Annotated in this window: 85 protein-coding genes and 1 tRNA gene; 46 read left to right on the top strand and 40 right to left on the bottom strand. The window is 59.1% G+C overall.

Annotated features, from left to right (window positions below):
- Positions 1–268: 268 nt before the first annotated feature.
- From Q1A59_RS11875 to Q1A59_RS11865, 3 genes are all read left to right on the top strand, one after another.
- On the top strand, positions 269–2,380 hold the full coding sequence (locus Q1A59_RS11875; RefSeq protein WP_299645013.1) for a SulP family inorganic anion transporter: 2,112 nt from the start codon (positions 269–271) through the stop codon (positions 2,378–2,380).
- Between the two features lie 59 nt (positions 2,381–2,439).
- Positions 2,440–3,420: a fructose-bisphosphatase class II family protein gene (locus tag Q1A59_RS11870; protein ID WP_298402420.1), complete on the top strand. Its 981-nt coding sequence runs from the start codon at positions 2,440–2,442 to the stop codon at positions 3,418–3,420.
- 326 nt (positions 3,421–3,746) lie between these two features.
- Positions 3,747–3,823, top strand: a tRNA-Arg gene (locus tag Q1A59_RS11865).
- A gap of 591 nt (positions 3,824–4,414) precedes the next feature.
- On the opposite strand, the gene Q1A59_RS11860 is transcribed toward Q1A59_RS11865, so the two are convergent.
- The 3 genes from Q1A59_RS11860 to trpS form a co-directional block, all read right to left on the bottom strand.
- Positions 4,415–4,936, bottom strand: coding sequence for a methylated-DNA--[protein]-cysteine S-methyltransferase (locus tag Q1A59_RS11860; RefSeq protein ID WP_298402418.1), 522 nt, complete (start codon positions 4,934–4,936; stop codon positions 4,415–4,417).
- 3 nt (positions 4,937–4,939) lie between these two features.
- The gene (gene trpE, locus Q1A59_RS11855) at positions 4,940–6,457 is read right to left on the bottom strand and encodes an anthranilate synthase component I (protein WP_298402416.1); all 1,518 of its coding nucleotides are present in this window, start codon (positions 6,455–6,457) and stop codon (positions 4,940–4,942) included.
- A 65-nt stretch (positions 6,458–6,522) separates the two neighbouring features.
- On the bottom strand, positions 6,523–7,533 hold the full coding sequence (gene trpS, locus Q1A59_RS11850) for a tryptophan--tRNA ligase (RefSeq protein ID WP_298402415.1): 1,011 nt from the start codon (positions 7,531–7,533) through the stop codon (positions 6,523–6,525).
- A gap of 182 nt (positions 7,534–7,715) precedes the next feature.
- Here trpS and Q1A59_RS11845 point away from each other — a divergent pair, with 182 nt between their 5' ends.
- A complete protein-coding gene (locus Q1A59_RS11845) occupies positions 7,716–9,662 on the top strand; it encodes a hypothetical protein (protein ID WP_298402414.1) in 1,947 nt (648 codons plus the stop codon).
- A 50-nt stretch (positions 9,663–9,712) separates the two neighbouring features.
- Here Q1A59_RS11845 and Q1A59_RS11840 read toward each other — a convergent pair whose 3' ends face one another.
- Positions 9,713–11,074: a TrpB-like pyridoxal phosphate-dependent enzyme gene (locus Q1A59_RS11840; RefSeq protein WP_298402413.1), complete on the bottom strand. Its 1,362-nt coding sequence runs from the start codon at positions 11,072–11,074 to the stop codon at positions 9,713–9,715.
- 522 nt (positions 11,075–11,596) lie between these two features.
- Between Q1A59_RS11840 and Q1A59_RS11835 the strand changes: the two genes are divergently transcribed.
- Together Q1A59_RS11835 and Q1A59_RS11830 are read left to right on the top strand one after the other, a co-directional pair.
- Positions 11,597–11,977: a YbjN domain-containing protein gene (locus Q1A59_RS11835; protein ID WP_298402422.1), complete on the top strand. Its 381-nt coding sequence runs from the start codon at positions 11,597–11,599 to the stop codon at positions 11,975–11,977.
- Positions 11,978–13,046: 1,069 nt separating this feature from the next.
- Positions 13,047–14,561, top strand: a complete 1,515-nt coding sequence (locus tag Q1A59_RS11830) for an NAD(P)/FAD-dependent oxidoreductase (RefSeq protein WP_298402411.1) — start codon at positions 13,047–13,049, stop codon at positions 14,559–14,561.
- Between the two features lie 76 nt (positions 14,562–14,637).
- Here the strand turns inward: Q1A59_RS11830 and Q1A59_RS11825 are convergent, their stop codons facing one another.
- The gene (locus Q1A59_RS11825) at positions 14,638–15,090 is read right to left on the bottom strand and encodes a chemotaxis protein CheW (protein ID WP_298402410.1); all 453 of its coding nucleotides are present in this window, start codon (positions 15,088–15,090) and stop codon (positions 14,638–14,640) included.
- A gap of 276 nt (positions 15,091–15,366) precedes the next feature.
- On the opposite strand from Q1A59_RS11825, the gene Q1A59_RS11820 reads away from it, so the two are divergent.
- From Q1A59_RS11820 to Q1A59_RS11810, 3 genes are all read left to right on the top strand, one after another.
- Positions 15,367–16,143, top strand: a complete 777-nt coding sequence (locus Q1A59_RS11820) for a DUF429 domain-containing protein (RefSeq protein ID WP_298402409.1) — start codon at positions 15,367–15,369, stop codon at positions 16,141–16,143.
- A 437-nt stretch (positions 16,144–16,580) separates the two neighbouring features.
- Positions 16,581–17,066 carry a CPBP family intramembrane glutamic endopeptidase gene (locus Q1A59_RS11815; protein ID WP_299645012.1) on the top strand — a complete coding sequence of 162 codons (486 nt, stop codon included), beginning with the start codon at positions 16,581–16,583 and terminating at the stop codon, positions 17,064–17,066.
- Between the two features lie 125 nt (positions 17,067–17,191).
- Positions 17,192–18,463 (top strand): MgtC/SapB family protein, encoded by a 1,272-nt coding sequence (locus tag Q1A59_RS11810; protein ID WP_298402405.1) that lies wholly within the window; start codon positions 17,192–17,194, stop codon positions 18,461–18,463.
- Between the two features lie 16 nt (positions 18,464–18,479).
- Here the strand turns inward: Q1A59_RS11810 and Q1A59_RS11805 are convergent, their stop codons facing one another.
- Positions 18,480–18,923: a methyltransferase gene (locus Q1A59_RS11805; protein WP_298402403.1), complete on the bottom strand. Its 444-nt coding sequence runs from the start codon at positions 18,921–18,923 to the stop codon at positions 18,480–18,482.
- 43 nt (positions 18,924–18,966) lie between these two features.
- Between Q1A59_RS11805 and ruvA the strand changes: the two genes are divergently transcribed.
- Positions 18,967–19,554 (top strand): Holliday junction branch migration protein RuvA, encoded by a 588-nt coding sequence (ruvA, locus tag Q1A59_RS11800; RefSeq protein WP_298402401.1) that lies wholly within the window; start codon positions 18,967–18,969, stop codon positions 19,552–19,554.
- On the opposite strand, the gene Q1A59_RS11795 is transcribed toward ruvA, so the two are convergent.
- Positions 19,551–20,162: a phosphoribosyltransferase family protein gene (locus tag Q1A59_RS11795; RefSeq protein WP_298402400.1), complete on the bottom strand. Its 612-nt coding sequence runs from the start codon at positions 20,160–20,162 to the stop codon at positions 19,551–19,553. The genes ruvA and Q1A59_RS11795 overlap by 4 nt on opposite strands.
- A 351-nt stretch (positions 20,163–20,513) precedes the next feature.
- On the bottom strand, positions 20,514–21,089 hold the full coding sequence (locus Q1A59_RS11790) for a bifunctional nuclease family protein (protein ID WP_298402399.1): 576 nt from the start codon (positions 21,087–21,089) through the stop codon (positions 20,514–20,516).
- A gap of 167 nt (positions 21,090–21,256) precedes the next feature.
- Between Q1A59_RS11790 and Q1A59_RS11785 the strand changes: the two genes are divergently transcribed.
- The 7 genes from Q1A59_RS11785 to Q1A59_RS11755 all read left to right on the top strand — a co-directional run bounded on the left by Q1A59_RS11785 (position 21,257) and on the right by Q1A59_RS11755 (position 27,270).
- Positions 21,257–22,648, top strand: a complete 1,392-nt coding sequence (locus Q1A59_RS11785; protein WP_298402397.1) for a LysM peptidoglycan-binding domain-containing M23 family metallopeptidase — start codon at positions 21,257–21,259, stop codon at positions 22,646–22,648.
- A gap of 180 nt (positions 22,649–22,828) precedes the next feature.
- Positions 22,829–23,626 carry a ParA family protein gene (locus Q1A59_RS11780; protein ID WP_298402396.1) on the top strand — a complete coding sequence of 266 codons (798 nt, stop codon included), beginning with the start codon at positions 22,829–22,831 and terminating at the stop codon, positions 23,624–23,626.
- Positions 23,623–24,729 (top strand): ParB/RepB/Spo0J family partition protein, encoded by a 1,107-nt coding sequence (locus Q1A59_RS11775; protein ID WP_299645011.1) that lies wholly within the window; start codon positions 23,623–23,625, stop codon positions 24,727–24,729. Before Q1A59_RS11780 ends, Q1A59_RS11775 begins: the two co-directional genes overlap by 4 nt.
- 7 nt (positions 24,730–24,736) lie before the next feature.
- Complete coding sequence (locus Q1A59_RS11770; RefSeq protein ID WP_298402394.1) at positions 24,737–25,642, top strand: PfkB family carbohydrate kinase; 906 nt, start codon at positions 24,737–24,739, stop codon at positions 25,640–25,642.
- A gap of 60 nt (positions 25,643–25,702) precedes the next feature.
- A complete protein-coding gene (locus tag Q1A59_RS11765; RefSeq protein WP_298402393.1) occupies positions 25,703–26,341 on the top strand; it encodes a CDP-alcohol phosphatidyltransferase family protein in 639 nt (212 codons plus the stop codon).
- Positions 26,342–26,362: 21 nt separating this feature from the next.
- Complete coding sequence (gatC, locus tag Q1A59_RS11760; protein WP_298482226.1) at positions 26,363–26,653, top strand: Asp-tRNA(Asn)/Glu-tRNA(Gln) amidotransferase subunit GatC; 291 nt, start codon at positions 26,363–26,365, stop codon at positions 26,651–26,653.
- A 179-nt stretch (positions 26,654–26,832) separates the two neighbouring features.
- The gene (locus Q1A59_RS11755) at positions 26,833–27,270 is read left to right on the top strand and encodes a hypothetical protein (RefSeq protein WP_298401467.1); all 438 of its coding nucleotides are present in this window, start codon (positions 26,833–26,835) and stop codon (positions 27,268–27,270) included.
- A gap of 58 nt (positions 27,271–27,328) precedes the next feature.
- On the opposite strand, the gene asnS is transcribed toward Q1A59_RS11755, so the two are convergent.
- Positions 27,329–28,651, bottom strand: coding sequence for an asparagine--tRNA ligase (gene asnS / locus Q1A59_RS11750; RefSeq protein WP_298401470.1), 1,323 nt, complete (start codon positions 28,649–28,651; stop codon positions 27,329–27,331).
- 287 nt (positions 28,652–28,938) lie between these two features.
- On the opposite strand from asnS, the gene Q1A59_RS11745 reads away from it, so the two are divergent.
- From Q1A59_RS11745 to Q1A59_RS11715, 7 genes are all read left to right on the top strand, one after another.
- A complete protein-coding gene (locus Q1A59_RS11745; RefSeq protein WP_298401473.1) occupies positions 28,939–30,105 on the top strand; it encodes a M20/M25/M40 family metallo-hydrolase in 1,167 nt (388 codons plus the stop codon).
- Positions 30,106–30,356: 251 nt separating this feature from the next.
- Positions 30,357–31,415 carry a sortase gene (locus Q1A59_RS11740; protein ID WP_298401476.1) on the top strand — a complete coding sequence of 353 codons (1,059 nt, stop codon included), beginning with the start codon at positions 30,357–30,359 and terminating at the stop codon, positions 31,413–31,415.
- A gap of 13 nt (positions 31,416–31,428) precedes the next feature.
- Positions 31,429–31,923, top strand: coding sequence for a hypothetical protein (locus Q1A59_RS11735; protein WP_298401479.1), 495 nt, complete (start codon positions 31,429–31,431; stop codon positions 31,921–31,923).
- Positions 31,924–31,953: 30 nt separating this feature from the next.
- Positions 31,954–32,715 (top strand): class I SAM-dependent methyltransferase, encoded by a 762-nt coding sequence (locus Q1A59_RS11730; RefSeq protein ID WP_299645010.1) that lies wholly within the window; start codon positions 31,954–31,956, stop codon positions 32,713–32,715.
- A gap of 29 nt (positions 32,716–32,744) precedes the next feature.
- On the top strand, positions 32,745–33,167 hold the full coding sequence (fabZ, locus tag Q1A59_RS11725) for a 3-hydroxyacyl-ACP dehydratase FabZ (RefSeq protein WP_298401487.1): 423 nt from the start codon (positions 32,745–32,747) through the stop codon (positions 33,165–33,167).
- 655 nt (positions 33,168–33,822) lie between these two features.
- A complete protein-coding gene (locus Q1A59_RS11720) occupies positions 33,823–34,299 on the top strand; it encodes a hypothetical protein (protein ID WP_299645009.1) in 477 nt (158 codons plus the stop codon).
- A gap of 22 nt (positions 34,300–34,321) precedes the next feature.
- Positions 34,322–34,621, top strand: a complete 300-nt coding sequence (locus tag Q1A59_RS11715; protein ID WP_298401636.1) for an HNH endonuclease family protein — start codon at positions 34,322–34,324, stop codon at positions 34,619–34,621.
- 75 nt (positions 34,622–34,696) lie between these two features.
- Here Q1A59_RS11715 and Q1A59_RS11710 read toward each other — a convergent pair whose 3' ends face one another.
- The 9 genes from Q1A59_RS11710 to Q1A59_RS11670 all read right to left on the bottom strand — a co-directional run bounded on the left by Q1A59_RS11710 (position 34,697) and on the right by Q1A59_RS11670 (position 53,570).
- A complete protein-coding gene (locus Q1A59_RS11710; protein WP_298401493.1) occupies positions 34,697–36,043 on the bottom strand; it encodes a dihydrolipoamide acetyltransferase family protein in 1,347 nt (448 codons plus the stop codon).
- A gap of 81 nt (positions 36,044–36,124) precedes the next feature.
- Positions 36,125–37,108 carry an alpha-ketoacid dehydrogenase subunit beta gene (locus Q1A59_RS11705; RefSeq protein ID WP_298401496.1) on the bottom strand — a complete coding sequence of 328 codons (984 nt, stop codon included), beginning with the start codon at positions 37,106–37,108 and terminating at the stop codon, positions 36,125–36,127.
- Between the two features lie 128 nt (positions 37,109–37,236).
- On the bottom strand, positions 37,237–38,265 hold the full coding sequence (locus tag Q1A59_RS11700; protein WP_298401497.1) for a thiamine pyrophosphate-dependent dehydrogenase E1 component subunit alpha: 1,029 nt from the start codon (positions 38,263–38,265) through the stop codon (positions 37,237–37,239).
- 187 nt (positions 38,266–38,452) lie between these two features.
- Complete coding sequence (locus tag Q1A59_RS11695) at positions 38,453–41,413, bottom strand: malto-oligosyltrehalose synthase (protein WP_298401499.1); 2,961 nt, start codon at positions 41,411–41,413, stop codon at positions 38,453–38,455.
- The gene (locus tag Q1A59_RS11690) at positions 41,410–43,848 is read right to left on the bottom strand and encodes a DUF3536 domain-containing protein (RefSeq protein WP_298401502.1); all 2,439 of its coding nucleotides are present in this window, start codon (positions 43,846–43,848) and stop codon (positions 41,410–41,412) included. The genes Q1A59_RS11695 and Q1A59_RS11690 overlap by 4 nt, the downstream gene beginning before the upstream one ends.
- Before the next feature lie 90 nt (positions 43,849–43,938).
- Positions 43,939–45,714: a malto-oligosyltrehalose trehalohydrolase gene (treZ, locus tag Q1A59_RS11685; RefSeq protein ID WP_298401505.1), complete on the bottom strand. Its 1,776-nt coding sequence runs from the start codon at positions 45,712–45,714 to the stop codon at positions 43,939–43,941.
- Between the two features lie 102 nt (positions 45,715–45,816).
- Entirely contained in the window at positions 45,817–47,853 is a 2,037-nt protein-coding gene (gene glgB, locus Q1A59_RS11680; RefSeq protein WP_299645008.1) for a 1,4-alpha-glucan branching protein GlgB, read from the bottom strand.
- A 239-nt stretch (positions 47,854–48,092) separates the two neighbouring features.
- Entirely contained in the window at positions 48,093–51,455 is a 3,363-nt protein-coding gene (gene treS / locus Q1A59_RS11675; RefSeq protein WP_298401509.1) for a maltose alpha-D-glucosyltransferase, read from the bottom strand.
- A 75-nt stretch (positions 51,456–51,530) separates the two neighbouring features.
- Positions 51,531–53,570, bottom strand: a complete 2,040-nt coding sequence (locus Q1A59_RS11670; RefSeq protein WP_298490032.1) for an alpha-1,4-glucan--maltose-1-phosphate maltosyltransferase — start codon at positions 53,568–53,570, stop codon at positions 51,531–51,533.
- Between the two features lie 359 nt (positions 53,571–53,929).
- On the opposite strand from Q1A59_RS11670, the gene Q1A59_RS11665 reads away from it, so the two are divergent.
- Positions 53,930–54,169 carry a hypothetical protein gene (locus Q1A59_RS11665; protein WP_299645007.1) on the top strand — a complete coding sequence of 80 codons (240 nt, stop codon included), beginning with the start codon at positions 53,930–53,932 and terminating at the stop codon, positions 54,167–54,169.
- Positions 54,170–54,216: 47 nt separating this feature from the next.
- Here the strand turns inward: Q1A59_RS11665 and Q1A59_RS11660 are convergent, their stop codons facing one another.
- On the bottom strand, positions 54,217–54,447 hold the full coding sequence (locus Q1A59_RS11660) for a hypothetical protein (RefSeq protein WP_298490036.1): 231 nt from the start codon (positions 54,445–54,447) through the stop codon (positions 54,217–54,219).
- Between the two features lie 199 nt (positions 54,448–54,646).
- Here Q1A59_RS11660 and Q1A59_RS11655 point away from each other — a divergent pair, with 199 nt between their 5' ends.
- Complete coding sequence (locus Q1A59_RS11655) at positions 54,647–54,856, top strand: hypothetical protein (RefSeq protein ID WP_298401520.1); 210 nt, start codon at positions 54,647–54,649, stop codon at positions 54,854–54,856.
- A 164-nt stretch (positions 54,857–55,020) separates the two neighbouring features.
- Here the strand turns inward: Q1A59_RS11655 and Q1A59_RS11650 are convergent, their stop codons facing one another.
- Positions 55,021–55,329, bottom strand: coding sequence for a hypothetical protein (locus Q1A59_RS11650; RefSeq protein WP_299645006.1), 309 nt, complete (start codon positions 55,327–55,329; stop codon positions 55,021–55,023).
- On the opposite strand from Q1A59_RS11650, the gene Q1A59_RS11645 reads away from it, so the two are divergent.
- Positions 55,324–55,527, top strand: a complete 204-nt coding sequence (locus Q1A59_RS11645; RefSeq protein WP_299645005.1) for a hypothetical protein — start codon at positions 55,324–55,326, stop codon at positions 55,525–55,527. The two genes, Q1A59_RS11650 and Q1A59_RS11645, sit on opposite strands and share 6 nt — an antisense overlap.
- Before the next feature lie 203 nt (positions 55,528–55,730).
- Here the strand turns inward: Q1A59_RS11645 and Q1A59_RS11640 are convergent, their stop codons facing one another.
- Positions 55,731–56,504, bottom strand: a complete 774-nt coding sequence (locus Q1A59_RS11640; RefSeq protein ID WP_298401529.1) for a hypothetical protein — start codon at positions 56,502–56,504, stop codon at positions 55,731–55,733.
- Positions 56,505–56,997: 493 nt separating this feature from the next.
- Between Q1A59_RS11640 and Q1A59_RS11635 the strand changes: the two genes are divergently transcribed.
- The 3 genes from Q1A59_RS11635 to sucC all read left to right on the top strand — a co-directional run bounded on the left by Q1A59_RS11635 (position 56,998) and on the right by sucC (position 60,884).
- Positions 56,998–58,578 (top strand): DUF885 domain-containing protein, encoded by a 1,581-nt coding sequence (locus Q1A59_RS11635; protein ID WP_298401532.1) that lies wholly within the window; start codon positions 56,998–57,000, stop codon positions 58,576–58,578.
- A gap of 62 nt (positions 58,579–58,640) precedes the next feature.
- Entirely contained in the window at positions 58,641–59,519 is an 879-nt protein-coding gene (locus Q1A59_RS11630; protein ID WP_298401535.1) for a DNA adenine methylase, read from the top strand.
- Between the two features lie 222 nt (positions 59,520–59,741).
- The gene (gene sucC, locus Q1A59_RS11625) at positions 59,742–60,884 is read left to right on the top strand and encodes an ADP-forming succinate--CoA ligase subunit beta (protein ID WP_298401538.1); all 1,143 of its coding nucleotides are present in this window, start codon (positions 59,742–59,744) and stop codon (positions 60,882–60,884) included.
- A gap of 1 nt (position 60,885) precedes the next feature.
- Here the strand turns inward: sucC and Q1A59_RS11620 are convergent, their stop codons facing one another.
- A complete protein-coding gene (locus tag Q1A59_RS11620; protein ID WP_298401541.1) occupies positions 60,886–61,341 on the bottom strand; it encodes a helix-turn-helix domain-containing protein in 456 nt (151 codons plus the stop codon).
- A 118-nt stretch (positions 61,342–61,459) separates the two neighbouring features.
- Between Q1A59_RS11620 and gmd the strand changes: the two genes are divergently transcribed.
- Together gmd and Q1A59_RS11610 are read left to right on the top strand one after the other, a co-directional pair.
- Positions 61,460–62,434 carry a GDP-mannose 4,6-dehydratase gene (gene gmd, locus Q1A59_RS11615; RefSeq protein ID WP_298401543.1) on the top strand — a complete coding sequence of 325 codons (975 nt, stop codon included), beginning with the start codon at positions 61,460–61,462 and terminating at the stop codon, positions 62,432–62,434.
- Positions 62,431–62,634 carry a hypothetical protein gene (locus Q1A59_RS11610; protein WP_066786510.1) on the top strand — a complete coding sequence of 68 codons (204 nt, stop codon included), beginning with the start codon at positions 62,431–62,433 and terminating at the stop codon, positions 62,632–62,634. Before gmd ends, Q1A59_RS11610 begins: the two co-directional genes overlap by 4 nt.
- Positions 62,635–62,695: 61 nt before the next feature.
- On the opposite strand, the gene recJ is transcribed toward Q1A59_RS11610, so the two are convergent.
- On the bottom strand, positions 62,696–64,417 hold the full coding sequence (gene recJ / locus Q1A59_RS11605; protein ID WP_298401551.1) for a single-stranded-DNA-specific exonuclease RecJ: 1,722 nt from the start codon (positions 64,415–64,417) through the stop codon (positions 62,696–62,698).
- Positions 64,418–64,590: 173 nt separating this feature from the next.
- Here recJ and Q1A59_RS11600 point away from each other — a divergent pair, with 173 nt between their 5' ends.
- Both Q1A59_RS11600 and Q1A59_RS11595 read left to right on the top strand, forming a co-directional pair.
- Complete coding sequence (locus tag Q1A59_RS11600; protein ID WP_299645004.1) at positions 64,591–65,640, top strand: spermidine/putrescine ABC transporter substrate-binding protein; 1,050 nt, start codon at positions 64,591–64,593, stop codon at positions 65,638–65,640.
- On the top strand, positions 65,637–68,717 hold the full coding sequence (locus tag Q1A59_RS11595) for a response regulator (RefSeq protein WP_299645003.1): 3,081 nt from the start codon (positions 65,637–65,639) through the stop codon (positions 68,715–68,717). The genes Q1A59_RS11600 and Q1A59_RS11595 overlap by 4 nt, the downstream gene beginning before the upstream one ends.
- Before the next feature lie 94 nt (positions 68,718–68,811).
- On the opposite strand, the gene gpmI is transcribed toward Q1A59_RS11595, so the two are convergent.
- Genes gpmI through Q1A59_RS11570 form a run of 5 tightly spaced genes read right to left on the bottom strand, consistent with a single transcriptional unit; the run spans position 68,812 to position 73,809 of the window.
- A complete protein-coding gene (gpmI, locus tag Q1A59_RS11590) occupies positions 68,812–70,431 on the bottom strand; it encodes a 2,3-bisphosphoglycerate-independent phosphoglycerate mutase (RefSeq protein WP_298401561.1) in 1,620 nt (539 codons plus the stop codon).
- A gap of 13 nt (positions 70,432–70,444) precedes the next feature.
- A complete protein-coding gene (locus Q1A59_RS11585; protein ID WP_298401564.1) occupies positions 70,445–70,693 on the bottom strand; it encodes a hypothetical protein in 249 nt (82 codons plus the stop codon).
- A 56-nt stretch (positions 70,694–70,749) separates the two neighbouring features.
- Complete coding sequence (locus tag Q1A59_RS11580; RefSeq protein WP_298401567.1) at positions 70,750–71,931, bottom strand: FAD-binding oxidoreductase; 1,182 nt, start codon at positions 71,929–71,931, stop codon at positions 70,750–70,752.
- Positions 71,932–71,952: 21 nt separating this feature from the next.
- Positions 71,953–73,398: an FAD-binding oxidoreductase gene (locus tag Q1A59_RS11575; RefSeq protein ID WP_298401569.1), complete on the bottom strand. Its 1,446-nt coding sequence runs from the start codon at positions 73,396–73,398 to the stop codon at positions 71,953–71,955.
- Between the two features lie 60 nt (positions 73,399–73,458).
- A complete protein-coding gene (locus Q1A59_RS11570; RefSeq protein ID WP_298401570.1) occupies positions 73,459–73,809 on the bottom strand; it encodes a hypothetical protein in 351 nt (116 codons plus the stop codon).
- A 228-nt stretch (positions 73,810–74,037) separates the two neighbouring features.
- Between Q1A59_RS11570 and Q1A59_RS11565 the strand changes: the two genes are divergently transcribed.
- Positions 74,038–74,802: a glycosyltransferase family 2 protein gene (locus Q1A59_RS11565; RefSeq protein WP_298401572.1), complete on the top strand. Its 765-nt coding sequence runs from the start codon at positions 74,038–74,040 to the stop codon at positions 74,800–74,802.
- An 11-nt stretch (positions 74,803–74,813) separates the two neighbouring features.
- Here the strand turns inward: Q1A59_RS11565 and Q1A59_RS11560 are convergent, their stop codons facing one another.
- The gene (locus Q1A59_RS11560; protein WP_299645002.1) at positions 74,814–75,470 is read right to left on the bottom strand and encodes a Crp/Fnr family transcriptional regulator; all 657 of its coding nucleotides are present in this window, start codon (positions 75,468–75,470) and stop codon (positions 74,814–74,816) included.
- Between the two features lie 119 nt (positions 75,471–75,589).
- On the opposite strand from Q1A59_RS11560, the gene Q1A59_RS11555 reads away from it, so the two are divergent.
- Positions 75,590–77,299 (top strand): peptide ABC transporter substrate-binding protein, encoded by a 1,710-nt coding sequence (locus Q1A59_RS11555; RefSeq protein WP_298401577.1) that lies wholly within the window; start codon positions 75,590–75,592, stop codon positions 77,297–77,299.
- 76 nt (positions 77,300–77,375) lie between these two features.
- Complete coding sequence (locus tag Q1A59_RS11550) at positions 77,376–78,431, top strand: ATP-binding protein (protein ID WP_298401579.1); 1,056 nt, start codon at positions 77,376–77,378, stop codon at positions 78,429–78,431.
- Between the two features lie 14 nt (positions 78,432–78,445).
- Here the strand turns inward: Q1A59_RS11550 and Q1A59_RS11545 are convergent, their stop codons facing one another.
- From Q1A59_RS11545 to Q1A59_RS11520, 6 genes are all read right to left on the bottom strand, one after another.
- Positions 78,446–78,637: a hypothetical protein gene (locus tag Q1A59_RS11545; RefSeq protein WP_298401580.1), complete on the bottom strand. Its 192-nt coding sequence runs from the start codon at positions 78,635–78,637 to the stop codon at positions 78,446–78,448.
- A gap of 621 nt (positions 78,638–79,258) precedes the next feature.
- On the bottom strand, positions 79,259–80,047 hold the full coding sequence (locus tag Q1A59_RS11540) for a DUF4397 domain-containing protein (RefSeq protein WP_298401581.1): 789 nt from the start codon (positions 80,045–80,047) through the stop codon (positions 79,259–79,261).
- Between the two features lie 237 nt (positions 80,048–80,284).
- Positions 80,285–80,815: a dTDP-4-dehydrorhamnose 3,5-epimerase gene (rfbC, locus tag Q1A59_RS11535; RefSeq protein ID WP_299645001.1), complete on the bottom strand. Its 531-nt coding sequence runs from the start codon at positions 80,813–80,815 to the stop codon at positions 80,285–80,287.
- A gap of 32 nt (positions 80,816–80,847) precedes the next feature.
- The gene (locus Q1A59_RS11530) at positions 80,848–81,798 is read right to left on the bottom strand and encodes a UDP-glucuronic acid decarboxylase family protein (RefSeq protein ID WP_298401583.1); all 951 of its coding nucleotides are present in this window, start codon (positions 81,796–81,798) and stop codon (positions 80,848–80,850) included.
- 84 nt (positions 81,799–81,882) lie between these two features.
- A complete protein-coding gene (locus tag Q1A59_RS11525; RefSeq protein ID WP_298401584.1) occupies positions 81,883–82,896 on the bottom strand; it encodes an NAD(P)-dependent oxidoreductase in 1,014 nt (337 codons plus the stop codon).
- Positions 82,893–84,026, bottom strand: coding sequence for a DegT/DnrJ/EryC1/StrS aminotransferase family protein (locus Q1A59_RS11520; RefSeq protein ID WP_298401586.1), 1,134 nt, complete (start codon positions 84,024–84,026; stop codon positions 82,893–82,895). The genes Q1A59_RS11525 and Q1A59_RS11520 overlap by 4 nt, the downstream gene beginning before the upstream one ends.
- 147 nt (positions 84,027–84,173) lie before the next feature.
- Here Q1A59_RS11520 and Q1A59_RS11515 point away from each other — a divergent pair, with 147 nt between their 5' ends.
- A complete protein-coding gene (locus Q1A59_RS11515) occupies positions 84,174–84,356 on the top strand; it encodes a Flp family type IVb pilin (protein ID WP_298490041.1) in 183 nt (60 codons plus the stop codon).
- A gap of 76 nt (positions 84,357–84,432) precedes the next feature.
- On the opposite strand, the gene Q1A59_RS11510 is transcribed toward Q1A59_RS11515, so the two are convergent.
- Positions 84,433–85,083, bottom strand: coding sequence for a Crp/Fnr family transcriptional regulator (locus tag Q1A59_RS11510; protein ID WP_366144831.1), 651 nt, complete (start codon positions 85,081–85,083; stop codon positions 84,433–84,435).
- A gap of 69 nt (positions 85,084–85,152) precedes the next feature.
- Between Q1A59_RS11510 and Q1A59_RS11505 the strand changes: the two genes are divergently transcribed.
- The gene (locus tag Q1A59_RS11505) at positions 85,153–85,917 is read left to right on the top strand and encodes an alpha/beta fold hydrolase (RefSeq protein ID WP_298401590.1); all 765 of its coding nucleotides are present in this window, start codon (positions 85,153–85,155) and stop codon (positions 85,915–85,917) included.
- Here the strand turns inward: Q1A59_RS11505 and Q1A59_RS11500 are convergent.
- From Q1A59_RS11500 to Q1A59_RS11490, 3 genes are all read right to left on the bottom strand, one after another.
- Positions 85,891–87,195 carry a sorbosone dehydrogenase family protein gene (locus Q1A59_RS11500; RefSeq protein ID WP_299645000.1) on the bottom strand — a complete coding sequence of 435 codons (1,305 nt, stop codon included), beginning with the start codon at positions 87,193–87,195 and terminating at the stop codon, positions 85,891–85,893. The two genes, Q1A59_RS11505 and Q1A59_RS11500, sit on opposite strands and share 27 nt — an antisense overlap.
- A gap of 266 nt (positions 87,196–87,461) precedes the next feature.
- On the bottom strand, positions 87,462–90,275 hold the full coding sequence (locus Q1A59_RS11495; RefSeq protein ID WP_298401593.1) for a helicase C-terminal domain-containing protein: 2,814 nt from the start codon (positions 90,273–90,275) through the stop codon (positions 87,462–87,464).
- A 65-nt stretch (positions 90,276–90,340) separates the two neighbouring features.
- On the bottom strand, positions 90,341–91,204 hold the full coding sequence (locus Q1A59_RS11490; protein ID WP_299644999.1) for an alpha/beta fold hydrolase: 864 nt from the start codon (positions 91,202–91,204) through the stop codon (positions 90,341–90,343).
- Positions 91,205–91,600: 396 nt separating this feature from the next.
- On the opposite strand from Q1A59_RS11490, the gene Q1A59_RS11485 reads away from it, so the two are divergent.
- Both Q1A59_RS11485 and Q1A59_RS11480 read left to right on the top strand, forming a co-directional pair.
- Positions 91,601–92,182 carry a PH domain-containing protein gene (locus Q1A59_RS11485; RefSeq protein WP_298401598.1) on the top strand — a complete coding sequence of 194 codons (582 nt, stop codon included), beginning with the start codon at positions 91,601–91,603 and terminating at the stop codon, positions 92,180–92,182.
- Positions 92,172–92,762 (top strand): hypothetical protein, encoded by a 591-nt coding sequence (locus tag Q1A59_RS11480; protein ID WP_298401600.1) that lies wholly within the window; start codon positions 92,172–92,174, stop codon positions 92,760–92,762. Before Q1A59_RS11485 ends, Q1A59_RS11480 begins: the two co-directional genes overlap by 11 nt.
- Before the next feature lie 48 nt (positions 92,763–92,810).
- Here Q1A59_RS11480 and Q1A59_RS11475 read toward each other — a convergent pair whose 3' ends face one another.
- Positions 92,811–93,947 carry a glycosyltransferase family 1 protein gene (locus Q1A59_RS11475; protein ID WP_298401602.1) on the bottom strand — a complete coding sequence of 379 codons (1,137 nt, stop codon included), beginning with the start codon at positions 93,945–93,947 and terminating at the stop codon, positions 92,811–92,813.
- A gap of 261 nt (positions 93,948–94,208) precedes the next feature.
- Between Q1A59_RS11475 and Q1A59_RS11470 the strand changes: the two genes are divergently transcribed.
- The 5 genes from Q1A59_RS11470 to Q1A59_RS11450 form a co-directional block, all read left to right on the top strand.
- Positions 94,209–94,514 (top strand): hypothetical protein, encoded by a 306-nt coding sequence (locus tag Q1A59_RS11470; RefSeq protein ID WP_298401605.1) that lies wholly within the window; start codon positions 94,209–94,211, stop codon positions 94,512–94,514.
- Complete coding sequence (locus tag Q1A59_RS11465) at positions 94,511–95,431, top strand: cytochrome c biogenesis CcdA family protein (protein WP_298401608.1); 921 nt, start codon at positions 94,511–94,513, stop codon at positions 95,429–95,431. The genes Q1A59_RS11470 and Q1A59_RS11465 overlap by 4 nt, the downstream gene beginning before the upstream one ends.
- A 6-nt stretch (positions 95,432–95,437) precedes the next feature.
- On the top strand, positions 95,438–95,860 hold the full coding sequence (locus Q1A59_RS11460) for an NUDIX hydrolase (protein ID WP_298401610.1): 423 nt from the start codon (positions 95,438–95,440) through the stop codon (positions 95,858–95,860).
- 227 nt (positions 95,861–96,087) lie between these two features.
- The gene (gene tig, locus Q1A59_RS11455; RefSeq protein WP_299644998.1) at positions 96,088–97,485 is read left to right on the top strand and encodes a trigger factor; all 1,398 of its coding nucleotides are present in this window, start codon (positions 96,088–96,090) and stop codon (positions 97,483–97,485) included.
- A 49-nt stretch (positions 97,486–97,534) separates the two neighbouring features.
- A partial coding sequence (locus Q1A59_RS11450) for an ATP-dependent Clp protease proteolytic subunit (RefSeq protein WP_367280898.1) occupies positions 97,535–97,758 on the top strand: 224 nt, incomplete at its 3' end.

The raw sequence follows: 97,758 nt of genomic DNA, 5'->3' as shown, positions 1-97,758 counted from the left end.
GCTGGTCTGTCGCAGCGGGAGGCGAAGTATGCGCGCGGTGGCGTTGCTGGCCGGACGCACCCCGCCGCCTCAGGTACTCGAAGGGGGTATGCTGGCGTGGGCAGCGGCTAATCTGCTTGAGGCAGTCGAGTAGCGCCATTGCAGTGCAACGGCACTGATAGTGCCACCGCATCTCAAAATCGCGGTATGATAATAACCGTATTCACAATCAGTTCCCAATCACGATTGAATCAGCGGGCCAGCGGCCCGCGCTCCTAAGCACGACGTTATGATTGACTACATACGTTCGGTTGCCACGCTCTTCATGCAGCCCATCCGGTTGGCCCGCACCTACCCACTCGATGCGCTGCGGGCCGATCTGTTTGCCGGCATCACCGTCGGTCTAGTCTTACTACCGCAAGGATTAGCCTTCGCCATTCTGGCCGGCTTACCGCCGATCGTTGGTTTGTATAGCGCGATGACCGCCACCATTGTCGGCGCATTGTGGGGGTCATCTTCACACCTCAACAGTGGCCCCTCAACTACTGGCGCCATTCTGACCCTCTCGGTCTTGTTGCCCATTGCGCCGATCGGCAGCGAAGCGTTTGTGCTTGCGGCGAGTATGATTGCCGTTATGGCCGGCGTGATTCGGTTGTTGATGGGCATAGCGCGACTAGGGATGCTAGTCACGTTTATCTCTGATGCAGTGGCAGTCGGTTTTACGGCTGGGTCCGGTCTGCTCATTTTCTTCAATCAAATCGGGCCAATTGTGCGAATCTCGATCTCACCCGGCGCCGGCATTCCGACGATTCTTGCCGAGACCTTCACCCAACTTGCCGCCATTCACTGGCCATCATTAGCAATAGGAGCAACGACGATTGCGCTGATCTACCTTATTCCACGGATCACTCGCAAATTGCCGGCAGCACTCTTGAGCATGGCCATCGTCACAATAATAACGGCTCTCTTCGGCGCCGAACAATATGGTATTCGCTTAATGGGCGACATCCCACCGGGTTTTCCGCCCCTCGCCAATCTACCAATCTTCGATCTCAACTTGATTGGCCAACTCGCCAATGGCGCGCTCGCTTTGGCAATCATCGGTCTGGTGGAAGCGATTGCGATCGGGCGCGCGATTGCCGGTTACACTGGCCAGCGTATCGACAGCAACCAAGAGTTTGTCGGCCAAGGCTTGGCGAATATTGTCTCCGGCATCTTTTCGGGCATGCCCTGCTCTGGATCGTTCAACCGCTCGGCGCTAGCGTATCAGGCCGGCGGCAAGACAGCCCTGACCGCTATCATTTCAGGGGTGACAGTGTTGCTGGGAACGGCGATTCTGAGCGATGTGCTAGAGATGATTCCCCGTCCAGCGATTGCCGGTACGCTGATGGTTGCTTCGCTCGGCATGGTTGATCGACAGGGGATGGTACGAATTTGGCGCGGGTCACGCGGCGAAGCGGTGATTATGGTGGTGACGCTGGCGCTGACCCTCACCTTGCCGCTGCAATTCGCCATCCTGATCGGTGTGTTGATGTCGCTCGGCTATTACCTGCTGCGCACAGCTACCCCCCGCGTCGAGGCGGTCGTTCCTGATCCCGACTTTCGCCACTGGGAGAGCGCCCACGGCCGCCCTACCTGCCCCCAGTTGCTGGTGGTCGATCTGCAAGGTGACCTCTACTTCGGCGCGGTCAACCACGTCGAAGAGCACTTGGTGCGCCTGCTCGACCACCACCCGAGCGTGAGGTTTATGCTCTTGCGTATGCACAGCGTCAACCAATGCGATGTCAGCGGCATCCGCGCCCTCGACACCATCCGCCGCATCTTGCGCGTGCGCGGCGGTGACCTCTACTTCGTGCGCGTGCGGGCCAGCGTGATGTACCGGATGCAGATCAGCGGCTTCTACGAGCAGCTTGGCCCCGAACGCTTCCTCGATGAAGACAAAGCCATCGAGTTTCTCTTCCACCGCGTGCTCGACCCCGCCGTCTGCATCTACGAATGCGACCGCCGCGTCTTCCGCGAATGCCAAGAGCTGCCCAAGCAGACGCTACCGGGTCACTTGGCGATCCCACTGCTCGACGGCAAGTCACCGGCCCAGATCGCCCCCCGCCCGTTGTGGGAGGCGTTGCATAGCCCGCAGCCGCCCTTAGTCATTGACGTGCGCGAACCGCGCGAATTTCAGCGCGGCCACATTCCGGGCGCGCGCAACATTCCGCTTTCACGGCTGATTCACGAACGCGACGCCGTGCCGGCGGGGCCAGTCGTGCTGGTCTGTCGCAGCGGGAGGCGAAGTATGCGCGCGGCGGCGTTGCTGGCCGGACGCACCCCGCCGCCTCAGGTACTCGAAGGGGGTATGCTGGCGTGGGCAGCGGCTAATCTGCTTGAGGCAGTCGAGCAATTCTAACAGAACATGAGAGCGATATTGCCATACCACGTTTCTCTGCGACAGCGAGGAAAACAAAGATGGAAATCCCAATATCACAACGGCTCAGCCCCAACACCGGCCTTGATCTGGTACGCGCAACCGAAGCGGCAGCTATTGCGGCTGCTCGCCTCATGGGACGCGGCGAAATCGAAGAGGCTGATCGAGCTGCTGCGGCAGCGATGGCAGCAGCGTTAGCTAACCTTGAACTCGATGGCCGGCTGGCAATGGGTGAAGAGGTGCGGGCAATGGCAACAACACCGCTAATCAGTGGGACGCGGGTTGGTACCGGCGATGGCCCGCCAGCCGATTTGATCGTTGACCCCATTGATGGTCGGCGCCAGTTAGCGCAAGGGCGGGCCGGCGCGGTCTCGTTTGCCGCCGTGACCAATCGCGGCGCGCTGTGGGCGCCACATCCAGCCGCATACATGGAAAAGATCATCGTCGGCCCGGAAGTCGCGCCCTATCTGGTGCCGGAATGCCTCGACGCGCCAGCCGGCTGGACGCTGGCGCTAGTGGCGCGCGCTACCCGGCGCACGGTGCGTGATCTGGTCGTCTTTGTGCTCGATCGGCCCCGCCATGCCCACCTGATCGAAGAGATCCGGTCGGCTGGCGCGCGGGTTATGCTGGCCGATGATGGCGATATCTACGGCGCCCTGCTCGCAGCCATGCCCGGCACTAATGTTGATCTCCTGATGGGGATCGGCGGCGCGCCGGAGGGAGTACTGGCGGCCTGCGCGATCAAATCGCTGGGTGGGGCGATGCTAGCCCGGCTCGCCCCCCAGAGCGAAGCCGAGCGCGACGCGATTACTCGTGCTGGCCTTGATTCCAAACGCATCTTGACCTGCGATGATATCGTAAGCAGTGAACAGATTTTCTTTGTCGCCACCGGTATCACCGATAACATCTTACTGCGCGGCGTGCGCTTGGCTGGTGATCGGGCAGAAACCAACTCACTCATCCTGCGCTGTGAAACCCGTACCCGTCGCTTGATCTTCGCCGAGCATTTGTTGACGGGGTGAAGAGAGAGCAAGGAGGTTGCCTACTTGGCGATGGCGAGACGCAATGCGCGCTTCCAACAACACGTAGCGTGATAGATGCCCCCTTCTCTGCAAACGGGAGCAGGGAGATTTTAGGCGTCCTCATGACCAAAACGAACGATACAACAGAGAGGTTTGACGAACAACGCCACCCTTGCAAAAGGCCATTGGGCGAGATGAGCATTCCAAACCGGTATGATTCAATTCGCGCCTAAACAAGCTTACGCGCCGCTGCCGACTCCTTCCGGCGTAAGACCGATTTGCATCTTTGCCGAGATTGTGCTATAATCCGGGGGTGAAATGAATACGACCCCGTAGCTCAGTGGATTAGAGCGTTTCCCTGCGGAGGAAAAGGTCGCGCGTTCGAGTCGCGCCGGGGTCGCCAGTCAGCCCGCCGTATTGGCGGGTTTTGTTTTGCCCACACTCTCTCCACTCCACTAGGTAGGGAACCCGACCATAAAGCGCCGGGCTAGGCTGACGAAGCCCGCTGCGCGGGCTGACACCCTCACCCCCGGCCCCTCTCCTACCTGACGGCGGGCAAGGGGAACCACGACGTTACCGCAGAGACCCTTGCGCAACCGAACGCCATTTCGCCCCGTTCCCGCGCTAGTAAACACGGAGACGGGGGTGAGGGTGAAGCGGCCCATCTCGGTGCTGTGATTGACCCCGTCCCCCTTCCCCTCCCCTAGTGGGGGAGGGGCACTTGGTTCCTCCCTTGCTTGCTGGGAGAGGACCGAGATGAGGGTCACAAACGCTGCTCCCCGTCTTTCATTGCGAACCGAGCGTAGCGAAGCGGAGCCATCTCCACCTTCAGCGGGAAGGGGCGCTCACCGCAATGGCACAGGTTGCAGCAGGTGATAACAGCGAGGCACGGTTGGCGGCAGTGCCGCCAGCGGGTTCATGCTCGCTACCGCACACCTCTCCCGCACAATGAAAAGCGCACCCACTCCGCGCAGTAGGGCACCATCACCAGATGTTATCCCTCTGGCAACAATCCCCCCTCGAGCGCCAACAAAGCCCGCTTACGCTCGATCCCCCACCGAAAACCATGCAACTTACCATCAGCGCCGATCGCGCGATGGCACGGCACCACCACCGCCAGCGGATTGGTTGCGCAGGCCCGGCCCACAGCCCGCGCCGCCGTTACCGGCAGGCCAAGGTCGCAGGCCAGTTGGCCGTAGGTGCGGGTGCTGCCGCGCGGGATGGCCAGTAGCGCCTGCCATACCCGCTGTTGAAACGGTGTACCGTAGAGATCGAGCGGCAATGGCGGCAGATTAGCCTCATTGCGCAGATAGGCCGCAATCGCCGCAACAGCAACCTCTGGCAGTGAACCACCAATGATCGGCGTTGCCCGGAATTCAGCGCAGAGCACAGTCAGGAGCATCGCATCGTCATCACCAAGATAAACGGCGCACAGACCGTTGACGGTCGCAGCAGCCAACACCCGGCCGAGCGGGCTATCGGTGAACGCAACAGCAATTGGATCATTGTCCATCATTGTTTATGACTGAACGCCAGCTTGCAACTCTTCCGCCAGATCGATCGCGCGCAACGATGCCGCCGCTTTGTTGCAACTTTCGTTGAATTCGTATTCGGGTGTGCTGTCGGCGACCACGCCAGCGGCGGCTTGGGCGTAGGCCACACCGTCTTTAACGATCAAGGTGCGCAAGGCGATACAGGTATCAAGGTCACCGTTGAAGCCGAGGTGGCCAACTGCACCGGCATAGACGCCGCGCTGCTCACCTTCGAGTTCGGCGATGATCTCCATCGAGCGTATCTTGGGCGCGCCGGTGACGGTGCCGGCAGGGAAGCAGGCGCGCAGCGCGTCGATCGGCTTCAGATCAGCACGCAGCCTACCGGTGACCTCCGATACAATATGTTGCACGTGGCTGTATTTCTCGATAGTCATAAAGACCGGCACCTGCACTGTGCCGGGTTCGCTGATCCGGCCCAGATCGTTCCGACCTAAATCCACCAGCATCAGATGCTCGGCACGCTCTTTCTCATCGGCCAGCAGCTCGGCGGCCAATCGCTCGTCTTCGGCAGCATCGCGCCCGCGCCAACGGGTGCCAGCAATCGGGCGGGTCGTTACCTTGCCGTCGCGCACCTGCACCAACATTTCGGGCGACGCGCCGACCAGATCGCCTTCACCGGTGCGAATGTAAAACATATACGGCGAAGGGTTGATCGTGCGCAGGGCGCGATAAATGGTGAAGCTGTCGGCGCTGGTGGCCTTGCTAAAGCGTTGCGAAATCTGCACTTGGAAGATGTCGCCGGCCATGATGTACTCTTTAGCCCGCAACACTGCCGCCTTAAACTCAGCTTCGGTACGGTTCGAGACCGCCGGATTCGGCACGGTACGCGCCGGCGTGTTATGCGGCTCGTAGTTACGCAAGCTGAAACCAATAGTCGGCGGCAACGGCTTTTGCAGCCGGGCAATCAACGTCTCGATCCGATGGACGGCACGCTGATACTCGGCGGCTAGATCCTCGACATCGAGATGGACGTGCGAGATAACAATGATTTTGTGGCGGACGTGATCGAAGGCAAGCAACGTATCAACAAACATCCACCAGCTATCGGGCATGTCGTAGGGACGCACCGGCGGTACCGGCAGTCGCTCGAAGTAGCGGGCCGACTCGTAAGCGAGATAGCCAACTGCGCCACCGACAAAGATCGGCAGGTTGGGCAGGCGGATCGGGCGGTAGGCGTTGAGATAGCTCTCAAGCACGATCAGCGGATCGGTGTACGAGAGGGTCTGCTTATAGCCACCATGGGTCGCCTGCGCCACGCCGTCGTGCATGCGCAGCACCATATAGGGATCGCTGCCGATGAACGAATAACGCCCCACATTCTGCCCGCCGGTCACGCTTTCCAACAGAAAGCCGAGACCATTCTGCGCGATCTTGAGATAGGCCGATACCGGCGTTTCCAGATCGGCCATAATCTCGCGGTAGATCGGGCAGAGGTTGCCCTGCCGACGCAATTCGTACATCTGGTCAAGAGTTGGGTAATACATGTTGATATCCTTACAATCGTGATGCTTCCGTAACGACGCACCGCCGCGCGCCGTCACCGGCGGGATTATTTGCGATCATTCGGCAACACAAACCCTACCCGCTCAAGGATGAGGGTCATCTTGGGTTCGGCAACGGCGCGAGCCTGTTCGGCGCCAATGGCCAGAATCCGATCTAGCTCAGCCGGATCGTTCATCAACTGGTAGTAGCGCTCGCGGATGGGACGGAGCGACTCGACCACAACCTCGGCCAGTTCCTTCTTGAGTGCGCCATAGCCTTTACCAGCAAAATGAGCCTCGATCTCAGATCGACTCTTTCCGGTAAGCAGCTCATAGATTTGCAAGAGATTGTTGACGCCGGCCCGTTCTGGGTCATCGCTAAAGCGAATCTCGTTGTAGGAATCGGTCACTGCACGCTTAATCGCCCAGCGAATCTCGTCGGGGTCATCGACAATCCGAATAGCATGACCACGAGCCGTTTCCGACTTACTCATCTTCACTGCCGGATTATCCAACCCCATAATGCGGGCACCACTCTCGCGGATCACCGGCTTGGGAATGACGAAGGTCTCGCCGTAGAGATGGTTGAAGCGCTGGGCCAGATCGCGGGTCAGCTCAATATGCTGCTTCTGATCCTCGCCCACCGGCACCTCATCGGCATCGTAGAGCAAAATGTCAGCGGCCATCAGCACCGGATAGGTGAGCAAACCGGTCATCACGCTCTCTTGCTTTTGTGCTTTGGTCTTGTATTGGGTCATACGTTCGAGCCACCCCAACGGCGTGACGCAGCTAAAGACCCACGAACATTCGGCATGGGCGCGCACGTGGCTCTGCACAAAGAGCGTCGTCTGTTGCGGATCGATCCCGCAGGCAAGCAACAGCGCGGCGAGTTCGCGGGTTTGCTGGCGCAGCGCCGCCGGCTCTTGCGGCACCGTAATCGCGTGCAGGTCAACGATACAGATAAAGTTAGTCTTCTGGCCCTGCCCCGCGACCCACTGCTGGATGGCACCCAAATAGTTACCGATATGCAGATTGCCCGAAGGCTGAATGCCGGAAAAGACCCGTGGTTTGCGATCCATAAGCTAACCTCTTGTCAATGTCTACCGCAAAGGTGTGGTACGAGTAAGCCAACTATCTTTACCGCCGAGATCACAGAGAACGACGAAGGGAAACTCCATGCGGTCTGCGTCTCATCGGAGCATTTCCTCAACAATGCTATACTAGGAACATCGTTACCTTTCAGCAGCGTTTTAGGTACCAAATGAAGCGTTTGATCCTCTTGCTTGTTATGATCGGGCTGCTCGCCAGCCTGAGTGCGCCCATCACGCCGGCGCTGGCCGAGACGACCGCAACCTTCATTAGCCTCAATTCGGTTGTGCAACCGCTGACCCCTACCCCAGTAGCAGTGCGCATCACCGGCTACGACGGCCCAGCCACCCTGCTCGTCTTCGACAGCCGTAGCCGGTTTGCCGGCTCGTTTGCATTGACCATCGCCAATGGCGACGGATGGGTCGAAGTAACGCCGCGCGGCGCGTTGGGCGATCATTGGGCTGCCCTCTTCACGGCTGAGGGGCGGATGGTCGCTAACGGAACGATCTACCGGCTGGAGGCCGAAACCACCCTGCGCACCGGCGTGGCCAGCTACGACCGGCTGTACCCGACCGTGCGCCAATTTATGGCCGCCGACCGACTGAGTTACCTGCTCGACGGACAAGTGGTGACCGGCTACCGCTCGCCCGACAGCCCACTGCTCTGGCTGCGCGATCACTACTATCAAAACCGCGCCTTCCGCTACTTTGAGAGCGAGGTACGTTCGCTGCCAGAAGCGTTTGCCCGTGTACAAGCGCCCGACGGCAGCCTGCCCGACTTTTTGGCTCGCCCAGAATGGAAGATCGCCGCCTTCCGTACCCCGGTCGAAGCCGACGTAGAATACCTCTTCGTGCAGTTGGTCTACGAGACGTGGCAAGTCACCGGCGACACGGCGTGGATGTTGCGCATGCTGCCGGCAGCGCAACGCGCCATCGACTACACGATGCGCGATCCACTGCGCTGGGAACCGGCACTGGGCTTGGTCAAGCGCCCCTTCACCATCGACACGTGGGATTACGAATACGGCCCGCCGATGATCAATCCGAATACCGGCGAACTGGGGCCGCGCCACTGGATCGACGACCAGACCAAATGGGGCATCTTCCACGGCGACAATACCGGCTTGGCAGCCGCACTTACCATGCTGGCCTTGATGGAAGAGACGGCAGGACAGGCCGATCTGGCCGCTGTGCGCCGCGCCATTGCCGCTGACCTGATGGTGCGACTCAATGCGCTGAGTTGGAATGGTCGCTTCTACACCCATCACGTCAAACTCATTCCCTACGACGTGCCCGGTGTCGATGAAGCCGAGCAACTGAGCCTCTCGAACGCAATTGCGCTCAATCGCGGCGTCTTGACCGAATCGCAAGGGCGCGCGATTGTCGCCGAATACCTGCGCCGCTTGAACGATCCAAACCGGATCGCCTTTGCCGAATGGTACAGCATCGACCCGCCTTTCCCATCAGGCGCATTCGGCATGAATGGCCGGCTGGGCGAACGTCCGGGAGAGTACGTCAACGGCGGCGTCATGCCGCTGGTCGGCGGCGAACTGGCCCGTGGCGCGTTCCGGTACGGTTATGAAGCCTACGGTTTCAACATCGTGCAGCGTTACATCGACCTGATCGAACGTACCGGCGCAACCTACCTCTGGTACTACCCGACCGGCGGTATTGCACCGGTTCATGAATTCTTGCCCACCGACGGCTGGGGCGCGAGCGCTATGCTCGGCGCGTTAGTCGAAGGCGCTGCTGGGATTGAAGACCAGCACATCGCTTTCAATACCGTCACCATCTCGCCGCGTTGGCCCGCCGATCCGGTGTACGCGATCCGTGATGTCTACGCCGTCGCCCGCTACGCCGCCGGCGACGGTTATGTCGCCTATCGCTGGCAATACACGCCAGCGACCGCCAACCAGCCGAGCCGGATCGATCTCACCGCCACCGGCAGTGGCGACAGCTTCCGCTTACGCCTGTTTGTGCCGGCAGGCGCGAGTCCGCAAACTGTGACGCTTAACGGTGCGCCGGTTCCCGTGCAGATTGAGCAGGTTGGCTTGAGCCGGTACGCCGTCATCGCCACCGCCGGGCCGATCGCCACCGTTAGTGTCACGTTAAGCCGGTAAGTAAGTAGTAGGGCCACAGCGGCGCGGTAGCCCTACTACCCCGCCGCCCATCACGCACCCACCGACGGCAAGCCGGCCAACGCCATCGCCACCTCGGCGTCGGAATATTCGTAATCGCGCAACTTACCGGCCTGATAATCCATATAGGCCTGCAAGTCGAAATGGCCGTGGCCGCACAAATTAAACAGAATCACCTCGCTCTTGCCCTCCTCCTTGCAGCGGAGTGCCTCGCGGATCACGCCAGCGATGGCGTGATTGGCTTCGGGGGCGGGCAAAATGCCCTCAGTGCGAGCAAATTGTACGCCAGCAGCGAACGTCTCAAGCTGCTGGATGGCAATCGCTTCAATCACGCCCAACTCAAGCAGATGGCTGACGAGCGGCGCCATACCATGGTAGCGCAGACCACCGGCGTGAATACCGGGCGGCACGAAGGTGCTGCCAAGGGTATGCATCTTCACCAACGGCGTGAGATGCGCGGTATCACCGTAGTCATAGGCGTATTTACCCTTCGTCAGCGAGGGGCAAGCCGCCGGCTCGACCGCAACCACCCGCAACGGATGCTCGCCGCGCAGCTTAGCACCGATGAACGGGAAGGCAATGCCAGCAAAGTTCGAGCCGCCACCGGTACAACCCACCACCACATCGGGATAATCGCCGGCCATCTCCATCTGGATCATCGCCTCTTGGCCGATGACCGTCTGGTGGAGGAGCACGTGATTAAGCACACTACCAAGCGCGTAGCGAGTATCATCACGCTGGGCCGCCACTTCCACCGCCTCAGAGATCGCAATGCCAAGGCTACCGGTGCTATCGGGATGCTCGGCCAAAATCGCGCGGCCAGACGCCGTCTCGGTGCTGGGGCTCGCAATCACCCGCGCGCCGTAGGTCTCCATCAGCGCCCGCCGATAGGGCTTCTGGTTGTAGCTGACTTTGACCATAAACACCTCGACCTCAAGGCCGAAGAGCGCACCAGCAAAGGCGAGCGACGATCCCCACTGGCCAGCGCCGGTTTCGGTCACCAACCGGCGCACACCCTCGATCTTGTTGTAGTAGGCCTGCGCCACTGCCGTATTCGGCTTGTGACTACCGGCCGGGCTAACACCTTCATACTTGTAATAGATGCGAGCTGGCGTATCGAGCGCGCGCTCAAGCCGGCGGGCGCGGAAGAGGGGCGTTGGCCGCCATTGCCGGTAGATCGAGCGCACCTCATCAGGGATCGGGATTGTGCGCTCGATGCTGACCTCTTGCTTGATCAACTCCATTGGAAAGAGCGGCGCGAGATCGGCGGGGCCAATCGGCTGGCCAGTCGCCGGATGCAACGGTGGCGGCGGCAGCGAAGGCAGATCGGCGGCGATGTTGTACCACGACTCCGGCAGGTGATCTTCGTTAAGCAGATACTTGACCGTTTCCACAGACACCCTCCTCACAGCAAGAAACCAACAAAAAACTCTCGACCAAATTGGTCGAGAGACGGGGAAACCGCGGTGCCACTCTCGTTCGCCGCTGCTCGCACAAGCGACGCACTCTGCAGGTGCTGTCGGCCAAGCCGTTCCACACCTCGCGCCCTGATAACGGTGGCGTCTCCGGCAACGGCTACTATGGGGCAAACCCGGTTCACCGCGCGACTCACAGGCCCATTCACAAGCGCCGAACTCGCTGGTCTCGCACCATCACCGGCTCGCTGGACTGTCGCCGCGCTTGCTACTCTTCCTGATCAACGTCAGTTCTTTAAATGTGGACGAAGTATACCATTCCCGACGGCGAGAGTCAATGCAGGATGTGTTTACTGCAGGGGGCATAGAGATTTGATGGTTTAGCCATGGCTGTGCATTCGCGCGACTGCTATAATGAAAGCGTTATCAGCCATTCGCAGAAAGGGAACCCCAATGTCAACCGCCGGCAACGCGCCCGACGAGCTGGTCTATCCTAACTAGATTAGCAAAGAGTGGTTATTTGACCTCTACCACAATGCCTACTTCGAGGTTGAACGCGACAGCGACGATGACGTGTGTATCCGGCAAGACTTTCGCATCTGGGCCTTCCCGATCCGTGAAGGCGAACAGATCCGGTTTATGACCCAGTTTCGGGCTAGCCCGGCACACGATCTGGCCGACCGGCCGCTGTACGTTAACCGCGTCAACGACGAATTGCACATCGTGCGCGCCTACGTCGATCGCGACGGCGACATCGGCTTTGACGACTATCTGGTTGTGTCAGGCGGCGTCACGCGGCGCAATATCATCTTCGCCACCCGCGCCTTCGTCGATCATGTGCTGGCCGCACTGACGAAGGACGAGACGGAGGTGATCGCGTAAGCCCCCATGCTCCCCTTTCAGGTTGCAAACAGAACATCTGATCCAGCACAGCCGCTTGCCGCTGGACAGGGAACCCGGCCCTTCAGCGCCGGGCTACACTGACAAAGTCTGCTACGCGGGTTGATGGCTCTCACCCCTGCCCCTCTCCTACCTGACGGCGGGTGAGGGGGGAGCTGCTAAATGGAGCGTAAGGTATTGCGGGAACGGAACACAATAGCGCGCCTCTCCTGAGCCGGTGGATTAAGAGACGAACAGAACGTTGGTCGAGTACAACGATCGCTGTGCGATGCTTCAACGCTCGACTCTACGCACCCCTCTCCCACGCTCGCAGGAGAGAGGCTAAGGATGATGGCGAGCCGGCGCATCGCGAAGCCATCAACCGCATCTGCGCTCACGCGATCTGTCCGTCCTCGAAATGCTCCCTATCATGCATGGCAGTAAAGCTTCCGCAGCCCCCAACGCGGCGTCCACTGCCACTGGCAGCAGTGGACGTTGCCGTAGAGTGCGCCAGCAGCAGCGCCGCAGGCCACGGCCATACCACGCAGCGCAACGCAGCCGTCGCTCACGAGCTAATAGCCCCTGACGTGACTGCCGAATGTTGCAGCCATAGCGTGTAACCGCATTCGCAACTTGATGATTGGATATGAGATTCAGGCTAGTCATAGGGGGATCATACTCGCATGAATCAACAACGGCCACCTGTCGTAGGCGGCCGGAGAGTGGGGGAGTGAGGGCGGTGTGCAGATTAGGAGCTATTTTGTCTTGCGGCGACCACCGCAAATCGCTTCGCTTGACGATATGCACTATAGCAATCTGAGATTAGCCGCAGATTAATCGAACATTAGATGCGTGTTAACGTCTTGCCAAGCCCGGTGAACCACCCATGTTATCCACAATTCCACCAGTTATCCACAATTTGTATGTTAAGCCGCTAAGGATGAGGAGTGGGGAATGGCAATCATAGGTTACCCAACCATCTCCACGCCAATCTCAGCGTGACCAGCTTAGAAAAGCGGTGTATACTCAAACAGGAGGTCTCTGCACAGGAGTTTAGATAGAGGAGTAGAGCGTGTCGCAACGAATTGTGATTGTCGGCGCCGGGCCGGGCGGATTAGCGACTGCCATCCGGCTGGCCGGGCGCGGATATCAGGTGGAAATCTTTGAGGCGGTTGACCGTCCGGGCGGACGGATGCGTGGCTTCTCGCTCGGCGATTATCATTTCGACACCGGCCCGACCATCTTGCAAGTGCCGCGGGTCTACGACGAATTGTTCAGCAGCGCCGGATTGCGCTTTAGCGATTACGTGACCCTCGTGCGGCTCGAACCTAACACGCGCATCCGGTTTTGGGATGGCGAATACCTCGATCTCACCTCAAACACCGCCGCCTTCAAAGCGCAACTAGCCCGCTTCGATCCCGCGTTGCCCACCGAGTTTGAGCGGTGGTACATCGAGCACATCCGTAAAAATGTGGTCGGCTACGGGCCATACCTCGGCACGCCAGTGCGCACTCCGCTCGGCTATCTCAAACCGCACGAAGTGGCGGCAGCACTAGCCTTTCGGCCTTGGGAAAGCCTGTATGACCACTTCAAACGCTTCTTCCGCGACGAGCGGGTGGTGTACGCGCTGTCGTACCAAGCGAAGTACCTTGGCATGCACCCCACCGCCTGCTCGAGCGTCTTTAGCCTTGTCACCTTCCTCGAATTCGCCGAAGGCATCTGGCACCCGATTGGCGGCTTCCGGGCGCTAGCGGCGGGGCTGGCTAAAGCAGCGACTGATCTTGGCGTGACGATTCACTACAACCGGCCAGTCAAGCAAGTGTTAGTCGAAGGCGACACAGCGACCGGTATCGAGCTAACCGATGGCGAGCAGGTGCGTGCAGACGCAGTGGTGGTCAACGCTGACTTCGGTCACGCGCTGACCCACATCATCCCACCGCATGCGCGGGGCAAGTATACTGATCAAAAACTGAACTCAATGGAATTCTCGTGCTCGACCTTTATGCTCTATTTAGGCGTAAACCGGCGCTGGGACAATCTGCCCCATCATCAACTCTACCTTTCATCGAGCATTCGCCGCAACGATCCGTTGTGGGCGAAGAGTGCAGTGCTCGATGAAGAAGACCCGTCATTCTACGTCTGCAATCCAACAATTGTCGATCCAGCCAATGCGCCACCCGGCCACAGCACGCTGTTTGTATTGGTGCCGGTGCCCAACTTGCGCTACCCGGTTAATTGGCCAGCGGTCGAGCAACGCTACCGCGACCTCATTATTCGTCAGATGGCCAAACTCGGCTTTGAGGATGTCGAGCGACACATCGTAGTTGAGCGGCGCTACACCGCTGAGACGTGGCGCGACGAGCATCACACTTATCTTGGTGCAGTCTTTAACCTGATCCACAGTTGGAGCCAGCTCGGCCCGTTCCGGCCCCACATCCGGCACGACGGAGCGCGCAATTTGTATTGGATTGGCGGCGCCGTGCATCCGGGCAGCGGGTTGATGACGATTTTAGAGGCGGCCAAGAGCGCGGTGCATTTCATTAGCGAAGACGTACCTTTGGTGCAACCAGCGACAGTCGGGCGGTAAACCATAGGGCCGCACTGTGGTGCGGCCCTACCGGTCATCTCAATCACGGCTGCAGCCCCACCTACGACATCCGACATCAATCACGCGCGCTGCCATGGGCCAACGCAAATAGCTCATCGACATCCAACAGCAAGGCCGGCTGCGGCAAATCGCGCACCACGCCGCACGAAATACCATCGATGTGATCGAGCGGTGCCAAACCATCAGGGCCGACCCGATGCAAGCTTATCACCTCATCGACCAGCAAGCCAATTTCCGGCGGTTGCTCGATATCTGGCGCAGCGAGCAGAATATGGCTATCGAGGGCATAACCGGGCGGCTCGCCGAGCAGCGAGCGGCCATCAATCACCGGCACCGTCGCACCGTGCAGTGTCACGATTCCGCAGACCACAAGCGGAGCATCACCGGGAGGCGCTAACTCGCTCAGACGGGTGGTATGCACTACGGTCTGCATTGGCAAGGCCACAAACCGGCTGCCAATGCGACAGACAACCACCATCGCGGTGGGGGGCGGTTTCAGCAGGCTCATAGAGACCTCCTCGTCGAGTAGCGGTAATGGTTTAGGTTCGCTACGAATACTCAAAAGCGCGCCAACAGGTTGGGGCATCTTCGGTTGCGCTCTGCGGCTAGCTCTTCATCGCTCACCCTTCGCCGGCCAAGCGGACGAAAAAACGATGCAATCATTACCAACGTTCACACAGCGGACAGTAATCGCGGCCAGTGCAAACGTGACTCAAACCATCTCGACTTGTTCATACTGTACCGTGGAGAACAGCAGAGCAGAGTTACAATCGGGCAACGCGCAATGAACGTTAAACCGACGGTCTATATCGGGCTGGATTTAGCGTGGTCGGAACGCAACCCCAGCGGGTTTGTCGCCTGTGTTGGAACGCCAGCCGGGGCACGGCTCGGGCAGCCGCCAAGCCGTCTGGTGACGAACGAAGCCATCGTGCAAGCCATTCGCGCCGCAATCGGTGATGCGCCCGCCATCGTTGCGATCGATGCCCCATTGATCGTCCCCAACGAGAGCGGACGCCGTGAAGCTGAAGCTGATCTGGCCGCCGTATTCCGGCGGTACGATGCCGGCCCGCATCCGGCCAACCGACGCTTGCTGCGCCGCTACGGCGGGGTACGCGGCGAGGCGCTGCTGACCGCGCTAGCCGCGGATGGGTTTGTCTACGTGCCCGCCATTGAGGCCGGAATGGATGGGAGGTTCATCATCGAAGTCTTTCCCCACCCGGCAGCGGTGGTCTTATTTCGGCTGCCGCATATCTTGCGCTACAAAGCGCGGCCCGGACGAGCGATACACGAGCGTCGTAGTGAACTAGGACGCTACCTCGCCCTCCTGCGCAACTTGAGCACGGGCGATCCACCTTTGACTGGCATTGATGATATGTGGCGCGAGATCGACCTCGATCGCCTTGGCCCTAGCGCACTGAAGGCGATTGAAGACGAAGCCGATGCGTTGCTCTGCGCGTACATTGCCCTCTACGGCCAGCGTTGGGGCACGGCGCGCTGCCGCAGCTTCGGCACGGCGGAGGGTGGAGCGATTTTTACGCCGTACTGGGCAGAGAGCGCCTAACCTCAGCGCACGACGGAGTACGGCGGTTATCCTACCACGCGCTACATGTCCCGACCGCCCCTTCAAAAAAGTATAGACATAACAAAAAAACCGGCGTGAGTGCAGAATTCTGCACGCCGGAGCGCTTGCAGCGCCACTTCCCGAACAGTATGCTAAATCACAACGGCCCCCAATGAGCTAGACTGCTGGCAACGAAGCCGAAACCGAGGGAAGGAAGCACGTGATGGCAACCCACTACCATCCGCCGCAGCAGGTATGGATGTTCTTCGCTGTCACTTATGGGTTCTCGTGGCTCTTTTGGATTCTCGCCGCGCTCATCACCCGCGGCGTCACATTCCCATCTTCACTCACTGATATCCTCAGCGGGCCATTCAGCCGCCTTTGGCCCCTCACTGGCAGCATTGGCACTCACGTGGCAGCACGAGTGATGGGGCGGCGTGCGGACGTTATTACGCCGGGGAGTGGACTTTCACTTTGGCTGGCGCTGGTTGGCCATCATTCTGATTGGGCCGATGATCATCTTTGGCAGATCGATCATCGTTGCGACCAGCATCAGCGGACGCACCATCGATCGTTTGGTCATCAGCGACCCGCTCTTCGCCCTGATCGCGTTCTTCGTCATTCTCTTCACCAGCGGGCCCCTGCAAGAAGAATTTGGTTGGCGCGGCTATGCCTTGCCACGCTTGCAAGCGCGTTACGGAGCCACCAGCGCCAGCTTGATCGTTGGTGTGGCGTGGTGGTTATGGCATACGCCGGCGGCCTTCATTCCGGGCCGGTTTATGGTCAACGACATCTTCATGTTCAGCGCCTTGGCCATCGTGATTATTCTCACGTCATTCCTCGTTACTTGGATCTACAATCACACCAACGGCAGCATCCTCGCTTGCCTGTTGTTGCACACTGCGATGAACTGGTCAATCTGAGTGGTGATGCCAGCAATGCAGATTGACCTCATTACGATTGAGGGTATGATCATTCCTCTTGCGATCGTTGTGGAGTTGAACACAACGCGAACAACTCGTTTTTTGAATCATCAACTGCGACCACCATGCTCGACAACAGCGCCAGCACCGAACTCTTTTACCAATTTGGCCTTGCCCTGCTCATCGGCGCGCTGATTGGCTTGCAACGCGAACATGCCCACGGCGCCAGCGGTGATCTCTTCGCCGGCGTGCGCACGTATGCCATCGTCGGCGTGATCGGATGCGCGGCTGGATTGGCAGCGCTGACCCTGCAAGCGCCGGAAATCTTTGCGGCACTGGTATTGGCGGTAGGCGGGTTATTGATCGCAGCCTACGTGTTAAGTCATGGCCGCGATGGCCCCGGCCTGACCAGCGAGATGGCCGTGCTCATCACGTTGCTCTGCGGCGGAATGGTCGCGTGGGGTTATAGCACGGTAGCCACAGCGATAGGAGTGGCCATCGCCGTCCTGCTAGCGCTCAAAGCGCGTTTGCACGGCTTAGCGCGCCAGCTCAGCCCGCAAGATATGCAAGCGGCCCTCACCTTGGCCGCCATCAGCCTGATCGTCTTGCCGGTGTTGCCGAACACCCCCGTTGGGCCGGCCCCATTTGATGTAATCAACCCACAGAAGATCTGGCTCCTTGTCGTCTTAATCTCGACGCTGAGCTTTAGCGGGTATGTGCTCCACCAAATCATTGGCGCCACTCGTGGTATCGCGCTTACCGGCCTGATCGGCGGAATCGTCTCTTCAACCGCCGTAACACTCAGCAACACCCAACGCAGCCGGATCGCGCCGGAGTTAAGTCAAGAATACGCACTGGCCATTTTGCTCTCGTGGGGGGTGATGTTCGTGCGGATCGGGTTGCTCACCGGAGCAGTCGCGCCCCCGGTTCTCCAAGCCTTGTGGCCGATTTTGCTGGCCGGTGGCAGCGGCTGCCTGCTCTGGGGAGGGTGGCTGGCCCGCCAAGCGCGCCAGCACGAAGGAGCGCCGCTGAGCTTTGGCAATCCGTTGGAATTACGTTCAGCGATTGGGTTTAGCCTGCTCTATGCGGCCATCCTTGCCGGCGCCAATTTTGCGCGTGTTCAGTTTGGCGATGCTGGTCTCTTTATCACCAGCATCTTCGGCGGTCTCGTTGATGTTGATGCCATCACGTTATCACTCAGCGAGCTAGCGGTGGCCACTGGCGGCTTGACCAGCGAGCTAGCCGCTAGGGCAATTGGGGTCGCGGTGCTCACCAACACGGTAGTCAAAGGCGGGATCGTTCTGGCCGGTGGCAGCACCCACTTGCGGCGCGCCATTGCGCCGGCGTTGCTCTTAATCAGCGGGACGATACTGGTCACACTCTTTTGGCCGTGGTAAGATCACATCACGCCAGCTACCAGACGAGCGGCACTAACCGCCACGATCGTTGCTGGTATTCGCGGTAACTGGGGATGGAAGCCGACAGCATCCGTTCTTCATAGCTCAGCTTGGTCACCAATACCGCCAGCAAGAGCAACCACAACCCCCAGCGCCACAACGCTGGCGACGCTAACACCCATGCCAGCGCCGCCAGCAGCAGACTGGCGTACATTGGGTGACGGATCAGGCGGTACGGGCCAGTGCGTACCAATTCAACCCGCGGCAGCGGATCGGGCAGTACCGAGAGGCGGTGCAGCCGCATTGTGAGCAAGGCCCACAACCCAAGCGCCAACCCGGCGGCTAGCAACCCCAGCAAGAGCGGTGACGAGGGAACCAATGGGCCAGTGAAAGCAATTGCTCCTAAACTTGCAAACTGGCCGAACACTAAACCAAACGAGCGTAACGGCGAACGAATCATCAGCAGCAACCTCCTGAGGTATAACCAGATAAGGCCTACGTTCATGATTGCATCAATTCGCGGCATGATCCAGAGCATTGGCACCGATCACCTGATCGTCGAAACTGGCGGCGTCGGCTTCCTCATTTACGCGCCACGCCCCACGCTGGAAGCCGCCGGCGCAGTTGGCAGCGACATCTTCTTGTATACGATCTTGATTGTGCGGGATGACGCGCTCATGCTGTACGGCTTCAGCGACAATACCCAGCGCGGTCTGTTCGAGCAACTGATTGGGGTAAGCGGAGTAGGGCCAAAGATGGCGCTGAGCCTACTCTCAAGCGGAACCCCGGATGAAGTCCGCCGTATGATCGCCGGTGGCGACCTGACCCGGCTGGCGCGGGTGCCGGGAATTGGCAAGAAAACGGCGGAGCGAATTGTGCTTGAACTACGCGGCAAGATCGATCTCCGCCAACTAGCGAGCGCCGGCAGTCCAAGCACAAACGTGATCGACCGTGAACTGAGCGATATTTTGGTCAGTTTGGGCTATAGCGCCACCGAGGCAGCGGCCGCGATCGCCTCCTTGCCGGCCGACGCGCCGCCGGCGTTAGAGGAGCGCTTACGGTTGGCGTTGCGTTATTTCGGGAGCGCCTAAGTTGGCCAACCGGCGATCACCGGCCTCCCGTCGGCAAACCGTTCGATCTGGGCCAAAGCGATCACCGGGAGACCTAGCGTTACCAAGGGATCCCGCCCCTGTTGGAACATCTTCTCAACCACAAACGCCGCCGCCACAAGGTTGGCGCCGGCCTCTTGTGCCATTTCCGCCAATGCCAGTGCCGTGCGCCCATTCGCCAAAAAATCGTCCACTATCGCCACCCGCGAACCAGCGGGCAGAAAGCGAGCCGTAATCGCCAACTGAGTCTCGCGGCCCTTGGTCGGCGAGGGCACGCGGCGGGTCAAGGCTGGGGCAGGTACAGCGGGATCATACTTTTTCGCATAAACTAGCGGGATCCGGCAGGCAAACGCGGTGGCAAGCGCCGGCGGAATGCCGCTTGCTTCCGCCGTTAAAATCAATTCAGGAGCGAATGGCACTAACCGGTTGGCCAACTCAGCGCCGATCGCGTGCATCAGGTCGGTATCAATACGGTGATTCAGAAAATGGTCGATCTTGATAATCCGGTCATCAACTATCATGGCCTCTTGCACGATCCGTTGGACGAGGGTGGGGAATGGATCACAAAGTCCTGAGCGAGTTCCGATCATAAACCATCCACCGTGCTAAGTACGGTACTTCAAGAGATCAACATGATAAAACAGTTCGAGAGAAAACCGTCATGATCGTAGTCTTGTGGAAGATGTGGATATGACCGTACTAACCGCTTCCCAATGGGCTAGATGATATGTGGAACGCATGGGAATGAGTATCCACATGGTGAAAAGAATTGACGAGGGAACGCAGTTGTTCCGCAGAACGTCCACGTGCTATCAACGACGTATTCCGCACGTTATCCACAAAGACGGCGAGTTTTCCACATAATATCGCCAGTTATCCACAAGATGGGGAAAAAGAATGGGGTGGCAAAACCACCCCACTGCGGAGACAGTCTGTGGAACTTACGATTTATCACTAGGACGATCGCGATCGCCGAGGTCTAGCGTATTGATGAAGTTACGGAAGATGGACAACGAATCTTCATTCAGTTCTGGTTCGGATTCTGGAGCAGATTCAGGATTGGTTTCTTCGCTACGGCTTGCACTGGGAGGAGCAGACTCATCAGCCTGTTCTTCCTCATCGAAGAGCACGCCTGCCTGATCCAGCACATGGTCTGCCACGAAGATCGGGGCTTGCACCCGTTCGGCGAGCGCGATCGCATCGCTGGGGCGGGCGTCAAGCTCGACCGTGCGCCCAGCCTGATCGATCACAATCCGTGCGAAGAAGGTGTTATCGCGAATGTCATTAACGTAAATGTGGCGAACTACCCCATCCAATTCGCCGATGGCAGCCTTGAGCAGGTCGTGGGTCATCGGCCGTTGCGGTTCTTGACCCTGAATAGCCATTGCAATGGCATCGGCCTCGAATTGACCGATCCAGATAGGCAGATAGCGATTTCCTTCGGTTTCGCGGAGGACGACGACCCGGCTCTGCGTTAACAGGCTGACACGGATACTATCGACAACGACTCGTATCATCGGCCGGCCTTTCATGAAACGCCCTTCACCGGTTCACAGGGGGAGGCCGGATCGGGCAGCGGAAGAATCAGCAGTTATATCTTATCATGCGATGAAAGATGCCGTCAAGATTGACAAACTACTCCGCTCGGTGTATGCTCTCTCGGTGAAGTGAGCGAGAACATGCAATGCAGGTTATCTTCGAGCAACCTCCATGGTATGAGCGATGGGTGCGCAGCCAGCGACGGTTAGCTGCGGCACGTAGGACTGCTCGCCGTCTGCGTGAAGGTCAGGTCCCGGCAAGTGATGCATTACTGGGCAGGGCCAGTCGGCGGGTAGTACGTTGGCAAATCCGTCCATCTCGCCATATCGGGCATCTCTTGCTGCTAGCGGCTGTCATCCTGATTCTTGCCACTGATCGCACGCTCCAGCTCCAGATGTTTACCCCCGTCACCCATGCTGTATCAGAGCCAGTCGTTACATCATTGCTGCCGGCGGAGCAAGTGGTTGTCGTTGCACCGGCGGTACGGCAGGCAGCAGCGCCGAGTGAGCTTGAACCCATTGCGCCGGCGGTGCGCGCACCCATACCTGTGGCGACCGCCTATCAGACGACCCACCTCCTCGCTGAGGGAGAGACGCTGGCTGAGGTGGCGGCGCGCTACCAGATCCCGCTCAGTACGCTCGTCTGGACGAATCAGCTTGATCGAGGCGATGCGCTGCGAGTGGGCCAGCCATTGCGGATTGCGCGCTTGGCTGGTGCGGCACATACAGTGTCTGAAGGGGAGACGTTAACGGTACTGGCTGAACGGTACGGTGTAGCGCCTGAGGCGATCGCCACCTTCGCGCCGAATCGGCTGCGTGATGGCCAGTTGATCGTTGGGCGCGAGATCTTCATTCCGGGCGGGCGATTACCGTGGACGGCTGAGCAGGAGGCGGCATTCGCCCACCGCACGGCTGAACCGGTTGGGATTGTATTAGCAGATGAAACAAATGTTCGTTCTGGACCGACCACGGATCACCCGCGACAGGCCCAGTTAGCTGCCGGACGGCAAGTCGCGCTGCGTGGCCGATACAACGATTGGGTCAAAATCGCGATCGGTGATGTCACCGGCTGGATCCGGAGTGATTTGCTCGAGTCGGATCCGGCGGTGGTAGCTGCCTTGCCGGAAGTGCGCGATTTCCCGCCGCCGCCGCCGCGTTGGGTTTGGCCGGCGCGTGGGATGGTGACGTCGGGGTTTGGCCCGCGCTGGGGCGGCTTCCACAATGGCATTGACATTGCCAACGCCGCGTGGACGCCAATTGTGGCGGCGAGTCGCGGTTGGGTCTACGAATCGGGCTGGTGTAGCGGATACGGGTACTGCGTGAAGATCCGGCATCCCGGTGGTATTGAAACAATTTACGGCCACTTGATAACAAAGCCGGTTGTGCGTGTCGGTCAGGAGGTCAGTACCGGCCAACTGATCGGCTATATGGGCAGCACGTATGATCGCGCTGGCGGCGGTTACTCAACCGGCGTCCATCTCCACTTCACCATCCTTGTCAATGGGCGAGCGGTGAATCCGCTGCGGTATTTGCCGTGAGGGGTGGAAGAGTTGCGAACAGATACACAAGAATTCCTCCTGACCGGCGCTCGGTAAGTAGCAAGTGACTCGTCTGCGTTTCTTTGCGGCTCTCCTCACTCAGGTGTCACGGTAACGTTTCCTCCCCTCTGGCTATGGTACAATAGCGGTTGGATTGGCTGCTTAGCGCGGGTGTTTCACGTGAAACAGCAACCGACAGCCTCGAAACCGCGAATATTAGCTATTGCTAACCAGAAAGGCGGTGTTGGTAAAACAACAACCGCCGTTAATCTCGCCGGTGAACTCGCCCGGCGTGGTCAGCAGGTGCTTCTTGTTGACATTGATCCGCAAGGTAACGCGACGACGAGCCTTGGGATTGCGAAGACCGCACTGACAGTAACAACCTATGATCTTCTGCTTGGTGGTGCGCCACCAGAGACAATACCGATGGCAAGTGGCCGTGAACGACTCGATATCATTCCAGCCGATCAGGAGTTAGCCGGAGCAGCGATCGAATTGGTCGATCTCAACCGGCGCGAGTGGCGGCTCAGCGATGGCTTAGTTCCCCTCTTACCGCGCTATGATTGGATTGTGATCGATTGCCCTCCCTCATTGGGCTTGCTCACCCTCAATGCTCTGTGTGCGGCCAATGCGGTGCTCATTCCGTTGCAATGTGAATATCTAGCGCTAGAGGGGTTAGCGCAGCTTAAGACTACGCTAGAACGGGTGCGCGAAAGGCTCAATCCTACTCTGCACATTCTCGGTGTGGTGATGACGATGTACGATGGCCGCACCAATCTCGCCCAACAGGTGGTTGATGAAGTACAGCGCTACTTTCCCCGCCTCATTTGCCGCACCTTGATCCCGCGCAGCGTGCGCCTGAGTGAAGCGCCGAGTTACGGGCGGATCGCTTACGAACATGATCCGCACGGTCGTGGTGCGCAAGCTTATGCGTTGCTGACCGAAGAATTGATTGGACGGGAGGAGCGATTGGTATGAGCCGGAAGCGTGGTTTGGGCAGCGGGTTAGATGCGCTCATTCCGTCATCAACGACGGAGCAAGCTGTCGTGCGCCAATTGCCGGTGGCGGCGATTCGGGCCAATCGCGCGCAGCCGCGCACGTCCTTTGATGAGGCTGCCCTCGCTGAACTCGTTGCTTCTATTCAAGAGCACGGCGTGTTGCAGCCGCTGATCGTAAGTGAAGACCCGGCTGACGGTTACGAGCTGATCGCCGGTGAACGCCGGCTACGCGCGGCACGAATGGCCGGCTTGACCACCGTGCCGGCCATTGTCAAGAATGCTACTCCCCAGCAATTCCTTGAATTGGCGTTGGTTGAGAATGTTCAGCGCGCTGACCTCAACCCCTTGGAAGAGGCCCAAGCCTATGAGACCTTGCGACGTGAGTTTGGTTTAAGCGATGATGATATTGCCCGCCGGGTCGGCAAAAGCCGGGTGGCGATCGTCAATAGCCGCCGTCTGCTCCGCCTTGCCCCTGCTACCCGGCAGGCCCTGCTCGACGGTGCGATCAGCGCTGGCCACGGGCGGGCACTGTTGCGGCTCGACGATCCCGCTGATCAACAAGCTGCGCTTGAACTGATCCAACAACGTGACCTGAACGTGCGCGATGTCGAACGCCTCACTGAACTGGCTAGCCAACCCGGGCTGGCGGCGCCTACCCGGCGCGCGTTGTGCGCCGGACAGATCGAACCGGCGCAGGCGCTGGCGTTGCTCCGGCTTACCGACCCCCAAATCCAAGCGGCCGCTTGCGAGGCGATGATCGCCCATCGTTTTGGCGTTGCCGAGAGTGAACGGCTCTGCGCGGCGTTGGCTGCCGGTGTTGAACTCAATGCGGCCATTGCAGCGCTGAGTCATCCCTCCAAACGTGTACCGCTCGCGCCATCTGCAGTACGACCTGCGCTAGAGCGATCACGCACCTCTGAGGCTCGTTCACCGGAAGATCAGATGGCACAGCAGATGTTTGAAGAGCTATTGCAAACCCCGGTGCAGATTTCGCGCAGCGGGCGAACGATCAGAGTGACGATTACCCTGTACGATGAAGAACAATTGCAAGGCTTGTACGATCGCTTATTAGGAAATGGCTAAGCGCGCTATGGTAGATGTTATTGCTTTTGGTAATCCGGTGTACGACGAGATTATCACGCCGGTGGTGCGCACCGAAGGGCGGGTGCTGTCGGGGTGTTCGACCAACGCCTGCCTTGCCCTCAGCCGGCTTGGCCGCACCACTGCACTGGTGGGACGGGTGGGGATCGATTACCTCGACCGGTTTCAGTCCGATCTGGTTCGCTACGGCATTGCGCCGTTTGTTGAAGTAGCTTCCCAGACCGGCGGGTTTAAGCTGGTGTACGATCATCGCGGTGATCGCACGCTCGATGTGCTCGGCGTGGCTGAACCGATTACCACCGTGCCGGCAGCCGTCGCCTCAGCTAAAGCGGTCATCGTTGGCCCGATTTTGCAAGAGACGCCGCTGGCATTGATCCAAGCCATCCGTAACCAAACCGATGCACCGATTTTTCTTGACCCGCAAGGCCTGCTGCGCCGGTTTAGCGCTGACGGCCGGATCGAGCACTTTTTGCCGGATGAATTCGCTGCGATCGCACCGCTGTGTCACGTGATCAAGGCGAATGAAGTGGAAACCAAAGTGATTACGGGTATTGATCCGCGGATCGATCCGGTGCTCGCGGCACGCCGGTTGCGCGAAACCGGCTGCGCGATTGCGATTGTCACCATCGCCGAAGCCGGTTCGCAGATTGATGATGGTGAACGCTCGATCACGATCCCGGCTTACACAACCGATGCCCGTGACCCGACCGGCGCCGGTGATACGTATCTGGCCGGCTTCTTGCACGCCTATCTCTCCGATCCGTGCGATCTCTTCCGGGCCGGCTGCACCGGCGCGGCGACAGCCTCGATCTGGATTGAGGATACCGGCCCTGATACACCGATCACATTGACCGAAGTGGAGCGGCGGACGTCCGCTCTGCGATCACAGTATTGATGATGACAAGGTCTGATGGATGAACGCTTTATTCATTGCCTAGCTAAAGGATGAACGTCAATGATGCCGTTGCTTGCTCGCTTTCGCCAGTTCTACGAACAGGCCTCCTTACCGCTTGGCCATTTCTGTACTCGTCTGGGAATCCATCCCAATGTGTTGACATATCTGAGCCTTGTATTCAGTATTTTGGCAGGTTATCTCCTCTCGCAACGCGCCTTCCTCTGGGGAGTGGTTGCTATCTTACTGATGGGGCTGGCTGATGTTCTCGATGGTGCAACTGCACGCGCCAGTGGCAAGGCAAGTGAGTACGGGACAGTGCTTGATCATGTGACCGATCGCTATGCCGAGGCGTTTGTGATGGGTGGTTTGATGCTCTCCGGTGTGGTGGCGCCGGTGTGGGCGCTGTTTGCGATCTTTGGCATGGTGATGGCGAGCTACGTGCGTGCCCGCGCAGAAGCGACCGGTAAATTGGATTCGTGCAATGTCGGTTTTGCCGGCCGGCAAGAAAAGCTTGGCCTGCTCTTGGTCGGGTTGGTGTTGATGCCTCTGTTCCCTAATTTGCCAATCCTTGAATGGGCAGTGATCGCTGTTGGGGTCGCCTCGCATATTACCGCCGTGCAGCGGCTGCTCTACACACGCCATATGCTGGTTGGTTCGGCCCGCGATCGAAAATTGCGCAAAGAATCAGGGGTTGCCTAATCAATTGCTTACGAGGTTGCTATGTCACTGTCAGAAGCTGAAGTTCGTCACGTCGCCCGCCTCGCTCGCATTGCCCTTTCCGATGAAGAAATAACCGTGATGCGGGCTCAGCTCTCGGCGATCCTTGACTATATCGCGATGTTGCAGGAGGTCGATGTAAGTGATGTGCCGCCAACGGCGCAAGTTACCGGCCTGACGACGGTCTGGCGGCCTGATGTGGTCGGTGAGATGTTGACCCAAGCGCAAGCGTTGGCTAACGCACCCGATCAGCAAGATGGCATGTTCCGCGTGCGGGCTGTGTTTGATGAATAGCACCGGTGATGGCTCGCTGCTTGTGCAAACATGGGAAACAGAAGTCGCTAGCCCTATCCTGATAGGGCTGGCGACTTTACTTGATCGCGAGCCTTGCAGAAACATGTGCAACCTTTGGCAATACGGCAACGTCGTATCGCCAGCGATCAATCATGGTAACACTGGGAAAGGATACGGCGATGTACGGGAACAATGGCAACGGTTCGCGCCAATCGTATGTGATCATTGGCGGCTATCCGATCAAGTCGATCTATGTGATCATCTTCGGGTTGATCGTCTTGGGGTTGTTGATCTACTTGTTGCTGCGCTTCTTTAACATCAGTCTCACGATGCACTTTAGCGCCTTTGCCGGGGTGCTGTTGCTGATCGCCAATCTGCGTGAACTGTTGGGTGCTGGCTATACCCAGCGCGGCAGTACAGCTCTGCTCAATACACTGGTTGGCGGAGGCCTGATCTGTGCGTGGCTGGCCCAATTCTTTGTCTTCTTCTGGTTGCCCGCGTTGCTGGCGGTTGGCGTTGCGACGCCGTTGGTACTCAACCGGTCGGGTGTCTACACCACCTATCTGACTACCGCCCAGCAAGCCATTGAACGGGTACGCCGCTCCTTGGTGCGGTGAGAGGAACGTGGATAGGACGGAATGCAAGGGCGGGTTTCAAACCCGCCCTTGCTGTCTCCTACGGATAGATCCGGTACAACTGGCGCGGGAACGGGATCGTCTCACGGATGTGGCGGGTGCCGGTAAGCCACGCTACGACGCGCTCGATCCCCATGCCAAACCCGCTGTGCGGTACCGTCCCATACCGGCGTAGATCGAGGTACCATTCGTAGTCCTCGATCCGCAACCCGTGCTCGTGGATGCGCTGCTCAAGCAGTGCCGGGTCGTGGATGCGTTGCGAACCGCCAATGATCTCGCCGTACCCCTCTGGTGCTAACAAGTCGGCGCAGAGCGCCACCTCGGGCCGGTTGGGGTCGGGTTGCATATAGAACGCCTTCACCGCCGATGGGAAACGCTCGACAAAGACTGGCCGGTCGAACTTCGAGGCGATCAGTGTTTCATGCGGCGCGCCGAAGTCTTCGCCCCACGGCAGCGGATCAGCTCCCTCAACTTCGCCTTGATGATGAGCAATCAATTCAATCGCCTGATCGTAGGTGATGCGTGGGAAGGGAGGGACGACCTGCTCGAGCATGGTGGTGTCGCGCTCTAGCACCTTCAGGTCTTCGCGTCGGCGATCGAGCACGCGACCTACAATCGCGCTGACAAATTGCTCTTGCAACCGCATGTTGTCTTCGTGATCGGCAAACGCCACTTCCGGCTCGATCATCCAGAATTCGGTCAAGTGCCGTCGCGTCTTGCTCTTTTCGGCACGGAAGGTGGGGCCAAAACAGTACACCCGGCCAAACGCCATCATACCGGCTTCAACGTAAAGCTGACCGGTTTGAGCGAGATACGCCTTGCCGAGATCAAAATAGTCAGTGGCGAACAGGTTGGTTGTACCTTCTGCGGCAGTTGCAGTGAGGATGGGCGTGTCGAAGCGGATAAAACCCTGCTCGTTGAGCCATTCTTGCGCGGCGGCGATCACTTCGGCCCGGATGCGCAAGATGGCGTGCTGCTTGGAAGAGCGCACCCAGAGATGGCGGTGCGCCATCAAGAATTCGACCCCATGCTCTTTGGGGGTAATCGGGTAGTCGTGGCTGGCGCCGATCAGCTCAACTTCTTCTACGTCAAGTTCATATCCCCCCGGCGCTCGCTCGTCGGCGCGCACCGTGCCGGTAATCCGGCACGAACTCTCTTGGGTTAGCGCTTGCGCGGTGGCGAAGGTTGCTTCACTCACATTCTTTTTGAACGTCACACACTGAATAGTCCCGCTGCCATCGCGTAGGAGGATAAAAATCAGCTTGCCTTTCTCGGTCTTGTGGTAGACCCAGCCAGCTAATGTCACTCGCTGACCAACGTGGCGGGCAATGGTCGCGACGGTTGCAGTCGGCAACAGCGACATATACGCTCCTTAATTGTGCGCTACTGCCAAGGCGTTTACTATGTCGATCACAAACTTTCTGCGGTATGATTCGCTCTCATGTGATCGTTGATATTTGAGTCGCCTTGACGCCCTACTCTCCACTCACTATTCCCTTGTCTACCGCGTCAGTATGCCACGACTCAGAATGGCTGGCAAATTGACAGCAATCGCTCGTTACCGGATAATGCTTATCAAAGGCGCTTGATCGCGGCAAACGCCGCACAGAGTCTGATCTGCGAATTGTTCCTGTAGATGAGGAAGCGGCGATGAAAGCTGTGGTTCAGCAATGGTATACCCATCCGGCAGTGCGCGCCGCGTTGGCCGATCTGGCTGACTATCGTTCGACGTTGGCAACGGCGATCGAGATTCAACAGGTGCCGGCCCCAACCTTTGCTGAACGTCCGCGTTCGTCGCTGGTGAGCCAACGGATGCAGGCGCTCGGCTTGCACGATGTCGAGATCGACGAGCTTGGCAATGTCTATGGCCGCCGGCCCGGCCAGCGCGATCGTCCGGCGCTGTTGGTTTCGGCCCATCTCGATACCGTTTTCCCGGCCGATACCGATCTCTCAATTCGCTATGAAGGCGATCGGGTATACGGCCCCGGCATCGGTGATAACAGCGCCGGTTTGTCTGGTCTGCTGCGCTTGGCTGAAGTCTATCAGCGGTTTAATTTACCCACTACCAGCGATATCTGGTTTGTCGCGAATGTTGCCGAAGAAGGGTTGGGTGATCTGCGGGGGATGCGGGCTGTGATCGACCGGCTGCGCACCCGGCTCGGCGCTGTCGTGGTCATCGAGGGCTGCGATTTTGGGTCGCTCCACCATCAGGCGATTGGGGTGCGCCGCTTTCGGATCGAAGCTTCGGGACCGGGAGGCCACTCATGGGGCAATTTTGGTACGCCAAGCGCGATCCATGTGCTGGTGCGGCTGGCCGCCCGCTTGACCGAGTTGTATGTGCCGCTATCGCCCCGCACGACATTCAATATTGGCACGATTAGCGGCGGCACCTCGGTGAACACGATTGCTCAGCACGCCAGTATGCTACTTGATCTGCGCTCGGTGTCGTCGGCGGCGCTGGCCGATCTGGTCAATGAGGTCTACCGCTTGGTGGAAGAAGCGGCGCTCGAACAGCCTGAAGTGCATTTGCAATTGATCAAAGTCGGCGATCGTCCGTCCGGCGCGATCCCGCGCGAGCACCCGCTGGTGCAAGCAGCCGTGGCCGCGTATCAGATGGTCGGCGCACAGATTTCGTTCCAACAGAGCAGCACTGACGCTAACATCCCGCTCAGCATTGGTATGCCGGCGGTGTGCGTCGGCCTGACTGACGGCGGTAATGCCCACCGCACCGATGAGTATATCCTGCCGGCCAACCTGAGCCGGGGAATGCAGGCGTTGCTCTTGCTGACGTTGGCTGCTGCTACGATCGAGGGGTAAGGTGCTTGTTGTAGGCAGCGCGACATAAGCACGCGCAACCTCCCCTTTCTTCGCCTAAAGTAAGCAGGGGAGGCGAGGCCAAATCTGTCAGCATGCGGAGAATACTGCCTTGGTGAGAGGCGCGACCGCCGAGTAGTTCGACCGTCTTTCGTGTTTTGGTTCGGCTCTGGCAATGAGCCGAAGGCTTCCAAGATTCGGCTAGCTTGATGGCACAGCCTAAAGTTCCGCTAGAAATACGGTACAATGCAGCTATGCGTCGAATTCTCATCCTCTGCCTGATTGTACTGCTGATCGGATTGGGGCCGCTACCCGTGGCTGCCAATACCGCCGCCGGCACGCCGGTGCTTTTCCGCGAGACGGGCCATACCTTGGCTTATGCGTTCCGCGAGTTTTATGACCGGCAGGGAGGGTTGCCGATCTTTGGTTACCCCCTGACCGAAGTATTCATCGAAGATGGCCGCCCAGTGCAATATTTCGAGCGCGCCCGCTTCGAGTGGCATGCCGAGTTGGCGCTGGTGCAGGTGGGACATCTGGGGCGGTGGGCGGCTGCGGCCTATGCCGATCACCTAGCCTTCGCTCCGTTGCCAGCGGCGCCGGCTCATGCCGATTTCTTCCCCGAAACCGGTCATAGCCTGAGCGGCGCGTTCCGCGCCTTTTGGTGGCAGAACGGTGGCTTGCCCACCTTCGGCTATCCGCTGTCGGAGCCGTTTGAGATAATTGAAGAGAATGGTCAACCCCGGCTTGTGCAATATTTCGAGCGTGCCCGTTTCGAGTGGTACCCCCAAAATCCGCCGCGCTATCAGGTGTTGCTGGGCCATTTGGGGCGGGCATGGTTGGCCGAACATCCGGCGCCGGAATGGACACTCGCGCCGGTGAAAACCGCCGATACCGCGTGGGCCGCTGTGCGTCCTACCCGCGTGCGCGTGCCCCGGATCGGAGTTGATACCGAGGTGGTCAGCGCCGGCTTCTCATTCGGCGCGTGGGATGTGCCGCGCTACACGGCAGTCCATTACTGGCCGATCAGCGGTTATCCCGGCACGAGCGGTAACATTGTCATTGCCGGGCATGTCGGCTATCGCGGCATCATCTTTAATCAACTGCCGGCGATTGCGGTTGGCGACGAGGTATTGGTCACAGTGAATGGTAGCGACCGCCGCTATGTGGTGCGTGAGGTGTTGACTGTGCTGCCAGATGAGACGTGGGTGTTAGCGCCTACCAGCAGTGAAACCTTAACCCTCATCACCTGCGTGCCGATTGGCATCTACTCGCATCGCCTGATTGTGCGCGCTGCGCCGGTCGCCGGCTCGTGAGAAAGGGGGAGCTATGGAACAACGCCGTCGGGGATCGGGCTGGATCGGCTGGCTCGTGTTCCTGCTGTTTATTCTGGGGCCGTCTATTCTGCCGCCGTTGGCGCGTTGGCTAACCCAGCAGACCGGGTTGCCAATCGGCACGACCGAACTGTTTATTGCGCTGATTGTGTTGATGATGGTCATCTCGGTTGGCAGCAGTATTTTTGGTGCGCTGCGCCGGTCGAGCGAGAGTAGTGGCGGGCCGTCAATGCCGGCAGGGAATGACCCCTTCAACGTTCCATCAGCGCAGGGTGAAGTCTTTCGTCTGCCTTCCGCAAACCTCGATGAGGTGTTTCGCACGCCGCCGCCGCCGCCTGAACCGCCGCGCATGCCGGCTTCGTCAACCAATCTACCCGGCGCGCCCCGTTTCGAGCCAATCATCGAACCGCGGATTTTGACGATAGGTATCATCGGCGTGGTATGCATTGGCTTGGTGTTCGGTGTGCTGTTTTTGCTGATCAATCCGTAATCGGCCTGCTCCTTTGCCTGAAGAAGATGCATGAACCTTTACGATCCCTTTGCGCGTTACTACGATGCCGATTTTCGCCATTTTCACGATGATGTGCCCTTTTACCGCGAGTGGGCGCGCCGCACTGGCGATCCGATTCTTGAATTGATGTGCGGGACAGGGCGCGTGCTAGTGCCGTTGGCCAGCGCCGGCTATCGTCTCACCGGTGTCGATCTTTCGCCGGCGATGCTGGCACTGGCCAATGAACGGCTTGTCGCCGAAGGCTTGGCCGACCGGGTGACGCTGATCGAAGCCGATGTGCGTAGCATGATCTTGCCGGAAAACCATTTTCCGTTAGCGTTCGTAGCGGTTAATTCGTTTATGCACTTAACTACGATCGAAGATCAGCTCGCAGCGCTGGCGGCGGTGCGCCGGGCGCTTACCCGCAAGGGGACACTGATCATCGATCTGTTTAATCCCGATCCGCTGGCCATTACCCGCGAAGATGGCCGGATGCAGCTCGAACGCAGCTACGAACTCGATGGCCGCTATGTGCAGAAATTTGTTGTGATCGAGAGCGATGCCGCCGAGCAGCTTAGTCACGTTACCTTCATCTACGACGAGACGGCGGCTGATGGTGCATTGAGCCGGCGCACGATGCAGTTTACGATGCGCTGGCTCTACCGCTTTGAGCTAGAACATCTGCTAGCGCGGGCCGGCTTTACCCTTCGCGCTGTCTATGGCAATTACGATTTGGAACCGTATACGTCGGCGAGCCCGCGTTTGATTGCGGTGGCCTCGCCGCGCCGTTGAGCGGTGTTGTTGCTGAAGGAGCACGCTGTATGCTGTCGATCCAAGAGATTATGGCCCTGATACCGCACCGGTACCCGTTTCTGCTGGTTGATCGGATTGTCGAGCTGGAACCGGGAGTGCGCGCGGTGGGTGAGAAGCTGGTCTCGGCGAATGAACCCTACTTTCAGGGCCATTTCCCCGGTAACCCGATTATGCCCGGCGTGTTGATCCTAGAGGCGCTCGCCCAAACCGGCGCGGTGGCGGCGCTGAGCCTGCCTGAAAACGCCGGCAAGCTGGTGCTCTTTGCCGGAATTGACGGCGCGCGCTTTAAGCGGGTGGTGCGTCCCGGCGATACCCTGCGGCTAGAGGTGCAGCTCGAACGGATGCGGCGCGGGATCGGCAAAGGACAGGCCCGTGCCACCGTCGCCGATCAATTGGCGTGCGAAGCTGAGTTGCTCTTTGCCCTCCAATAGGGCCACGGTGTGCCGTGACCTGATTGGTGGAGGGCGTAATCATATACTTCTCTGTCCGCCCTTTTGGCAGCAGATGTAAGGGACTCTTTCCTATTTGCGGGGAAGGGAAAGGGAGTGGGGATTCAATCCCGCGCTTGTGCGCGCGAAGAAGCGCTATGCTGAGTGGAGCGCGGTACGCACGGACAAGAGAGTCTCGTACCTTCGCCCCCCTCAGAGCTTGCGAGTGAGCGTACCCAGTTATCATTGCAAGAGCGCGGAGCGTCTGAAGCAATCCCCCGCTTGAGCGCAACAGGATCTGGAGTATTCAGGAAGAGGTAAACAGTTATCAGCCACGACGCGATCACTAGCCCTCTCCCCGGATGGCCCGCGCCGTCAAGCCCGACCCGCCGCTGGATGGCGTAGTCGAGAGGGTCAGCATAGCAATTGCCGCCACCCTGCCGATTTGCACCGTCGGGGTGAGAGTTTTCTGTGTGCCGCTCAAGCCTACGAGACCGGAATCACGCCGCTGATCAACAAAAACTGCCCCACCATCACGAGGGTACAAGCACCGGTTGCGATCTGGCTGGCGACGCACGCTGTTGCCGGTTTACGCCGCTGTTCCATTGTTCTGCCGCAAGTGCGTAGTCAACGGCTCTTTAAACTCATTCGTGAACGAGTGCGCGATCCGGTTAAAGTATTCGCGCTGCTCACCGCGCTTGAGGCGCGGGCCGAATTATTCGCCGCCTTGTCAGATCCACATCACGGACTCTGGTTTGATCTCAGTGAGGTGCGACCATACATTCGCGAACTCAACCTGTTTCGTGTGCGCCAGATGACACCGGTGCTGTTTGCCGCTTGGGAACAGTGGATGCCTGACAATCCCGCGAATTTTGTCAGTATTCTCAGGATGGTTTCAATTATCTCGTTTCGCTATACCGTGGTCAGCGCATTAAATCCTAATGGATTGGAACCGGTATATCACGAAGCAGCAAAAGCTATTATCTCTCATCAAGCCAAAACGCCGGCGACAGTATTTGAACTATTGCGTCCGATTTATGTTTCAGACCATAAATTCGAGCACGATTTTGCTACTTTGGCCATTTCAATGAATGGCCAACGCAAGAAACTGGTCAAATATACCTTGTTGATGTGATCCTGATACTGATCCGGCTTCAATTGAACATATTCTGCTTGAAAATCCGAGCCAAGAATGGGAACAGACGTTTCCTCAATCACAGTGGGAAGCTGCTGTTTACCGCTTAGGAAATCTCACTCTGCTCCGGGCAGCGGCCAACCGGCGCGCTAGGAATGCCAGTTATCGCGAGAAGGTGAGCATTTACCAGCAGAGCACTTATCAATTGACCAAAAACATTGCCGAACTAGCGCCAGAGGAATGGACAATGGAGTTGCTCGAACGCCGCCAACGTGATCTGGTGCGCATTGCTACGATGGTTTTGCGGATTGATGTGGGTTAAAACTAGAGGCAACCACGCGAAGACGGCAAGGTTAAGCAATACCATCTTCGCGTGGCGTGTTGGCTTATGATCTGCTCATCCCTCCCACTGTTCGAGTCGCTGCTTGACCGTAGCGAGGAAGCGATCGGCGGTAGCGCCGTCGGCTATCCGGTGGTCGAAAGTAAACGAGAGGTAGCACAGTGGGCGAATGGCGATGGCATCAAGCCCGTTTTGAGTGATGACTACCGGACGCTTAACCACGGCGCCGATGCCGAGAATACCGGCTTGCGGTTGGTTGATGATCGGCGTGGCAAACAGGCTGCCGGTGACGCCATGGTTGGTGATAGTAAAGGTACCGCCATGGGTCTCTTCGGGCCGCAGCCGTTTGGTGCGCGCTCGTTCGGCGAGGTCGTTGACGGCGCGGGCCAGACCGAGCAGATTTTTCTCGTCGGCGTCAGGAATGACCGGCACCAGCAAGCCTTCGTTCAGCGCCACCGCAATCCCGATGTTGATCCGGCGGTGCAGCACGATGCCCTGCTCGGTGAAGCTGCCGTTGAAGACCGGTACTGCTTGCAAACCGGCCACCGTCGCCATCACAAAGTAGGGGGTAAGGGTCAAGCGCACGCCTTGCCGGTTGAAAGCTTCTTGATGGGCAGCACGGTGTGCAAGCACTCGGCTCAAATCGACCTCCATCACGGTAGTCGCATGCGGCGCGGTGCGTACCGAACGAGTCATGTGTTCGGCAATGCTGCGTCGCATTGGGGTGAGCGGTATGAGTTCGGCGTCGGCAGGGATCTCGACCGGGGCCGGAGCTGGCTCGACTGCCGAGGCCGGAGCGGAAGCCACCGCTGACGCAGGTGCAACTGCCGCAACTGGTGTAGGGACTGGAGCAGCCGCAACCGGCGCAGGGGCAACTGCCGGAGTCGGCGCAGCCGGTTGGCGCTCACGTTCGGCGAGGAAGCGCAGTACATCTTGTTTGGTGATCCGCCCACCTTGTCCGCTGCCACGGATTTGGGCCGGGTCAAGGTTGTGTTCAGCCAATAGCCGGGCCACGACCGGCGAGAGATAGGCATTGCGTCCATCGGTAGCTGGCGGTGTAGCTGGCGGTGCGGCAGTCGTGGTCGTGGCGGCAGCGGCGACCACTGCCGGCGCGGCAACGGTCGCTACCACCGGGCTAGCCGCTGGGGCCGGCGCGGCAACCGCTGCCCCAGCCGGAGCGAGCCGGGCAATTACCGTGCCGACCCGCACCGTCTCGCCTTCGGGCACCAGTATCTCGTGCAGGATGCCAGCTTCAGGAGCGGGCACCTCTGTGTCAACTTTATCGGTCACGACTTCTAGCAATGGCTCGTATTTCGCCACTGCATCGCCGGGTTGCTTGAGCCAGCGCCCAACGGTGCCTTCGGTGACGCTCTCGCCCAATTGGGGCATTTTGATGTCGATCATGGATCTCACCTGCTCATACGTTATGCATCGATCAGAGGGACACAGCGGCGCTGTGTCCCTTCGGTACGACCCGTGTGATGTTCAATACGCTGCTAACCGGCGCATAGCGGTGGCGATCGATGCTGGCGAAGGCATAAACGCCGCTTCGAGCGAATGGGCAAACGGCATCGCCGGCACATCCGGCCCGCCGATCCGCATGACCGGTCCGTCGAGATCCTCGAAGGCATGCTCGGCGATAATTGCCGCTACCTCGCCGCCAAACCCGCCAAACAGATTGTCTTCGTGGACGATCAGCGCCTTGCCGGTACGGCGCACGCTGGCGAGGATCGTCTCGGTGTCGAGCGGGCGTAGCGTGCGCAGATCGACCACCTCGACGCTCACCCCTTCGGCGGCGAGGGTCTGGGCCGCCTCGAGGCAGTAGTGCAGCATCAGACCATAGGCAAAGACCGATATATCCTCACCGGGACGCTTGATATCGGCGGGGCCGATCGGCACGCGGTAATCCTCTTCGGGCACAAAGCCTTTGATAAGGCGATAGGTCTTCTTGTGTTCGAGGAACAGCACCGGGTTCGGGTCTTCGATCGCGCTCTTGAGCAAGCCCTTGGCGTCGTAGGGAGTTGATGGCGTTACCACCTTGAGGCCGGGCACGTGGGCAAAGAAGGCTTCCACGCTCTGGCTGTGGTAGAGTGCGCCGTGGATGCCGCCACCATAGGGAGTACGGATCACGAGTGGTACCTCCCAATCGCCGTTCGAGCGGTAGTGAATCCGGGCCGCCTCTTGCACGATTTGGTTGAAGGCGGGCGCAATAAAGTCGGCGAATTGGATTTCGGCGATCGGCAGCGTGTCGTTCATCGCCGCGCCAATGCACGCGCCGACGATCACGCTCTCGGCCAGCGGCGAGTCGATCACGCGCATGGGGCCGTATTTGTCGTATAAGCCTTCGGTGACGCGGAAGACGCCGCCGCGCTTACCGACATCTTCACCAAAAATAAAGACCCGTGTATCGGCAGCCATCGCCTCGTCGAGGCCCTGCCGGATCGCTTCGAGCAGGTTCATCTCTGGCATGACATCCTCCAATGACTGTGTTTAACGCAAAGCCGCTAAGGACGCCAAGGACGCGACGGTTTTTGGATGGTCGCCCCCGGCGCGTTTGCGCCATACTCCACTATCCTCTGCGCCGTTGCGATGTTGCGTTACCGGCGTGGCCGTGCCGGCGCATACACATGGTCGTAGAGCGTTTCGGGTTCGGGCATCGGCGCGCGTTCGGCCTCTTCGGTCGCGCGGTCAACGATCGCCGCCACTTCGGCGCGCATCGCCTGCTCTTCAGCTTCGCTCAAGATGCCGTGCTCGCGCAGTTGGGCGACAAAGCGCACAATCGGGTCTTGGTGGCGCACGAGCGTCAGTTCGTGCGGCGGACGATAGGTGCGGTCGTTATCGTCGCTAGAGTGGGCCGTCATGCGCACCACGCGGGCCTCGATCAGCGTGGGACCATCGCCACGGCGCGCGCGCTCGACAGCGCGGCGGGTGACTTCGTAGACGGCCAGCACATCGGTGCCATCGACGCTAATGCCGGGAATGCCATAGGCCGGCCCGCGGTCGGCCACGCTGGCTACTGCCATCTGTTGGCGTTGGTGAACACTAATCGCGTATTCGTTGTTCTCGCACTGGAAAATGACCGGCAGCCGGTGAACGGCTGCCAGATTCAGTGCTTCATGAAAGTCGCCTTGGCTGGTGGTGCCCTCGCCGAAGGATACCCACGCTACCGCATCACCACCTTTGATCTTCTCAGCGAGGCCAATCCCAGCGGCGTGCGCAATTTGCGTCCCCACCGGCGACGATTGGGTCACAATTTTTAGGCGGCGGCAACCGTAATGAGCCGGCATCTGTCTACCCCCCGAACTCGGATCGGTGGCGCGGGCAAAGAGGCCCAGCATCACTTCGGTTGGAGTCATCCCCATCACGAGCACCGTCGCCAAGCCACGATAGTAGGGCAACACAAAATCCTTGCCTCGGCTGAGCGCAAATGCGGCCCCTACTTGTGCCGCTTCGTGCCCTTGGCAACTAATCACAAACGGTGCCTTGCCGGCCCGGTTGAGCACCCACATTCGCTCATCGAGCGCCCGCGCTAACATCATATACCGCAGCATGTCTTGCAACGTATGCGGCGGCAGATCGTGCCCAAATCCCGGACTGGCGCTGATTTCGTTGATCGAGACGGTCATTGATACTACCTCCCTCTTGATTTACGCGCCAATACCAAATTCCCGCCACGGTTCGCCGTAGCGGGGCGCGACAACGCAGGCGCACGCTCGTAAACGCTTACGTTCCGTCCCCATCGACGGCGATCGTGTATTCAGGCTACCATGAATAGTATAGCCGAAAATGCCGGTTTGCGGATGGCCGCAGCCGTCACGGTTCCCGCACCGCCAACGCCACTGGCCAGCGCCGCAAGACATCAGCCAGCGCCAGCCCCGGTCCCGCCGGATGATCGGCGACAGTCAGGCACTCATCGGTAAACAGATTGCGGTAGTGCGTTCCCGGCGCCACTTCAGGCAACGGCAGCCACGTCTCACCCCACAACTCACCGATCGGCGGCGTTTCCTTCCCGCCGCTAAGCCGGGCCGTGAGCCGGGGGGCGACTGCAAGCACTTCGCCGGCAGTGGGATGGCGGCGAGCAAAGGCGATAACGTACTCGGTAGCCGGCCCGGTCGGGGTGAGCGGCAAGTAGGCACCGGTGCGGAAGAGATCGATCCGCTCGCGCCGGCAGGCCAGCGCAGTGGCGATGGTGTAGAGCTTGATCCGGCCATCGGCGGCGGTAGCCAGCAGTTCTTCCGCCAATGCCTGCGCCCCGCGTTCGGCTCGCTGCGCGCGCAACTCGGCCAGCAGCGCCACCCGGCGCTGGAAGTCTACCGGTCGCCGGTTGTCGGGATCGACCAGACTCAAATCCCACAACTCGCATCCCTGATAGAGATCAGGCACCCCCGGCGTCGCCAGCCGCACGAGAGTTTGGGTCAGGCTGTTGAAGCGGCCAAAAAACGCGATCCGCTTAGCAAACGCATCAAGGCTTTCGAGGAACCGGCGCGAACGGCGTGGGTCGAGAATACCCGTCACAAACCGTTGCACAGCGGCATCATACGCCGCGTTCGGATTGATCCAGCTCGTATTCACCTTGGCCTCGCGAGTGGCCTTTTCCATATACGCGGCAATCCGCTCGGTAAAGTGAGCAAGCTGCTCCATCCCTTCCCACGTACCTACTAACGTCTGGTAGAGCAGATACTCATCGTTGCGACTAGGCGCCATTCCGCCCTCAAGCTGGCTGCGTTTCGCCGCATTCAGTCGGCTCCATTGCAGCACGTGCTTGCGCCATTCATCGGGCAGCTCACTCAGCACGCTGATGCGGGCGCGCACGTCTTCACTACGCTTCGTATCGTGGGTTGAGGTTGTCACCATACTGTGCGGCCAGTGTTGCTGCCGAGCTTGAGCAGCCTGATGCAGATCGGCCACATCGTTGCCAAAGAGTTCGGGGTGTCCGCCCACCTCATTGAGCGCGACCAGCCGGTTATAGACGTAGAAGGCCGTGTCTTCCACCCCCTTGGCCATCACTGGCCCACTTAGTTGCTGAAACTTCATCACAAAGCGCACCACATCATCGCGCACTTCTGGTGCAAAGTGGTCAAGATTACGCAAAAGCAATGTTTCTTCGATAAAGTCGAAGATTTGGGCGGCAGTGCGCGGGTTGCGCCGTTTCGCTTCCCTCACTGCGAAGCGGATCGCCTGCTCATCTCGTTCGCTAACGATACCGTCAGTGCTGATGTACGTGCGGTAGACCGGCATCCCGGCAATTACTTCACGGATCGCAAACGTCAGACTGTTAAGCGTAAAGTCGCGATAGCGGCGGGTGCGTTCGGCCAGTCGGTCGAGTAAATGGCTGAGCGTATTGACTTCGCTGGCGAGCGCGACCAGCATGATCTCTTTCTTTTTGCTGTTGACCAAATTGGCGAAGGTGGGTTGCGGCCCGGCAAACTGGCTGTATAGACGGTTGAGCGCGCGTTGACTGCTGCGATCAATCAAAGCGCCGCCGATTTGGTTGAGAAAATCGTAGCCGGTGGTGCCGGCCACTGCCCAATCAGCGGGCAACGGTTCACCGTGGCTGAGAATCTTCTCGGCCACCACGTAGAGCGGCCACAGTCGTTCGCCGCGTTCGGCCTGCGCCAACCGCTCGCGAATCTGTTCATCGAGATCAGCCGGGGCACTGCCACCAAAGCGATATGCCGCCGCATAGCGCAAATAACTCTCTTGCAATTGACGGAAGTAGGCCGCCGGCTGCCATAACCCATCAGGGTGATCGATACGGGCACCGGTAGCAACTCCTTCCGCCAACAAGCGCAAGATCAGATCGTGGGTCGCTTGCAAGACCTCCGGCAGCTCAACCCGGATAGCCGCAAGATCGTTAATATCGAAAAAGCGACGGTAGTTGATCTCTTCGGTCGCCACCCGCCAGAAAGCCAGCCGGTACGATTGGCGGGCAATCAACGCATCAAGCAAGTCAAAACTTTTCGGATCGGCGGGATCGCCGTTGTAATCGGCCAGTGCCTGCTCAATCATGCGGCGCACCGGTTCGCTCGCTGCCACCAGCGTTGCGATTCGTCGCTTGATAACTTCTTTCTCTCGGTTGCGCTCGATCACCCGATCAGGCGCCGTCTCGTGACGCGCCGGCAGATAGCCGATTGCCGTTATGATGCTCTGCAACTCAATCGCGTCGGGATGATCCGGCCCTAGCTCGCTCAGCAGATCGTCGAGCCGGTGAGCCAGAATATCGGCATAACTGCGCGGATTGAGCGGGAAGCGGTGTTCCCAGTAACCCAAGCTAAACCCGCCATCATCATCGTAGGACAAGCGCAACTCGCCCCGTTCGAGGATCACGCCGTATTGATCGCCGAGCACCGGCAGCAACACCTTGCCGTGCAGTTCGGGCGGCACCGGATCCCAATCGATATCGAAGTAGGGGGCAAACACCGAACTCGGCCCATTTTCAAGCACATCGCGCCACCAATAGTTGCGCAGATCGCCAATACCCATGTGATTGGGCACTACATCGAGGATCAACCCCAATTGATGGGCACGGAGAACCTCAGCGAGACGGGCAAAAGCCGCTTCACCACCTAATTCAGGATTTAATTGCGAATGATCGGTGATATCGTAGCCGTGCCGACTACCGGCGCGCGGGGTCAGAATCGGTGAGAAGTACAGATCGCTAATCCCAAGTTCAGCGAAATAAGGAACCAGCTCAGCTACATCGGTGAAGGTCAGATCAGCGTTCAACTGCAAGCGGTAGGTTGCGCGTGGAATGTGTGGTTCTACGTCAATCATGGTTCTCCCGGCGGCAGACGAAAGCGCAATTTTGCACCGAGCGCGCGGAACAGCCGCACCCACGTATGGGCATCGGCGTATCCTGTCTCGGCTTCCGCCTTCATCTGCGGATAAACAGACTGCAACAACTCGTAATAGACATTTTGGGTGTGCCAGACATCAACCTCGAAGGGTAGATTGCGGGCTAAGCCGACTGCTGTGTCGAGCTGCGCCAACAGCGCCCGATCCTCAGGCTTGACTTGAAAATGCTCGCTAATACGCCGGATGGTGCGTGCCAACGTATAACTCAATCCTTCGGCATCGAGAGAAACGCCAGAACGCTTTGCTTCACGTAACAGGCTATTAATCCGGTCAAAATCGAGCGGATCAGCCTCGAACAAACGGCGTAGTTCGGTATTGATAGCAAACTTAGCGGCAATTTGAAACTCTTGCGGCACCGGCATACCCATGCTCGCCAAGAAACGCATCAAGGGGGCATGATTCTCGTAAATTTGCCGGTACGCGGCCTCGGCATCGGCCAAACTCGAGGTTAGAATGCGGTTGAGGATTTGGCGCTGTTCATCACCAAAGAGCAGTTTGAGCGAATACTGCTCTTGGCCGAAATTGCGGTCAACGAGACGGATCACACCGGGAATATCAGCACGTAGGAAAAGCTCACTCAGATCTTCGATCAGCCGCTGATAGCTTTGCTCGCTCTGATATTCGCGTACACCACCTGAAATATTGTGATCGCCAAGATGAAGCACGCCGAAGCTGAGCCGAGTTGATTCGCCGGTGACATTCGACTCGATCCGAATCCGACCAAGCGCCAAGCGGGATTTCCCCGCCAAGAGCAGATGATAATCTTCGCGATCGACCGTATAAGCATAAATTCGCTCACGTTCTCCGACGCCATTGAAGAGCGAGGTCATCGCGTAGTGCGCGCCGACTTTGCGCAGATCGACCATTGCTGGGCGCACGTGGCGCTCGTAGAGGTCGCGGCCAGTGCCGCGCGCCGGCACATTGCTGCGCGCCTGCGCCAGCCGGTCGAGAAATTCCACTTCAAACTCTTCGCCAAACAGCTCGTGGGCCAGTTGGAGCGCCCGCCCGGCATACATCATCACTTGTATCGTTTCGATTCCACTCAGATCATCGAAAAACCAGCCGCACGAGGTGTACATCAACATCAGATGGCGCTGCAACTCCATCAGCTTCAGCACCGCAATCCGCTGGCCCTCATCGAGCCGCCCCCGGCCATGCCGGCCAATAAAGGCAGCGACATTCTCCGGCGAGCGATCGAGAATCACGTTGATATAGTCATCGCGCGCTGCCCATGGATCAACCAGCAACCGGCGAGCATAACCCTCGAAGCGAGGGGCAATTGTATCGCGCAGCCAGTCGAGCGCAGCGCGCAGCGGCGCCCGCCATGCCTGATTCCAACCCGGATTGCCGCCAGTATTGCAGCCGCAATCGGTTGACCAGCGCCCCACGCCGTGCGCGCAACTCCACGAGGTGCGTTCGATGATCTGCACTTCGTGGGTGGGGCGGTAGCGTTGCAAGTACGAGGCATAATTGGTCAGCTTAGCCAAGCCGGTCTCTTCGATGTAGTGCATAGCGTATGCTAGCGCCATGTCGCCGTAGCGATGGTGGTGGCCGTAGGTCTCGCCGTCGGTGGCGATGTGGGCAAGTTGCGGCCACGGGCGCTGGTCGTTGAAAATACTGGCCAATCGGTTGGCAAAACCGACCCCGCTGCTGAGCAGGCGCTCGAAGGCGACGGCCTGCGACACCGGCCCATCGTAGAAGAAGACGGTGATCGCCCGCCCGCTCGCCAGTTTCACCAGATACGGCTGGGTCGGATCGATCCGTCCGCCACTGACATCGTGCCAGATCATCTCGCCGATTTTGCGCACATGACTAGCTTGGATCGGGGCCAAGATCGTAAAGCGGATGCCATGCTCGGCCATGATATCGAGCGTTTCGAGATCAACCGCCGTTTCAGGCAACCACATCCCTTCCGGCTGACGGCCAAACCGGTAGACAAAGTCGCGGATGCCCCAGATGACTTGCGTCACCTTATCGCGCCGCGAGGCTAGCGGCATAATCATGTGGTTGTAGCACTGCGCCATCGCCGAGCCGACGCCGAAATAGCGCTGGCTCTCTTGATCAGCTTGAAGGATGGCATGATAGACCTGCGGCGCATGGGCGGCCAGCCACGTCAAGAGGGTTGGCCCAAAGTTGAAGCTGATCCGGCTGTAGTTGTTGACGATGCGGACAATTTGATTTTGGCTATCGAGAATGCGTGAGGCGGCATTTGCCTCGTAGCATTCGGCAGTAATCCGCTCGTTCCAGTCGTGATAGGGGTATGCCGAGTCTTGCTGTTCAACCGCTTCAAGCCATGGATTTTCCCGTGGCGGTTGGTAAAAGTGGCCGTGAATGCAGATCAGCCGCTCGGCCATAGGAGGTACTCCGTTGTTTCAGCTTCGTTTGCGTTGGCGCAAAGACGCTCTGCTACAGATTGTTTACACCTTTGCGCCCCTGTATTACTTCTAGGCGGTTGCTACCAACAGCACCGCGCTGTGGCCAGCGCACACGACGCTGGCCCGTTTTAGATTCGCTGCCGGCGGATCGGCGCTATCGAGCCGAATCTGCCACGCTTGCGCCGGTAGATCGATCTGCGCCGGATCGAGGCCGAAATTGAGCAGTAACCGGATGCCCGGCCACTCGACGATAATCACCTGCCCTTGCACACGGGTGCGTGGGCGCTGCCGCAACCCCGGCAGTTCGCGCCGGATGCGTAACAGTTCGCGGTAGAAAGCTTGATGCGCCGCGTGCCGCCCTACCGCACGCAAACTATGATTCAGCTTTGAGCGCATGAACGTTGCTGGGTCTTGCGGATCGGGCACAGCTTGGCCGGGATGGAGGAAGTAGGCAAATTCGCGTTTGCGCCCCTCGCGCACGCCGGTGATCAACGCCGGATCACTATGATCGGTAAAATATTGGAACGGCGCTGGTTCGTTGTACTCTTCCCCCATAAAGATCAACGGCGTATACGGGCTGAGCAGTACCGTCGCCGCCGCCAAGCGCATCTGCGCCTCGCTGAGCGTCGCGCCGAGCCGATCACCAACCGCGCGATTGCCGACTTGATCATGGTTTTGGGCAAAGACCACAAACTGCTCGACGGTCAAATCCGACGGATTACGACCAAACCGGCGGCGCGCATGGGGTGAATATTCGCCAGCAAAGACGAAACTCCGCTCAATTGCTGTCGCCATCTGCTCGATGCTGCCAAAGCCCTCGTAGTACCCTTGTTGCTCGCCGGTGAGCAGGGTGTGCAGCGCGTGGTGGAAATCGTCTGACCAGATACCAGTCAAGCCATATCCACCCAGCTCTTTAGGGCGGGCAAAGCGCGGATCATTGAGTGGATGCTCGGCGAAGAGGTAGGCCGGACGGCCCAATCGCAACGCTTGCGCCCGTACCCGATCGGCTAGCTCTTCGAGCACGTGGTAGGGCGATATATCAAAAATAGCATGGGTTGCATCGAGGCGCAAGCCGTCAATGTGGTACTCGCGCAGCCACTCAAGTGCATTTTCGATGATCAACCAGCGCACCAGATCACTCTCGGCCCCGTCATAGTTGATCGCCGCCCCCCACGGTGTGCGGTAACGATCGGTAAACGCCGGCGGCGCGATGTCCCATAAATAGTTGCCTTCGGGACCAAAATGGTTATAGACCACATCGAGCAGCACAGCCATGCCGTGAGCATGGGCGGCATCAACCAGTCGCTTGAGGCCCGTTACGCCGCCGTAGGTGGTATGCGGCGCATAGAGGTAGACGCCATCGTAGCCCCAGTTGCGCGCACCGGGGAAGTGAGCCACTGGCATCAGCTCGATCGCGGTGATGCCGAGATCGCGCAGCATGGGTAGGTGGGGAATAATCGCCTCGAAGGTGCCTTCCGGCGTGAAGGTGCCTACGTGCAGCTCGTAGATCACCAGATCGGCGAGCGGAACTCCGCGCCACGTCGTATCGCTCCAGTCAAAGCGATGATCCACCACCGCCGACGGGCCATGCACACCGTCGGGTTGGCAGCGCGACGCCGGATCGGGCCGCTCGCGCGCTCCGTCGATCCGGTAGCGGTAGCGCGTGCCGGGAGGTGCTGCCGTGATCACATGCCAACAACCGTAGCCGATCGGCTGCATCGCCACCGCATGCGGCTGCGCATCGAGCACGATCAGCTCAACAGTTGTCGCCGTTGGCGCCCATAGTGTGAACGCGGTTGTACCATCGGCCCGGTAGACCGCGCCGGGCAGGGGTAAATCAAACATAGAGATTCCACGGTTCGAATTCGTAGGGCGGGTTGAAAACTCGCCCTGTGTTGCCACAATGTGCGAGCCGGTGGGGCGGTTTGAAAACCCGCCCCCTCTCATTTATCCATTATGTTTAAAGAACAGCGCCCCCAATGGCGGCAGGCGCAGCCGTAACGAATATGGCCGGCCATGCGATGGCGTCTCTTCGGCCATTATTACCCCGCCGGCATTGCCTTGCCCGCTGCCCCAATAGTACTCAGAGTCGCTGTTAAACAACTCGCGCCACCAGCCGCCCGCCGGCACGCCGACTCGATAATCCTCGCGCACCACCGGCGTCGCATTCAGTACCACCAGAATCGTTTCACCATGCCGGCTCTTGCGCAAGAAACTGTAAACGCTGGCGTCGGCATCATTGGCATCCACCCACTCAAACCCCTTCGGATCGCAGTCGAACTCGTGTAGCGCCGGCTCGCTGCGGTAGAGCCGGTTGAGATCGCTGATCGTGCGCAGCACCCCTTGATGCGAAGGGAACATCAACAGGTGCCAGTCAAGGCTGGTGTCATGCGACCATTCGCGCCACTGGCCGAACTCGCCGCCCATAAAGAGCAGCTTCTTGCCGGGTTGGGCGAACATGTAGCTGTAGAGCAGGCGCAGATTAGCAAACTTCTGCCACACATCACCCGCCATTTTATCGAGTAGCGACCCCTTGCCATGCACCACCTCATCGTGCGAGAGCGGCAGCACGTAGTTTTCGGTGAACATATAGAGGCCGCGGAAGGTCAGCTCGTTGTGGTGGAAACGGCGATAGATCGGGTCGCGGCGGAAGTATTGCAGCGTATCGTGCATCCACCCCATATCCCACTTAAAGCCAAAGCCTAACCCGCCGACGTAGACCGGACGCGAGACCATTGGCCATGCCGTGCTCTCTTCGGCGATCGTCTGTACGTCGGGATAGTACTTGTAGATTTGGGTATTCAATTCGCGCAGGAAGCTAATCGCTTCAAGGTTCTCATTGCCGCCGTACTCGTTAGGAATCCACTCACCGGGCCGGCGCGAGTAGTCGAGGTAGAGCATGCTCGCCACCGCGTCAACCCGCAGGCCGTCAATATGAAACTTATCAAGCCAGCAGAGGGCTGAGCTGATCAGGAAGCTGCGCACCTCATTGCGCCCGTAGTTGTAGATATAGCTCCCCCAATCAGGGTGATAGCCCTTGCGCGGGTCAGCATGTTCGTAGAGATGGGTGCCGTCGAAGTAGGCCAGACCATGGCCGTCGGTGGGGAAGTGACTCGGCACCCAGTCGAGAATCACACCGATCCCGTTCTGGTGCAGGTAATCAACAAAGTACATAAAATCTTGCGGCGTACCGTAACGGCTCGTCGGCGCAAACATCCCGGTTGACTGGTAACCCCACGAGCCGTAAAAGGGGTGTTCAGTTACCGGTAACAACTCGATGTGGGTAAAGCCGCACTCCTTGACGTGCTCGGCCAGCTCGTGCGCAAGCTCACGGTAATTGAGCGGGCGGTTATCCTCTTCGAGCTTACGTCGCCACGACCCAAGATGCACTTCATAGATCGAGATTGGTACGTCGAGCCGATGGCGCTGGCCGCGCTCGGCCATCCATTGCTGATCCGACCATGTATAGTCGCGATCCCAGACAATTGCCGCCGTCTGCGGTGCGACTTCAAAGTAGCTACCGAAGGGATCGGTCTTGTCTTCACGGTAGCCATAGTAGCGCGAGGCGATGTGGAACTTATAGCGCATTCCTTTGCCGACGTGGGGGATGAACCCTTCCCACACGCCGGAAAAGCCGCGCTGGCGCAACGGGTTGGCCCCAGCGTCCCAGTTATTCCAATCGCCGATTACAGCCACATATTCGGCGTTGGGCGCCCAGACTGCAAAGTACGTACCGGAAACGCCTTCGATCGTTACCGGTTGGGCACCGAATTTATTGTACAGGCGGTAATGGGTGCCTTGATTGAAGAGATAAATATCATCTTCACTGAGGATGCTAGCCATCATCGCTTTGGTCGCCGCCGACGGCTCTTCGGCCACTGCGGCGGGTGTAGCGGTATGCGGCGCAATCATCGGCGCAGTCGCTTCTTCAACCGGCGTTTCTTTCTTGCGACGGGTACGGCGCGGTTTTTCAGTATCGCTCATGGGTGGTTCCTCTTGTGGGTATTGATGGCTGCGCTCACGCGCAACTCGTAGGCTATTGTAATGCAGCTTTTGGTTTTCCCGCAGCGTGCGTCGAGGGCGCGGAGGCGCAGCAATTCCGCGCGAGGGCGGAAGTCGCCCGCTCAGGCATGTATTCTGCTGAAGCGGGAGATTGCTTCGGCTGCTGTACGCCCTCGCAATGACAAACGTGCTGCGCACTCGGTATTCTCTGCGGTACACTGCTACTGCTCAAGCTGGCGCAAGATCCCGTTGATCGGAATGGGCAACCAATCCGGGCGATTATTCATTTCATACGCCAGTTCGTAGATCGCTTTTTCGACCACAAAGGTCTCAAGCAACGCTTCCAAATCGGCGCGATTGGCGGGCACAAACGGTTCGTGACCCGCTGTAGCGAGGTAGCCGTGCAGGAACGCAGCGCAAACCCAGAAGCTCCAGAAATCGGCCCAATGTTGCAGCCGCTCGAACTCATCAGCGCTGCTGGCCGCCCCATCACGCGCAAAGAGAACAGCATACGCGGCGTACTGGTACGAGCGCAGCATGCCGGCCACATCGCGCAGCGGCGACCGCTTAATCCGCCGCTCGCTGATCGGGCGCAGCGGTTCACCCTCGAAGTCGATAATTACATAATCTTTGCCGGTAAAGAGCACCTGCTCAAGATGATAATCGCCGTGAATGCGGATGCGCACGGTCTCGATTTTATCGCTGGTAATGCGATGTAGCCGGGCTAGCAAGGCGTCTTCACTTTGCGCGACGCGTTCGGCGGCGGGGCGCACTGTCGCCGGCAAGGATGGCAACTGCTTGCGCAGGTCTTGCAGGGTGCGCCCGATCAGGCTGCGGATGCTCTGATAGATCGAGCGTTGGTAGAGGGTTGAGAAGGGTTCTGGCGCCATAGCCGGCCCGCTCCCTTTTGCCAACGCCTGATGCATCTCGGCGGTGCGCTGGCCAAGCAAGCGTGCTGCTTCAAGGTAGCCGCCGATCAGCTCTTCGGCTAACGGCGCCAGCGGTTGTGCAGCAGCTGCCAACAGCTCGGCTACGCTCCCCTTCACCACCGGCGGGGTCAAATCGGGCCGGGTGAGCACCGTATCGTAATAGCGCCGCACCACATCGAGCGCGTAATCGAAGGCGTCACCCTCGTTTTGCACATAACCCTGCACAATCGCCAGCGTTAGCGGCTCGTCTTTGCCGCGCAAGTATTCGATGTAGCCGGCCACTGGCGGCGTGTGGGCAAACCCAGCCTCTTCGGTCAAATAGCGGCCTAGTTCAAGATCGGGGTTGCGGCCCGGCTCGATCTTGCGGAACAGCTTCATGATCAGCCGGGCGCCGAAATTGATTGACGAATTGCTCTGCTCGCCGCGCATCAGGCTCGGTTCAAGGCCATCACTGCCGCTCAGCAACTTCCGCAAAGCGCGAGTCGTACCTCCCACCAGCTCGCCGCCAGCCTCGCCGCGCAAGCGCCGGCGACCTATCGTCAGTTCGAGGAGCGCCGCCGGAAAGCGCCGCTCGCCGATCGGATCGTACAGCACCCCCGCTTCAGGCCGTCGCCCCACCTTCAGGCGGGCAATCGCCAAATGGCGCTGATCGGCCACTATCTGATCGGCCCGCTCACCTTCGGCATAGGCCATCGGTAGCAGATACATTTCAGGGCTGCCCTCAACATACTGCACATTCAGCAGCGTGAGATAGGCCGGGCCGCCGGCATAATCGAGCCGAACAAATTCGTTGATGCTGACCTGCTTAATCTTGCGCGTCTTGGCGCCAAACCAGCGCCGGTTGCGCAAATAAACGGGCAAGACCCGTTCTAGCCGCTCTTGGCGACCGTCGTAAAAGATGGCATCCCACTCGATCGCGTCAACCGGTATCTGCGCCAGCTCGGTTTCAGGTTGCGGCGCTGCCAACCGCACCCCCTCGACACGCTGCGGCACCAGCGTAAACCAGTAGAAGCTATGCGGGCCAAGGGTGAGGAAATAGGGTTGGTCACCAATCGGCGGAAACTCGACTTGCCCAAACAGCTCCACCGGCATCAGGCTGCGGTACGGCGAGAGGTCGAGTTCGACGCCTTGCACAAACCGCGACAAATTGAAGACCGCGAGCAGGATTTGGTCTTCGGTCTTGCGCAAGAAACAGAGTACCTTGCGGTTTTCGGGGTAGAGAAACTCAAGCGTGCCGCGACCAAACGCCGCATATCGCTTGCGCAGTGCGATCAGTCGCTTCATCCACCAGAGTAGCGAGTGCTGGTTGGCGCTCTGCGTTTCGACATTGACCGTCTCGTAGTGATATTCGGGATCGGTAATCACCGGCAGGTAGAGTTGCTGCGGGTTGGCGCGGGAAAAACCGGCATTGCGGTCGCCGCTCCACTGCATCGGCGTGCGCACCCCGTTGCGATCGCCAAGGTAGATGTTATCGCCCATGCCGATCTCGTCGCCGTAATACAGCACCGGCGTGCCCGGCAACGAAAAGAGCAGGCCGTTCATCAGCTCAATTTTGCGCCGGTGATTGCCGAGTAGCGGGGCCAGCCGGCGGCGAATGCCAAGATTGATGCGCGCCTGCGGATCACGGGCGTAGACCCGGTACATATAATCGCGCTCTTCATCGGTCACCATTTCGAGGGTCAACTCATCGTGGTTGCGCAAGAAGATCGCCCACTGGCAAGTATCGGGAATCGGCGGCGTCTGCCGCATAATGTCAATGATAGGATAGCGATCCTCAAGATGCACCGACATAAAGAGCCGCGGCATGACCGGGAATTGGAAAGCCATGTGGCACTCATCGCCATCACCGAAATAGGCGACCGCGTCTTCCGGCCACTGATTCGCCTCGGCCAGAAACATCCGCCCATGGTACTTCTCATCCATGTGCCGGCGTAGCCGCTTGAGGAAGGCGTGCGTTTCCGGCAAATTCTCGCAATTAGTACCCTCAGCCTCATAGAGATAGGGGATAGCGTCGAGCCGCATACCATCGACGCCGAGATCGAGCCAGAACTCCATCGCCTTGAACATGGCCCGTTGCACCGCCGGATTCTCAAAGTTGAGGTCAGGCTGGTGGCTGTAGAAACGGTGCCAGTAATACGCCTGCGCCACCGGGTCCCATGTCCAATTGCTGGTCTCGAAATCTTTGAAGATAATCCGCGCGTCTTTGTAGCGGTCGGGCGTATCCGACCACACATAAAAATTACGTGCCGAGGAGCCGGGCTTGGCGCGGCGGGCGCGCTGAAACCACGGATGTTGATCAGAGGTGTGGTTACAGACCAGCTCGGTAATCACGCGCAGGCCACGACGGTGGGCCTCGCGAATAAAGACTTTGAAGTCGGCGAGAGTGCCGTAGTTAGGGTGGATGTTGGTATAGTCAGCGATGTCGTAGCCATCATCACGCAGTGGCGAAGGATAGAACGGAAGTAGCCAGATCGCCGTCACCCCCAGATCCTGCAAATAATCGAGCTTACCGGTCAGGCCGGGAAAATCGCCAATTCCATCGCCGTTGCTGTCGCAAAAGGCACGGACATGCAGCTCGTAGATCACCGCATCTTTATACCAGAGCGGATCATCGGCCAGAATCGTCGGCGCCTTGGCTGGGCGGGTACGGCTCATGATGCGTCCTCATCGTTCGTTTAGCTTACTCCCCTCATCCAACATCGTCGTATCGGCGCAGCGTTGCGCGTGCTGTTAGGCGAAATACTCAAACCCGCGCTCATCGCGGCGCAAGCGGCGAATGCAGAAGATATGCACTGGCGCTTGCGGGCTGAGTTCGACATAGTTAAATTCGCCCGACCACGTATAGCGAGCATCGGTCAATAAGTCGTGGGCTTGGTACACACTATTGAGGCCCCACTCTGCCACCGGCACCTGCACCCAACCGCGCTGGATACGTTCGGGATCGAGGTTGACCACCACTAGAATAATATCTTGGCCATCGGGTGAAGTTTTGCTATAGGCCAACAACCACTCGTGCTCATGGAAGTCAATGTCAACCCGGTGGAAGCGCAGCGTATCGTTGCGGTGCAACGCGGGATGCTCACGGCGAATCCGGTTGAGTTGAGCAATAAAGCCGCGTAGACTATGCGGCGCATCGAGGTGCCACCGCTTGATCTCGTACTTCTCGTTGTCGATATACTCTTCGCGCCCCGGCACCGGAATATGCTCCATCAACTCGTAGGCCGGGCCGTACATCCCCCAACTCGCCGTCAGCGTTGCCGCCATCGCCGCCCGCGTCAGAAAGACGGAACGCTGGCCGGCATAGAACTGCGGGGTCAGAATGTCGGGCGTGTTTGGCCAGAAGTTAGGGATAAAGAGATCGCTCACCGGCGGTGTGGTCAATTCCAGCAGATACTGGGTAATCTCGTGCTTGGTCGTGCGCCACGTGTAGTAGGTATAGCTCTGAGTAAAGCCGATCTTGGCCAGATGGTACATTACCTTTGGCCGCGTAAACGCCTCTGAGAGAAAGATCAGGTCGGGATGCTCGGCCTTGAGCGAGCTGAGGCACCACTCCCAGAAGCGCAAATTCTTGGTGTGCGGATTATCGACCCGGAAGATACGTACTCCCTGCTCGATCCAGAAGGCAAAGATCCGGCGTAGCTCTTGCCACAACCCCTGCCAGTCATCCGACTCAAAATCAAACGGATAGATATCTTGGTACTTCTTGGGCGGATTCTCAGCGTACTGAATGGTGCCATCAGGGCGAGCGCGGAACCACTGCGGATGCTCGCGTACATACGGATGATCTGGCGAACACTGGAAGGCGATGTCGAGCGCTACCTCGATGCCGTAGGTACGCGCTGCCGCTACCAGCGCTCGAAAATCCTCGAGCGTGCCCAATTCGGGATGGACGCTCATATGGCCGCCGTCGGCATTGCCGATCGCCCACGGGCTGCCCGGATCGCTGGGGCCGGCGGTGAGGCTGTTGTTTCGGCCTTTGCGGAAGGTGTAGCCGATCGGATGGATCGGCGGCAGATAGAGCACATCAAAGCCCAATTCGGCCACGTAGGGCAGGCGCTTGATCACATCACGAAAGGTACCATGACGGCCCGGCTCATCGGCAGTCGAACGGGGGAACAACTCGTACCACGCTGAAAACCGCGCCCGCTCACGCTCGACCGTCACTGGATACACTTCGGATTCAGTGGCAAAGCGGCGTGGTAAATGGACGGCCATTAATGAATGGATCTCGCTGGCAAAAGCGGTATCGACATCACCGGCAATCAGCGCCGCCTCAGCCACGTGCAACACCGCCGAATCGGCGCCGCTGGCATGGTGCGCCGCTTCGCCGACGAGTGCCGCCCCGATTTGCAAATCAACCCGCACATCTTGGCCGGCAGCTAGCCGCTTCTCAAGCTGATGCACCCACGTCGCAAAGCGATCGATCCACGCCACAATCTGAAACTCGTGGCGGCCAATGCTATTGAGGGTAAATTGGCCCTCCCAACGATCGTTGACCAGCGGGCGCAACGGCGCTTCGTGCCACGCCTCGGCCCCGACCGGACGGTGGCGCACCACCGCTGCCAACTCGTCATGACCGTCGGCAAACAGATCGCACCGCACCGTCAGTACATCACCCACAATCCGCTTAACCGGATACCGGCCACCATCGATTGCCGGTTCAACCGCCTCGATAATAACCCGGCGCCGCCCTTCACCTACTGCTGCCAGATCAGGAGCGACTGCCGCCGCTGCGCGACGCGATTGAGAACGTGGCGCCTTGACGGTCATGGAGCCTCCTCGAAATGTGACACATCGTGACTTTGCGCGTGGGGTGATGCCTCGTTCACCCTTCCCCACTTTCGATTGTACGGTGCTCGGCGGGATGTGTCAAACTGGTTGCACACGGTACTGATTGGGTTCATTGGCCTTGTGCTGTACTACTATTGCTTGTTCTCCCGCATCCCCGGCTGTGCGCAGGACAACTGTCTGTGAGAATTCGCAGTTGTTGCGCATTGTGTTGTCCACGGCTTTTATCCTCGCACTTGTGGGTATTTGGACGGGGAGGGGAACGTTTTAAAACTTCAGACTCTTTTATCCTCGCACTTGTGGGTATTTGCGATGGCCGGATATTGGCTGGCATCACGCCTGTGCCTTCACCTGCTCCAACGATAACGTGGGAGATTGCGACGGTCGATTGGCCATACCATTTCACCCGCCGGCGTGATCGTACCTTGCGCATCAACCCCGCCGGGCAACCGCATCTCGCTTTTGGTGGCGACGCGCTCTATTACGCCTATGCCGAAGCCGCCGGCTGGCGGATTGAGGTCGTTGATGACAATGCCGGGGTGGGTGAATATGCTGCCCGCGCACTTGATCACGCCAATTAACCGCACATCGGGTACTACGACTGGTTTAACGGCGCGTTGAAATATGCCTATCGCACCGCTAACGGCTGGCAGATCACAATTGTTGACAACACTACGCACACTGCCAATACCCCGCCCTTGGTCGTACCGGCTATGCGCATATTGCGTACTATGACTGGACGCATAGCGCGCTGAAGTAGGCGCGCTGGGATGGATAACGTTGGCAGATTCGGACTGTCGACCAGCACGATACCGGCATCGCCGTTGCCCTTGCCCTTGACACTAGTGATCGCCCGCACATCAGCTTTTTTTGCCGCAGTGACAGCGACATTACAGCATGCTCTGTAGACAGGAAGCGCGTGGCAGGTGCAAACGGTTGATCGCTACGCCGGACAATTTTTGTCATAAGCCCTCGACCGGTAGGGCCACCCTCATCTTGCCTACTATGACACGGCCAATGCTGTTCTGAAATATGCGTACTGGGATGGATCGTGGTGGATGATCCAAGTCGTTGATGACAGAGACATCACCGGCTGGTATGTGACGCTGGCGTTTGATACGCGCGATCAGCCGCATATTGAATACTACGTCGCGCAATCAAGCCTGCAATATGCCTTCTGGAATGGCGCCGCATGGCAACAACAAACTGTCATCGCTGCCAACAACGCCATCCGTGCCCTCAGTCTTGACCTTGATGCAGATAACTAACCGCAGCTCAGCTTGTTTACCGAATACCGTTGAGATCAGAACGCTCTCTGGTATGCCCGCCCGAGCAATGGCTTCTGGCAGATCGAGCTGGTTGAACAATCCGGTCTGGTTGGCCGCTACGCCTCGCTCGCCCTTGACAGCGCCGAACGGCCGTATCTAGCGTATTACACATCACTAGCGGCAATCTGGCTGACGCTGCGTGGACGGGTGCGTACTGGGTAGTTTAGACTGTCGATCAAGCGCCGCCAAGCGGGCAGTTTGTCCAGCTTGCGCTCGATCGTGCCGATCAGCCGTATATTACCTATTACGATGCGACCAACGCCGATCTCAAGTATGCGCGCCGGCGCGCCAATCGCTGGGAGCAACAACGGGTGGATAGCTACGGTCAAGTGGGCGAGTGTGTCACGTTGGCGCTCGATAGTAACGATTGGCTGCACTTCGCCTACTATGACGCCACGAATAGCGATTTGCACTATGCCCGTTGGAACGGCAATGGCTGGCAAATCGAGACGGTAGTTGCCGAAGGTGATGTGGGTCGGTACGCTTCGCTGGCCCTTGACAGAGCCGGACGGTCACATGTCGCCTACTGTGATGCCACGAATGGCGTGCTTATCTATGCATATCCGAACGGAGCAGTATGGGTACGGCAGGTGGTAGATGCCAACAAATAGGTCGGCATCGATGCCTCAATCGTGCTCGATCGGGCCAATTGCCCGCATATCGGCTACCACGGCGCAATCAACGGCGACCTGAACTATGCGCGTGCGCGCGATGGCATTCTGTTGCCACCCACGAGCCCCCGACCGCGCCGCCGGCCTTACCAGCCCCCCGACCGCGCTGTAGGAACGCAGCACGCTGCGCCCCTACGACGACCTTACGACGTGGGCCGCACCAAGGTATATTGGCCATGTTGGTGATCGGCGCGGCCAAAATCAACCACCACATACCCGGCGGCAAAAGCAGCTTCGGCGCAGGCCCGGAAATGGTAACGCCACGCCTGCGCTGCGCTAGGATCGCGTTGCTGCACGGCGCTAAAATCAAGCGGAATGCGCAAACGCGCGACCAGTTCACCAGCAATGACTGGCAGCGCATCGAGTGACGGATTGATCAGAGGAGCTGCCGCTACCTGCTCGGCAGACGGGCGCGCCACCGGTGATTGCACCAACCACCACTCGACCTGAAACCGATCGCTAGGCAACGTACCATCAACCAGCTCTGGCTCCGGCCCATATACATTGCGCAAATAGGTGCGGCAGATCGCGCCCAGTTTGTGGATATTAAGATGGGCATTGCGCGCCAACAGCGGGTCATACGTCCACGTCATCAATTCAAGGTCTTGCGCCAAGGCAAACTCACGCTGCGCCCGCTTGAGCCGCTCGCCAATGCGCGCATCGCGCAGATCGGGCCGTACCGCCGCCATATGCGAGGCATGCTTCAAGCGGCCATCGGCAGTGCGGGCCAAAAAACCAAACACGAAGCCCACCAGTTCGTCGCCTGCAAATGCGCCCAGCACCAACCCACCATTGCGCTGCACCGTTACCAGCAGGTTGAGCGGTACCACAAACTCATCGCCCCACACCAATTGCTGAAGTTGTTCGCAGGCCTGATACTCGGCGTATGTGGCTACTGGCCGGATAGTGATCTGCATGGTGTCCTCAATAATATATGTGATTGCTGCCTGAAGAACTACGCCGAATTATAGCAACAACGGGGGAACAGCGGGGCGTGATCGGCGGTCAGGGCGAGGGAGCGGTGCCCAGCTTGACTGTGAGCGCCCGACCGCAGCAATCCCCCTCAGCGAGCTGAATCCGTACTTGTGGGAGCTTGCTTCACCGCGCAGAGCGCGGCTCGCAATGACAGGTGGGGAGCGGGGCGTAATCGGCGGTCAAGGCGAGGGGGCGCAGCCCCAAGTAATCGCTCCTGTTGGCGGTAATAGTCTGTTACAACGGAAATAGCTTCCCCTTCATCGTAAAAACCGTGAACAAACCCTGTTGACAGACACCCCCATTTATCTTGATACTAGAGATACGAGATGGCATACAACAGCTTGACCGCCATACGCTGTAACCGACCAGTAGCCGGCAACCTTTTCGCGTGCCATCGAGAGCTAGAAACCACCTGCGCTCGGAGGTCTACCATTCGTGGTTGCGCCACTCTCTGCGACAACTCTTAGCGGCCTGATCGATGACTTTTTGGCCGAATATACCGCAGCACACCCAGCGCAAGCCGCTGCGAGCGGATTGCCGCCGCCGCCGGTGATCGGCGAACATAGCCCGGTGGCAATCGCGGCGCGGCTGGCCCGTTACCGGGCTTTAGCTGTGGCGTTGCAGCACCTTACGCCCCAAACCGTCGCCGAACAGCTCGACCACGCCTTGTTGAGTTGGCAGCTCGAATGGGCCATCTGGCAACTGAGCACGTTACAACTGCACCGCCGCGATCCCCGTTACTATGCTGGGCTGGCGTTTCTTGACCCGCGCCGGTTAGAGACCAGTGATGAAGCCGAATGTGACGTGCTCTTGGCCGAACTGCGCGCTATTCCCGGCCTGTTGGAAACCGCGCGCGCCAACCTCCGCCGTCCCCTTAGCCGGCTAGCGATCGAAGAGGCGCTGATTGCACTCCAACTCACCGCCGCTACGCTCAATAGCACCCATCTGCCCAACCGCGAGTTGCGGGCTGCTGCGCGTGCAGCGCTCACTGCGCTGGCGGCGTTTAGCCATTTTTTACAGGTAGAACACCTGCCTGCTGCCATTGAGGAAGTGGGTCTTGGCGCCGCCTACTTCAGCGATTGGCTGCGGCTGGCTGAACAGATTAGCCTATCGCCGGAACGGCTGCGCGCCTTGGGTGAAACTGAGCTGCGCCGGCAGCGTGATATCTTGAGTGCGCTCGCACCGTACCGCGACTACCGCCGGCTGCTGCACAAACTGGCCGCCGACCATCCGCCGGCTGAGCAGGTGTTAGCCGAATTGCGTGGCTGGATTGCCCATGCGCGCACCCTGCTCGCTCGCTACGAGCTGGTGAGTCTGATCGACACAACGTTACCACAGGTGACGATCGCGCCGCCGTTTGCCCGCTGGACGGCGCTGAGCCTCATCCCACCGGGGCGGAGCGGGCTAGCGCAAGTGGCCGTCAGCCTGCCTGATCCAACATGGCCAGTTCACGAGCAAGCGGCATGGTTGCGCGCCTTTGGCCGGCCAGCGCTGGCAGTCGCCGCCCTCCACGAAGCCTACCCCGGCCATTACCTGCACCTTGCCTTTATCGCGCGCGCGCCGGGCCGGTTGGCCCGCCACTTCTGGAGTGTGTGCCATCTCGAAGGCTGGGCGCATTATGTCGAACAGATGACAGTAGCTGCTGGCTTTGATGGAGAAGATCTCCGGCTCACAGCGGCGGTGGCTGGCGAGGCCCTCTTGCGCGCCTGCCGGCTGGTCGTGGCGGTGGATCTGCACACCGGCGCGACCGATCTCGCCGCCGCCACCGAGCGATTTCGCGCCGAAGCCGGGCTAGAGCCACCGCTCGCTATGCGCGAAGCGCGCCGGGCAGCGCTCGATCCGGGGGTCATCTGCTATACCGTGGGTCGCTTGGCGATCATGCGACTACGCGAACGGATGCAACAACGCTGGGGCGAACACTTTTCGCTACGCCGCTTTCACGACGCCGTACTGTCATTTGGCGCGCCGCCCTTGCCAGTGCTTAGCCGGCTGCTGGCGGTAACCGATATGCTATAATGCGTTCCTACGATCGCGTTTGGGGGACGGGCGCGCCCGCCGCGCCTGCCGGGGAGCCATGTGTGCCTGCGCGTCCATTTTTAAAGTGGGCTGGCGGTAAAAGCCAACTCTTGCCAGAGCTATCACGGCGGATTCCCGAACGCTTTGGCCGCTATCACGAGCCATTCGTGGGCGGCGGCGCTCTCTTCTTCTACCTCTGGAATCAAGGCCGCTTGCAGCATGGCGCGATCTTGAGCGATGTGAACCCGGAGCTGATCGATTGTTATCGGGCCGTGCGAGATCAGGCCGAAGAGTTGATCGACCTGCTCCAGAGTCTGCGCCCGTATGCGACCGACCGCGACTTCTTCTACGAGATTCGCGGCTGGGATCGCCGGCCCGACTTCGCCCAGCGCTCGCTTGTCGAACGCGCTGCCCGCACCATCTTTCTCAACCGCACGTGCTACAACGGCCTTTACCGCCTCAACAACAAAGGCCAATTCAACGCGCCGTTCGGCTACTACAAAAACCCGCTGATCGTCGATAGCGACAACCTGCGCGAAGTGAGCCGAGCCTTGCGCCACGCCGAACTGCGCGTTGCCGACTTCGCCGCCGTGCTCGACTATGCCCAAGCGAGAGATTTCATCTACTTCGACCCGCCTTACGTCCCCGTCAGCCCCACCGCTTCGTTTACCAGCTACACCCGGCGCGGGTTCGACGAAACCGAGCAGCGCCGGTTAGCCGCCGTCTTCCACCAACTAGCAGCGCGCGGCTGTTACGTGATGCTTTCCAATTCATCGACGACGCTAGCCCATCAATTATATGACAATGCCTATGAGGTGGATGTGGTGCTGGCCAGCCGCAAAATCAACTGTGACGGCAAACGGCGCGGGCTGGTCGAAGAGTTGATCGCGTGTAGCTTTCCCACCGGCATCGTGGCGCGGTACGATCTCGCCAGCGACTGAATGACGCTTGAAGTGTCAAACATTTTGCGGTATCCTTTTGCTGCGCAGCAAGGCATGGGATCAGGGAAAGATCTACCTCATGCACAACTTTTGCACAAGCAAAATATTTGACAGTTCGCCGATTTCTGTGCTACTATTCCCGAAGTTATCACGCACAGATCTCAGTTGCATGGTTGTGTCTAAACGACGAAACAAGCCCACGGCGGGTAGTGGAGAGCTGGCATGAAGTTGCATGAATATCAGGCGCGCGAACTCTTGGCGCGCTACGGCATTCCGGTGACCGGCGGCGGAGTGGCGGTCACGCCAGCCGAGGCGCGCGCCATCGCCGAACAAATTGGCGGGCCGGTGGTGGTGAAAGCGCAAGTGCATGTCGGTGGGCGCGGCAAGGCGGGTGGCGTGAAGTTGGCCCAAACTCCAGCCGAGGCCGAGCAGGTGGCTGGGCAGATTTTGGGCATGAATATCAAAGGGTTGACCGTTGAGAAGGTGCTGGTTGCCGAAGCGGTCAGTTACGAGCGCGAGATCTATCTGTCAGCCATTCTGGATCGCGGCAGCAAGCGGATCACGATGATCGCCTCAGCCGAAGGCGGCGTCGAGATCGAAGAGGTTGCTAAGACGAACCCTGAAGCAATTATCAAGATTTCCGCCCACCCGACGATGGGCTTGCTCGATTTTCAAGCCCGTGAGCTAGCCTTCCGCATCGGGCTGCGCGACGGTAAGCAAGCTCGCCAATTCGCTCAGATCGCCAGTGCGCTGTATCGGGCCTTTGTCGAGAACGACGCTTCGCTGGCCGAGATCAACCCGCTGGTGGTGAAAGCTGACGGCAGCCTGCTTGCGCTCGACTCGAAAGTGCTGCTCGACGAGAGCGCCCTCTTCCGCCACCCCGAACTAGCAGCGCTTCGCGATCCCTCTGCTGAGCCGGAAGCCGAACGGCGCGCGCGCGAGGCCGATATTACGTACATCAAACTCGACGGCAACATCGGCTGTATGGTCAACGGCGCCGGGTTGGCGATGGCGACGATGGATGTGATCAAGCTGTCGGGCGGCGAGCCGGCCAATTTCCTCGATATCGGCGGCGGGGCCGGCAAAGAGAAGGTCAAAGCAGCGTTGCAGATCATCCTCTCTGATCCGAACGTCAAGGCGGTATTGTTCAACATCTTTGGCGGCATCACCCGCGTTGACGAAGTCGCGCGCGGCATCCTTGCTGCTCTCGAAGAGGTGCCCACCGACGTGCCGATGGTGGCACGGCTGGTTGGCACCAATGAAGAAGCTGGACGGGCACTGTTGGCCGGTTCTAAGCTGATCCCAGCGGCCACGTTGGCCGAAGGCGCCCAGAAGGCAGTGGCGGCGGCCCGCGGCGAGTTGTAGGTTAGCCGTCTAGTTCGCGGCGCGCAGCGGCAATGAGCGCCCGTTCACGGCGATCAATCGTCTCACGGGTGAGTTGGTCGAGCCGCCAACGCCACTCGTCAATGATGGCGGCGGCGCGCGCACCCGCTGCCGCCCCCATCTCGGCCAGCCAAGCTCGATCGCGAGCCAGTAGCGCCAGTTGCAACTCGACTTCGGTATAGCGGCAGGCGACAAACGGCAACCGCTCCGCCCGCGCCGGCGGATAATCGGTACCGGCGACGAGTTGCAGCGGTTCACATTTGAACAAACCGGCTAGCAGCGTGATGGTGCGCTCGCCGGGCGTTGACAGCCCCAACTCTATGTGAGAGACTGCTACCCGCGAGATGGCCAGACGCTCAGCCAGATCCTGCTGCGTCCAGCCGAGGTTGGCGCGTAACCGGGCAATTCGTTGACCAATCGGTTCTTCAGTAACGGTCATGGTAACTCTCTTAGCAGACGCGATCCGCCATTCCGTTGTATAGTAGCATTGTCTGAGTCGCCGTGGCACAGAATAGCCGTAGGCGTGTCGCACTGCTCATGTGAGAGGATAACGAACAATGGCTCCGAAACGCGCATTGATCACCGGCATTACCGGGCAAGATGGTAGCTATCTCGCTGAGTTCTTGCTTGCTAAGGGGTATGAGGTGATCGGGATGGTGCGGCGCTCGAGCACCGTCAATTTCGAGCGAATTAAGCATATTCAAGATAAACTGACCCTTGTCAGCGGCGATTTGCTCGATGAGGTGTCGCTAATTCACATTTTGCGCGAGCATCGTCCGCACGAGGTCTACAATCTCGCGGCGCAATCCTTCGTGCAGACCTCGTGGCCGCAGCCGGTCTTTACCGGCGAAACCACCGCGTTGGGCGTTACCCGTTTGCTCGATGCGGTGCGGATCGTGGATCCCGACATCCGGTTTTATCAGGCGTCGAGCAGTGAAATGTTCGGCAAAGTGGTGGAGGTGCCGCAGAAAGAGACAACGCCATTCTACCCGCGCAGTCCCTACGGGGTCGCCAAGGTGTATGGTCACTGGATTACGGTGAACTATCGCGAAAGCTATGGGATGCACACCACTTCGGGCATCCTGTTTAACCACGAGAGTCCGCGGCGCGGGCTTGAGTTTGTCACTCGCAAGATTTCGCACGGCGTGGCGCGGATTAAGCTCGGGCTCGATGAGGAGCTGCGATTGGGCAACCTTGAGGCTCGGCGCGATTGGGGGTTCGCTGGTGATTACGTCGAAGCAATGTGGCTGATGTTACAACAGGATCAACCCGAAGACTATGTAATTGCAACCGGCGAAACGCATTCAGTCCGCGAGTTTTGCGAGTTGGCGTTTGGTTATGTCGGTCTTGACTATCGCGATTATGTGGTGATTGACCAGCGCTTTATGCGTCCAGCCGAAGTGGATCTGCTGATCGGCGATCCTTCCAAAGCTCGCCAGAAACTTGGCTGGCAGCCACGCACCACGTTCCCCGAACTGGTGCAGATGATGGTTGAGGCCGACCTACACTTAGTTAAGGAGCAGATGCGATGAATCAATCCGAGACTCGGCTGATCGAGGAAGGATGGGCGGCATTGGTTGAGCGTCTGGGACTGGCAAACGCGAGTCGCTTCGTGATGTTGCTCGATCGGCGCACCGGCGGCGCACGCCAACACCTTCAGTCGTTGTGGGGCGTGAACCCGTTGCCGGCGCGCCGGCCCCAACCACCGGTTACCAACCAGTCTGACGCCTAATCGCTCGCATCCGGTCTCTATGCACCGCCCTGCCGATCATCAAGGCAGGGCGGTTTTTGTCTCAGCCACCGTTCCGCCCGCCTCCCGCGCGCCGAAAATCACGCACCAGCAACCGCATGCGCCGTTGCCCGTTCCATTCATCAACGGCTAGTTGATAGGCGAGATCAATCGTTGGGTATCGCTGCAACGCCTCGGCGAAGTGGCCAAAGTGAAAGCCAATCGCCTCGAACATGCTCGTGCCGGCGCGCACCCGCATGCGCAGATGGGCGCCATCGCTGGTCGGCTGGGGGTCAATGGCAGTCACGTTTGGCGCCATCAAGATCGGCTGCGGGTTGCCTTGCCCAAACGGCTCAAGCTGCTGGATGCCGGCGTATAGTTCCCACGATAGCTCGGTCAGCGGTACTACTGCGTCAATCATCAGCCGTGGCACCAGTTGGTCATCGCGCACATATTGCCGGCTTAGAGCGATCAATCGCTGTTCGAGCACCGGAATCTGCGCAGTGGTAATGGTAAAGCCGGCTGCCGCAGCATGGCCGCCGTAGCGCACGAATAGGTCGGCACATTGATCGAAGATATCGATGATACTCAAACCGGGGATCGAGCGAGCCGAACCGCGTGAGGTTTCGCTACCTTGCTCGATCACCACCACCGGCCGGTAGTAGGTCTCGACGATACGAGCCGCGACGAGCCCGATCACACCGGCGTTGAATTCAGGGCTGGCGAGCACAATCAACGGTTGCTTGGCCCGCCCGCTCTGCGCGACCAGCTCTTCGGCTCGCGCCTGTAACTGGCGAGTGAGCGCCTGTCGCTCGCGATTGGTCGCATTCAATTCGGCGGCTAACCCATCGGCAGTTTCCCGATCGCTGGCCAGCAACAACTCGTAGGCGCGGCGAGCTTCAGCGAGCCGGCCGGCGGCATTGAGGCGCGGGGCCAGCGCAAACGCGATTGCGCCGCTATCGATCAACCCCGGCGCTAATCCGGCGGCGGCCATCAGCGCACGCACGCCGGGACGCGTCGTCTCGTTCAGCGCGATGAGGCCGGCCCGCACTAAGACCCGATTCTCGTCGAGCAATGGCCCCATATCGGCCACCGTTCCCAGCGCCACCAGATCGAGCATATCGCGCCCGCGCAAATTGGCCGGACGCTTGCCGTTGCGCGCCAATGCTTGGATGAGCTTGAACGCAATCCCAACACCGACTAACTCTTTAAATGGATACGCGCAATCGGGTTGCTTGGGATTAACGACTGCCAACGCTGGCGGCAGTTCGGTAGGCGGATGGTGGTGGTCGGTGACAATCACGTCGATCCCCAACCGGTTCGCATCGGCCACTTCGGCGTGATTCGAGATGCCGCAATCAACCGTAATCAGCAGGCGCACTCCATCGGCGGCCAACTGGCCGATCGCAACGTTGTTCAAGCCATACCCCTCGCGAGCGCGATGCGGAATGTATGGTCGGATCCGCCCGCCCATTGCGCCAATCGCTTGGGTTACCAACGCGACTGCCGTCACCCCATCAACATCAAAATCGCCATAGACCGTCATCAACTCACCGCGATCGATGGCTGCGGCGATCCGGGCCGCGGCCTCAGCCATACCGCGCATTTGAAATGGATCGTGCAGACCGGCAGCGTAATCGGCGGCGAGAAAGGCGCTGGCCGCGGCGGGATCATGCAAGCCACGCTGGTAAAGCAACGTCGCCAGTAACGGAGGCAGACCAAGACGTTCGCTAACATCGGCAGGCGCTGGCGGGCGGAATTCCCAGCGTTGGCGGCGAGCTGACATACGCATCACTCCTGTCGTGAGCGGCAGAGTGCAGGCGGCAATTATTATACTCCGCTTTCACCCTGCCTGTATGAATGCCGTATTGGCACGGAATGATTGCCGGTTGGTAATATCATCGTGCTATTATGAATACCGCGGCGAATGCTGAATCGTTACGCCCAGATTTCTGTCCAATGAAATCACGCTTCATCAAACTGCTATTTTTAAGTTGGATGTTGATCGGTTGCGCGTCGCCACCATCACCGCTAGTGTCACCGACCCCTGCCCTGCTCCGTATCCTCAATCGAGACACCTATATTGATCCTGCATTACTCGATGCGTTTACTGACGAGATCGGCATTGTCATTGTCTACCACACCTATAGCAACAACGAAGAGCTGTACAACATTCTAACCACCGCCAAAGAACCGTACGATTTAGTGATCGTCAGCGATGTGCTCATCGATCGCCTGCTCCGTGAGCAGCGGCTGGCCGTGCTGAACCGTGGACGAATCCCTAATCTGGCCAATCTTGCTCCGGCATTTAATCGGATTGCAGGCGATCCAGTCAATCGGTTCTGCGTGCCATATCTGTGGGGTGTGCTTGGCTTTGGCTATCGCCAATCAGCCCAGCGCCAATCGATTACCAGTTGGGACGATGTGTTCGATCCGGCTCGCAGTAATCGCGTGGTTATGGTTGACGACGCCCGCTTTGGGATCGGATTAGCATTGATCAAGCTAGGATTTAGCCCAAACACAAGTGATCCGGCCGCCATTGGCGCTGCCCGTGATTGGTTGCGCTCGCACGCCGGGCGCATCGTTCGTTTTGCCGGTAATGATGGGCAAACCTTCTTGGCGAGCAACGAAGCCGATGTTGCGATCGAATGGAGTGGCGATATTCTCCAAATAGCGATCATTGATCCTGACATCCAGTTTGAAGTTCCGGCCGAGGGTGCCATTTTCGCGGCTGATAGTATGTGTGTGCTCGCCAATGCCGCTAACCACGTCGCCGCCGAGCAGTTTATCAATTTTATCTTGACGGCTGAACACGGTGCGGCTTTAGCGAACAAGACCCGCTATATTTCACCGAATCGCGCAGCCTTTGACCGTCTTGATGACGATCTGCGACGCTTGATCCAACGCTATCAAGCTCTTGAACAAGAGGGGCGGTTGTTCCGTTTAGTCGATGTTGACTCGGCGACGTATCAACTCTACCGTGCCGCTTGGGCGGAGGTGCGGCGATGAATGATCCTTCCCCTTCCTTGCGCCGCTGGCTAACTTTCGGTATCGCGAGCGCAATCATGCTTTCGCTGGTGGTGTTAATCGGCGGCTTGTGGATCCAAGCAGCGCTGCACCAACACACCACCGAGCGCCTTCAGCGTGCAGCACAAGCCCGCGAAGCGGCATTGTCACTCAATATTGCCTTGGTAATGGCGCACCGCCATGATAGTGCTCTCCTCGAACTTGCGTATCGCAACCAACCCATCGAACCGCTCACGGTCGTTGCTTACACTACCACCTTGCAAGAAGTACGCCAAGCGTTTGGCAAGCTTGAGACGCTGAGCACCGAATTCACCTCGCTCACACCATTTGTACAAGAACTGGGACAGATCCTCAATACGTATCAAGTCACCCTTGCGCAGATTACGGCCCAGATCGAACAACGCCGCCGTATCGATGGGATTGAGTATCAGCTTCGTGAAGCGCAGCGCGCCTTGTGGTTAACGCTCGATCAGCACGAGAGCACTTTCCGCGAACGAGGTTTGCGGCTCGCGCTGGAAGAGCAGTCGTATCTGACTACTCGCCGGCAGGAATACATTGATGGGGTGCGCATCCAGATTAATCAATTGCAAACGGCGACTATGGGCTTGCCCGCACCAGAGCGCACCCTCCTCCAACAGCGGTTGACTGCCTATCTCAACACCTTCTTGCAATTGACTACGCTTGATTGGGAACTGCAACAGTATGCCATCACCTTGCGGTATCACACCGATGATATGCTGCGCGCCATTGATGGCATCCAGCAGGCGATAGCGACCGAACAAGATCAGGCGGCTGCGATGCTCAATCTGGCGGACTGGATGAGTTATGGCTTAATCCTCTGGATGATCGGCAGCAGTACCACGATCTTTGTGACGCTCGGCTGGCTCATCAATCGTCATGTCACTCGCCCGTTGACCACATTGACCTACGCGGCCAAACGGGTGGCCAGCGGCTGGCGTGAAACACCGATCCCAATTGTTGGCGCTGACGAGATCGGCGATCTGTCCCGTGCGCTCGCCCGGCTCACCAATGAATTGAATGAAACCATTGCTAAACTTGAAGATCGGGTAGCTCAGCGCACTATCCAATTGCAACGTGCGCTCTCCCAAAATGAGGCCTTGCTTGCTCAAGAACGTCGGCGCAGCCGTAGCGAACAGATTCTGATTGATCTGAGCCTTGCCTTAAGTCATCTGTCTGATGAAGCGGCGATCTGTCAGTGTGTAGTTAATACATTGGCTACCGGCAAAGAACCCGATGATCGCATCGGTATTTACACCCGTGAAGCAGACGGGGCGTTCTGGACTCCGCAAGTCACGCATGGCCACCAACGCGATCCTTTCCTCAAATTAGTCGCGCCCAAGGCTCTCGAAGAGGCGCGTGCCAACCCGTGCTATATCGCCGATCTGAGCGCTTATTCATTTCCGAGTTTACCCGCTCTACAGGGATCGGTGGTGGCAGCGACGATCCACTTGGATCAGCAAGATTACGCTCTGTTGACCCTGTATCGCCCGCAACCCAACGCTTTTACCGACGACGAGATCGCCTATGTAGGCATTGCCGCGCGCTTGGCCGGACAGGCACTGACTCGCGTGCGGTTGGTGGGGTCGTTGCAACAAGCCAAAGAGGCCGCCGAAGCCATTAATCGCGAGCGCAGCGCCTTTCTGGCCCGCCTCGACCATGATGTGCGCAACCCGCTCAACACGATTATTGCGATGGGCGAAATGTTGCGCGAGGCGCTTACCGACCGCCCAGCAGCTTCTGCTGATGCTGGCACGATTGCCCGCGCTGGTCGGCGTTTGCTAGGCCGGCTCAATATTCTGCTCGATAGCGCCAAGATCGAGTCGGGGATGCTGACCTTACAGCCTGAACCGTTCTCGCTCGATACCTTGCTTGATGATGTGCTGAGCGAGATTGAACCGCTGATTCGCCATAACCATAACCGGCTCGAAATTGAGCGACCGTCGAACTTGGGCTTGATCGTCGCTGATCTGAACCGGCTACGCCACGTGTTGATCCATCCGCTGCGTTTTGCTGCCGCCACGACTCGTCATGGCGCTATCACGGTGCAAGTGCAGCGACAAACGGCTGACGCGCAACGAGATGTGCTTGCAGTCACCATCAACGATACCGGCGCAACGTTGAGCGAACGCCACCTCCAAACCCTGCTCACGCCATTCGTGCTACCGCCCGCCGGATCGCGTCGTGCCGATGAAGGGGAAGGGTTAGCGTTAAGTCGCCAATTGTGCGAGTTGATGGGAGGTGTACTGGCAGCCCATCCACGCACGCCGGCCGGCATCAGTTTCACGATTCAAATACCGATCACGTTATCACGTGAGCCTGATGACCCCGTTGCGCAAACCCACTATTGGCCGCAACCCGATATCGTGTTGGTGACAGCCATTGAAGCCCGCGCCCTCCAAAACGCGCTCGAACAAGTGGGCTGGCAGGTGCAGCGGGCAGCGTCATTGGCCGAAGCAATCGCGCACGTGCGCCGGCCGCCATCCGCGTTGCTGATCGATTTCACGCGCGAGCGCGCGCCAGTAGAGGAGATGCTGCTGGCCGCTGGTTGGGATACCGTCCCCGTGATCTGGCTGTGCCATGCTGATAGTGGTGAGTGCACGATGCTTTGCGCGCGGTGGCCGGGTGATGTGGAAGCAGTTATTCGCACCGTGAAGACAGTACTGCCCCGACCACAACAGAACTCAAATGCCATTTTATTGATTGAAGACGATCCACCAACGCGCTTGATGATCCGGCGTGCGTTAGAAAGCGAGGGTTGGCATGTGATTGAAGCTGGCGATGGCGTCACTGGGAAAACGATCTGGCTCAGTGCAAAGCCGGCGCTAGTGATTCTTGATCTGATGCTGCCTGATGGCGATGGTTTGGCCCTCTTGCACCATTTACGCCAAACAATGACGACGCCAGTTGTGGTCGTCACTGCCAAAACGCTCCATCACGACGAGCTGAGTGCGCTCGCCAACATCGGCGCAACTGTGTTGCAAAAGGGTCGCTACCGGCGCAGTGATTTGCTCGCTTTGGTGCGCACGTTGGTGAGATGAGCGTTATCTATGATACGGACGGCATGGATAGCCGGATAGTGGTCAGGGCGGGTTGCAAACCCGCCCTGACTCACGCCACCCGCTACTGAACCTCCTACCGGCGCACAATCAGGCTTTGCCCGGTCATATCGGCAGCCGGCGGCAACCCCAACAGATCCAACAACGTCGGCGCAACATCGGCCAAGCGCCCGCCGCTACGCAGGCTCACCGCATCTTTGCCGTAACCGGGGCCGCCGATCAAGAAACAAGGCGCGGGGTTGGTCGTATGGGCAGTGTGCGGGCCACCCGTCTCCGGATCAATCATCTGCTCGGCGTTGCCGTGATCGGCAATCACCAATGCCACCCCGCCGCGGGCCAAAATCGCCGGCACCACCTTCGCCAACCCGGCATCGACCGCTTCGCAAGCCTTGATCACGGCGGGAATACTGCCGGTATGACCAACCATATCCGGGTTCGCATAGTTGACCACAATGAAATCGTACTGGTCGCTCTCGATCGCCTGCAAGAGCGCCTCGGTCACTTCCGGCGCGCTCATCTCCGGCTTGAGATCATACGTAGCGACTTTCGGCGAGGGAATGAGCTGGCGATCTTCACCGGGGAACGGCTCTTCACGCCCGCCGTTGAGGAAGAAGGTGACGTGTGGGTACTTCTCGGTTTCAGCGATGTGGAATTGGCGCATACCGGCTTGGCTAATCACTGCCGCCAGCGGGCTAGTGACGTAGCGTGGCGGGAAGGCGATCAATACCGGCAAACCCTCTTCGTATTGGGTCATCGTCACGAAGCACAGATCGCGCAACTGGCGATCACGCTGCCAAATCTGCGGCGGCAGCGGCTGGCCCTCAGCTTTTTGCCGCTCGTAATGCTGGCGAATGCGCTCGTTCAACTCCGGATCGACGAAAGCACGGGTCAACTGGCGGCCCCGGTCGGGGCGGAAGTTGGTGAAGATTACTGCATCGCCGTCGCGCACAGTGGCGATCGGTGCGCCATTAGCATCGACGATGACCGTCGGCAAAACAAACTCATCGCTAACATCCTTTGCATACGAGGCTTCAATCGCAGCCCGCGCCGAGGGTGCTTTCTCGCCGACGCCATCGACTAACGCCGCATACGCCTTACCGGTGCGCTCCCAGCGCTTATCGCGATCCATCGCGTAGTAGCGCCCCGACACCGTCGCGATCACGCCGGTGCCGAGCCGGGCAATCACGCCTTCGAGTGTATCGAGAAAGCCAAGCGCGCTGCGCGGCAACACATCGCGCCCGTCGAGGAAGAGATGCAGGTAGACACGGTGCAGTTGGTGGCGATGGGCTAATTCAAGCAAGGCATGCAGGTGATCCTCGTGGGCATGGACGCCGCCGGGGCCGAAGAGGCCCATCAGGTGCAGGGCCGAGTCACGTTGTTTGACGTGCTCAATCGCCTGCAATAGGGCCGGATTGGTAAAGAAATCGCCGTCGGCAATCGCTTTACTGATGCGGGTCAGCTCTTGATAGACAACGAAGCCGGCGCCGATATTGAGATGGCCGACTTCCGAGTTGCCAATCTGGCCTGCCGGCAAGCCGACATCCAGCCCAGATGCACCCAAGGTCGTGAAGGGGCAAGTCGCCATCCACTCATCAACATGCGGCGTATCGGCCAGATCAGCCGCATTGCCGGGGCCGGGAGGGGCGACGCCCCAGCCATCCATAATAATTAACACCACCGGACGGGGACTGGTCATACGGTTTTGCTCCTTATCCAAGCCCAAAGGCTACTTGCGCGATTCGCCATGCCGCCAGCAGGCCAAGCAGCGCCGCACCTAAGAGCGGAACAATAGTTAAGAGGATGCTCCAAATACGTTCGCCCACGGGAGGATTGGTACTCACAAAGCCGCGCACGAGTTCGCGCTGCACCGCCTGCCAACCACCCCAGAGGGTAGCGATCGCTAACGCTGCAAAGACCAGCGCCGCACCCAACGCAATCAATGAACCAAGCAGCGCCATTTGCTTCTCCTTATCTGCGAACCCTAATCACACGAACGGGGCGCAATCTCAACGAGCTACTCCACCAGCCACCGTCCCGGATTGAGAATACCCGCCGGATCCCAACGCTGGCGCAACGCACGCATCAAATCGATCGTTGGCGGTGGCGGCCCCCAGCGATCGATCCCGGCGGGGCCGCGTTCAACCACGGCGTAGCCATCCATCTCGGCGAGGGTTTGACGGAGAGCGGGCAGGTGCGTTGCTGCCGCCATTGACCAGCGCCCAACCATCAGGCCAAGACCGGGGAAGATGGCGAGGTGGGAAGGAGCCAGCGCCGTTACCGCATCGATCGCCGCCGCCAGCATCCGCTCAGGCACACCAATGCGCAGCACAAGAGCATCGTCCGGCGCGGAGGGCACTGCCCACAGTTCACGATCATCGGTACTCAGCGTCACCGCTTCCGCCAACGCACAAGCAGCGGTCGCCAATCCAAGCTGGCGCTCGACGGCTGCTGCGACGCCGGCAAACCGAACCGCCAGCGTGACCGTCTCGGCCACAGTGATGGCCAACGCAACCGGTTGCGTTGGCGGTTGCCGGATGGCAGTAGCGGCGTGCAGCGCCGCGGCCGGGGTGGCAAAGACGGCCCGCACCGAGGCGATGCGTTCTGGCAACGGCGCGACTTTAAAGGTGACGGCAGCGATGACGCCGAGCGTACCGAAAGCGCCGAGGTGTAATTTGTGATTATCATAACCGGCTACATTCTTAACCACCCGCCCGCCGCTCTGGACGATCCGGCCATCGCCGAGCACCACCCGCATGCCGAGCAGCCAATCGCGCGGCCCGCCATAGCCGAGCCGCAACGGCCCCCACGCCGCTGTCGCCAACAAGCCACCGATAGGAGCGGTATCAGACGTCGGCGGATCCCACGGCAGCCATTGCCCGTGCTCGGCCAGCACGGCCTGCAATGCGCCCAAAGTGATGCCGGCCTCAACCATCACGACCAGATCGGCGGGATGATACTCGATCACCCGATCGAGCCGGCGTAAATCGAGGGCCAGATCGTAGCGTGGAGGCGGGTTCATCAAAAACTGGCGTGTGCCGGCGCCCCACGGCACCACTGCCGCTTGCGCGCGGGATGCGGCAGCGAGCACCTCGGCCACTTCGGCCACGGTCATCGGTTGCGCCACTTGGCGTGGCCAGCAATCACCAAACGCATACGCAGCGGTTTGAGGCGTTGGTTGAAGAGATTCAACGTTCATCGTTATGCCTTTGCGCCGCCATCAGATCCATGCCCCGCGATCAACTGCGCGCAACGCACCGCGCGCGTGACGAATATCAGCGCAACTGCTGCCGCTCGGCAACAACTTGCACGGATTCATCACGCCAACAGGATCGAAGACCGCCCGCACATCGGCAAAAGCGGCCAAATCTGCCGGGCCGAAGATCCATCCCAAATAATCGCGCTTCTCGATCCCGACCCCGTGTTCGCCGCTAATGGTGCCGCCAGCCGCGACACAGGCCTGCAAAATCTCTTCACTCGCCGCCACTGCCCGCTCGAGCGCACCGGGATGACGCAGATCGAACAGCAACAATGGATGCAGATTGCCGTCACCGGCATGAAAGATATTGACAATGGTGATCTGATGGCGCGTCGCGACCTCTTCGGTGAGCCGCAACAATTCGGGCAACCGCGAACGCGGCACCACCCCATCTTGAATGTGATAGTGGGGCGCAATCCGAGCGCAGGCGGCTAACGCACCCTTGCGCCCGGCCCACAACTTCGCTCGCTGCACTTCATCTTGGGCGGCGCGCAACTCACGCGCACCATACTGCCGGCACAACGCCGCGATCTGCTCAGCCTGCGCCGCTACCTCTTCACCCAAACCGTCAATCTCAATCAATAACACCGCCCGCGCCTCGGCTGGGTAACCGGCCTGCACCGCTGCTTCCACCGCCGCAATCCCCTGCCCGACCAGCATCTCGAGCGCCGCGGGCAGAATGCCGTGGGCAATGATGGCCGATACGGTCGTGCTCGCGGCATCGAGATCGTCGTAAATCGCAAGGAATGTGCGCACCGCTTCCGGGTTTGGCGTCAGCTTGACCAGCGCCTCGGTGACAATGCCAAGAGTGCCTTCGCTGCCAATCATCACCCCAAGCAGATCGTAGCCGGGGGCATCGAGCGCGGCGTGGCCTAGCTCCACCACCCGGCCATCGGCCAACACGACGGTAGCGGCCAAAATATGGTTGGTGGTTACACCATACTTCAAGCAATGTGGCCCACCAGCATTGGTAGCAATATTGCCGCCAATTGTGCTCGAACGCTGGCTGCTTGGATCAGGGGCGAAATGGAGACCGTAGCGAGCGGCGGCAAGACTCAGATCGGTATTGACCACGCCGGCTTGCACGCGGGCAGTGCGGGCAACCGGATCAATCGCGAGGATGCGGTTCAATCGAGCGAGGGAAATGACCAGCCCGCCCTGTTCGGGCACCGAACCACCGGCTAAACCGGTACCGGCGCCCCGCGCCACGATCGGCGCGCCGAGCTGGAACGCCACCTTGACGCAGGCTGCCACCTCGTCAGTGGTGCGCGGCACTACCACCACCTCCGGCATCCCTTGATCGAGCACCGAACCATCGTACTCGTAGAGCATCAGCTCTTCAGGCCGGCGTAATACGATGGCCGGATCAACTACGCGCAGCAGTGCAGCGACAAGATCATCTCTCATAACCTTCGTAAACCTCTCGCTGCCGTCACAGCCAAGGAACGGTAACCAACCGGTTGAACACTACTTCGTGCGCACCCGGCGCTTAAGGTCAATAACCGGACGCCGAAACGAGAGTACGTCGAGCGTGCCACGGGGGTATGACCGCAAGATAAGCGCTAACCCGCGCGGATGCCGCCGCCAAATTCCAGCTAGCGCCAACCCGATCAAGAGTGGTGTCATGACCCACACCAGTACTGGCGTGCCATTGGTAAGTACAATCGAACCGAGCCCTATCCCGACGAGGATCCACTGCACAATCGGCAGGAACAGCATCCGTTCGCGTAGATGAACAAACGCGACCAGATATGCGATCACATACCAGATTGACAGCAGAATCATCAGCAGCAGGAGCCACGAAAGCAGTGTCGCCATAGCCATCCTCGCTATGTCCGCTACATTGCAGAGGCATGATAACACACTTGCGCTGGCACGGCGCTGTCTGGTCAACCCAACGGTGCAAAGGGTTAAAGGTAACGCCGCAGCGCACACGACGGTGCGCAGGGATCGTCATGGGATACGCTGCGCCCTCACCGTCACGACCGCAGACCCTATGTTATAATCAGCCGGCAACGAACCCAATGGCGCAGGGAGTTTTACAGCATGGACAATCGGCCCAGTATCAGCGTCTTCTTCCCCGCTTGCAATGACGCCGGCACTATCGGCAGTATGGTAGTCGCAGCGATCGAGACGCTCGAAGAGATCACCGACGACTACGAAGTAATTGTGGTCGAAAACGGCAGCACCGACTACACTGTCGAAGTGCTCGAGTCGCTGGCCAAACGCTACGACAAGCTGCGGGTTTACACCCACCGGCAGGCGCTCGGTTATGGCGGCGCACTGCGGGTTGGCTTCGCCAAGGCAACGAAAGACCTCATCTTCTACACCGATGGCGATGCTCAGTACGATCCACGTGAACTCAAGCTACTCTTGCCAGCGCTGCGCGAGGATGTCGATATTGTCAACGGTTGGAAGATCGATCGCGGCGATCCGTTGCACCGCGTTATTATCGGGCGGATCTATCACCACACCGTTAAATTTCTCTTCGGCTTCAAGTTACGCGACGTCGATTGCGATTTCCGCCTGATTCGCCGCCACGTCTTTGACAACATCGAGCTGGAATCAGACAGCGGTACCATTTGTCTCGAACTAGTCAAGAAATTGCAAGACTCCGGCTACCGGTTCGCTGAAGTGCCGGTGCATCACTATCACCGTACTTACGGCAAGAGCCAGTTCTTCAACTTCCCGCGGCTATGGCGCACGTTTGTGCAGTTGATTGAATTGTGGTGGAAGTTGGTGGTGCGGCGCGAGCATCTGCGCAAACGCAAAACCCGCGCCCAAACCGAGGTTGAGCAGACGACGCGCTGAAACGCCGTAAGCTAACTTTGAGCCAATTCACGCAACCGAGACGGGTTGAGCAGCGTGATGCCGGAGCTGTCCACATCGAGCAGGCGCGCATCGCGGAACTGGTTAATGACTTTGGTGACAGTTTCGCGATAGGCATTGATCATGTCGGCTAGTTGCTGATGGGTACGGCGCGGCAGCCGGGCCGGTTGCGGCGTCGCGACCGGATGGGTCTCAGACATCTCGAGTAGCACCGAAGCCAAACGGGCCGGTACCGACTTGAACGCCACCTCTTCGATCCGGCGGCTGACAATCAGTCGTTGCTGACCGAGCAATTCGAGCATTGCCGTCGCCAACGCGCCATCATTCGCGATCGCATGCAGCGCCTCGGCCCGCGGCACGGCCAACGCGCGCACCGGTGTCAACGCCTCGGCAAAGGTGTCGTAGGTTGCTTCGCGCTCTAGGGCGCTCAAGCCAAACACTTGGCCGCTCTCAACGACGCGCACGGTCAGCAACCTTCCTTCCCGCGAAGCAAGGTGCAAGCCAACCTGCCCATTGGCCAACAAATAGATCATCTGTGCCGGTTGGGCTGGAGTATAGATGGTGCTGTGCCGGCGGAATGACTGCGCCTGCCCTAATGGGGCTAGGCGATGCCAGACGAAGGATTCCGCTTCATGCAGCCGTGATGCCATGCCTTATCCCTTTCCGCGCCATCTCGACCGGCCAATGTGGAGCGTTTCATTGCTATGGTATTGTACCATAAGCTTTCGTTCATCGCCCCTAATAAAATGAGCATTGGTATAATAATCTTATGAAGCATCGCAACCCTCTTTGGCAGCGCTGGTTCCGGATCGTATGGTGGGTGGGGTTGAGCATCTGGTTGGCTGCTTGTGCGGCGCCGGCAACGCCAACACCGATCAGCACGCTGCCGCCAACCGCGACGCCGCTGCCAACCGCGACGCCACTGCCACGCGGCGGCACACTAAATCTGCGGATTGCTGCCAATATTACCGATCTGCGCCCGTGGCAACCGCGATCGCGCGGCGAAGAACATCTGATCGGCTTGCTGTACAGCGGTTTGATGCGCCTCGACGCTGATCTCTGGCCTACTCCTGATCTAGCCGAACGGCTCGATATCGATGCCGAAGGCCGGACGCTCACCGTTACTCTGCGCCCTGATCTGCGCTGGCACGACGGCCAACCGCTGACCGCGGCTGATGTGCTCTTTACCCTCGAAGCGTTGCGTAGTTTACCCGAAACCAGCACGGCGTTGTTAGCCGATCTGCGCTACATTGCCACCGCCTCTGCCCCTGATGAACGCACCGTGGTGATCGAGCTGCGCAGCCGGTATGCGCCGATGCTCAGTTTGCTGGCTGTGCCGATCCTGCCCCGCCACCTCTTCGCCGGGCGCGAGCTGAGCCAGATTAATTTCTTGAATCAGCCGATTGGCAGTGGGCCGTTTCGCCTGACCGAACGGCAAACCAACGGTAGTCTCGTTCTCGATCGGTTTGAACAGTATCACCACGGCGCGCCGCTGCTCGATCGCGTGGTCTTGACCGTTATGCCTGAAACTAGCCTCACCCAGAGCGCGCTGCGCGATGGCCGGTTGCAAGCCGCCGAATTGCCGTGGGGCAGCCAAGATGCCCTCGCCGATGTGACCACCCTGCGCAGCGGTAGCATCCCCGAAAACGGCGTGTATTTTTTAGCCTTCAATTTGCGCCCCGGACGGCCCTTTGCCGATGTCCGCTTGCGGCAAGCAATAGCTACTGCCATCGATCTGCCCCGGCTGGTCGAGACGGCCACCAAAGGCGCCGGCATCCCGGTTGGCAACGGCGCATTGCCGGGAAGTTGGGCCGACCTGACCCCGCCGATGACAGCCGGCGACTTGCCGGCGGCGCGTGAAATCCTTGACGCTGCCGGCTGGACGTTGCCGGCAGGGGCGACGATTCGCCAACGCGAGGGTGTGCCGCTGATTGCCCGCCTCTACGTGCGCAACGACGACGAACGGCGGTTGGTGGCGGCGCGGCGCATTGCCGAAATCGCTGCCAGCATCGGCATTCAGATTGTGGTTGAACCAGCCGACTTTGCTACCGTCATTCTCGCCCGTTATGTCGCGCCTTACGATTTCGACCTCTTGCTAGGCAGTTGGATCAACGGCGCCGGCGATCCGGCTTTCGCCGATACTATGTTCTACGACCCCGACGATTTCGCTCTCTTCCATTCCAGCCAGCTCGCACAGGGTCCGGGTGATACGCGGGCCACGCGCAACTTTGTTGGTTTTAACGATCCGGTCTACGATGAACAGGCGCTGATTGCCCGCCAACTCTATGGCCGAGACGAGCGGCGCAGTGCGATTGCCCAGACGCAGGCCCGCCTTGCCAGCGAGTTGCCCTATTTGTACCTGTGGGTTGATCGCGCGGCGGTGGTACTCGATAGTCGCTTTCGCACGCTCGATGGCCCGATCGATCTGAGTACGCCGCGGTATTTGTGGAATATTGAACGGTGGTATTTAGAACGGTAGGCAGTAGGCAAGAGGAAGCCGTGCGTGAACATCCCCTGTCTGCCCACTCCCTGCCTCTCTATATTAGGTGGAACGTATGACCAACCCCTTTAGCGAACGCGGGCGCATCGTCGATCCGGGCAAATTTGTTGGGCGGTGGCGTGAGCTTGGCGCGGCATGTGAGCAACTCGAACGGCGGCGGCCAATTTTGCTGTATGGGCCGAGCGGTAGCGGGCGCTCGTCGCTGCTCACCCATCTCGCCCAAGCTGCCGGCGCAGTGCTCGAAATTCCCAATCTCAACGCCTTCTATCTCGATCTGGCCGTGTTGCCCGACGCCGCCACCACCTATGGCCTGATCGTGCGCGCACTCGGCGGCAGCGAACCGACTATCGCTGCGCTTGAACGGCGGTTGGCCGCCAATGGGCGTCCGGTGCTGATCTGCCTCGATGGGGTTGAGTCGGCAATCGCCGCCGGTTGGGGCGAAGACCTGCTCGAACGATTAGGCCGGCTGGCCCGGCGCAGTTCCCCCGGCTACCACGGCGTCGCCGGGCCGACCGGTCAGAGCATGGCCTACGATCTGATGGTGGTTGGGGCCGTGCGCGGGGCGCCGCCGACGCTCAGCGAACCGTTCGCCACCGTGCGGCTCGGCCCGCTCAGCTTTGCTGAAGCGCGTATGCTGCTCGACAGCTACCTTGAGGAAGGCGAACCGCTCTTTAGCGCCGACGAAGTGCGTGAACTGATGGTGCTCAGCGCCGGCCAGCCGGCTTTCTTGCAGCGCGCCGCCTACCACCTCTACGAAACGCGCCGCCGGCCAACCTATCGCTGGCGCAAAGCTTACCGCGCCGAACTGCGCGAAAATCCGCCGGTCGAGAACCCGCTCCCGCCGGCCATCTTCGAGGCCGAAGACGATGACGAAGATGATGACGAAACCGTGCAAGCTGAATTACCGCCGACCGAAACGTCGTCGCTCCCGCGCCGCCGCGCTAGCCTCACCCCCAGCGACGATCTACGCCCGCTTTTGGCCGCAGTCGGGCCGTTGCTCGCCGGTTTGGTCGGCATGCAAGCCAGCAACTCGTGGCCGGTCGGAATCGCGATTGGCGCCGCTGGCTACCTCTCAGTCATCATTTGGAACTGGCGACGCGGGGAGGGGTGAATGTTGCGCGCTCATCACACCGCCATCGCCACCACCAACGCCAATATCACAAAGATAAGTAACGCAAACCCTATGTCACCGCCACCTGACTCTGCTGGAGTTTCGGCACGCAGATAGACCACTGGCGGCGGTGTGGGCAGCGGTAGCGCCGCGCTGGCTACCGTTACACCTACCAGCGCCGTCAGCCCCAATAGAAAGATGGTCATTATGGCGCGCCTCCTTGTAAATGTCTCATTGGCACTAATGAGTGCCGGTTGAAAAATGTACTATACTAGTATAGTGTCAATTTTACACTATTTGTATCGGGTTGTCAAGTGGTTGTTCCCGTAGCGGACGCCGAAAATGCGACTCATTTCCTCCCCTCTGCATGCGCTGCGCCTTGGCGGTACCACCCGCTGCGCCTTGGTAGTGGCTCTCTCCCCCGGCCCTTCTCCCGAAGTCGCCCCTATTCCCTATCCTCCTCCCCCAGCGGGGAGGGGGCAACTTGCTCTCGCTCTCAGCAGGGGAGGATTGGGGGTGAGGGGATCATTCCCAAACGCCCGCTGCGTTCTCTGCGCCTTAGTGGTGGTCTTCATCCCCATCCCCCTCACCCAGCGAGGGAAGGAGATGAGGGGTGAGCCTGCTCCTAGCGGTTGCTACCGTGGAGGGCGCGGGATAATTCCATTCTCAACCCTTTGCACCTTGGTGGAGCCGGACAGCCGTCCGGCTCTCCTGCATCTTTGCGTTCAAACCCTCTGCGTCCTCTGCGGTAAACAGATACGAAACCGTCCAAAACGTAACGAGGGCGGCTGCATTGCAGCCGCCCTCAACCGAACATATCGCTTGATTTACCGCATACTGCGGCGCACCACCATCCCACCCAACGCGGTCAGGGCCAACGCGGTCAGGGCTAGCGCCGCCAGCGGCAGCGTCTCACCACTTGTGGTGGGCAGCACCGCTGGCGCTGCCGTGGTTACCGGCGCGGTCACTGCGAGCTGCGGGGTGATGTTGGCAACGAAGTTGGTGGCAAAGACACTGTAGATCTGACCAGCATTGACAGTCGTGCCCGCCAAGTTGATCACCACCGCATCACCGCCAGCCGGAGTCACCTGCAGATCGTAGGTGCCTGCCGGAACTTCGAGATAGTTGCTGGCATCGGGAAAGGCCAAGTTGCTGATCAGGGTCGTACCATTAGCCAGCTTGACATCTACCGCCGGGGCATCGGGCGAGAAGTGGTACACCCGTACCTTGGCTTGGCCAGCCGCCGGAGCGCGCAAATCATCAACGATCACCTGCGGCTTGATGCTGGCCACCGGGCCAACCGCAGCGATAGTGTAGGCCTTGCCCGCCTCGATCGTCACGTTGGCATCGATCACCGCCGAACCGGCGCCGGCACCCGTTGGCGCGACCTGCACGCGATAAGTGCCCGCTGGCAGATCAAGGTAAGGGCTCGCAGCAAAGAATCCGACGTTGGTCAATACTGCATTCCCGTTGACGAACACATCCACTGCCGGCGCGTCGGGCGAAGCGTGGATCACACGCACTTTCGCCGCGCCGCTCTGGGCAAAGGCAGCTGGCACAACCAACAGGGCGAACAAGAGGGCAGTGGTCAGGGCAATCGACAGCTTGCGAAACACGGATGTCTCCTCCCTACAATACAACGCTTCCTCACGTACCGGTATTGGCAATTCTTTGCAAATATCTTGCACAATTTCCGGCTTCACTACTCTTTACGGGCGCGAGGAGCAAGTGGATGTATGGAACGGAGACAATTTCAACTATCCAGAGATAAACGATCACTCGCAACTTGTTTCCTAGCGATACCCAACAACCGGGGATAGTGTGCTATCCCCGGTTGAGTCCTGCTATCTCAGTTAGCCCGTAAAGGGTTGCCAACGCTTATCCTTCTCGCTCATCTCGGTGACCGGCAACGGCCAGATAATACCAAACGCCGGATCATTGTAGCGCACGCCGCCCTCGGCGCTTGGGGTGTAGTATTGCGACACCTGATAGAAGACCTCGGTGTCATCTTCGAGCGTTTGAAAGCCGTGAGCAAACCCTTCGGGGACGTACAGCGCCAACCGGTTAGCTGCCGTCAGCTTCACCCCAATCCAACGCTTGTAGGTGGGCGAATCGGGTCGCAAGTCGATAATCACATCGTAAATTGCGCCCCGAATACAGCGCACCAGCTTGGTTTCGGCGTAGGGTGCGTGCTGGAAATGCATGCCACGCAGGGTTCCCGCCACTCGGTTGTACGAAAGGTTCATCTGCACAACCCGATTGACCAACCCATGCTCGGCAAACTCGTTTTGAGCCCAAACGCGGGCAAAGAACCCGCGATTGTCTTCGTACAACTCTGGCTCGATGATGTACGCATCTTTCAGCTCAGTGGGCATAAACCGCATCGTCTCGCTCCTCTAACCATTGCTCACGCCGATTACAACTCGCCGCGGCGCTGCAACTCTTGGCGGAACCACGGGATTGTCTGTTCAAGACCTTCGCGCAGCGTCACCTTCGGTTCCCAGTTGAGGATCCGGCGCGCCTTGCTGATGTCGGGCTGGCGCACCTGCGGATCGTCTTTGGTGCGCAGGTCGCGGTAGGTCACACCGGCCTTATTGCCGGTAATCTCGTTCACGATCTGCGCAAATTCGGCGATAGTGAATTCGCCGGGATTCCCGATGTTGACCGGTTCGACCTCGTCGCTAAACAATAACCGGTAGACTCCCTCGACCAGATCAGAGACGTACTGGAATGAGCGGGTTTGGCTGCCGTCGCCGTAGATCGTCAGCGGCTCGCCGCGCAGCGCCTGCGCAATGAAGTTGGGTACCACTCGGCCATCGCGCAACCGCATGCGCGGGCCGTAAGTGTTGAAGATACGTACAATCCGCGTCTCGACACCGTGGTAGGTATGATAGGCCATTGTCATCGCTTCGGCAAAACGCTTGGCTTCATCATAGACGCCGCGCGGCCCAACCGGATTGACGTGGCCATAGTAGGTTTCCGGCTGTGGATGGACTTGTGGATCACCGTAGACCTCTGAGGTCGAGGCCAACAAGAAGCGCGCGCCCTTGGCTCGCGCTAAGCCCAACGCTTTGTGCGTGCCTAGAGCGCCTACCTTGAGCGTCTGGATCGGTAATTCGAGATAATCAATCGGCGACGCCGGCGAGGCAAAGTGGAGGATAGCATCAATAGGCCCTTCGATGTAAATATAGTTGGTGACGTCGTGATGAATGAAGAGGAAGCGGGGATGACCAGCCAAATGAGCAATATTGTCGGTGTTGCCGGTGATCAAATTATCCATCGCGATCACCGTATGACCTTCGGCCAAAAAGCGATCACACAGGTGCGATCCCAGAAACCCTGCCCCGCCAGTAATAAGCACGCGCATAACTGAAGTTCTCCTTAGTATCGCTATCAGTGGGTATTGTAGCCGTTTATCGTGAAGGTCTGATGAACATCCGGCTGTTAGTTATTAACATCTTGCATCAGATGAATCCCAGTAGTATTGGCGGTGCTCGCGATAGAAGGCAATGGTTCGCGCCAAGCCAGTGCGGAGATCAATGCGCGGCTGCCAGCCAAGCATGCTCCGAATGCGGCGATCATCGGCGTAGTAGTCACCAATATCGATCGGTTTGCGATCGTCCGGGTAAGGAATGATCTCAAAACTGCCACCGCCCGCCACTTCGACCATTAGCGCTGCCAGATCGCGCAGGTTGATCACCTCAAGACCGCCTAGATTGAAAATCTGTCCGGCGGCTGCCGGATGGACGGCAGCCAGCAACATCGCCTCTACACAATCATCCACATAGGTAAAATCGCGCAATTGCATACCGTCGCCCCACACCTGTATCGGTTTTCCTTCGATAACATTCTTGATCCAAATGCCAAGAAAGGTTTGGCGTGCATCTTTCACCCGCATACGCGGGCCGTAGGTGTTGGTCAGGCGCAAGGCGCAGGCGCGAATGCCGTAGACATTATTGTAGAGAATGTGGTACCACTCGCCGGCCATCTTGTTGATCCCATTGACATCCACCGGATGGAGCAGATGGCGTTCATCGACCGGCAGATAGTCGGGTTTGCCGTAGATCTGGCGGGTGGAAGCATATACAATCGTAATCCGTGGATTGTTTTTGCGGCAAGCTTCGAGAATCGAAAGTTGCGCTCGGCAATTGATATCAAGATCGATATACGGGTTGCGCATTGAGTCGAGATGACTGGTCTGGCCGGCCAGATTAAAGAGAAAATCGTGCCCCTGCACCAGATAATCCATCGAGTATTCATCGCGCACATCGGCAATATTTACCCGCACCTGATCCTCGATCCCGGCGATATTGTAGAGATTACCACCGTATTCCGGGATCAGTGAGTCGACTAGTGTCACCTTAGCGCCTAGATCAACCAAGCGATGGGCTAAATTTGAACCAATAAACCCTAGCCCACCGGTAATTAACACCTGTGAGCCGGCAAATATCGTGCGATCAATCATACGAACCCCATGCGTATCGTTTCGGCGACTGTCATCACGTCGTCATAGCTCAATTCCGGATACATTGGCAGCGACAGAATCCGCCCGGCCAAATCCTCAGTGACCGGCAAACTGCCCGAATGATAGCCAAGATCGGCATAGGCCGGTTGTAGATGGGTTGGCGCCGGATAATGAACATCACATCCAATCCCGTGCGCTAGCAGGTGTTCGCGCAAGCGATCGCGGGTCGCCCGGTCAGCAAGCGTGATCACGTAGAGATGATAGACGTGGCCCGGTTCATCAACTGGCAAGCCAACCGGTAAATCAGCTAGCGCGGCGGCGTACCAACTAGCCCGTTCGCGCCGCGCGGCATTGGCAGCGGCAAGGCGAGGCAACTTCACCCGTAGCAACGCCGCTTGCAGTTCATCAAGCCGCGAGTTGCGCCCGCCGGCTTCCGTCGTGTAATACTTACGTTCCCAGCCGTACATCCGCAGGCGGCGCAGCCGTTCGGCCAATTCAGGATTATTTGTCACAACCGCGCCGCCATCACCCAATGCACCGAGATTCTTGCTGGGGTAGAAGCTAAACGCAGCCAAATGCCCCCACTGCCCGGCCATGCGCGGCGCGGCGCCGGCATCGAGCCGCCATGCGCCGTGTGCCTGCGCCGCGTCTTCAATCACCGTCAGCCCATACTGTTCGGCCACTGCCATAATTGCCGCCATATCGGCCAGCCGCCCAAACAAATGTACTGGGATGACTGCCTTGGTTCGCGGGGTGATCGCTGCCGCCAATGCCGCCGGATCCATGGTTTGCGTCACCGGATCGATCTCCACTAACACTGGCCGCGCGCCGGCTTGGAGGATCGCCGCGACATCATACATACAAGCGTTCGCCACCGTGATGACCTCGTCACCCGGCCCGACTCCGGCCGCGGCTAACGCTAAATAGAGCGCTTCGGCGCCGCTGGCGACACCTACACAGTGCTCAACACCGCACAACGTGGCGAATTCGCGCTCGAAACCGGCCACTTCAGCGCCCAAGATATACCAGCCGCTCGCAATTACCCGCTCGGCAGCAGCAAGCAATTCGGCTTGCAAGGCTTGATGACTGCGCTGCAAATTGCCAAACGGCACCCGCCATGTGATGGTCATTCCGTTACTCCTACACTATTGTTACGTGCTGCAATTGGCAATGAGGGTTGGTACCACGGCGTAATAGTACCTGATCCTTGTTGCATGACGCCATTTTTCACGGTACAGTAGATCCATACAATCCAAACAGAAAGGAGGTGAAGGCTCATGTTCTTGAATCAATGGCAGAAAACGATCATCGTTGCGCAATTGTACCGTGAGCGCGGGCAAGGGTTAGCCGAATACGAGTTGATTATTACCTTAATTGCACTAGTTTGTGTGTTAGCGATTAGCGCTATCGGCGGATCCTTGTCTGACATGATCACTACGGTGGCGGCCATTTTCCAATAAGTATTAGTGTGGAATTCATTGTAATGAGGTCTCAAGGCACCAAGATATCAATGTTGATTATCTTCGCGCCTTGAGATTATTCTTCCGCCACCTTAGCCAATCGTGCCCGATCAAGCACAATCACCCGCCCCCGCTCCAACTTCACTAACCGCTCTTCAGCCATCTGGCGTAACGCTCGCCCGGCGATCTCGCGCACGGTACCGGTGCGCTCGGCTAACTCTTGATGGGTCATTTCGGCAGCCCCACCTGCGGCCTCAGCCAACAATAGCCGTGCTAAGCGCGCCCGCACCGAACGAAAGGCGAGGTCTTCAACCAGCGTTACTAATTCGCGTAATTGGCCGGCCAAGTCCGAGAGCGCGGCCAGTGCCAGATCAGGATGTTTGCGGATTAGTGCCAGCAGATCGTCGCGGGCTAACAACAAACAGGTCACATGGCTCATAGCCCGTGCTGTTGCCGGGCTCAGGCCACCGTCAAAGATCGGCACCGCATTGAAATACTCGCCCGGCCCTGCCATGGCCAGCACTTGCTCGCGGCCATCAGGCGCCGTGCGCGAGAGACGCACCCGCCCGCGCACCACAAAAAAGATGGCATGCGCCGGCTGATCTTCGTGTATGATATGTTGGCCGGGCCGGTAGTGGCAGATATGGACGCGCCGCGCCGTGTCGGCCAGTGTTGTTTCATCAAGGCTGGCAAATAATGGAATGGCGCGCAGGTCTTCAATCGTCATTGCGCTGCTCTCAATCTTCGATCGTCGTTGGATCCGGCATTGTTTCTCATCACCATTATAGAGACTTTTATGCTGCACCATGTTATGCTCCACGATGGCGCTCGTTTGGCGTATCACGATCTCGGCAGCGGTCTGCCGTTACTGCTCATCCACGGCTTCACCGGCACGGCTCGCTCGCACATGGGGTTGCTGATCGATGACCTCAGTCGTGATTACCGCGTGATTGCGCCCGATTTGCGTGGCTATGGCGCCAGCCGCCCACCCAATCGCACCTTCCCACCCGATTTTTACCAGCGCGATGCCGCCGATCTGGCCGAACTGCTCGGTATCATTCAGCCGGGGCCGGTGGTGGCGCTGGGGTTTAGCGATGGCGCTGAGAGCGCGTTGGTGCTGGCAGCACGCCGGCCTGATTTGCTGCGTGGCGTCGTGGCGTGGGGTGTAGCTGGCGTGATGAGCCAAGCAATGGTTGATGCTGTGCAAGATTGGTTGCCGGTGTCAGCATGGGATGAACAGCGCGCCGCTTGGCGGCAAGAGATTATCAAGCTGCATGGACGCGAGCAGCTCGAACCGATGATCGAAGGCTGGGTGCGAGCAGCGGAGGCGATCGTCGCTGCTGGCGGTGATATTTGCTTACGCGAAGCACCGCAGATCCGTTGCCCCGCGTTGTTGATCAACGGCGATGGCGAGCGGAATAATTTGCCGGAAGATGTGCGCCGGCTGGCCGCCGCTATTCCTAATTGCCGCCTTGAGTTTGTCGCCAATAGCGGCCATAGTATTCAAGATGACCGACCAGCGGTGTTGATCCAGTTAATCCGGCAGTTTTTGACCGGCTAACCGGTAGACGCCACCCGCCCGATCTAGCAGATAGATCTCACCCTCCTCATCAACGCCAAACGAGGTGGTCTGAATGTTGAGCCGCGCCACGAGCGCGTGCTGCCATTCACCGGCATTCGCCCACAAGGCCCATAAATTGCCGGTGCAGAAGTCGGCGTAGAAATAGACGCCAACCAGCGCCGGCTGGCGCGTGCCGCGATAGACCTCGCCACCAGTCACCGAACAACCGCCGGTGGCGTTGTCGTGGCCATACACTGCTACCGGCAGCATTAACCCGCTCGGATCACAATTGGTTGGCCGGTAGCATTGATTGCCTTCCATCAAGCGCCAGCCGTAATTGAGACCGGCAGCGTTTACTGGTGCAACATTCACCTCTTCCCACGCATTTTGGCCCACGTCGGCAATGAAGAGCAGACCGGCGACCGGATCAAAGGCAAAACGCCATGGGTTGCGCAAACCGTAGGCCCAGATCTCTGGCAGTGCGCCGGTACGGTTGAGGAAGGGGTTATCGGGGGGAATGGCGTATGGCTGGCCGTTATCTATATCAATCCGCAAGAGTTTGCCCAAGAGCGTATCGAGCCGCTGCCCGGCATCGAGCGGGTCACCGGCGCTGCCGCCGTCGCCAGTGCCGATGTAGAGGTGGCCGTCAGGGCCAAACAGCAACAGACCGCCATTGTGATTCGCCGCTGGCTGCGCAATTCGCAACAGCACACGCGCGCTGGCTGGATCGGCTCGGTTCGGATCGGCGCTGACCCGATATTCGGCCACCACCGTATCGCCGCCGGTATCGGTATAGTTGACAAAGAACCGGCTATTGGCGGCAAACTGCGGGTGGAAGGCGATACTGAGCAAGCCCTGCTCGTTACCGCGCGATCCAACTAGGGCGCGAAGATCGAGAAACGGTTCGTCCAGCCGCTGCCCATCACGGAGTATCCATACTCGTCCTGCCTGTTCAACCACAAACAGACGCCCACTACCATCACCGGCATGGGTCAGATGAGTGGGTCGGTTAAAGCCGTCGGCAATCTGTTCGAGCGTGTAAGTCAGGCGAGTCGGGTCAACCACTGCTGCTGGCGTAGTTGGCAATGGTGACGGCGCTGAGCTGGCCGGCGCAGTGGCCAGCACCGTCGTGGGTCGGGTCGTTGGCGTGATTGGTTCCGGCGTGATGATAGGCACCGTGGGGGGCAACGGTGGTTGCGCAGCCGGATTGCCAGTTGCGCTGGCGCAAGCCGTCAAACTTACCAAACCGATCAAGACGATCCATATCCACTGCGGCATGAGATTCCTGTCTAGTGTGGTGATTGAGAGCAGCATCGCCACAACATGCATAGCGCTTGCTACCTTATTCTTACCACACCTGACCGGTGGTGCGCTACCTCGTGCAAATCATTGGCTATTGAACGGGCGTAGGTGCGGCAATGAAGCCAAGGCGCAAAGGGTATTAACGCCAAGCCACCGGCGAGCCGGACGGCTGTCCGGCTCCGCAGAGGATGCACAGCGGTTTGAAATCCTCTGCGTCCTCGGCGGTACACAAGGTAAACAACCTACGACCCGCCATTCTTCGCCTGCAAGAAGCGCGTTATCAACCCCGGCAGATTGGCCAGCGGCCCAGTGCGCACCCGCGTGTGCGGCAGCGAGTCGAGGAATTGCTGACCGTACTTCTTGGTCAGCAACCGGCGATCGAGCACCACCACAATCCCGCGATCGTCACGCGACCGGATCAAGCGGCCAAAGCCTTGCTTAAAGCGCAGAATACTCTGTGGGACGCTGTACTCGCTGAAGGGGTCGGCGAATTGCTCGCTGCGCGCCGCTACAATCGGGTCGGTCGGCACGGCAAAGGGTAGTTTGGTGATTACCAACACCGACAACGCATCGCCTACCACATCCACCCCTTCCCAGAAGCTGTTGGTGCCGAGCAAGACCGAGCGGGGAAACTCCTTCAGCCGGTCAACGAGCGCCCGCCGCGAACCATCAATCCCCTGTGCCATTACGCCGATCCCGTGATCTTCAAGTGTCTCTTGAATTGCGGCGTAGGTCTGGCGTAGCGCATTCGAGGCGGTAAACAGCGCCAGCATCCGCCCACCGGAAGCCAGCGCCAGATCGATGATCGCCCGTTCGATCATCTGCTGATAGCCCCGTTGGTTGGGTTCGGGAATATCGTTAGGAATGTAGACCAACGCCTGCTGCTCGTAATCGAACGGCGAATCGAGCATCAGCTCATTGCTCTCAGCGAGACCGATCCGGTTCTTGACAAACGCAAAATCGCCGGCGATGCTCAAGGTTGCCGAAGCGAGAACACTGGTCTGTTTCTGAGTAAAGAGCTGGCTATGCAAGATTTCGGCCACGCTCAGCGGCGCGGCGGTTAAGGTGAGCGTATCGCGCTGGCGGTCATACGTCAACCAACAGATACTGTCGTCGTCGCCGAAGATCACGTGACCGCTACGCACGCGGGCATCGGTCGCAAACCGGCGCAACACCTCGGTGCGCACCAACACATCGTCAAGCTCGCCGCTCGTCTCATTCAGCTCGCGCACCTGATCTTCGATCACGGCTAGCTCGTTGCCGATTGCCGCCAGCATATCGCTCAGGTTCTGCCATGCCTGCTCGATTGCTTGCCATTCGGGCTGCTGTCGCACCTTCTTGGTCAAACGCAACCGCGGGTCGTACTGGCCACCCGATTCGGTATCGAACTGGACAAAGCGGGTAAGCAGGTTAAAGCACTCGTACACCGCTGTGCGGGCGCGGATCAACGTTGGGCGCACGCGCTCAATCGCCGCCGCAATCCGCTCGCCAGCCGCACCCCCACCCCCCAACTCGGTCAAGACAACCGGCAACTCACTGAGCAAGCCGCTCACCACCTGCGCGCCGCCGGTCTGGAACAGATCGTCGAGAAACTCGAGCAAGCCGGCTTGATCGAGATTAAAACTAAGCTGCTCGGTGGCGACATCCTCTAAATTGTGTGCCTCGTCAATCACCAGATGGTCGTAGGGCGGCAAAACTTGCGAAGCGGCGGCCAGATCCGCGATCAGCAAGGCATGGTTCACCACCACCACATGAGCCGCCTCGGCAGCGCGGCGGGCGCGGAAGAAGTAACACTCGCGGAAATGAGGGCAACGCGCACCGGTGCAGGTCTCCGCCGAAACATTTACTTTATTCCAAGCCGCCTGTTCGCGATCGATTAGGGGCAGCTCGGTGCGATCGCCGCTAGCGGTCGTCGGCAGCCAGAGTTGAATCTTGAGCAGCGCACGCACCTCTTCGATCGCCAGATGTTCGCTGCGGCGCAGCTCGTGATACCGCTTGAGACAGAGATAGTTGCTGCGCCCCTTCAGCAGCGCCGCCCGAAAGGCGGGCAAGCCGGCAGCGGCAAAAATGCGCTGCAAATCGGGAATATCTTTGTTGTAGAGCTGATCTTGCAGGTTGATCGTGTTGGTCGAAATGACGACCCGCTCGCCGCGTTGCACCGCGTAGATTGTCGCCGGCACCAGATATGCCATACTCTTGCCGGTGCCAGTGCCAGCCTCAACGATCAGCGGCTCGCTCTGATTAAACGCCTTCGCCACGGCACGTGCCATCTCAACCTGCGGCGGGCGCGGTTCGTAACCGGGAAACGCGCGGCCAAAGGGGCCATCGGGGCTGAAAAATGCGCCAATCGCCTCAAGGTCGAGCGGGCGGGTATCGCCGGTCGGGCGCAACGGCGGTAGCTCAGGCCCGAGCGCCTCTGCCGGTTCGGACGGAGTGGCAATCGGCTCATGAAACGCATTGCGTGCCTTCTGGCGCAACGCCTCTTCAAACAGATCGCGCAACGGTAAACCAATCTTGCCCATCAACCGCACCATCTCGCCCAACGTCGCCAAATCGAGCTGCAACATTCGCTCGGTCAACTTGGCGAAGAGCTGCGCTGTCACCTCGGCGTCGTTGAGGGCGCGATGAGCGTCGGGATGGGGAATGCCGAGCCGAGCAGCCAGCGCCGACAGTTTATAGCTCGTCGCCTGCGGAAAGAGTAGGGTGGCCAGATCAAAGGTATCGTACACTGGCTGGTTAAAATTCATGCCCTGCGCCCGCAACATTGTCAGATCGAAGCTGATCGAATGGCCGACAATCGGGCGATTACCGATAAAGCGGGCCAATTCGGCGCCGATCTCGTTAAAGCGAGGCGCTTTCGCCAGCGCCACCGGATCGATCCCGGTCAGGCGGGTAATCTTCAGCGGCACCGATTGGCGCGGGCGCACCAACCGCTCGAAGCGGTCGAGAATCTCACGCCCGCGAAACGTAACCGCAGCGACCTCGATAATCTCATCGAGGCCGCTCTGCAAGCCAGTCGTTTCAACATCGATCGCAACGTAAATGCGGTTATTCATGGGTACATCGCTCGTCTGCCGGGCAGATGGTTGCCGGTCGGTTTAGAGCAATTGTACCACGAGGGTCACGATAACGCTAAAAACGGCCTAACCTGCGCCATAAACGCTTCTGGTTGCTCGTCTTGCACCAGCAGGCTGGCTTGATTGATCGTGACCACCTTGGTCGCCACGCGCACGCGCACAAAATTGCTAGCTAAAGCCGGTGGGCTGGTCTTGGCGTCGCTCCCCCACACCACCAGCGTGGGTTGCGGCAATGTTGCGAAGGTTGGCCTAATATCGCAATTGAGCAAACCGCTGAGGAAGCAGATCGGCGCATAGTACGCGCCGGGACGGTGGCACGTTTGGTAAAAGACCTCTAGCCGGTCAGGAGTAATGCTAGCCGGGTTAGCGTAAGCTTGGCTGGCAAGGAAGAGACGAATGCTGGCGCGCGTGGTGAGCACCTCGTAGAATGCCCGCCCGAACGGGCTGCGCAACAATTGGTAGACCGTGTACGCCGCGATGCCGGGGCCGCGATCAAGCTGGCCAATTCCGGTTGGGCAAATCAGTACCAGCCGGCTCACCAACTGGGGCCGGCGAGCGGCGGCTAACACCGCATAGGCTGCCCCGAGCGAACTGGCCACCAGCGCCGTTGGTTCGCCGATCCGGTCAAGCATCGCCGTGATCAGATCGACATAAATCGCAGCGCGGTAACGCCACGGCGGGCGGCTCGAATTGCCATACCCGATAAGATCGAGCGTATGCACGGTAAACTGCTGGCTCAACCGCTGAAACGGCTCGCGCATCTCGAACGCCGATGCCGCCGCGTTGATGCTATGGATCAGCAGCACTGGCCGGCCAGCGCCCGCTTGATACGTAGCAATCCGTTGATCGCGCCAGCCGACGTAGGTGGGAGCCACCGGTAACAGGGGTAACTCCGATTCTTGCGTCATAGAGCATCTTCCTGTCTGTTGGCTGCCGGTAGGCAAGAGTGTAGATCCCGCTGCTATTATGCGCTGAAATCGAATGAAATGCAAGGATATGTTTTATATGCAAAGACTGCACAGAAAGAAAAGGCGGGGTATAATGCGGAGAGAGGTTGCGATGGAAACAGTGCATATCTTCATTGGTGACATACGTTGTGAGCAGCAATTCGGCGCTTCTCCTTATCGAAGGGTAGCGTTGTGGGCAACTGTTATGCAGGCGAGCGGCCGCAATGCAAGGCGCAGGCCATTCCCGCGAGTGAGTCGCCCGCGCACCCACCGGCCTGAAGCGCGGGCCGCTGGAACGCCTATCGAAGAGCTATTCGTAAACGCAGTTCATAAACGAGTAAGATAAGGATTCGGTGTATGTCTTCGCCCACGCGCTTCGCGTCAGCGCCGCTCGACTCGTATGCCGTCAAAGTTACCTACAGTCTCGCGTATGTAGGCGGCTTGCTGGTATTGCCGCAATTTTTCGCGTATCTCGCCAATCTACGCTGGAATGGCTTGCAGGTCCCGCTGGGATTAGCGGCGGCGCTGGCCTTGTTTCTCTTGCTGAGTTACGCCTTTCAACCCAAAGCGTACCGGATCGACCCCGATGCGCTGGTGATTGAGCGGCGCTGGGCGCCGGCGGTACGCATCCGGTTTGATCAGATCAGTGGCGTGTCGCCGGCCACCGCTCTGGCCGATATGCCACGGTTTGGGTTGCGCTTCGCTTTCAACGCCGGCGTATTCGGTTATCAGGGGCCGTTTCACCTTGCCCCCTATGGCCGCGTGACGCTCTTTGCCACCAACCGGCAACGGCTTGTCGCCATTTCCCGATACGATGCTTCCGTCGTGATCATCAGCCCTGACCGGCCCCGCGATTTTATCACTGCCCTCAATGAGCAACGGCTCGCTTCGGCCACCAAACGCTTACAAGAGTTGGCGGAGGTGAGTAATGCGCTTTAGCGCTCTGAGCCAACTCCATCTGCGTTGCCGCTACGAGCAATTCATTCCCGGCGCGCTGCACCCCGATGGCCGGCGGTATTTGCCGCAGGTAATAATGACGCCGCTGGACGCCGGGCCTGACACTGCGCCAGATACCAAACTGTGGCTGGTTGATCGCCATCACCGTGTCGATCCGGAGCTCGCAGGTCAAGTGATCATTGCCCGCCTGCTCTGCGCGCTAAGCACGGTACAATTGCAAAACCCGCCGTTTCGCGCCGGTTTCACGTCGCTAACATCCATCACACCGGCGACCCCTTTAAGCGAGCCTATCGTCTATGGCCGGGTAGCGGCAATTTTGACGTGGGAAGTAGAGCGCGAGCATCTCCCCTTCGAGACGCTCTACACTGAATTGGTGATTGCATTGGCTGACGAGGCGACCATCGGCTTGCGGACGACGTTAAGTGCACCACGCATCGCCGATCATATCGGACGCGATCACCTTGCACTTGGTGATTGGATTGAGGTACGCCGGTCACGGATCGATATCTTGGCGTTAGAACCATTCAACGTCGCCACTTCCCCTCCGCGCGTGGCACAATAGGGGCACCTATTAGTGTCCCCCTATGGGATAATCGCGACCACTTCCCCACTAGATTGCTGCGTGCGCTATCCCACGCCGGCGCCGCATCGCATAGCCGTAATACCCCATCAACTCTTCCATCACGCTCGGCCATGACCGGCGCTCGGCGGCGGCCCGGCCAGCCAACCCTTGCGCCATCCGGCGGGTGTCATCGGCAAGCAGCTCGCGCAGGCGAGCGCGCAAATCAGTGGCAACGCCGGGGGTGAAGAGGAAACCGTTCTGGCCGTGCTGTACGAGATCAATCGCACCGCCGGCTCGCGCCGCCACCACCGGCAGCGCCGAAGCCAGCGCCTCTTGAATGACCTGACCGAAGGTGTCGGTATCGGACGGGAAGACGAAAGCATCAGCGCTGGCATACGCCGCCGCTAGTGCCTCTCCCTTCAGATAACCGGTAAAATGCACCGGCAAGCCAGCGCAGCGTCGCTGCAATTCGGGTCGGAAGGGGCCATCGCCGACAATCACCAGCCGCGTATTGGGCAGGCCGCGAATCGCTTCAGGTAGTAATTCGACTCGCTTTTCGGCGGCGACGCGGCCAACGTACAGCACAATCCGCTCACCGGGTTGCGCCCCGACCGCTGCACGCCATGCCTCACTACGATAGCGGGGATGGAACCGCTCGACATCAACCCCACGCCCCCAAATCCGTAAGCGGCGAAAGCCGGCTGCGCGAAGAACGCGCAACGTAAAGCTCGACGGGCAGAGGTTGATCCGACAGCGGTTGTGGATCCAGCGCAGCCACGCATTGACGCCATGCTGCAAAAAGCCGAAGCCGTAGTGCCGGCTATACGCGCCGAAGTCGGTATGATACGAGGCGATCAGTGGCAAACCGAGGCGACGCACAATGCCGGGCACAATTGCCCCCAACACCACCGGCCCTACCAGATGCACCACATCGGGCTGAAAACTGCGCAGGCGGGCCGTCAAGCCGGGTTGGGGCGGGGTCAATTTTACTTCAGGATACATCGGCAATGGCATCCCGCTTAACGGCACAATTTCAGCGCCAGCATAGCTCGCTGGCGCACCCTGCGGCGCAAACAGTATCGCCTCATGACCAGCGCGCTGCAAATGTTCCAGCAGTCGGCAGAGGGTAGTCGTCACGCCATTCACGTCAGGCAGAAACGTTTCCGCAATCAGTGCCACACGCATGGCATCAGCTCCAGACGAAGAGCGGACATCCTACAATATTGCCGACATAATACAATGCGGGTGTTAAGTCGGTATGCGCTCAGTGTTAAGCGTGCGCTAACCGCCGGCTAAATCTCGCGCAGAGATAGCTATCCATGCCATCACCGTTACGATAACCCGGTATAATAGTAAGGGCGAGACACTGCTCGCCCCCAGAACGAACACACAACCGGCGAGACACCCCTCGCTCCTTAGTACACATATATCGGAGGACGCATCACTATGGCCGACGCGATGGCGGCTAGCCGTGACGCTTGCCACCAACGACTGGCAACGATCTTTCCTGCCGGGGCGCTGGTCTGGATTGAAGCCGAAGAATATGATGCCGACGGCATGTTCTGGCGTGTAACCTTGCTCTCCCGGAATACATCTGGTCAATGGGAACGCCAGCGTTACCGTTACGATATACCAACCGAAGTTGTCTTCTTTATGGGTTCGACACCAATCAGCGATGAGGAAGCAGCTCGCATTCGGCGCGCAGCGCCGCGGCTGCCCACCGGTCGCTCCCTGCAAGCGAGGGCCGTATGACCTTACAACCAATCGACTCACCGCGCCGGTTTGGCAAGCGCAGCCTGATCGCGCTAGCAGTGCTGGGAATGTTGCTCTTGCTCATTTTGCTGGCGCTGAGCATAGATGCCGGCGAACAGACCCGGTTCCTCACCGGCGGCGGCAGTGTGCTGGTGCTGGCGCTGCCTGCCTTTCTGGCCGGCGTGCTCAGCTTTCTCTCGCCATGTACGTTGCCCATCTTGCCGGCGTACTTCGCATTCACCTTTCAGGCCAGCGGCCACGGGCGAGCACGGGTCGCCACGATGGGCATCGCCTTCTTCCTCGGCCTCGCCACCACTATGACCTTGCTCGGTGCCAGCGCTACCGCCCTCAGCGGCTTGCTCTTCGCCAACCGCAGCGCCCTAACGTTCTGGGGAGGCCTGATAATCATCGGCTTCGGCTTCATGGGTATGCTCGGCAAAGGCTTCGCCGGCCCGCAATTGCAAGAGCGTCCGGCTGCCACCTTCGCCGGTTCGTATCTCTATGGCGCTACTTTTGCCCTTGGCTGGACGGCATGCGTCGGGCCGATTTTGGGCGCCTTGTTGACCTTGCTCGCTGCCACTAGTGACGTTGCCATCTTGCAAGGGGCTGTGCTGGCGTTTATCTACTCGCTGGGGCTAGGGCTGCCGCTCATTCTGATTGCCACCTTCTTTCAGCGGCTCGGCACCGGTTCGCGTGCATGGCAATTCCTGCGCGGGCGCGGTTTCACGGTCAACGTCTTTGGACGCGAACTCTTCTTGCATACGACCAGCCTGCTCAGTGGAGCACTGATGGTCGTCATGGGCCTGCTCTTGGCGACTGGGCGGCTAGAGTGGATTTCGCACCAAGCGAATGCCACCCCCATGGCGCAGTGGTGGGTCGAAATTGAAGCAGCGATTGGCCGGCTATTTGGGCTCTGAGGACGTATGACGGATACACCCATTCGCGCTGCCGGTTGTATTGTGCTGGCCCGTGATGAAACGGGCCGGCATCTTGTCTTATTGATTCAAGATCAGCAAGGGGTCTGGACATTACCAAAAGGCCATGTTGATGATGGTGAGAGTGATGAAGCGGCGGCAGTGCGAGAAGTGGCTGAGGAGACGGGGGTGACTTGTACACTCGCCGAACGGCTCGATCAGGTGACGTACCCAGTGTACCGGCGCGGGCGCTGGCGTGATAAGCAAGTTACCTTTTTTCTGGCTAGTGCTGCTCCTGAACCACCAACACCGGCGCTAGCCGAAGGGATTCGTGCCGCAGCATGGGTGCCGCTTAACGACGCCATCCGCCAGATTGGGTATCGCCAATTGCGCGTGTTGCTCCAGCGCGTGGCACGCCGGCTAGGGCAGTGATGGGGGAGTGGAGCATAAGGAGTGGCGTATGCATCCGAGTGAAACGACCATCGCTGGCAACCGATGAGCGATGGCGCGCTGCGAAACCATCCCACCCCCTAGACTTCTCGCATCCCACAAGCAGACATGCTATAATGCAACATACGGCGCGCCAGCATGCCAGCGCTCAACGTTGAGTGCCAGCGCCTTGATCGTTGCGCAAAGCGAATTGTGTTAAGGATACCACCGTGAAAGTTACGACCGAAAAACTGCCAAAGAGTCTCATCTCATTGCAGATTGAAATCGACCGAGATCAGTTCGAGCGCGGCCTCGAGCAGGCGGCGCGCCGTCTGTCGCAGAAGTTTCCCATTCACGGCTTCCGTCCCGGCAAAGCGCCTCGCTTTATTATTGAACGCACCTTCGGGCGCGCGGCGCTGATCGAAGAGGCAACCGAGGATCTCATCAATAATGCCTATAAGAAGGCCATCCAGCAAGAGCAGATCGAAGTGATCGGCCCGCCGGCCCTCGAACGGATCGACTCGCTGGAGCCGTTTATCTTTACGGTCAAAGTGCCGGTGCCGCCGACGGTCACACTCGCCGATTACCGCAGCATCCGTGTGCCGCTGAACGTCGAACCGGTGACCGATCAGATGGTCGAGCTTGAGCTTGAACGCATGCGCGAAGAACACGTCATCTTGCAAGAGCTTGACGAGCCGCGTCCAGCCCAGCAGGGTGACCGGCTGCGCGTGCTGCTCAGTACTAAGGTCGAGGGCGACGAGGATGAGGCCGAGGCCAGCGACGAATCCGAAGCTGAGCCAGAGGCTTCCGGCTCGGAAGAGCAGCTTGATCTCGAGCCGAACCGGCTGGTGGATGAGCTGTATCAAGGGCTGATCGGCATGAACGTTGGCGAGAAGAAAGAGATTGTCGCGACGATGCCCGACGATCATGCCGAAGAGTCGATCCGCGGCAAGAAGGTGACGTTCAAGGTTGAAGTGTTGGGTATTCAACGCCGGATCGTGCCGGCATGGGAAGAGCTGCCGGGGCTGGTGAATTTCACCGGTACGCTCGACGAGCTGAAGGCCAAGGTGCGGGCTGATCTCGAAGAGGCCAAGCGCCGCCGTGCCGAGCAAGCGTTGCTCAACGCCTACCTTGAGCAATTGGTCGAGCAGACCACCTTCGATATTCCCGATGTGATGATCCGCGATCTGGCGCACTCGATGCTGCACGACCAAGAGCAGCAGTATGCGCGCTACGGCATCACCCTCGAGCAGGTGTTGCAGTATCGCGGCATTACTCACGATCAGGCGGTTGATGAACTACTGCCCGAAGCCGAACGGCAGACTAAGGTGACGCTGGCGCTCAGCGAAGTGATTAAGCAGGAAGGGTTGACCGTCACCGACGACGAGATCGCAGCCGAGATCGAGCGCATTCTGGCCGACTATGAGGAAGAGCGGCGACCTCAACTCAGAGAGATGCTCAACACCCAAATGCGCTCCTCGGTAGCGAATGTGGTGCTTGATAAGAAACTTCGCGCTCGCCTCGCCGAGATTGCCCGCGGCGAATCGAGTGCAGCTCCGGACGCAGAACCGGCCTCTGAAACGACTGCAACGGAAGATCAATCCAGCCGTGCAATAACTGAATCGTGAGGAGTACCGTATGAATTGGTCAACACGCTACAGTCATGATTGGCGTAGCATGCCCAGCCCAGAGTGGCTCTCGCAACGGCCGGAATTGCTGATTCCGATGGTAGTCGAGAGCACGAGCCGCGGCGAACGCGCCTTTGATATCTATTCGCGCTTGTTAAAAGAGCGGATTGTGATTTTGGGCACACCAATTGACGATCAGATCGCTAATCTGATCGTCGCCCAGTTGCTCTTCCTTGAGAGCGAAGATCCCGATCGCGACATTTGGCTTTACAT

Origin of the sequence: uncultured Chloroflexus sp., from assembly GCF_937951745.1 — a bacterium.
Classification (GTDB): domain Bacteria; phylum Chloroflexota; class Chloroflexia; order Chloroflexales; family Chloroflexaceae; genus Chloroflexus.
Note: the sequence above shows the minus strand (reverse complement) of the source record. Positions and strands in the feature narration are given on the sequence as shown.

Bases quoted from the DNA above. Each gene is read 5' to 3' on its own strand.
- treS (WP_298401509.1), bottom strand. From the start codon at position 51,455: ATGAGCCGTACCCGCCCAGCCAAGGCGCCGACGATTCTGGCCGATGAT.
- Q1A59_RS11510 (WP_366144831.1), bottom strand. From the start codon at position 85,083: ATGACGATTGAAGACCTGCGCGCCATTCCATTATTTGCCAGCCTTGAT.
- Q1A59_RS11825 (WP_298402410.1), bottom strand. From the start codon at position 15,090: ATGAGCCTGCTGAAACCGCCCCCCACCGCGATGGTGGTTGTCTGTCGC.
- gatC (WP_298482226.1), top strand. From the start codon at position 26,363: ATGTCACTGTCAGAAGCTGAAGTTCGTCACGTCGCCCGCCTCGCTCGC.
- Q1A59_RS11765 (WP_298402393.1), top strand. From the start codon at position 25,703: ATGATGCCGTTGCTTGCTCGCTTTCGCCAGTTCTACGAACAGGCCTCC.
- Q1A59_RS11655 (WP_298401520.1), top strand. From the start codon at position 54,647: ATGATCCAAGTCGTTGATGACAGAGACATCACCGGCTGGTATGTGACG.
- Q1A59_RS11495 (WP_298401593.1), bottom strand. From the start codon at position 90,275: ATGAATAACCGCATTTACGTTGCGATCGATGTTGAAACGACTGGCTTG.
- ruvA (WP_298402401.1), top strand. From the start codon at position 18,967: ATGATTGCATCAATTCGCGGCATGATCCAGAGCATTGGCACCGATCAC.
- Q1A59_RS11570 (WP_298401570.1), bottom strand. From the start codon at position 73,809: ATGGCGACACTGCTTTCGTGGCTCCTGCTGCTGATGATTCTGCTGTCA.
- gmd (WP_298401543.1), top strand. From the start codon at position 61,460: ATGGCTCCGAAACGCGCATTGATCACCGGCATTACCGGGCAAGATGGT.
- Q1A59_RS11820 (WP_298402409.1), top strand. From the start codon at position 15,367: ATGAACGTTAAACCGACGGTCTATATCGGGCTGGATTTAGCGTGGTCG.
- Q1A59_RS11525 (WP_298401584.1), bottom strand. From the start codon at position 82,896: ATGATTGATCGCACGATATTTGCCGGCTCACAGGTGTTAATTACCGGT.
- Q1A59_RS11735 (WP_298401479.1), top strand. From the start codon at position 31,429: ATGGAACAACGCCGTCGGGGATCGGGCTGGATCGGCTGGCTCGTGTTC.
- Q1A59_RS11870 (WP_298402420.1), top strand. From the start codon at position 2,440: ATGGAAATCCCAATATCACAACGGCTCAGCCCCAACACCGGCCTTGAT.
- Q1A59_RS11460 (WP_298401610.1), top strand. From the start codon at position 95,438: ATGACGGATACACCCATTCGCGCTGCCGGTTGTATTGTGCTGGCCCGT.
- Q1A59_RS11555 (WP_298401577.1), top strand. From the start codon at position 75,590: ATGAAGCATCGCAACCCTCTTTGGCAGCGCTGGTTCCGGATCGTATGG.
- Q1A59_RS11745 (WP_298401473.1), top strand. From the start codon at position 28,939: ATGAAAGCTGTGGTTCAGCAATGGTATACCCATCCGGCAGTGCGCGCC.
- Q1A59_RS11610 (WP_066786510.1), top strand. From the start codon at position 62,431: ATGAATCAATCCGAGACTCGGCTGATCGAGGAAGGATGGGCGGCATTG.
- recJ (WP_298401551.1), bottom strand. From the start codon at position 64,417: ATGTCAGCTCGCCGCCAACGCTGGGAATTCCGCCCGCCAGCGCCTGCC.
- Q1A59_RS11505 (WP_298401590.1), top strand. From the start codon at position 85,153: ATGCTGCACCATGTTATGCTCCACGATGGCGCTCGTTTGGCGTATCAC.
- Q1A59_RS11775 (WP_299645011.1), top strand. From the start codon at position 23,623: ATGAGCCGGAAGCGTGGTTTGGGCAGCGGGTTAGATGCGCTCATTCCG.
- Q1A59_RS11475 (WP_298401602.1), bottom strand. From the start codon at position 93,947: ATGCGTGTGGCACTGATTGCGGAAACGTTTCTGCCTGACGTGAATGGC.
- Q1A59_RS11490 (WP_299644999.1), bottom strand. From the start codon at position 91,204: ATGACGCAAGAATCGGAGTTACCCCTGTTACCGGTGGCTCCCACCTAC.
- trpE (WP_298402416.1), bottom strand. From the start codon at position 6,457: ATGTATTACCCAACTCTTGACCAGATGTACGAATTGCGTCGGCAGGGC.
- treZ (WP_298401505.1), bottom strand. From the start codon at position 45,714: ATGTTTGATTTACCCCTGCCCGGCGCGGTCTACCGGGCCGATGGTACA.
- Q1A59_RS11545 (WP_298401580.1), bottom strand. From the start codon at position 78,637: ATGACCATCTTTCTATTGGGGCTGACGGCGCTGGTAGGTGTAACGGTA.
- Q1A59_RS11620 (WP_298401541.1), bottom strand. From the start codon at position 61,341: ATGACCGTTACTGAAGAACCGATTGGTCAACGAATTGCCCGGTTACGC.
- Q1A59_RS11480 (WP_298401600.1), top strand. From the start codon at position 92,172: ATGCGCTTTAGCGCTCTGAGCCAACTCCATCTGCGTTGCCGCTACGAG.
- Q1A59_RS11595 (WP_299645003.1), top strand. From the start codon at position 65,637: ATGAATGATCCTTCCCCTTCCTTGCGCCGCTGGCTAACTTTCGGTATC.
- Q1A59_RS11560 (WP_299645002.1), bottom strand. From the start codon at position 75,470: ATGGCATCACGGCTGCATGAAGCGGAATCCTTCGTCTGGCATCGCCTA.
- fabZ (WP_298401487.1), top strand. From the start codon at position 32,745: ATGCTGTCGATCCAAGAGATTATGGCCCTGATACCGCACCGGTACCCG.
- gpmI (WP_298401561.1), bottom strand. From the start codon at position 70,431: ATGACCAGTCCCCGTCCGGTGGTGTTAATTATTATGGATGGCTGGGGC.
- Q1A59_RS11520 (WP_298401586.1), bottom strand. From the start codon at position 84,026: ATGACCATCACATGGCGGGTGCCGTTTGGCAATTTGCAGCGCAGTCAT.
- glgB (WP_299645008.1), bottom strand. From the start codon at position 47,853: ATGAGCGATACTGAAAAACCGCGCCGTACCCGTCGCAAGAAAGAAACG.
- Q1A59_RS11730 (WP_299645010.1), top strand. From the start codon at position 31,954: ATGAACCTTTACGATCCCTTTGCGCGTTACTACGATGCCGATTTTCGC.
- Q1A59_RS11810 (WP_298402405.1), top strand. From the start codon at position 17,192: ATGCTCGACAACAGCGCCAGCACCGAACTCTTTTACCAATTTGGCCTT.
- Q1A59_RS11575 (WP_298401569.1), bottom strand. From the start codon at position 73,398: ATGAGAGATGATCTTGTCGCTGCACTGCTGCGCGTAGTTGATCCGGCC.
- Q1A59_RS11470 (WP_298401605.1), top strand. From the start codon at position 94,209: ATGGCCGACGCGATGGCGGCTAGCCGTGACGCTTGCCACCAACGACTG.
- Q1A59_RS11710 (WP_298401493.1), bottom strand. From the start codon at position 36,043: ATGATCGACATCAAAATGCCCCAATTGGGCGAGAGCGTCACCGAAGGC.
- Q1A59_RS11465 (WP_298401608.1), top strand. From the start codon at position 94,511: ATGACCTTACAACCAATCGACTCACCGCGCCGGTTTGGCAAGCGCAGC.
- Q1A59_RS11805 (WP_298402403.1), bottom strand. From the start codon at position 18,923: ATGATTCGTTCGCCGTTACGCTCGTTTGGTTTAGTGTTCGGCCAGTTT.
- Q1A59_RS11770 (WP_298402394.1), top strand. From the start codon at position 24,737: ATGGTAGATGTTATTGCTTTTGGTAATCCGGTGTACGACGAGATTATC.
- Q1A59_RS11795 (WP_298402400.1), bottom strand. From the start codon at position 20,162: ATGATCGGAACTCGCTCAGGACTTTGTGATCCATTCCCCACCCTCGTC.
- Q1A59_RS11530 (WP_298401583.1), bottom strand. From the start codon at position 81,798: ATGCGCGTGCTTATTACTGGCGGGGCAGGGTTTCTGGGATCGCACCTG.
- Q1A59_RS11515 (WP_298490041.1), top strand. From the start codon at position 84,174: ATGTTCTTGAATCAATGGCAGAAAACGATCATCGTTGCGCAATTGTAC.
- Q1A59_RS11790 (WP_298402399.1), bottom strand. From the start codon at position 21,089: ATGATACGAGTCGTTGTCGATAGTATCCGTGTCAGCCTGTTAACGCAG.
- Q1A59_RS11705 (WP_298401496.1), bottom strand. From the start codon at position 37,108: ATGCCAGAGATGAACCTGCTCGAAGCGATCCGGCAGGGCCTCGACGAG.
- Q1A59_RS11690 (WP_298401502.1), bottom strand. From the start codon at position 43,848: ATGGCCGAGCGGCTGATCTGCATTCACGGCCACTTTTACCAACCGCCA.
- Q1A59_RS11845 (WP_298402414.1), top strand. From the start codon at position 7,716: ATGAAGCGTTTGATCCTCTTGCTTGTTATGATCGGGCTGCTCGCCAGC.
- Q1A59_RS11580 (WP_298401567.1), bottom strand. From the start codon at position 71,931: ATGAACGTTGAATCTCTTCAACCAACGCCTCAAACCGCTGCGTATGCG.
- rfbC (WP_299645001.1), bottom strand. From the start codon at position 80,815: ATGCGGTTTATGCCCACTGAGCTGAAAGATGCGTACATCATCGAGCCA.
- Q1A59_RS11755 (WP_298401467.1), top strand. From the start codon at position 26,833: ATGTACGGGAACAATGGCAACGGTTCGCGCCAATCGTATGTGATCATT.
- sucC (WP_298401538.1), top strand. From the start codon at position 59,742: ATGAAGTTGCATGAATATCAGGCGCGCGAACTCTTGGCGCGCTACGGC.
- Q1A59_RS11740 (WP_298401476.1), top strand. From the start codon at position 30,357: ATGCGTCGAATTCTCATCCTCTGCCTGATTGTACTGCTGATCGGATTG.
- Q1A59_RS11640 (WP_298401529.1), bottom strand. From the start codon at position 56,504: ATGCAGATCACTATCCGGCCAGTAGCCACATACGCCGAGTATCAGGCC.
- Q1A59_RS11500 (WP_299645000.1), bottom strand. From the start codon at position 87,195: ATGCCGCAGTGGATATGGATCGTCTTGATCGGTTTGGTAAGTTTGACG.
- Q1A59_RS11600 (WP_299645004.1), top strand. From the start codon at position 64,591: ATGAAATCACGCTTCATCAAACTGCTATTTTTAAGTTGGATGTTGATC.
- Q1A59_RS11695 (WP_298401499.1), bottom strand. From the start codon at position 41,413: ATGATTGACGTAGAACCACACATTCCACGCGCAACCTACCGCTTGCAG.
- Q1A59_RS11860 (WP_298402418.1), bottom strand. From the start codon at position 4,936: ATGATGGACAATGATCCAATTGCTGTTGCGTTCACCGATAGCCCGCTC.
- Q1A59_RS11700 (WP_298401497.1), bottom strand. From the start codon at position 38,265: ATGACCGTCTCGATCAACGAAATCAGCGCCAGTCCGGGATTTGGGCAC.
- Q1A59_RS11585 (WP_298401564.1), bottom strand. From the start codon at position 70,693: ATGGCGCTGCTTGGTTCATTGATTGCGTTGGGTGCGGCGCTGGTCTTT.
- Q1A59_RS11485 (WP_298401598.1), top strand. From the start codon at position 91,601: ATGTCTTCGCCCACGCGCTTCGCGTCAGCGCCGCTCGACTCGTATGCC.
- Q1A59_RS11785 (WP_298402397.1), top strand. From the start codon at position 21,257: ATGCAGGTTATCTTCGAGCAACCTCCATGGTATGAGCGATGGGTGCGC.
- Q1A59_RS11875 (WP_299645013.1), top strand. From the start codon at position 269: ATGATTGACTACATACGTTCGGTTGCCACGCTCTTCATGCAGCCCATC.
- Q1A59_RS11670 (WP_298490032.1), bottom strand. From the start codon at position 53,570: ATGACCGTCAAGGCGCCACGTTCTCAATCGCGTCGCGCAGCGGCGGCA.
- Q1A59_RS11550 (WP_298401579.1), top strand. From the start codon at position 77,376: ATGACCAACCCCTTTAGCGAACGCGGGCGCATCGTCGATCCGGGCAAA.
- asnS (WP_298401470.1), bottom strand. From the start codon at position 28,651: ATGTCGCTGTTGCCGACTGCAACCGTCGCGACCATTGCCCGCCACGTT.
- Q1A59_RS11565 (WP_298401572.1), top strand. From the start codon at position 74,038: ATGGACAATCGGCCCAGTATCAGCGTCTTCTTCCCCGCTTGCAATGAC.
- trpS (WP_298402415.1), bottom strand. From the start codon at position 7,533: ATGGATCGCAAACCACGGGTCTTTTCCGGCATTCAGCCTTCGGGCAAT.